This is a genomic window from Mesorhizobium sp. P2_A12 (assembly GCF_056405075.1).
Window position 1 is genome coordinate 1 of record NZ_JBFUCU010000006.1, and the last position, 115,343, is coordinate 115,343.

Here is a 115,343-nt window from a genome sequence, read left to right on the forward strand (position 1 = left end):
GTCGACGAGAGCACCGCCGGCGCCAACGGCACCGATGTCGTCAATGGCTATGTCTCGATCAACCTTGGCGATGGCAACCACTTCAAGGGCAATATCGAGAACGTCGCGCTGCGCAGTGCTGCCTCGATCAACGCCACAGGCAATAGCCTCGCAAACATCATCACCGGCAACAGTGGCAACAACATCATCAACGGAATGGGCGGCGCCGATACGATGAGTGGCAGCACCGGCAACGACACCTACTATGTCGACAATACCGGCGATCACGTGATCGAGGCCAGTGGTCAGGGCACTGACACGGTCAACAGCGCGATTTCCTTCGATCTCTCAGGCCAGGACCTGGAAAACCTGACGCTGACTGGATCGGCGAATATCGACGGCACCGGCAACTCCCTTGCCAACATCATCACTGGCAACAATGGTGTAAATACACTTTTGGGCCTCGGCGGCAACGACATCTTCAGAGGAGGCCTCGGTCATGATGTTATGGATGGCGGAGATGGTCTCGATACGGCCGACTACAGCAACCAGATCGCTGCTGTTGCTGTAAGTCTAACCAAGTCCGTTGACGCTCAAGTCACGATCGGCGGGATCGCGGAAGATACTATTCGCAACATCGAGAATGTCACCGGCGGCAGTGGTGGCGACACATTGACCGGCGATGGTTTCGTGAACGTTCTCATCGGTGGAGGCGGCAACGATACAATAAGCGGCAGGGACGGGAACGACACGCTCATTGGGGGAGACGGGAATGACATCATCAACGGCAACTCAGGCGACGACAGGCTGATTGGTGGACGTGGAAATGACACTATCAATGGCAATTCCGGCCTTGACACGGTCGACTACAGTACCGACGTCAACAGCGGCGCCATACATGGTATCCTCGTCAATCTCTGGGGAGTCGGCTCGCAATTGGGGTTGGCAGCCGATACCGCAACGGATTCGTTTGGGAATACGGATACCGTAGCCACTATCCGCAATGTCACCGGTACGCAGTTTGCGGATCAGATATATGGCGGCGAGCATGACAACACCCTGACTGCCGGCGCGGGCAACGACATCCTCGACGGCCACCTGGGCAACGATACACTGATCGGCGGAACTGGCAGCGACATTTTCCATTTCCATACAGCGCTCGACGCCTTGACCAATGTCGATACCATCACCGACTTCTCGGTCGCCAACGACACCATCCAGGTCGACAATGCGATCTTTGCAGCGCTTGGCGGCAACGGCACTCTGACGGCCGACCAGTTCGTCAAGAACACCACCGGCCTTGCCGGTGATGGCAACGATCACATCATCTACGAGACCGACACCGGCTGGCTCACCTATGACAGCAACGGCAGTGCTGCTGGCGGTGCCATCCACTTCGCCACGATTGCCGCAAACCTGGCACTCACCAACGCCGATTTCGTCGTGGTGTAGGGAAGCAACGAAAACAGCCCGCCACATGGGGCCCGCCACATCAGGACTGTGTGCGGGCTCCCCAGCGGTGGTTGTGCGGTTGCCAGCTCCAGGGGAAGCGCCGCGCCTCACGCTTTCATTGAAGAAATCTGGTGGGCGATGACGGCTTAACCCGTTCCTGTTCCTCGCCTCCGACGATGCCAGCTACATCGCCGGCACGACCATTGTCGTCGACGGCGGTCAGCTGCTGCCCGAGGGCAACGACTTCCGGCTCCTGCCGCGTGATCGTTTGCGCCCTGCGGCGCTCCGAAGCCGTAAAGCTTCCTCGAAAAACTTCGCGGCTGTCCAACAATACTGTTGAACTCGAATTGCGAGGCACTTCGCCGGCATTGAACAAGGTGCCCCTACGTTCTTTGCATGAGATGACTCTAATGCAACCTTCGGATACAGTTGCCCTTGGGGAATACCATACAGCGGGAGGACCAAATGGCAGTCATCAATGGAACCGTCGGCAACGATATCAATCCCGACATTCAAGACCTGATCGGCAACGACACAATCAACGCATTGGCCGGTGACGACTACATTCGCATGGCGATTGGCGGCAATGACCAGGTGAATGGAGGGGACGGCATCGATGTCGTTTTCTACGAGACTTACTCAAACGGCCTGACAATCAACATGCAGACTGGTGTCGTCACCGACGGCCTCGGCAACACCGATACGCTCAACAGTGTCGAAGCGGTGAACGCCAGCCGCTTCGCAGACAACATCACGATGCGAAATGACGGCTTTTGGGTGTTTGCCCGGGCAGGCAACGACATCATCCATCTGGGATCAAACGGCGGCACGGTATTCGCGGGAAGCGGCACCGATACCATCATTGGCGGCGCCGGCGAAGATATGGTTTCCTACAGGGACGGCGGCCTTGACTATGGAGTTGACGTCGACGGCGGCGGCATCATCACACATGGTGCCACGATCAATTTGGCGACCGGCGTTGTAACTGACGGCTGGGGCTTCACGGATACGCTGACCGGCATCGAGGATGCCGAAGGCACCCAGTTCGCCGACACCATCACCGGCACAACCGGCAGCAACTATCTCGCGGGTGACGACGGCGCCGATACTATCAATGGCGGCGTGTCGGCGACCGTGGACGATTTCGATTTCTTGAGCGGCGGCAACGGCAACGACACCTTGACGGCGGTTGCCGCCACCGTGTCGGGGGACCAGGGCAATGACAGGATCATTGCACAGACCTCCGGAAACACGGACATCGACTACGTCGAACTCCTCTATGCCGGCGCGACGACTGCCATTGTGGCCAACCTCACGGCACAGGCTCGCGCTGGCCTTGCGGCCGGATCGAATGCCATCGGTTTTGCCATCGCAGATGGGCAAGGTGGTGTCGATCGCGTATCCGGCATTCATGCCATCGACGACACCGCCTTTGGCGACACGTTCATCGTCGATGCCTCCTATACCAACACATTCGGCGGCTACATGGATTTCTATCTCGGCGCCGGGAACGATGTCGTAAGGTTCCTGGCCGGCACGGAGGGAGGCCGGGTCAACTACAACGGAGCTGGCGGCGCGGTTCTGGTCGACCTGCAAGGCGGCTTTGCCCACGACATGGACGAGAGCAACCTCTTCATCGGCTACGACACGTTGGTAGGCGTGAACAACGCGCGTGGAACCGCGTTCAACGACGGGCTTTATGGCAACGCGGCTGACAATCAGTTGCGTGGCCGTGGCGGCAACGATGTTCTGATGGGCCACGACGGCAACGACACGCTCTGGGGCGATGAGCGTGATGGTTCAAGCGACCTGAGTTACGGCAATGACTCAATTTACGGCGAAGGCGGAAACGACACGTTGAATGGCGGCCGGGGAGCCGATCTTCTGGATGGTGGCACAGGCGCGGACATCATGCGTGGAGGCGGCGAAAACGACACCTACTATGTCGACAATGCCGGCGATCAGGTCATCGAGGTCAATGGCCAGGGCACCGACAATGTCCAGACCTATGTCAGCTTCAACCTCTCCGGTCAGGAGCTGGAGAACCTTGCGCTGCGCAGCGGGGCTTCCATCAATGGCACCGGCAATTCGATCGCCAACATCATCACCGGCAATTCGGGCAACAACGTCATCGATGGCCTCGGCGGCGGCGACACGATGAGCGGCAGCACCGGCAACGACACCTACTATGTCGACAATGCCGGTGATAAGGTGATCGAGCTCAACGGCCAGGGCACCGACAACGTGCAGGCCTATGTCAGCTTCAATCTTTCCGGTCAGGAACTGGAGAACCTGGCGCTGCGAAGCACCGGCAACATCAACGGCACCGGCAATTCGATCGCCAATGTCATCACCGGCAATTCGGGCGCGAATGTCATCAACGGGCTGCTCGGTAACGACACGCTGTCCGGCAGCACCGGCAACGATACCTTTGTCTTCACCACGGCGCTCAATGCCTCGACCAATGTCGACCGCATCACCGACTTCTCGGTCGCCGAGGACACCATCCAGGTCGACAACGCCATTTTCGCGGCGCTTGGCGGAAACGGCACGCTGACGGCCGACCAGTTCATCAAGAACACCACCGGCCTTGCCGGCGACGGCACCGATCACATCATCTACGAGACCGACACCGGCTGGCTCTATTATGACAGCAATGGCAGTGCCGCTGGCGGCTCCACCCATTTCGCCACGCTGGCCGCCAATCTGGCGCTGACCAACGCCGATTTGGTCGTGGTGTGAGGAGGCAACGCCAGACGGGGCCCGCCACGTCAGGACTGTGTGACGGGCTCCCGGCGCCAGCGACGGCTATGCGGTTGCTGGCTCCAGGGGAGTGATGGCGCCACAGGGCCTTTTGATTCAAGAAATCTGGTGGGCGATGACGGGCTCGAACCGCCGACATCTTCGGTGTAAACGGTGGGCTCCCCACTGAAACCCTTGGAAATCCGGGAAAAGAGCACTTCGCAATATGCCGTTTTAGGCATGTTGTTCTGCCTGTGTTCGACTTTTCAGGTTCATTGAACCGAAGAGCACTTCGTAAATGGGGTTAGATATGAGCCGATATTTTAAACAGCGGATGACTGAAATTAGGTCAACGCCCAACCTAATCAAATCGACCAAATCAGCAGTTTTCGATCCGAAGGCTAAGGAGTGGCGGCCAGCCTCGCCGGAGCCGGTTGCTGGCACTCGGCGCGGGTACATCTACTTTGCAATGTGCGGCAAACTCGTGAAGATCGGCTTCGCCACAAATGTTTATGACCGGATCGCCGCGTTCAACAGCGGGAACGTTAAAAAGCTATCCGTTCAAGAGGCGTTCCACTCCTATTTCGAAGCCAAAAAAATGGTCCACGACCGCTTTGCCAAGGACCGGGTTCGGGGCGAATGGTTCAGGCTGACATGGGAGCTTGAGGAACTTTGGCATGACATTTGGGATTTCCAGGGCGGCCGGTCATGGGGCAGCACGGGCAGAGAGCATCTCGACAACATGCCAGATGTATTCTTCGAGCTTGACGATGTAGCTCATCTGCTATCGAACATCCGCTCGTGACCCGTGTCCCGCATTTTGTCGATTTCCGCCCTTCGCAAGCAAGTCACCCAGATCATTCAGACTGCAAGACAGCGGACATGGCGTCCGATTCGGCCGCATCATTGGGTAATCGAGGCTCGGGAATTCGGATCAACAAAGACGGAAGAGATTGCCTGAATGTTGCGACGAGGCGTCTCGACGAAATCGTGCGGGCCCAGCATGCGGAAAGAAGCTGCATGGTAAATCCGCCGTACGAACTTTTGCCTTCAGAAGGACCACAACGGGATTAAGATCGACCGGGCGACTGTAATCATTCGCGAGGTGACGATCGGGTGCCCCGCAGGAAGAACCACTCACCCGAAGAGGAACATACGCATCTCGCCATCAAAGTGGAGCACTGCGAGGCGAGCGTCGAAACTCGTATCGAACCTGGTATATATCAGCCTCAATATGCTTGGGATTTGGATGATGACGCCCCTCTTTATCGGATTACAACCCAACTGACATTCGCCGGCGTGGCGACGTATCCGGAAGGACGGGCGGGCGAAGTCTATGAGTTGACGATCTATGGATCGCATTCGGATTCGCGGCGCATCAAGGCAACCGTCAAGGATGTGCAGGCGCGCGACGAACGTGGCTCGCTAAAGTTTCGTTCATTCCGCGGCAGGCAGATCCCTATCTACAATCCCCCTTCAGGCATGGGACTCATCGAGAAGATACGGGGCGAGCTGCGCTGGACAGCGTGGCTTCGGGTGTCACCGCTTTTTGCAAGCGACGCGCTCGCCTTGGTGAATAGCGGACAATCACTCTTCCTGGCGATAGACGAACGCCGGGCTAAGCGCGTGCGCTGGATCCAGGGATTAAGCTTACAAACGACCGACCCAGCCGAAGAATAGCACAAGCGCACGAACTCAGCATGGGCTAAGCTGGATTAGTGTGAAATGGGTATTTCACACTTAGGGAACCCTCTGGCAGGGCTACGACCCGCGCTCTCTGCCAGTCAATCCCTCGAAAGACTGGATCTATGCCTTGTTGCTTTCTGCTACGACCGGCTTTCCCAGCAGGGTGATCAAACGCCGCTGTCGCGCACATCATTCCTTGCCAAGTGAAGCGCGTCCGCCACCTGCTCTAACTCTGAAATCTTGAAGTGGCGACGGCCCGCTCCTCTGTGACAAACAACGTGAGGCTCACTGCTGGATCTCGGGTCCGCCTTCGCACCGCATAGCCCATGGGCAAGGCAATTTCGGACATCGGCAAGCATCTGGATCTTACTTCGGGTCCGCTGACACGCCTCTGGCTCAACTTCGCGCCAGTGGACCCATATTGATCCCTCAGACAGCTGACGATCTGGCTCGATTGCCGTGATACGCGCGCGGACTTCTTCTTCCAGCTATCCCCAATGCAGGAGCACATATGCGACTGCGGCCATCAAATCGCGCATATTGGGTGTGGGCGTCAGATCGTCAGCCATATTTGTCGCTCGACGTGCGTTGCCCCATCAGCGAGAGACCGCAAATTGGCGCGGCGACCAGGACTTTACGGACTTGGCATCGGTGCTTTGTCACAGCGCGATTTTCCTTCATCGATTTCCACAGCACGACAGTCGCGGCAATCCACGCGGCGGGATGCGGCAACATCGAGAGGAAGTACCAGCCGACAGGTTGCCCTCGTAAGAGGTAGAGAGCAAAATGTCTATTCCCAGATAACAACGGTCTGACGCACCTATTTCCCCCTCGGATCTCATGTTGGTTATTTAAATTCCCGAGTAGCTCACCATTCGGCCGTCCTGGTCGAGATCGATGAAGGCCCGCTTTCCGCGCCGGCCAACAGCCATGAAGATAAGGCGGTCCGGGTGGGCCTCCAGAAAGCGCAATGATTGGCCATTGGCATCATAGTGAGTGATGTCGTCTCCGTCGGTTTCCCGAAAGCCGTTTTCCTTCAGGAATCGCTCGTTGAATTTGGCAACGGCAATCGCTTTCAGCCGCTTCGGTCGCTGAAAAACCCCAGCCACGACACCGATCCCCGCGATGATCGCGGTCACCACGAATCCGCCGAGCAGCGCAAGAGGGAGGGGACTGTCAGCATTGCCATCACTGGCGAAAGCGAGGACCCCGAACATCAAGAGGGTGGCGGCACAAAAGCCCGCCACAATCAAAAGGAGACTTCCAAGAACGGTCAGGAAGATCGTTCCGAAAATCCCTCGATCATGTCCTCGAACGAGACCCCGTCCACCGATGAACGGGCAAAAAACCGCTGCTAAGAGGAGCACGATCAATTCGACGTTTTTCTTTGTTTTTTTGTAGATGTCCCTGCCGAACGCGAATCCGAAACCCGCGACAGCTGTCCCGCCAATCCCCGCCGCTACCAACGCCAGTCTTGAACGCCCGCTCGAACTCATGCCCCCACCCCCTTGCGGTTAACTAAGTTGAATGAGGTTCGGACCAAGGAGAACACGAACCACAGCGCGCCAACGAACCAACCTAATGCGGCAATCAAAATCGATACGACCCAATAGACCAGTTCCCCGAGCTTGATCGCACTTTTGCCCAGCACTCTCACCACTGCAGAGGTTTTCTCGCCCATACGCTTCGACAAGGATCGGAACCGGGAAAGGTCGTCGGCATCGTCGGCATATTCCAGCGCTCGAAATGTCGCCTTTATCCCTCCGGTCGACGCTATTCCGGTTGCAGAACTAGCAAGTAGACCGACCTCCCCGACCACCTCTTTGCGAACCGCGCCGCTAAAGGCAGCTTTTGCAGCTGTCATGTCGACTGGCATCATTTCTGAGATCAGTTTTCGGAATCCCGAGAAGTCGCCCTTTGCGACGCGATGCCAGTCGATTTCGCTGAATGCCGCGCGAACTGCCGCAACCGAAGGAGTCTTAAATGAAGGCAGTGAGGTCCGAGAAAGTCCTCGTTTCAAGCCTTCCAGGTCGACCAGCCGAGCCGATATAACACTGAGGCGTCTGATCAAGGCTTCCGACAGCTTCCCGGCTTTGTTGGCGTTTTTCAGCAGCGAAAACCCCATGTCTATCGCCCCGGTACCCGGAGCATTCGTCGCCAGACCGACCAGAGATAGGCCAAGAGTAAGTTTGTCATAGCCCTCTCCTCCGATCAGATGATTGCCTTGAATGACTGCATCGCGCACATCGCCGACATAGGAGTAATCGGCCGCCAGCGCCCCTCCGATAGAGGCTGGAGTCGTCACCTGCCCGGTAATCGCGCCGTCCAGGAAATCCTTGATGTTCCGCAGCCCGAATTCAAAGTGGCTTTCGCGTGTCCGCTCAACCAGATCCGCCGGCAATTCGCGTCCGTTTTCACGGGCGAGCTCCACAAGGCTTTGCGCTTCAGAAATGTCGCCTTCGTTGAGCGCCTGCTCGATGGATACCTCATAATCGTCAGTCGAAAGACGGCGCAGCCGATACTGTGAGATCGCGAACGGATCCCAAAACCTGAATGCCAGTTCCAGGACGGCAAATTGGTTTGAGGAGAAGAAGGCAACAAGTGTTGCAATCAGCACTACCCCACCGATTGCCCGTCGACCCAGACGAACGATACGGAACATGCCCTTCGCCCCCGCGCCAGAGTTATCTTTTCGAACATCTCAACACCCCCGTCGCGGAGACCGCTAGAACCCCTCAGTGTGAAACTGGAATTTCACACTGAGAGTCCCTCCCCGATTGACACGAGTATGGCCCTGTTCGGAGCGTCGGCTGTCAATGAGGGAGTGCGAATAGCCAACGAGCTGTCATGGCTCTGGGGTCAGCTGCGTCCACTATGCTACGCGGTCGACTGCATCACTTACTAGCTCTTGGGTTCGAAGTACGAGATGTCCATCATCCACCAATCCGGCGACCATCGACGAACCGATGGCCTCATAGTCGCAACCCATCAGGAGCGCATGACGCGGACGGCTAACCGCGACGTACAGCGAATTCCTACCGACCGCGTCAGAGCCGTCGTATGCCGCCAAGTTCGGGATCACAACCACGTCGAATTCAAGCCCCTTTGCTTCCACCGGGGTCGTGAAATGAGTGTGAAACCGCATCGTCAGCTTCGAATGATCTGAGATCATCGGATTTCGGAAGTTCGCGTCGAGATCGCCGTGCATCAACGCGAACCAGCGATCAACATCCTGGTCGTCTGCACAAATGACAGCCACGCTAGCGGTCTCCGGAAGGGCGACGATGCGATCGATCGCCATCCGCGCGAACTCCACAGGATTCTCATACACATCCAAAGGAGCACTGCAGGCGCCGACCATCTGACCACCATCCGCCTCAGTCAGCGAACGGAAACAGGCTGACAGCGCGGCAAGTGGACCGGTCTGGCGCATGTTGCGGTCCAAAAGAACGGATGCGTGACGCATTGCTATTTGAGGGAACGCCCGCTGCACCTCTGCAAGACCGTCGCGATGAAGCCGTTGACTGGCGTCTCCAGAGACTGTGACGAGCCAGTACTTTGGCAAAGCTTTGTAGCCCATCAGGAGGACCTGCAACTCGCTAAAATCTTGGTACTCATCGATAAAGACGCCAACGCGCTCTGCAAATGTGCGCAGGTATGGGATGGCCCTAATGTCACGTTCGAATTGATCGCATGACAGTGCGTTCAGACACAGCGCGCAGATAACATCGTCATCTGTGACCAAGTTCTGACTAAGGCGGACGACTATTGGTTCAACGACGTCCTTCGCCGAGATGCCTACACTCAAGGCAAGTTCCTCGATCCGTGTGCGGTACGCAGGCTCGGTAAATATGCGGACATACAGCTCTTGCGGATTGAGAAGCCTGAACAGCCGCTGTTGAACGCTTTCGATTGCTTCGCGGAGAATTCGCCGCTCACTCAGCTCAAGGCCGCTCGATTCATTTTCCCCAACGCGAATTCGGCGATCGATCTCGATCGCCACTTTGCGCAAAACGAACGTCCGCACGTCGAGGTCGGGCGCTACCTCCAAGCTTCTGACCAAGCTCTGAAGCCGAAACCTCAGTTGGCCCTTGCCCCAGATATCCGTAACCAGTTGCTCCCAGCGCCGGTCCGATATTTTTTCAGCTCCGGGGATCGCGGGCTTTACGAGAGGAGCCGCGGCTATCTCTCTCATACCGTCTGCGACGTACGCTGCCGCCACGATATCTAGTATCTTCAGCCAGCGCACCGACTTCTGCTCCGGGTGGCAGGGTTCCGAAGACTTCTTGAACGGGCGACTGTTGAATACGCGACGATGGGTGCGCTCGGCGTTCAGGAATTCGGCGAAATCCTGGATCTTCATGGCTCCGATGTCCAAGCTCTCAGCCGTCTGCTTGAGATACGAGACCAGACTCGGGCTCAGCACGAAGCCAACCATGCCGCTGGCGTCGAAGTCAGCGAAGTCCCGCTCGTGCAACCCGTACTCAAGCAGATTCTCGAGCGATCTGAAGTTCGCGAAAAACTTCAACCGACCGAGGGCGACGGACGTCTTGCCACTCCCTGCTATGCCATGAACAATCTGAAGACCTCTTACCGTTTGAATACCGGCTTCTTGGTTGGCTGTTGTTTGTGTGAAGAACTGGCTGCCGAGCGAAACCTCCGCATCGTCACCAAAAAAGGCGTCTCGGCGGATATGCCAGAAAGGATCTGCTGGAGGATCGTCGGGCACTTCGTCCGAAGGCAACAGATCCAACTCCAGCGTTGGCTGGGCATGAACGACCTCATCTTCTGAATGGTCACCAACCGACAAAGATTCATCGAATTCGGTTGAAGGACCGCCAGCGGCAGGCTCGCCTCCGACCTCCTCGGAATCTGGCGTTCGGGCAGGACCCGGCAACGAGCGGACAAAGTTCCCAAGATTGAACACCTCCTCGTCCGTAAGGCCCTCGCCAACCCTAAACAGGAGCCTCTTCGCGTCTGGATTTTCGCGAAGAAGATTGCTCATGCCGGTGATGTCGACAATTCCGGTAACGAGGATCGAGCGCTCTCCCTTCGGGACGCGAACCGAGATCTCATCTCCGATAGAACAAGACGCTATCTGGCTTCCGACAGGCGAATTGCGAGCTACAAGGCGGATTGGTCTGTCCGGGAAACCGGCATTGGCTTGTGAAACCCGATAGTAAGTAGCGCCAGCGTAGTCCCCGTTTTCATCGTACTCGTCTGCGAACACGACACGTCCATACCCCCGCTTCGCGACTTCCTCAAACGCCTTTGTCAAGCCATCGCTGATATTCACCAGCTCCACCTGCTCAATATTCCGGATGACTTCGGGCCGCGCGGACCGATAACCTTCACGTATTTTTTGTGACAAGCGTGCGCTGAGTTCACCAAGAATGTCGAACTCATCTTTCGCCCGTTCAATTGTCTGCTGGCGCACCTAAAACCCTCCTACTTCGAATCGCCCTTTGACTAGCCTACCAAATCTTTACTGCAGAGAAGCTGCTAACTCGCTGCCAAGCCGGGAGCCCGGAAATCACACATGGCAAACCACCAATCTATTGCTCCTTGGCTCGCCCGCTCTGACGAACTGCTCGGAAATACAATATGAAAAAGCCGGACGACAAAACCTGTCACCTTTCGATCAAGGTGAATCCGTTCCTAAGGAAGCGATGGGAAATCTGGGCGCTGATAGTTCCTCACAATCTCACGTAAAGCAGCGGGACCTATCACCTCCACCTTGCGCCCCACATATACTGACGCGTTGAAGGTCGCGACCAGTACTGACTGTAGGCAAGAACCTCCCGACCTACCCATTTCGAACTACCTTAACGCTGCTCCGATCAGAGCCCCGAAAAAGGCGAGAAAGGCTACGGCGATATGGACCCACCACTTATTTGCCTTATGCTCGTCAATCGCGCGCTCATGTAAGCTTATCGCTACGTTGATCAAAGCCGTCAGCTCACTCGGCTCAAGTGGTCGACGACTGATGTAAATACGCTCCTCGTCGCCCATGTCCTTGAACTGTTGACGCGTGATCTCGCAACCGTTGCGCGTGTCATAGCTCTTGGGATTTTGGCGCCTCCAAACTAATGATGCTCTTTGGTCTTCAGCCGAAATTCTAAAAAATTCGGGATGCTCTGACATCAGGCTACCCCACTTTTCCGCGTGATCGCGGTTGTTCGCAATGCGCTCCGACCATTCCGGAAAACTGAGCTTGTAATGTCTGTATATACCCAAAGCTGTTATGGCGCCGATGACGTCCGCCAAACGACCTGGATGCCGATACGGATTCTTCTCGAAAAATCGCATTTCAAAGGTAACCTTCCGATTTCAATTTCATGGCTCGTTTCCGGACACTGTCCGCCGTCCAACTCTTGCCATCTACCGTTTTTACTTCTTGCCGGTTCAGCGTCTCTGAGATGCGTTCCCAGAGGCCTCTAACTCTCGGAGTGCACATAAGCAGCATAACCAATCTCTCGTCGGAATCAGGTCCTCGGGTTCTCCAATAGCTTTCCCTGTATCGTCAGGCGGCGAAATGCTCTCTTGGGCTGAATTCCTTTCCGTCCATAACAATACTATCGGCCGGAAGCTCCTCGAATGGTATATTTCTTTCAGAAATGCAATCTGTTAGGTATTTGTTCCTTCTCCATCCGTATTGATGCCTGGTGTCTATGATAACCAATGTCGCTCGTTTAATATAGCATAGCTTTTCTGCTGACTTTAATTCGGCCTGTATAACTATGTTTGAGCCATCAGCCCTTTGATCAAGGTAGACGAACTCACCCACCAAAGAGCCTTTGTGATCTCGAACATAGCGGCGAATTACGTCGCGTTGGTATCGGATAGTTTTGCTCGCTTTCGCCGCATCATCCACTTCTGTCAGAAGCGAGTTAAAGCCGGCCCAAAAAACCGGCCGCGTCCAATAAAAGCCGACATAATTCATGCGCGACCCTCCCGGAAAAGTCCGACAAAAAAGTGGTTCCTTCCAAAATGTCGTATCATCTGCTCAACATCAACGGGAGAACAATATGAACGAACGACTTAGGATTTCCGAAGTCCCAGCCGGACTTGGCACCATTGGAATCACCCTCGCACCTGGTAAGAGGGGCGTCAGCCACTACGGGGGAGTACATCGCCGAGATCTTAACGCCGACTTGGATGTCATAGCTGCCTGGGGAGCTACCGCCGTCGTGACGTTGATCGAAGATCGCGAAATGAGGGAATGGGAGATTGAAAGCCTCCCCGATGAAGTGCGCCTTCGCCACATGGAATGGCACCATTTGCCGATAGTTGATGTTTCTGTTCCCGATGAAAAGTTTGACGCTGAATGGAGTTCACACTCGTACGAGCTGCGCGGGCTGCTTCAGCGTGGCAATCGTATATTGGTTCATTGTCGGGGCGGCATTGGGCGCGCCGGCATGATCGCGGCGCGGCTGTTGGTTGAGTTCGGCTGCGGTCCAGCAGAGGCCTTAGCTACAGTTCGCGGGGCGCGCCACCCCAATGCTGTCGAAACCGAGCTACAGGAACTTTGGGTAGCAGCAGGCCGGACGGCAAACGATGCAACGCCTTCCGGAGAGAGCGCCGCAGTACGGGACCGTGCCATCGGAGCAATGCTCGGATTGGCCGTTGGAGATGCTGTTGGCGCGGCGCTTGAATTTTCGCCGAAGCCCACATTTGCCGTCCTAGATGATATGGTCGGGGGTGGACCTCACAGGCTGAAGCCTGGCGAATGGACCGATGACACGGCTATGGCCTTGGCTCTCGCGGATAGCCTGATCTTTGATCCGACCTTGAACGCACGGGACCTGATGGATCGGTTTGTCGATTGGCGCTGGAATGGCACCTACTCCTGCACCGGACATTGCTTCGATATTGGGATCACTACTAGCGGCGCTCTAAATCGCTATCGCCGCCATGGCAATCCATTGGCGGGCGCGGAACACCCTAGTCAATCGGGAAACGGTGCGTTGATGAGGCTTTCACCGGTTGCGGTTCGGCATTGGCAGAACCACCCAGCATTGGATAGCGTAGCGGCACTGCAGACCCTGACAACCCACGGATCGCCGGACACTCTCCATGCATCGAAAATATTTGTCAGATTAGTGGCCAGCGCAATTCAGGGCCGCTCCCTAACCGACCTGCTGGCTGGACCGATTGCACAGGAGGTCAACGGCGGGTTCCGCGGCCGGCATCGTGACGAGATCGAAGGCTCAGGTTATGTGGCGAAATCCCTTCAGGCGGCAATTTGGGCGGTAAACCGGACGACCAGTTTTCGCTCGGCAGTGTTGCTGGCGGCCAATCTAGGCGACGATGCCGATACAACCGCCGCAGTCGCTGGGCAGTTTGCAGGGGCTATCTACGGCCGTTCGGGTATTCCCGCAGGCTGGCTTGAGAAGCTCGCCTGGCGCGAAAGATTGGAACAGACGGCAGCTAGCCTCTACGAACGAAGCCTCGCGATTTCTTAATCGTTTACCGACGTCCAACGGTCGGCGCCGGATCCGGAAAACTCCGGCGGCCCATCCGCAACGTTATATTTCTGCTAGAAACGTAGACCTTCACTATCAAGGGAGAGCGACATTGGCTTACAACCTGCATTTAATCTGCAAGGATGGAATGAACCACAGGCATCTCGGTAACGGTGAGCATGAAACTGGCGAGTGGGTTTTGGGAGATGACGCTGCCTCTCAGGTGGTTAAGGTATTCCTGCACGACACACAGGCTACACGCGCGTGGCACGGTGGCGAGGTACTGGAGTGGCGCCCAGGTGAGATAGACCCCGCCCGGAAAGTCTTTAAGTACCGGGCGACAGCTGAGCGGCCAGTCTGCAGGGAGCATTGGGGGCGGGAGAAAGCCTTAGTAGAAGTGAACCCTGAAAACTGACACCTTCTGACTGCAGGGTGAGGCTCTGGGGGTGCTGGCTTCTAGCTGTTTCTGCTTCGACGTTCGCGAGCTCAATGAGACGGACTTATGGACGCTGTAGAGGCAATCGTTGATGCGATCCGGCAGATACCTTCTGGGGCCGGTCTATTCAACCACTACGAAAGCCATGAAGCCGCGCACGAGGAGGCGGACGCGCCGAAACTGCGTCGGCAGAACCTTGACCTCTATGTTCGGAGCTTTATTGAGCGACCAAGTACCGATTTGTGGATAGCCGAGGCGCCTTCGCGTTACGGCGCGCGCTGGTCGGGCGTGCCCTTCACTCATCAAGGCAAGCTGAAAGAAATGGCCGAAATGCTGGGTTTGCCTGGCGCATTCGCCATGCCGACACGGAATCCAGAAAGCAGCGCAAGCCGAACCTCAGCAGCGATCTGGGAAATCCTCCAGAAGCCCGTGCCTTTGCTATGGAACGTCGTCATGCTGCACCCCTTCAAAGTGAAGAACGGTCAAATCAGAAACGCTGAAACGACCCGCGAGCACCACGACCTTTGCCGTGATTGCTTGACGCTAGTCCTCGATACGTTCAAGCCGAAGCGCATCATTGCGATCGGCAATGTATCAGCAAAGGCGCTAGGCCGAATGGGCGTATCTGTAGAGCGGGTGGCGCATCCAGGACGGAATCGCCACCACCTCTTCTGGGCCGACATGAAGAAGTTGGGTATTTCGAAGCGTCTAGTCGATGGAGGCAGTATGGAGTAGGCGCTAAGAATCTGTTCGAAACCTCTGGCGCTGGATCCAGCGAGATCGCGATTCTTAAAAAAAACTCATCAGTTCGGTCCTGACTTCACACCAAGAGAATCTCTTAGTGTGGAAATGGGTATTTTACACTAAGGGAATCCTCAAGGCAGAACCCGACGTTGATCTCGACAAGGCGGCCATGGGCAACACCTGCCAGATCGTATTAGGAAAAACCAACCTCTGTTGGCGATTTGTCGCTAGTAGCTGGGACGCCCAAATCGGTCGCGTTATGGTCGCGCGCCCGAAGTTGGCTCAACGCCGATGACATGCATAAGACTGCCATCTCAACGTCCGATTCAGTAGAGAATCGGCCCATTGAAAAGCGCAGACATTCCGCCGCGTCGTCCGCGCTCATCCCGACGGCAAGAGCAACATGCGAGGGACCGATTATCCCTGAGGTGCAGGCTGAGCCGGTTGAAGCGGCGACCTGCGGCTGAAGGCGCATAAGTAGGTCGCTCGCGGACACATTGGGAATTCTAATGTGCAGGCAGCCCGGGTGACGCGGAGTGGGTTCGCAAGAAACCTTCAGTTGCGGAAACAGGTCGCGTAAGCGGTGAGAAAGCGTGTCACGAAGGTCCCCCACCCGCCGACGCTCGACCTCCCCTTTAAGCAACATTAGCCGACACGCCTCGCCTAAACCGACGCAAAGTGGAACCGGTAGCGTTCCTGGCCTCAAACCGTGCTCTTGTCCTCCTCCAAACATCAAAGGCTGTGGTCGCCAGGGGGCATCCAAAGCGACGATTAGAGCGCCAATACCTCCCGGTCCATAGATTTTGTGTCCAGACAGGCTCAGCGCGTCGGCACCCCACTCCGCCATATCGACATGGGTTGCGGCAAGGGCCTGAGTGGCATCGACATGAAAAAAAGCGCCGGCACTACGAGTCAATCGACCCACCAACCCGCTTGGTTGAATTGTCCCGATCTCGTTGTTCACCGCCATTACGGATACGATCGCAACGTCGTCGTCAAGCGTCGCGTCTAGCGCCTGAACATCAATCAGGCCATCATGGGTGGCGGGCACCACTTCGACTACAAACCCCAAACGCTCGGCCGCATGCGCGGCGGCAGACACCGACTTATGTTCGATAGCGGATACCAAGATCCGGCGGCGGCGCGGGGGTGCTGCCATGGCTGCCCCCAATATGGCTATATTGTTCGCCTCGGTGGCGCCGGAGGTGAACGTCACCTCTTCAGCGACGGCGTTGAGGCTGTCCGCAACAAAACCACGCGCTACGTCTACTCTGCTTAAAGCCGCCCACCCGAAGGCGTGCTCTTCCGAACTTGCATTTCCGGGCTCATCATAGGCCGCGTTCATCGCGATTCGTACGCGAGGGTCGAGTGGCGTTGAGGCCTGATAATCGAGGTAAACTGCTGTTTTGGGCATGCACGAATCCAACACACTGGCGAAGAGCGCCAGGAGGTTGACATAACGCCATAAAGCGGTTCAGTTCAACTGGGTTTAACCTCCAGTGAGTTGCCATGTCCCGTAGCCTTCTTGATAGTTCCGACAGTCGGCTGCAGTTTGCAGGTCATGAGACGTTTCCGCTTCGCTATGGTTGGCTAAAGAAAGCCTATGACGCGGTCAGAATATCACTAGATTCTGACAGTCCAAACTGCAGCGTCTTTACTGAAGAATCATCGATTGCCCTATTTGGCGTCGGTCGTAACATGGTCATCTCAATTCGACATTGGGCCATCGCAACTGATGTTCTTTCTGCAGAAGATCGCCCCGGCGAGCGCGCCGCCCGAATAACAACGGGGAAGGTAGGCGATCTACTGTTTGGAGATTCGCTCGACCCGTATCTGGAGCATCCCGGATCGCTTTGGCTTCTTCATTGGATGTTAGCCGGAAAGCCTGGGCGGGCGACTACCTGGCATTGGGCCTTCAATGAGTTTCACGAGTCGACATTTGATCGCGAACTCATGCGTCGCCGATTGAGCCGGCGTTGTGAAGAACTCAGCCATGCCGGCCGGCTCGGCAAAGATCGAAGCATTAGTGACATCACCATCCGACGCGATGTTGAGTGCCTAGTGCGGACCTATTTCGCTCTCACGGGCGGGGTACGGCGCGCTCCCGAAGACAGCATTGAATCCCCACTCGCTGAACTTGGGCTCATTCAGAAGGCGGGCGTAGGCGATCTGTTTCGTTTCCGACGCGGGCCTAAGTCATCTCTTCCGGACCAAGTGTTTCTGTTCGCCTTGGTCGACTTCTGGCGGACATATTATCCGGGGCGACGCTCGTTCTCGGTTGATTTCCTGACATTTGAGCGGGGCTCCCCAGGCCAGGTCTTCCTGTTGGACGAAGATGCTGTGGCTGAGAGGTTAGTGCGGCTCGATGCCTTAACGGATGGCGCTCTAAGGTGGGACGAGTCTTCCGGAATGCGACAACTGTACGCGCATAGGCTGGACGCTGTGGATGTGTGGGAGGACCTTCGGACGATGTTCGACCGAGACCTGAGGTCTGCGGCAGCATGACCGAGATGTTAAGCAAATCCGTTAGGGTGGCCCGTCGGTTCACGCGTTCCATTCGTGTCGACACCGATCTCGGCGATCCCGGCGCACTGGATGGCTACATTTGTTCGCAGTCAGCTGCAGACGCCCTCCTGATCATGGGACGGCATCGAGAGGCGACGTCGCACGGCGCTTTTACCTGGACGGGACCCTATGGGAGTGGGAAGTCCAGCTTAGCGGTCGCCTTTGCCGAGTTGTTAGCCGGCCCGACGAAAAGGGCGTCCAACCTTTTTGCTGCTGCAGATCCTAAGGATGCGGCCGAAATAACTACCCTATTCCGGCCGTCATCTCGTCCTTGGTCGATCGTTCCTGTCGTTGGCCAAAGAGCCGAAGCCGCTACAGTTCTGGAAGCTGCTATCAGGACTTGCTTCGCCGGTGAGCAGCTTTCTAGGCGCAAAGCCAATGAAGGTTTCGCCACTTGGTTAGGGCGCGCAGCAAAGACCGTGAATTCCGAAGGGATCGTGTTGCTCATCGACGAAATGGGCAAGTTCCTCGAACACTCCGCGACTGAAGGCGGCGACGTGCATGTCTTCCAAGAGATCGCCGAAATCGCTGCGCGCTCTCAAGGACGCCTTATGGTGGTCGGGATTCTTCACCAAGCCTTCGACGAATACGCCCATCGCATGTCCCGCGAAGGACGCGATGAATGGCTCAAAGTGCAGGGGCGCTTCCTCGACATCTCGATTAGCCTCGCCGGCGAAGAGCAAATCGAACTGATTTCCCGGGCAATAGAATCTACGGATAAGCCCCTGACTAGCGGGCCGGCCGCCCGAGTCGTCGCCAAAAGTCTTCGAGGGGCTCGAACTGGGCCCCTTGGTCCCTTAGAACACCGGCTTACTGCATGTTGGCCTTTGCACCCCGTCGTTGCTGCCCTTCTGGGCCCTATTTCACGGCGGCGTTTCGGACAGAGCCAACGAAGTATTTTCGGCTTTCTGACGTCTGCTGAGCCATTCGGCTTTCAGGAGTTTCTCGCAACGACCGCAGCCGCGGACGCAGTGTTTTCGCCGGATCAGCTGTGGGATTATTTGCGCTCGAACCTTGAGCCCGCAATCCTGGCGTCGCCCGATGGCCACCGCTGGTCAACAGCAGTTGACGCAGTCGAGCGATGCGAATCGCGAGGTGGGTCAGCAACTCACCTTCGGGCGCTTAAGGCCATTGCGTTGCTTGACCTCTTCAAAGATAGGTCCGGCCTGCAGCCCACTCGCGATATCGTGTTGTCATGCGCGAATGTGGAGGAGAATTCGTTCGACGGTGTAATCGAGGACCTAGTCGCTTGGTCCGTTGTCGTCTTCCGCAAGCACGCGGGCGCTTTCGCTGTCTACGCTGGCAGCGACTTTGACATCGAGCAGGCGGTCGACAACGCAAGGCAGGCCGGGGTCTTAGTCGATTATCGCCAGCTCGCCAGACAAGCCGCGCTGCAGCCCATCTTGGCAAAACGTCATTATGAGGCGACTGGCGCCCTAAGATGGTTCGAAATCGATCTCGCCCCGCTACACGAAGCGGAGGAGAGGGTCCGACTTTATCGCCCGGCCGCAGGGGCCGCCGGGTTGTTCCTACTTCTCGTAGGCGCAAACGGTGAATCTCAGGCCGAAGCCAAGAAGATCACACGAAGCGCTTCTGAGTTGGCAGGGCGTCGGCTGGTCGTTGTCGGGTGGACGCGCGACAGTTTCCGACTTCGTGAGATGGCGAGTGAACTGACCGCGCTAGAATACGTCCGCGCGAACCGATCAGAGCTTGAAGGTGACGCGATCGCGAGACGCGAGATCGATGCGCGAATTTCGCGTCTAGCAGCGGATCTTGAAGATCGCCTAGGCCAGGCAATCGACGTTGTTGACTGGCGCCTTCCAACGGGAGCAAACCTCAGCACCCATTCACATCTTAGGGGGCCGGCTGCTTTAAGTATCCTAGCTTCGCGCCTGGCGGATTGGCGGTATCCTGACACTCCCCATATTCGAAATGAACTCGTCAACCGCACGCGACCCTCGTCAAATGCGGCCGCCGCTACTCGTATGCTTCTAAGAGCCATGGTCGAACGGGTGGGCGAACATCGCTTGGCGATGAACGGCTACCCGCCCGAAGCAGGATTATTCGCGAGTCTTTTGGAAGCCACGGGTCTATATCGGCCGGACGGCGAAGGCGGATACAAATTCGAGAGTCCTGTAGCAGGTGACGCTCATAAACTCGCGCCCCTGTGGATGGCGGGCGAAGCGCTTCTAAAATCGTCCGATAAGGGGTGCTCTCTAGCAGAACTGTTTGCACTTTGGCGAGCTCCGCCGTTCGGCGTCCGAGACGGTCTTCTCGCTATCCTTGCAGTCGCGTTTCTTCTTACAAGAGCGGAGCGGGCGGCGATTTATCTCGACGAGGTATTCCGACCTCAGCTTGACGCATTCCTGATCGATCGGATCCTCCAAGATCCTGGCGTTGTGCGTGTGCGACTTGTCGAGATGTCGCACCTCGATGCGAATCTAATCTCGGAACTTGCCCGCCGGCTTTCGAGCGCGGACAGCTGCGTTGCTCCTTCACCGCTCGACGTAGCAAAATCGCTAGTGAGGAAAGTCCGCAATCTTCCCCCGTGGACAACGCGAACTTCAACCGTATCGAAGACCGCCCTTGCGTTACGCACATTGGCGCATAATTCAAACGACCCTAATCAGTTGCTCTTCGAAGACTTACCCCGATCCGTCGGTGAGGGTTCGAACAACCAAGGGGTCTGGCTGGCTAACGCCGTCGACGCTGCCCGCCGAGAACTAGAAGAGGCCTATCCCAAAATGCTCGAAGAACTCGCGCACACATTAATGGGCGAAGTACGCTTCAAAAGCGCCGCGACCGGCGACTACGGCCCTCTTCATCGGCGTGCAGCCAATGTCCGCGGCTTGTCGGGTAACTTCAGGTTGGATGCGTTGGCCACCAGACTTTCGACCTATGGGGGAAGACTAGACGAGATCGAGGGTATCGCAAGCCTCGCAGCCAACAAGCCCGCTCGCGATTGGGTAGATCGCGATGTAGATGCGGCTAAAATCGAACTAGCGGCCCTTGCTCAACAATTTCTCCGAGCAGAGGGCTTTGGCCATCTGAAGGGGCGAACCGACGGTCACGTGACGATGGTCGTCTATATGAGTGACCCTTCCTATCCGGCGCCTATCAGTTCAGAAGTGCAACTCGATCCATCAGAACGAAAGAGAGCGAACGAGCTGTGTGAAAAACTAGCTGCACTTCTCGTGCAAGAGGGCGCGACTGATAACGTTGCAATTGGCGCCCTTGCAAGGCTCGGTTTGTCGCTAAGTGCAGACAAGACAGATGGTGTGATGAAAAAGGTTCAAGCATGACCGAGCGGCACGTCCTAGGAATTTCTGGTGGGCGCGACAGCGCTGCGCTTGCAGTATACATGAGGCAGCAGCGTCCCGAGCTTGAGATCGACTATTTTTTTACCGACACCGGGAAGGAACTGCCTGAGGTTTACGAATTTCTTGGACGGCTTGAAGGGTTTTTGGGAAAGCCCATCCTTCGTCTAAATCCCGATCGTGACTTTGATTTCTGGCTTCGCGAGTACAAAAATTTCTTACCGTCCCCACAGACGCGTTGGTGTACGCGTCAGCTCAAAATCAAGCCATTTGAAGACTGGGTAAGGCCATTGGTTAGAGCCGGAGACATCGTCAATAGCTACGTTGCGATCCGATCCGATGAGGATTACCGCGAGGGATATGTGTCGGGGCAAGAAAATCTAAAGATTCATCTTCCGTTTCGGACCGACGGGGTCGACAAGGCAGCAGTTGTCGAGATTTTGGATGCCGCCGGCGTAGGCCTGCCAGATTACTATCGATGGCGGTCTCGCAGTGGATGCACGTTCTGTTTTTATCAACAGAAGATCGAATGGGCGCGCCTTTTGAAGGAGCATCCCGAAGCATATGAAGAAGCGCGGCGATATGAAAAGAATGCGCTGGACCATGGCTCACCGTTTTCTTGGAGCCAGGGCGAATCGCTGGATGAGCTTGCCCAACCTGAACGGCTGAAGCAGATTCACGCAGACCATGAAAAGCGCGTGGCTCGATTAAAGCAACGGCGCCCGGTCAATGTCCTTCAGGAAGATACTCCAATGGACCTGGATGAAGTCTATGGGACCGGAAAGGTCTGCATCACCTGTCATAAATAGCCTAGTGCGGATGACACCAACGCTAAATTACATGCTCCAAATCGTAAGCCGTGAGCACGTCTCGAAGCCGCTCGTACGCTTCGGAGCGGTTAATCGCTAGAGTGGAGAACTCAGCGACACGACGCAATTCCGACTCGACAAGCTTGCGAGCGTGACCAGTTTCATCGTGAGTTGAGCTAGGAAGAATAACGATGAAATCGTGGATATTTGCGATTGTCTTTCCGGGTGATCGCCGCAGGATCCGTCCCCGCCGCTGGATGAACTGTCGAGGATCACGGGAGCTAGCCAAGATGAAAGCTGTGCTACAGGCCGGAACGTCGATACCCTCGTCAAGGCATTTAATTGCCACCATTGCGTCGATAAGACCCATTTTGAAGTTGGTTAGAATAGCCTCTCTCTCCCGCCTGGGCTCTCGGGAAGTGAAACGCGAGAGCCTCCAACCGAGAGCGTCCAGGTGTTCGCTGATTACCTCAATTTGGCGACCAGCAAACGCTATCTCCCCATCGCCTTCGTCTTGACTGACATCGTCTTCCTGGTAATCGACTTGGCCGTCGCCACAGTAAAACAACGTGTGAGACGTAGGACGCTTGCCGCCTAAGGTATTAATCAATGCCGGGATCTTGTTGTAAGCCGACGCGACCAGCCGCGCACGCTTCATCAATAGTGCCGTGAGGCCTTGGCTCATCCTCGACTTTGTTCCTTCGCGCGCAACTACACGGGCGACTTCGTCCGACAGTCCGATAAAGGCCGTTGCCTCGTCCTTGGTAAGTTCAACCAGACAAGGATAGTAATTGTAGGGGGTGAGTATTTTGTCTTCAATCGCCTGCTTTAGCGAATATGTGAAAACAGTCTTGCCATAGTATGCCGTGAGACGTGCGTTCCGCTCTCCGTCCAGATAGTGCTCCGGTGTCGCGGAAAGCCCTATGCGATAGGCTGCGTTCGACGGCAAGAAACCGGAAAAACTTTCAGACGCATGATGATGGCATTCGTCACCGATCCAGAGAAGCTTCTTTTCCGGGATCCGTGCAATAGCTTGCTGGAACGCGTCGCTCTTTAAGGACCGATTGACAACGACAATAGCCGCAAAATTGACGGCGCCCATCTCTATGTCATGTACGGTGCGCTGCAGCTTTTCATACCAATCAGCCCGCGAAATATAGCAACGCAAGGGATGAATATTGAATTCCTCAAGGAGGTCACACCATTGATCTGCGAGATTCTGGTAAGGTGCGGCAACGACGACGGTAAGGCCTGGAACGTGTTTCGCCATTTGCACGATTGCGTATACAGCCGTGATGGTCTTCCCGGCGCCAGTAGCCAGATCAAAAATTCCCTGGAACGCGCCTTTGACTCGCCACTCGTTTAGGGCTTCCCGCTGGTGTTGGCGGATTTCAAAGGGAAAGCCATTTATCATGCTTGGAAGACGCGGCCCTGGCTCAACCCCAAGAGTGCCGGTCTCTTCCGGGCGCAAGCGGCGCGCAATGGCAGCCTCGCGACCGGGATCCGGAGGCTCCTTAAGGCCGGCGGCCACAGTAAGCAGCTTTTCCCTTATGGCTGTAGGCACGTCCATCACTGCCGTTCCGCGGCTTCGATTGTCCCAAAGGCGCTCAAAGCTGTCCTGGTGAGGCCTAAAATAAGCTTCGAGCTCTGGTTTCCAGCTTGGGAAGACATCAATTGATTCGTAGTTATGCGTAGGCAGCAATGCGTGGGCGCTTTCGTTTGCGGACCCCGAAAAAATCAGTGCGTCGCCTGCGCTGTCAGAAATGATACCTATCTTGTCGTGGTACATTCCATATGGTCGAAGTGCAACTTTGACTTCAAGCCTGCCATGCGCAACCAACCAGGCCAGGGCTTCAAACCGATGTTGAAAAAGCTCGTCGTTTACCGCCCCAATTTGGTCAAGGAACTGGGCTCCGATCTTGTCGGAAATCTCTCGAAGGTTCAGTCCTTGATTAACCGCCTCGATGTCACGCTCGTCGGAAAACGCACCGAGGATAAGACGGATTTTCCCACCACCCTGAATGAAGGTCGATAGGGCTTGCCCGGCATAACTCAAAGTCGACGCCGAAAAGAAACCGACCGCACGATCATAGGTGATCGCAACAGCCAGAGTCGGGAAATAAAAATCTTCCAGGATATTATCCTGGTCTGATTTGTACACAGCTTTAAACGCAACATCCCTGAGCATGCTAGAAGTCAATCGAGCCTAGGTCCGGCTCCGCTTGTGCGGCCGGCAGATAACCTCTTTCCTTCAGCAATGTCATCAGTGCTCGGTCTGGATATTCGCCGCCTGCACGCAACAGACTGTCTTTAATGATCGCCATCCCGCCGTTGGCGTACTCCTCAAATATCTCCGCGCACTGACCTTCATTTCCCTCACGCAGGACATTCGTATTTTGTTCGCTCGCCAACGCAATCAGATAGATGAGGTTCTCTGCATCCCCGCGTTCAAACTGTTGATAAGAGATGTCCTCTGTACCTTGCGTGCGATCTAAAGGTAGCCGTCGATTCTCTGAGAAGCCAAGCAAAGCGGCAAAGCAAAGCAGCTCTCTAATCGTCGGGAAGAGACGCCGATCAGCGTCTGGAAGCGGCTGGCCCGCGAGGCGTTGAACAATTTCCTCGTAAACTTGACTGCGATTTATGTTTGGGGCTCTAGCGGCCATTATGCCAACTCCACGATTGTCGTGCCGTCGAAAGCCGCATCGAAAACCGCGGTTTCGACGTCCTTTCCGTGAAACTGCCGAGTTTCGATCGGCCGAGCTCCACGGGCATCCCGGTTGTTGCGTACTAGGACGTATTCTCGGCCAATGCGGCCACTGAGCGCCTCGACAACGCCCCCAGAGCCCTGCTTGCTCGATACCATAAGGATCACTTGACCGGCCATCTCGGGCACGTGCCTTACCGTCGTAAGACCATAAGTCTCATCAAGCTGCCCAAAGGGAGAGTCCAACACTAGAGGCGCGACGGTGCCCTTTAGCAGCCGATGGTCCTGTGCATTTTGGCGTGCCCTAGCGAATTGAACGAGTGCCGCAGTGAAGGCTAGCCCCAGAAGTTGATTTTCGCCCCCGGATTTCGCAAGTTGGGTGCCAGAATCGTTCACAAGGCTTATGCTATACTCGTTAGTCATATTAAGGCGCAGATTCTTTCGACCCGTTTGGTCCAACACCTTGCTGATACTTGCACGTAGTACGCCTCGCGCGCTCTTTTCTTCTTCTGCTAATTCCAGTTCCAGGCGTCCTTTAAGCGCTTCGCATAGATTGTAACGGGTAACAAAGATTCGCGCGTCATCATCGTTCTCCGCCTGACGTTTGAGCTCGCGCTCCTTGCTTTGTTTATCCGCTTCCGATGTTTCGATGCGGCGGTTCATGGATCCGATCTGCTGGTTTTTTTCACTAAGCTCGGATTTCAGTTGGTTACGACGCTTCTCTCGCTCGGCAATCTCACCAAAATTGATTCCAGAGAGCTTTTCCGAAATTTCGGCCTCTTGTGCCTCGAGCCTTGAGACATCGGCCCGGGCCTCTGCTTGCCGCTTAGTTGCCGCGTCCAACCGGCCGGGCGCGCGCTCCCGCTCGACTTTTAGCTGACTGATAATTGCCCTAATTGCATTCAGCCGGCTGCGCAACGTATGGTTGGCAGCCTTTTCCAGAAGGCCCGCGACCTTCATGTATTCTTCGGATCCGGGATGCAATTCCGCGCCACAGATGCATCTCTCCATCTCAAGCAGATCTTTGACAAACTCCTCGTTGTAAGGCGAAGGGATTCGCCCCTTCGTCTCCTGCGACTCTAAATGATCAAATGTCTGGCTAGTCAATTTTGTCGAGACAAGGAAGCGCCCATTGTCTCCAAGCCATTTTAGAACCTCGTCCTGAGAGTCAGTGACGCGCTTTCGCGCACCGCGCAATTCGCGTTCGACACCGTCTCGCCGGTTTTGAAGTTCCTTTGCGGCGGCAGAATTTCTCAGTTTCTCATCGATATCGGCGATTTGCTGATTGATAATCCCTACATCCTGCTTTAGCCCCTCCACTACTTCGCGAGCTTTCGCAATTTGCGACGCAAACTCGTCGATCTGTACGCTCAGTGCGTCGATCGATGCGCTTGCTTTCGTCTTCGGCATCTGGCGGCGGTAGTAGGTTGCAGCGGCGTCAAGATCTTTGATCGCAGTATCGATAAGGCTACAGCCGAGGATGTCCTGAACTGCCTTGCGGATGCCAGATCGGTTCTCTTCCCCAAGAAAAACTTCAGCATGTTCGCCGTCGAATAGGAAATGCGTGGCCATCGATTTAGGAATGACGGTGTTGATGAAAGTATCGGGGTTAGGAAGAGTTGAACTGTGACCCCGATCCAAACGAATGATGGAAAAAATACGGTCGCTCGTTACCCCTGGCCCTGCATATCGCCGCGCACGATAGTGAGACCCGTTGTGCTCGAAACGTACCTCCACATAGGTCGTATCGCGTCCCGCCGTCTTCGCATCATGATTGACTAGATCACCTTTCCTTTCAAACTTGGCGGTAGTCATCCCATAAAAACACCACAGCATTGCATTGAGCAGCGTTGTCTTTCCAACACCGTTTTCAGCGTGGATAAGGGTAACGTTTTTTTCCGGATCGGTTGAGAAATCGACGGAATATTCGCCACAAAAGCAGCGAAAATCCTTGAGAATTACCTGCTCAAGAAGCATTCTCATTTATCCTTTATCGGAGTCGCACGGTCTATTATTTCTCGCAACTTGCGTTGACGTTCGGTATCTTTGTTCTTATTCTCAAAATAATACTCCCGCTGGAGCTCAACAATCTCAAGGATTACCTTGTTCTGTTTTTCCGCAGCCATTTCTGTTAGATCACTCATACTTACCTCCCCATGGTACCTTCCACATCACTTCGACACCGTCGCAGCTGCCCGCGCTAAGTTCTGCATTGCATCAGATCGGCTTGCGCCTCGTCAGCATGTCGATTGGCCCATTGAACCGCATAACCATTTAAATATTTCCTAGACCGAACCATCAATTATCCAGTCGACCGGATGAGGTGGGAACGGATGAAGTAATGCACGCCGCGGCGCGGAGGCAGCATTCGACCCGGTTTGTGGTTCGCGGCATCGGGGGGGAAAGACGCCCCTTTCCGCTCTAAGGAAATTCCAGCAGGATCCTTTCAAAGCAGTTCGATCGACAGGTCTGAAGTGCTGGCGCTACGCGCCGGAAACGTCGATGTTCGACCGCGACAAAATTAACCTCAGCGCGCTATCAATCTTCATAACTGAGCTTTTCTGGCAGAGTAACCAACTCGGGTCCACGAGGAGGCTTATCCTTGCGCCAGCCGCCTTTGTAGCCTTGAATTTTCCCAATAGAGATTTGTTTATCTACAGACAATGCTCGCAGATCTTTCACATGCCAAAATGCCGCCCAATGCCCGACATTGTCAGCCGGGTATTTTGCTGTGCTCTGCGGTCGATATTTCATTCCGTCTGGGTGGGCGCCATTCACACTGTGGACCGAGCCCTCATACCATCCAAACCATGAAACTACGAAGCCATCCTTTGCCGGAACATCTTCGTGTGACGGGTACATCAATACCGCCACGGACGCCCCCTTGCGCATACCGTCCACGTTCCCAACCAACTCCCATTTCATCGTACCGTAGGCTACCAAGCCTTCCCGTTTAGCGACGATCAAGCCAGACTCAAGGTGTTCAAGAGGTACCGGTGCTAGAATGGCGAAATCATGTAGCTCACGCATTTGGCATTTCCCTCTCTGCTGAATCACCACAGGACCAATTTTGGCGCGCGCCGCGAATGCCCGCAGTGGCGGGTTTTGATACTGCGCGAGTTCCCCGCTGCGCTCCGAAAGCTCACGCCGCAACGCTTTCGAGCGCGATCGGCGCCGCCAACTCGTGTATCCGAGCACTCGGGCAAACCCGCCGGGCGATTTCGCAAAGGTGCTTATGGTGGGTCAGGTAGATTACCTGACCCACCTTTGCCATGTCGGCGAATAGCCGGAACGCTTCCTCGGCACGAAAGTCGTCGAACGTCTCCATGATATCGTCGGCTATAAATGGAACAGGCGTGTGAGATTGAGCGAACTCGTGGTAACCAGCCACTCTAAGTGCAAGATAGAGTTGGAAGCGCGTCCCCTTGGACATCTCCAGCGCAACCTTCGAACTTCCATCAGCTCCAATACCGATAAGAACTTCGGCATCCTTGTCGGCCTGAGTCGCGAGGCCACGATAAGCCCCTCGGCTGATTACCTGAAAAGCTTTCGAGGCGCGAACCATCATCGAGCTGCGATGCTTGTCGCGATAGAGACGCAGGGCTTGTTCGGCCGCGACGATGCCCGCCCTCAATCGGAAATAGCTAAACGCCTTGTCTTCTATTTCCAGCAGAACCGTGCGTCGTTGCTCTTCGAGATCAGCTACCGCGCTATCACCGTCGACAGCTTCGACCTGGTCGGACGCCTTGCTGTATACGGTATGCAACTCTCGCACTCGCCGATCCTGATCATCAAATCGGGCCTTGAGTTCAATGTGCTCTGCGTCAAGATCTGGTCGATCCATGGCGTCGAGGGTGAGTTCGGCGTCAGCAATTTCTCGAACGGACAGCGCCTCTTTGACTTCGCGTTCGATGGTATCTGCCCGGCGTCGCAGTTCCTTTCGCTGCTCCAACAACTGTAGCTGTTGGCCGACCTCCTGCAAGGAAGAGACATTGAATAGCTGTGTCATTTCAGATTTGCGTCGCTCACAAATGGCGATTTCAGCCGCCAGGTCTCGGTTCTTCAGGATTTGATCCTCAAGAGCCTGGTTCTTAGATTGCCTTTCTGCCTTGTTGGACCTGGCCTCTTCCACGCTGGCGGACATCAGCGCCCACAGATCCAACGCACTCTCTGCTGATTGCTTCACTCCGAGTTCTGTGGCCATGACCGTGAGCTCGCAAGAGAAGGCAGTTTGATCTTCCTCCATCTTTGCGATCCGATCTGCCAGGCTAGCTCGCCGCTGGCCGGCCGGGCCAAGTTCGGCAAGTCTATCCATGACCTCCTTGACGGTGGTGAGGCTGGGGATGGTTCCCCCTACCCCAAGCCAACAGCTCTTGCAGATTTCAGCCCATGATGCGTTCCATCGATCGTCGTCGCCAGATGCCGTTTCAAGGGCTGCCCTTCGGGAACGCTCCTCGCTTTCGCAGCGTTCAAGTTGCTCCCTCAGGTTCTTGTGTTCGACTTCTAGATCAATGGCGGATTGGGCGGCCGCCACAAGGCCTTCAAAAGAGCCAGAACAATCTTGGGGTACGAGTGCCGCCGACAACGCCACAGAGAGACGGCTGCCCGCAGCCGAGGCGTCAGATTCGGCCTGGCGCAAGTCTCCGTCCGCCTTTCTGAGCAACTCTACCGTCGTAACGACTGTTTCGCGACACTGCAGCCATGTCTCGAGCCCGGTTAGCGTGAGGTCGTCAAAGACAGTCAAACCCATCTTGCATACGAAACGCAGAATATCGGCGTTGACGGCTTCCCGCTTCGCCTTCGCAGCGCTTAACAGCTCCGCTGCGCGTTCCAAATCCGCTTCCACGATGGCGAGCGCCCGATATGCATGATTAAGCTTCGCAAGGTCGCTCATGTGCCCAAGCCTTGCGCCGGTGATTAGGTCATCCTTTCGTAGTTCGATCTCAAACGCCACAGCGGTCGATTCATCGAGTGCGTCGCGATGTACGGCCCAAGCCGCTTCACGCGCCGAGCGGGACGACGCTGCGTCGTGATCTCCCGCCAGACCGGTGATGTCCTTCAGTGCGCCTAGTTCGGTCCGTAACCGCCCCTGCTCGCTGGTTAGGCGCTCGCTTTCGCTGCTGTGACGGTCGATGTCGGCCTCCGCCTTAGACAGCGCTGACTTCCACACTTGGAGCTCCGAATGAGCCGGCACTCTCATTTGCGTTAGCTGATCAACGCTTTCAGCCCACGGCCGGAGTTCCAAAATCTGCCGTGCCAGTGTTTCTTCGTAATGGGTGCGGGAGCGCTCCGCGAGACGGCGGCGGGCTGCATGGTCATTCTCACGAAGAACCGATAGCTCCCTCGCCAGAGCCGCAATGGCTGCACTGTTTTTCGAGGCGGCGGTCTCGCTCGATAATTTGCCTTGCAACTCGATGAGGCGTCGTGCCGCCTCTTCGGATTCACGCTTCGCGCTTGCAAGCGTTGCATCAATGCCGGATCGGCGTTCCATAAGATCTCTGATGGCCCCGGAAACTCGGCTTCCAAGCAATAGGCTGCCCAGGTCGTCGTTGTCAGGGCGTTCGAGAAGCCGCAGAATAGTTGCGATCTCCCGGCCAATCTCTTTCAATTGCAAACGACGGTCTGGCAAATCCCTCGCGGCCGTCACATAGCGGGCATGCAACTCGCCGAGCGCGTCCATTCTCTGCCCCAGCGCAAGGGCGGGTTCATCTACAGCTATTACCTCCAGCTGGTTCTCAAGCTCCGCTGTCACCCTCTTCGAAGTCTCGCTTTTCACGGCAAGCTGGATATGCTCTTGATGAAGTAATGGGAGTTCGTTGGCCCACGAGGGCGGCGCTTCGGGAAGATCTTGCAACCCGGCGAGATTAGACCGAACCTCGCGCAATTCAGCCAATCGTGGCAGAGCGGCTAGAAGGTTCTTGATCTCGTCCAGCCGTACTTGAGTACCTGTTCGTTCAGCCATGGCCCGGTCGTAAAGTTCAAGGGAGCGATCCCTCGTATCTACCAGCTGGCCGTATTGGGTAGCGAGCGTGTCAATCTGCTCTTTCCGCTCCTTCAAGTCGGAAAGACGGGATTTCAGTTCACTGATCTCACTGCCGCGGGAACGCAGTTTGAAATGGCCGTCGGCCTGCGAACGCAAATCAACAAGTGTCCGACTTAGTGCGGCCAATCCTGTGCTCGCCGAAAACAGCAGCTGACCCAGATCACCTTTGCTGGCCAGGATGCTCTCGCCGCCTTCCTCAAGGGTATCGTCGTCGAGCGAAAACATCGCGCAATAGACGTCGCGGCTGACTCCACCGAGCTCACCATGTATCAAATGTTCGCCGATCGGCTGATCACCCGGTCCGAGCAGACTGTTCTGTGGCTTTTTGATCCGGACAAGCTCCCGGGCAACACCGCCGATGTCCAAAGCCGCCCCGATGCGCATCGTTGAATATGGGTGGAGAAAATCGTAGCGGCTGCGAGATTCGATGCCAAAGAGCAGGTCGAGGAACGCACACAAGGCGGTCGATTTTCCCGCTTCGTTCGGACCGTAAATGATATGCAAATCTGGTCGGCCAGGCTCCATTGGGCCGAAGTCAATTAGCTTGTCAGTGAATTTGCCATAGCGGGTCAGATCGAGCCGGTTGATGCGCATCACGCTACCTCATCCTGTTTTCGACGATGGAGCCGTGCAAGCACGTCTTCCACGCCCTCTCGCGCGAGCAGGCGCAACGTGGCCCGAAACTCCTCTTGGTCAGCCCCTAAAATACTTCTGCTTTCAGGTGGCAGGTGACCACGAAGCTCCTCGCCAATTTCAATGAGCGCGGTGTCATAAGATTCAGAATCTATGATCTCGCTGCCGACGAGCGCTCGAAGTTCGACAAGGGGATCGCCAGCGACGCTATCCCCGGAAACGAGGTTGGTGCACTGCATCTCGATCTTTTCTATCCAGGTGCGACCAATAACGGATGCCCTGTCTTCGGCCTCGGTCTTGACTAGATCAGCGTCGTGCCGGAGTTGCCAAGCAAGCGGCGTTGGGCCGGTGAGGGAAAGCCGGACGACCAGATGTTCGGAACTCGCAGCTTCCCGCGCAGCCTCCAATTTCCGCGTTGCTGCGGTCGCCATGTCCCGCCAATTCTCGATGCCACTGAGGTCAACTACGACACGCTCGAACTGAGCGATGCCGGTGAACTTCTCCTCCAGATGAACTGTACGATCATCAGCTATCGTAACCAGACTCACGGATTTCGGACCGGATTCGTTGATGTCGCGGCCCTGGGGCATACCGGGCATGACAATGGTGCAGCGTCCTGTACTGACGAAACGCTTGTGAATGTGCCCAAGCGCCCAGTAGTCGAATTCTGCCGCCTCCAAGTCCGACACGTTGCAGGGCGCATAAGAATCGTGTCCAGGCGTCCCCGCAAGACTGGTGTGCAGCAGCGCTATATTCACAGCGCCGTCGACCCGCGCCTTGAACTTTCCGACCAGACTTTCGGGGCACTGTGCCTGCGCAAAGCTCAGTCCGTGAATGACCACGGGGGTCGCCCGATCTCCCAAATCAATTGAGATTGCCTCGGCACGCCCACCGTAGACCTTCACTGTTTCTGGGTATGTCAGTTCTCTGGTGATCTTCGACAACGCATCGTGGTTGCCCCGAATGATGAACACCCGAATTCCGGCTTGGTCTAGTCGACGGATTTGCTCGGCGAGAAACCGAGCAGTTTTCATTGATGTTTGGTCGCCGTCGTAGAGATCACCTGCGAGAAGCAGGGCATCAACTTGCTCGGACAAGCAGAGATCGACGACTTTGACGAACGCACGCCTAGTGGCGTTACCAATTAGTTCGCCTAGTTCTGGGTTGCGCAGCGCCAAGGATCGGAGAGGTGAATCTAGATGGATGTCAGCCGTATGAACGAATCGAAAAGCCATGCCCCTCACCCTTCGCCTTCAGACAGAAGGCTTTTGTTCCCAGATAAACAGCGGCCCGTCCTGCGGCTGCTGCCTGGATAGATATCCACACGCCGATGTCAGAAGCTGTCACCCACAAACCAATCAATCGCGGGCATGCTCTAGGTTGCCCCAGCCCCGCACAGAAGCAGCGCTAATAAGGCTGGGTGCGATAACTCCCGCAGAAGGATTTGACATTCGTAGTGCAAAGCCTTTGTGCAGCCAGCCGGGTAAATCGCCCAGTCGCGGGACCCGGATGTAGTCTTTCTGGAAACGAGTCATGCTCACAACAAAGGAACCGTCAGCGTGCTTATGGGGGAAGAGCCTCACGCCTGAATTCGCTCCCCGAGCTACTATGGCGAAAAGACCATGACCGTCATTTTTCTGCTGCCTGTTCATCCATCGACTCCTGTTGTAACCGAATATCCAATGGGGCGGTGACAGAAGCTGTCATCAGCTCACCGATCGCATGATTCGGAAGTTTAGGAACAACCGGCTACGGAAGCGAAGGAAAGTCCGCGCGTTGGTAACTCTTGACCATTTGGCGAAGCACTTCCGGCGCCACGACCTCGACCTCGTCTCCCCACATATAGAGATGCCAGCACATCTCCATGTAGCCCGAAGCCCAAAAACGCACGATCAGAGACCCATCAGGTTCATCTTCAAGGCTCTGACCCGGATGGAATAGGAAACTTCGCGCATGCGGTGCTGCGTCAGGTTTGAACCTCCAGATAACTTCCCCAAATTCACTGTCGTTCTGGAAAGCCCCGAACGCCTTCCTTGCATGCGCATGGATGTCGAAGCTGGGGTCGCGTTCAAAGACCTCTCCTGTCAGTTCCGCACTTTCGATCTTCTCAGCCACATAATGCCGGAGCGTTCCCGCGGGATCGGTCGCTGGCTTCGCCACTAGGTACCGCCGAATTCCGATCAGGACTCCGTAAGGCTCAACCACTCGCTCGCTTGATGCGGCCGACCCGCGGGATTGGTAGACGATCTTCAGCCGCTGCGATCCTTTTAGCGCCGTAGCTATGGTGGATCCTACTCCCGGCGCCAGCCTTGTCGTAGGTCCCGGGCGCGCTGCGAGACCTTGCGCCTCAAGCAACGCTTCGTAGTCAGTTTCCAAGCGAGCAATCCGATTGTCCGGCACCAGCGCCAATATTTTCTCTCGCAGAGAACGAAGGTGGTCTGCCTCCAGCCCTTGAGCATTCTGTTCCAGGGTCTCGATCGATAGGTCCATCGCCGCCAGTTCATCAGGAGTTAGCGTAAGCAGGTCGCGCAACGCCCCTGTCTGCAATCGCCAACGTTTACGTCCATCTTCATCTACGCTGGGTCGGGTATCAGGAAACTGAAATTCCAGAGTGTGCAGCATCCGCTGCGCGGTCCGCTTGGAGACGCGGAACCGCTCGCCGACATCGTCAAGTGTCACGCCCATTCTACGAGCCGCAACAAACGTTGCGAGCTCAATCAACTGCTGTGCCTTTTCAAATGACATCGATCTTCACCTATCCAGGTGACAGCTATTGTCACGATCAGTGCTTACGGTTCTATTAGGATTGGGCAGGGGAGTAGAAAATGAAACTGGAAGGCTCGGAGATTTTGCTTTCCGCATCGGACTTGATGCGGTTCATGGGTTGTAGCCATGCGACGGCGATGGACCTGCGCTACTTGCGGGGCGAGCCGTTGGTGCCGGCAGAGGACACCGAAGACGCAAAGATACTCCAGCGCTACGGTGATGCACACGAAGCGGATTATCTTTCGAAGCTCCGTGGCGAAGGCCTACGCATTATCGAATTCAGTCGCGACATGGACTTATCAGTTGCGGCGAAGGCGACCCAGGCGGCCCTCTACGAGGGTGCTGACGTCCTGTTCCAAGGCGCCTTCTTCTCTCCCCCGTGGGGTGGTTGGTCTGACTTCCTTATCAAAATCGACAAGCCGTCGCTGCTCGGTCCGTTCTCGTATGAAGTCGTGGACACCAAGCTGAAGCGGAAGCCCGACCCGAAGCACATCCTCCAGCTTGTTCTGTATTCGGACCTTCTGTCAGAAGCCCAAGGCATCGAGCCTGAATTCGCGCATATCCAGTTGGGCAATGGTGATCGCTTCTCCTTCAGGCTCAAGGATTACGCCGCCTATGCCCGCCATGCGCGGGACCAGCTGGAGCGATTTGTCGCCGACCCGCACGAAACATCTCCCGATCCAGTGAAGATGTGTGGCCTGTGCCGCTGGCGTGAGGTTTGCCAATCGTACTGGGAGGAGGCTGACAGCCTTGCTCTTGTAGCCGGTATTTCCAGGAGTCAGCGGAGCAAGCTGATTGATGCGGGTGTTCTCACTATGGCTGCGCTTGGGCAGCGTGAAGAACGGGTGCCGAAGCTGGCGGAAACCACACTAAGCAGGCTGACGACCCAGGCGAGACTGCAGACGGCGCGGCGGGCTGGAGGTCCACCCTCCTTTGAGCTCAAGCAGTTGGACCCGAGTCGGGGTCTAGCTCTGCTTCCAAAGCCGGATCCCGGCGACCTGTTCTATGACATCGAAGGCGACCCCTTCTACGAGGGCGGACTGGAATATCTCCACGGCATCTGGCTCGACAACGAAGGCATGGCGGAGTTCAGAGATTTCTGGGCGCACGATCGAACCGAAGAGAAAGAGGCCCTGCGGCAGTTGATGGCGTTCTTCGAGCACCGTCTAAAGCATTTTCCAAACGCCCACATCTATCACTACGCCGCGTATGAGGTTTCTGCCCTGCGTCAGCTCACGAGCAGTCACGGCGTAGGGGAAGCGCTGCTGGATCAGATGCTTCGGGAGAGCAGGTTCGTTGATCTCTACAGCGTGGTGTCTGGCGGATTGATTGCGTCGGAACCGCGCTACTCGCTCAAGAACCTGGAAGTGTTCTACATGGAAGCACGCACCGGCGAGGTGAAGACCGCCGGCGGCAGCGTGGTTGCCTATGAAGCATGGCGGGAAACCAGCGACCCGAAGATCCTTGAAGAAATCCGAGACTACAACCGGATCGACTGTATCTCCACGCAGATGTTGCGCGACTGGCTGGTCTCGACGGTGCGACCATCAGACATGCCCTGGCGACCTCTCGGGACCGCAGATGCAAGCTCCGGTTTCAATCTCGAATGTGTCGCTGCAGAACAAACCGAAGCTGATGAACTCCACCGAAGGTTGGATGCGGGGCGTGACCGATGCGGTGACAGGCTCGCCGACCTGCTCTTCGATTTGAGCTACTTCCACCCGCGAGAGAAAAAACCTGCCTGGTGGTCGATCTTTGACAAGATGGGCAAGGACCCCGAGGAACTTATTGAGGACCTCGAATGCATCGGGGCGCTCACAGCAGTTTCGGCCACAATCAACGATGGAAACCATTGGCAGCGCACCTATTCGTTCCCTGAACAGGAGACGAAGCTGGACCTAGGAGGCTGTCACGTCGAAGTGGAGGGATATCCGGTATCCGTTTCGCTGGTTGATCTGGATCGGACTGCCAGAACGGCACAGGTAAAATTCTCGAAGACCAAGTTTGACGTTGCTCCTGCGACAACTTCGCTGTTGCCGTCCGGGCCACTGGACACGCGCGTGATCGAGGGGGCTATCCGCCGTGTCGTCGACTCCTTTATTTCCAATGATAGGCGCTATCCGGCGATTTCAGATTTTCTCAACCGGTCGAAGCCCCGTTTCCTGGGTGACGGCAGGCAGACCAGCATAATTGATCCCACCCTTGAGGTGGTACCGGAAGCCGTGGCCGCGATCCGTGACTTGGATCGTACTAGCTTGGCCATTCAAGGCCCGCCGGGTACTGGCAAGACCTATGTCAGCTCATGCGCAATCCTCGATCTTGTGGTCCGCGGGAAGCGTGTTGCTGTGGCCTCCAATAGCCATAAAGCGGTCGACAATCTTCTTTGCGCTGTCCTGGACCGAGCCAAGGAAGCCGGCAGGTCAGTAAGCGTGGCCAAAAAAGGCGGGGAGGGCTTCAGCGCAGAATATCAATCTGCAATTCACCACACGTCCAAGAACGATGACGCTGAGCTATTTTCGGCATCGGTCGTCGGCGGTACCGCTTGGCTGTTTGCCCGCCCCGACTTCGAGCAGAGTTTCGAGTATCTCTTCGTTGACGAAGCGGGCCAGGTTTCAGTTGCGAACGTCGTGGCGATGGGAACCTGCGCGAAGAACGTAGTCCTCGTCGGCGATCCCATGCAATTGCCGCAACCGATACAAGGCGCACATCCGGGTGAAAGTGGTCTGTCGGCGCTCGAATATCTTCTCGCAGGCTACAACACCGTTCCACCTGACAGGGGCATCTTTCTTCCGGTGTCGCGCAGAATGCACCCCGAGGTTTGCCGGTTCATCTCGGACAACGTCTATGAAAGCCGCCTAACGTCAGATGAAGGCGCAGCTCGGCAGCGACTCCTTCTGGCTGACTCGGCACGTGCGTCGGGTGTGCATCTGGTCGAAGTTACTCACGCGGGAAACCGCCAATCCTCGCGCGAAGAAATCATTGCCATTCGCAACGAGATGAGGCGCCTGCTGGGTGAGAAGTTCGCCGATCGGGACGGCAATGAACGATCTCTGACCCTTCGGGACATCCTGATCGTGGCGCCTTACAACGCCCAGGTGAACGCGCTCAAGGCTGCGCTTCCCAATGGAGCGCGAATTGGGACGGTAGACAAGTTTCAGGGCCAGGAAGCGCCGGTGTGCATCGTGTCGATGACAACCTCTTCTGGCGACGACATTCCGCGCGGGGTTGACTTTCTGTTCAGCCTGAATCGGATCAACGTCGCTGTCTCGCGAGCCCAAATTCTTGCGCTGGTCTTCGCCAGTCCCAAGCTGCTGGAAGTGCCATGCACAAGTGTGAGCGACATGCGTTTAGTTAACACGCTCTGTGCAATCGATGCGTTTGGACCGTCGACTGGAGGCCCGCTCAACACATCGCTTGCGCCTGGTGAGGTTGCCGCATGACAGATTCTGTCGCCTGCCCCTCCTATCTTTCAGATATCACTGAATAAGGAGGAGCAGATGTATACCCGTCATGCTGAAACCCGATGCCAACAGAGAGGTATAAGACCTGAAGTAGTGGACGCGATCCTAGCTTACGGCCGGCGCCGTCGTCGGCATGGTGCAGATGTTTACTTTATGGACAGCCAGTCTCACGCTCGTGCTCAGGATGATCTTGGAGGACAATACGCGAAGCTTGCTGATCGGTTGAACACCTATCTTGTAATGAGCGACGACGGCCAGATGGTCACGGTGGCCAAGAGGTTAGGTAGGCTGAAGTTTTAGGCTGAAAAGTGCACAATGCTCAATCAACGGTAGGACCGTCGGAAGGCGCCGCAGGTGGCCATGAAAGGTTGCCGGATGGACGTTAGATCGGCCTTCCGTCATCTCTTGCCGCTATTGAGCCTTCAAACTTTTTCATCACTAAGAAAGTCGACATTGCCGGTCCGAGCCTGGACGCTCGGCGCTGTTGGTGACCTAGTGGGTGATGGCTCCCGCGCGGGTCGGTGAAGCCAGCATGGCGGCAATCCTGTCGGCCGGAGGGCCGTTGCCTCTGGCGTCCACTATTCCAAGTTCCAGAAGTTTCCTGTCGGCAGCCGCCTGCTTTTCAAGACCGGGATGGCGTCGCTGCAGATACCTGGACTTCAGGTAGAGTACCCTGCCCTCGAACGTCTTCCTGCGGGACCGCGACTTAGCAAGGTCCACCTCGACCGACGACCTGACTGCCGGAAGGGCACTATCGTCTACGTTGCACTCGAGCCCGCGCACGACCCCCGGTTCCGCCCCGATCTCGACCAAGTCCAGCAGAGAGAACCCTTGGTGCACGATCTCGGCGCACCCTGCCACGATTCTGACCTTGACCGGAAGCTGCTCGAGGTTTTCGGACATGAAGCGAACGATTCCGTCCTCGTAGGTGGCGAAGCCCGTCCCTGCCGCATCGGTATACGCCTTATCGAGCACGGCCCTGTCCCGCAGGGAAAGCAGCTCCGCCTTCGCCGCGTCGACGACGCTGGCGAGAGAGCCGAAGAAGGTGCGGACGTCGCGCTGGATTGAAGCGGGTAATGAACCGTATCTCAACGCTCCCGGGAACAGTGTCAGGGCAAAGTGCACGACGAGGTCCTCGCGCCGGGCGTCGGCGGCGACCTTCAGCTGCGCTGGATCCGCTATTTCCCGGGCACAGGCCGCCAGCGCACGGCCGATTGTTATGCCCTTTCCTTCCAGCGCCGCAAGAACGGCAGGTGGGACTTCGGCTTCCAGCGGCAGCCTTCCCAGGTCCAGAGCGATCCTCCATATCATCTCGAGTTCCTCCCGCGCCCGTTCGGCGACGGGCATGGACTTCGGCCGGAGAAGGAAGCGCGATGGATCGCGCGCGGGAATGGCGAGGTTGGCGTATATCGTCGCCCGCGACCTCCTCCGAAAGCTCACCTGCTGCTCGAGGTCCTTGTCCCGGAACGCTGCCACGATGCCCGGGGCCAGCGCCATCGGACGTTCTCCCGTGACACGCTCGACCATCTCCGTCAGTTCGTCCTGTGAGAAGTACTTCTGGAAAGTCTGCCTGCGGGAAAGGTAGCCATCCGCGATCGGCGTGTGGCGCTCGACGCTGTACTTCCCGGCCGTCATCACTGACACGGCCATGCCCCTAGCTGCGTAGCCCCAGGCGGCGCGCAAGGTCTCTTCCCTCTCGTGGGGATCCTCGATGACGTTGATGACGAAGCCGAGATTCACGATGTCGGCGGGCCGCCTTTCGCCGTCTGGAAGGAAATTCGGGTCCCAGCCGAAGGCGGGATAGCCGTTGGCTTGCAGGGTTGTCACATCGTCCCCGCGGCCGCAGCCGTAGTCGAAAAGTTCGTGCTCAGGCTGCAGCATTCCGTAGCGGATCATGAGCGATGCGGGCTGGGAGAGTCCATTCCTCGATATGGCGGTCCTCGCCCTGGCGACGTCCACTGCGGATTCGCCCACTGCCACCAGCCGCGGGCCGTCTACACGCAGGCCGGCTTCGGCAAGCATGGCCGTCCATTTAGCCCGGGTGCCGATGCGTTTGGTGTCTTTGAAAAGGCCGAGATCCTCGGCCCTGCGCGTTATCCCCGCGAAGGCGGGAATGCGCGGATCGTCTGGAGCGAGCAGCGTTTCCTTGCGGTGTAGGATCGGCGGGTTGTCGCGCCGCGAGTAATCGGTGATGGAAGGAACTCCATCCGCATCGAACGACACCGACCTGAGCAGGGCCGGGAACGCGGACTTGGAAAAATCTTCGTAGAGAAGAAGAGACTGACGCTCGGGCGAGACCTTGGCGACGTTCCATTCGAACCCGGGAGCGGCGGCCTCCGCCCGGGCGACCGCCTGCCTCATCTCTTCAGGGACAAACGGAAGGGCATCCCTGTGGACGTACAGGAAACCGCCGACCCGCTTGCCTAATTCGCTTCGCCTAGCCATTTGGCGGCCTCCTCCGGCGCTCGCCCTATCCGGCCTTGCCCCAGTGATCCGTGATCGCCGCCGCCAAATCCCAGGCGTCGTCGTCGTCGATGAAGGGCGACTGGCCGATGATCAGGGTGGACTGGCCCATGGGCACCTCGTTGGCGAGCTTCGCCGCGAAATGGCCCATGCCGAGAAGCTGCTCGGCCCCGCCTTCGTCGAGGACGATGCGCGAGTTCACGTTGGACGCTACCTTCAGGCAGATCTTGTTGCCCACGTTCGCCTTGATCTGCGAAGGCATGGCGTCCTTGTCAGGCCGCTGGGTGATGAGAACAAGGTGCACGCCGGCGGCCCGCGCCTTCGAGGCGAGCCTGACGACGTGGCTGGAGACCGCGTCGGGATACGGGCTGCCCTTGTCGGCCATCCAGTCGCCGATCTCGTCGTGGAACAGGAAGATGCGAGGCAGCCTCCCCTCAGGTTCGACTTTCTGGTTGTATTTCTCGATGTTCGGCGACGTTTTAGTGATCTCCGCATAGCGGCGGTCCATTTCAGCTACCAGCTCCTCGAGCGTCGCTATAGCCTCTTCCTGGTTCGTGACGATGCCGCCGTCGAGGTGGGGCATGCTCCTGAGCCATGGGTAGTCGGCGCCGAACTTCGGGTCGACGAAACGCACCCTGACGTTCCGTGGCGAGTTCGTCGCCAGGAGGTCAAGCAGGATGTTCCGCGTCAGCACGCCTTTGCCGCCGCCGGACTCGCCCGCGATCAGCGTGTGCGGCCCGTGCTGCGGCTGGCCCCCGTTCTCCCCGAAGATGTTGAGGTAGAGCAGTTCGCCGTCGTCCTCCCGTTCGCCGAGGAGGAAACTGCCATTGGACACGGGGGCCGTCGCCTGCAGCGTCCGCCGCTTCCAGAGTTCAGCCAGGGAAAGAATGCTGCGGGTGGGCCGCCGCACCATGACGAGCACCTCGCCGCTGCCGGGGCGCACGTCCGTCACCACCAGGCTGTGCGAAGTCTGAAGCACCTCGCGGCGCTTCTCGACGTTGGCGACCGTCATCGTGTCGTTGCCCTTGAACTTGACCATGGCAGCGTTCGGCGTGAGACGGTCGCCCGTGATCTCGGTATCGAGGCCATAGCTCCTGAGCGCCTGCCTCAGCTTGACCTTGACGTCGGCCAGCCATGCGTTGGCGTTCTCGCCCGCCACCGCCGCCGTGACTGACTCGATGTACTTCCGGACAGACAGAGGATAGCGGCCGGCCGCTTCGTCGAAAGCGGGCGCCTCGGCGGCCGGCTCTGCGACCGGGGGCGATAGAGGTTCCTGGACTGCGGCAGACAGGTCCAGCGGCGGCAGTTCCGGTTCGGGAGCGGTAGCCTGTTCGGGCAGGGCGGCCGCGCCTGACGCCGCTTCCGCACTTGAAGGAGGCTTGCCGCAGTAGGCCGGGTCGGGCAGTCGCACCGCCAGCGGCTTTTCCGAGCGCGGGTTCTCGAAATGCCTGAAGATGCGCGCGATCTCCGGGCGGTCGAAGATGTATTGCCTGAGTTCTTCCTCCGCGGGCACGTTAGGCGTCGGCTTGCCCAGGACGCAGTCATGCACGAACACGAGCGACATCCCACGGATACGGATGTTGGCTGCGCCGCCGCGGATCATGCTCGCCCACGAACGGGCGTCCCGGTCGGCCACCGAGCGGGGGAATATGCCATGCTCGAGAAGCAGGTCCGCGATCCGCGAGCGCCAGAGGCCGCGGTTGAGGACGTCGCCATCGAGCACGATGCGATCCTTCAGGTCCACCGTGGTCGCCTTGGTCTGGTCGAGGGACTTTGCCGCCTCTTCGGCTTCGCCGGCCTGACCAACGAACTTGCTTTCGATAACGTGCATGTCGAGGACGGGAAGGCCGTCCTCCTCGCCCACGCAGAGCGCGAGGATGTCGGCCTTCTTCTTGCTCTTCAGCCCTAGCGGTTCCGCGAAGTCGTCGAGCTGCAGCCATGCGACGGGCGCGATGCCCTCGGGAAGCGACGCGACGAGCACCTGCTTGCTGAGAAGCAAGCCGAGAAGCTCGAGCGCGTGGTTCTCCTGGCGCGCCGCCCTCAGGACCACCCGCCCCGAAATGGAGGCGGCCTCGTTGATGCAGGCGTCGGCGAACCGCCGGGCCTCAGAGCCGGACTTGGGCGTGACTTCGGCGAGCTGCTTAGCGAGCCTGTCCTTCAAGGGGATGCTCGTCTTCTTCGTCGACACGATCACGTTGTGGCTGGATCCCGGCCAGGCAATGTTCCTGATGACGTTGATGTTGTTGTTCTTCAGCAGCTGCTCGTTGGCGATGGCGTCAAAAGTGACCACCCATTCCGCCACGCCGTGAGCCCGGTTGATCGCGTCGGCGATCTTGAGATCGTCGAAATTGACCTCGCGCACCGGAACGAAGTGCTCGGAGCTGTCCTCCTTCTCGTCGCGGTGCAGGTCATGGATCACGTCGACGTAGCGCTGTACCTCCAGCGGCCTGACGGCGGGGACGAGAAGGGTCTCGCTCTTGCGTTCGCCCATGCCGTGGGAAAGCCGCCGCGTCTCCTCGTCAGGCAGGTGCTCGGCGAACGAAGGCCACACGCCGCCCTTCGGAGCCGCCATCCGCCGCCAGCTTGTCTTCGCGCCGCGCGCGATCACGTCGTGAAGGAGCACGATGTCGGCTTTGCGAGCCGTGGTTCCGTTCCCCACGGCGTCGACGTCCAGGAACCCGACGCGAAGGCGCGAAAGGAAGGTCTGCGCCGCCTCGCTGGCGAGCACGCCGTCCAGTTCCCTGCTGATCGTGACGTTCTGCTCGGCGTAGATCTGGCGCAGCCTGTGCTGGTTCGTGTGCGTCAGGATGAGGTCGCAGCGCAGGTCCGACTCCGCCTCGATCTTCCTCGCCAGCTGGTCCGCAAGCCGGGACGGCAGGTCGCGGTTATCGGCGTTGTAAAGGACGACTGAGAAGTTGGCGCGCTCGTGCGGGTTGAGGTCGAGGTACTCGCGCGCCTGGTCCAGTAGGGCGGCGGTGGCTTCCTTGGAGTAACCGTCGAACGCGTCCTCGGCCCCCTCGTCCAGCGTCGGGGGTTCGAGCAGCGCGTAGTCGGCGAAGTCCTCGGTCTCGATCAGCAGCTTCTGGTCGGCGACGCCGGGCACCAGCGTCATGGCCGGATGCCACGCCCGGCCGATGGCGTCGGTGACGCTCCGTGCATAAGTGCGCAGGTCCGCCCCGTTGCCACCCGACACGAGCAGCTGCTTGAGCGCCCCGGCTACCTTCCCAGCCTTGGCTTTCGCTTCCGCGAGCCGGAACGGATGCCAGGGGCAGGAGATCGCCACGCTCGGCCTGTCCATCGAATGGGCCATCCCGATCGACAGGACCGGCTTCCAGAGGAGCTTTCTGGAGTCGTCGTTCCTTGCGGATGACCTGAGCAGGGCGAGCACCTCGCCGTACAGGGCAGACTGCTCGTAGAGCGCCTCGTCCATGAGGCCCTGCCCTCCGTCCGACGTGAAGGCGCGGACGGCTTGCGTGTAGCTTTCGCGGAATCGGAAGAACGCATCCCTGATGCGGGTCGCGTCGGCAGGAAGCAGGACTTCTCCCTCGAGCCTGTCGAGCGCCGCCATGAACTTGGCGCCCTCGTCGAGCGCCGCGTCGTTCATGTTGACGAGAGTGCCCTGCGGCGAATCGAACACGTCCTGCACGGTCGCCCGGTTCTGCAGGTCGATGATGCCGTCCACGACCCGGTCGGTCCTTTGCGAGCGCGTGAAGCTGCCTGTCCCGAGCAGCGCCAGATCCCCGGCCTGGTTTGCAATTTCGGACATGTTCGCTGTGTAGGCGTTGGCGAACGAGTTCGCAGGCATGGTCCAGATCAGCTGGGTGGCGTACTGCGCCACCTTGAACACGTCCTTGGACCCAAGGTCGTCGGCCGAGACTAGGCAGATGTCGAACTTGAATTGCCGGGACACGAGGGACGTCTTCTCGCTCGCTTTGCCGACGTCCCATACGTTCGAGTGCGACCACAGGATGCCGAAGTCGCAGGAGATCGTCGGCGCCAGGAGTTCGGGCAGGCCCCTGAACCTGTCCCGTAGAAAACGGCAGATGTCGGCGTTCTTGTGTTTCCAGTAGCTCGCCTTGTCGGCTCCCTCGAGCCGGAGGACGAGGACGGGCTTATCGGGCATCGCGTCGACAGCGCCGACGAGGTCGGCAGCAGCGAGCAGGATGCCCGAGAGCAGGTTCGGATGCTCTTCCGTCTTGCGGAAGATGAAGGCCTCCCATCGCTTCAGGAGCTTCTTGTCCTCTTTCAGCGTCTCCCTGTACTTGAAGAAGAATTCGCGTTCCGCGTCGTCGGCCTCGCCGGTCTCGATGATGTCGTTTTCGAGGAGGTGTTTGTCCTCTTCCTCAAGGACGGCCGGGAAGTTGGTCTTGAAGAACAGGGACGAGGCCTGTGACAGCTTGATCCGCGTGGCCGACTTGCTGATTTTCAGAACGGGCTCGAAAACTTCCCAGCGCAGCCGGGCCGCGGCTTCCTGCGACGGCCTCCAGCTTCCCGCTTGGATGCTGTCGTCGTCGACGAGGGCGATCAGGACGTCCATCTCTTCCCGCCGCATGCGGGCGTTCGCGAACAGCTCGCCGATCCTCTCCCTCAGGACGGCCCGGTCCAGCGGAGCGCCGCGGTCGTTCCTGAGATAGAGCGCGTCCTCTGCTTTGCGGTGGAGTTCGGAAAGCTCCTCGCTCCACTTCTCCACGCTCTTGATGCGGCCTTTCGGGGCGAAGCCCTTGAACCGCCCGGCTCCCGCCGGAATCCGGAAGGCGGGCAGCGCGTTGTCGAGAGCCTTTTCGATGCGCGCGTTCTTCTGGTGCTCGGCGTTTAGCTTCAGCATGAACTTCGAAAGCATTGGCAGCCCGTCGACGACGAGGCCCGCGGCGAAGGCGCCGCGCACGAAGTTGCAGACGTTCTCCCGGTGGCGCGCTGGCAGGTCCTTGAGTTCCGGGCACATGGAAATCCAGAGTCCTGGAGCCTGGGACAGGGCTTCCTCCGAAATCTGCTTGATCTCCTTAACGGTCGCTCCCACCACGTCGAGATGGTCGGTGGTGACCGAGAACAGGATCGCGCCTTGGCCCGCAGGGCGCTCCATGTTCCGGAAATGCGTCGCGCTGTAGTTCGAAAGCATGGACTGAGGCAGGGTGCCGTCCTGCAGCGCCGGGTTGACGTACACCTCCGCGCCTGGGATGCGGGCCGCGACCTGCCTGGCCACCGCGCACGTCAGGTCTGGCGGAAGGTCGACGATGGAGAACAGGGACTTCCTGCCGGGGCTGTCGAGCATCTCGCTTTCGATCCGGGCGACCGAAACGTCCGCGACAAGCGCCACGGCCTGTTCGTTTTCGGTTGTGGATGCGGACACGGACAGGTTCATCGGCGGACCTCGTAGAACGGGTTATGGACGAAAGCGCAATCGTCGGAAAGACGGTGCACGAGGCCGAGGACGCGCAGGCGCTCTTCCAGCAGCCTCTGGTTGGCCTTGAAGTGCCCGTAATTGGCCGCCTTGAACGCCTCTCGGCCGACCTCCGAACCCGCGACGAGCCCGTAACGGTCCCAGAGCGTCCGGAGGAAAGTCTCAAACTCGACGGGTTCCCTGACGTTGGCCAGGACGAGCGCCTCGAGCAGGCCGTCGCTCGCGGCGTACCAGCGGCCCGCTCCGCGGACGGCGACGGCGAGGCCAATCTGCTCGGCGTAGAAGCCGATAACGCGCCCGAGGTGCTGGTCGTGGTCTTCGAGCGCTTCCCTGGCGATGTGCTCCGGGTACTGCTCGGGTTCCGGGCGCTGGTCGCTGTCGCCCCAGGTGAAGCCGAAGCGCTTTTCGACGATCTCGTTGGCGGCGCGCACCTTATGGGGCATCTCGAGCGCAGCCTTCCACTCGGCGGAAGCGGCGAACTCCTCCGTGAGCCGCTCGATCGCGGTCCGGGTCATGTCCCTGTGCCGCCTGAAGCAGTCCTGGGAAATGCGCTTCACCCCGACGGTCGACGTGCTGACCATGTCCAGAGGGATCGGCGGCGGCTCGGACCCGAGCGTTTCGGCCGCTCTTTCGATCATGTAACGGATGATGCCGAACCCGGTCAGCCGCATGAGCGGCTCGGGCAGGTTGTCGTCAGGCAGCTCCGAAAGCGACAGGACGTTGAACCAGTCCTGGGCGATCCTTTCATAGGCGCGGTGAGACGGCAGGGGAAGGTAGCCCAGGTCGAAGTCGAGGGGCGCGTCCTGCTCCTGCGGCTGCAAGACCTTGGCCAAGCCGTTCCATCGGCTGTTCTCGGTGAGCAGCCGGCTTTCGATCAACGGTTCGAGGCTGTCTCTCAGCGAACTGCGGTTGAGCATCATGTAGAGCAGTTCGCCGCCGCGGGAGAAGAAGCGGCGGTCCTTGTCCGCCTTCTCGGTCTTCTTCTCCCCGAAGTCAGCGGCCAGCATCGCGGGCCCGCGGGGGGCGAGGTGCCGGGAAGTGGCGCGCCGCTTGCGTCCGCTCTCGATCTCGGCGCTACGCAGTAGTACAACGGCGTTCCTGAAGGAGGAAAAGCGGGTGAACCTCTCCTTCAGGTAGAACTTGGCCTCGCCGTTCGTGCCGATGCGCTCGAACCACTTGCTCCACCGGGTGTTGTCGGAGCCGAACTCGTCGCTGTCGGCTATTTCGTCGATGTGCCTGTCCTTGAACAGGATGGTCCGCAGCTCGCGGCGCGGCGCGAGGCTGTAGCTGAACCGCTCGTGCTTGCCGCCTTCGCCAAGGCCGGGAAGGATGCGGTCGAAGTTCTTGTCGGCGTTCCTGAAGGACATGATCCCCAGCGCTTCGAGCAGCAGGAACCACGGGGTCTGGTCGTTGTAGAGCCGATGTCCCCAAACTTGCTGCTCGAGCCATACGTCCGTCCCCTTGGCGAACTGTTCCGTCGGCGGCTCGAGCGCGCCTTCGAGGTAATTCTTGTCCATAGGGTTCACTCCGCCGCCACGATGTCGAGCGAATCCGCCCGCAGCCGCCCGTCGTCGCCGAGGCGGACGACGCGCATGTTCTTCAGGTCTTCCCTCCTCACGAGCCGCGCCTGCTGGAGGCGGGCCATGACGCGCAGCCTGAACTGCCGGAGTTCCTCGAAGCACTGGCGGGAGAAGCTCCCCGGCAGGCTGCCCCGCTCGACCCGCATCAGGTACTCGAAAAGGAGCGGCGACAGCTTGTGGTCAGCCACTTCCGTGAACGGGTCGCTGAACCGTTCACGGATGCCGATCGACATCTTGGGCCTTCCTGTCCTGCCGTCCGGCACGAGATCGAACTGCACCGGGCCGCCGACGTCCTGGCCAACCGGAATCTCGAAGTCGAGGATGCGCCCTACCCTGCTCTGCGTGTTCGCCGCGGGACCCGTCAGCCACAGCACGTTGGAGTCGTCGCACATCGTGCCCGAGTAGCTGCGGTTGAGGCCTATCACGAGCCTGCTCTTGATGTGCTCGGAAGGCCCTCCCCTGCAGCGGGATTTCCAGAAGTCGATGTACTGCCCGCCGTGCCTGAACACCGTCAGCCTCCACGGGTCGACTTCCGCTTCCTTTGTTGACGGGGGCAGCACGAAGAACAACCGCCTGCGCTGCGCCTCGAGTGCCCTCTGGAAGACGGTGAAGTCGTCGTACGTGCCCCGCCTGTAGTTCACCCGCGCAGGCTCGAACAACGGTTCTCCGTGCACCGGGTCTGACGCGACGTACATCGCATGGACGTCCGGCGGCTCTTTTTCGATGAGCAGGGTGTCAATTTCGTTGTTGGTCTCCAGACCGATCCCCGCGTTCTCGAACACCGTGAAGGCGAGATAATCCCGGTTCTCGTTTGCCTTGAGATTGAGCCCGAGGACGTTGTCGTACGGATTGGACCGGACGGCCTCGCCTTCGGCGGCCAGCAGGTGCGCCGCCCCGCACGTCATGAGCGTGGTCTTGCGGTCAGAGACCCCGAGGAGCACGTTGACGATGAGCACGAGTATGTGGCGCATCGGCAGGTGGGTGTCGTTCGCGGCCGCGATCCTGATGAGGTCGCCGAGCCTCGACCGCATGGAGGCGGCTCCGCGGTCGGCGAGCAGCGCCCGGTTCCGGCGTATCGGGCAGCTGCTGGTTTTGTAAAGGCCGCACCCTTCGCAGGCCGCCCATTCAGGATGTTCGACGATCTGGGTGACCAAGTCGTCGAACAGGACGTCGTGCTGCTGGCCGCTCAGATTGTGGAGGCTGAGGTTCAGGCCTCCGTGTTCCGTCTTGCCCGTGTCGAGCATGACCCTGATGCCCGTTTCGATCCCCGCAATCTGCTCGCCCTTCGATCCGTGCTGGCGCCAGAACCTCAGCAGCTGCCCGTCGTTGGCCGCCACGAGATAGCACGTGGATGTATCCTCCCCGAGGATCGACTTCGCCAGTCCTTCGAAAATCGCGTCCTGCCTCGGGTCATCGTGAAACTGGCTGAGGTCCTTGACGGTTACCAAGGTCCCGCCGGAAGGAAGGGCCAGCTCGATCATGCCGTCCGCGGCGTTCCAGCTCGCCAGGCTGCCGCCGAGCGAGGTGAATACTTTCCTGCATTGCCAGGTCTTGCCGTCCCCGGCGGTACCGGTCAGGATGACATTGCGAGGAGATGCTCCCGTGAAGTTCCGCATAAGCCCGTCGAGCAAGGCGCTGCTCACCTCGATGGCGCTGACGCCGTTGTCGGCTGCGGATTTCAGCACGTGTTCGTCGTAAATGGAATCGGACGCCGCCAGCGGGCCGTAGGTCCGCAGGTAGTCTACCAGTGGATTTCTGTGAATCTGGTTCATGTCCCCCCTCGGGATCAAGGATGGCAGATAATGCAGCCATCTGATTTAGGCTTCATCTTCTTGCGCGCATCTTCTCTACGTCGTCGAGGCTGCGGCCGTCCACCCATGAGAATCTGCGGCCGTTCTGGCCCTTCCAAGATTCTTTAGCTAGATGATATTTTGTGATCCCGCCAATGTGAGGAAGGGACTTGCAAGACTCAACTACCTCATCCTGTACGTTTGCCCACGCCGCTAGGAAACTCTCGAAGTATTTCGTTCGGTTCGACATTACCTGGTTGATGGACCTTTTCTTTCCCGGGTGACCAAACATATCTCCCACCTCCCGTTTTGATCAAAGACGGTTTCATCCGTGACCAGATGTCTGTGGCAACCGTCCACCTCATCCCACTGTTGAGGATGACGTATGAGACCCTCAACGCGAAATCGGTTGCCTCGGCCGGAGGAGATTTTCGTCTCCACCTTTTTCATTGCGTCCGGATCGAGTTCGGTGACCATCTATCGGTAGTAAAAATATTCCTCCAAGGTCACCGGGAAAAATCCGTTCTGCCAGCATTGGATTGGTCCAACGGGGACACGGTCTCAGCGTCAAAGTGACATATCACGCTAAGGGCCGCTACCGTTTCAGCGTAAGGATACGCTACACCGGTCGTTCCACGTAGACTCCATGTGTTCCCGACCACGGTATCAGTGTGAAATTGGGTTTTCACACTGAACCTGCGGATTTTGACCTGACGCAATTGATGACAGTTGTACGCTATGCCCAATAGCTCCCGTGGTTGGCAACGCAGCGGATGACCGGGTTGGCGCCGATACCGTACTGTCCGCTAAAGCAGAGTTCTATCCAAAAGCTGCCGTCTAGGAGGGGCGAGAATGCGCTTGAAAAGCTCACACTTGCGCTAATGGCCCATGTAGACAAGCACGTACGCAGAGGCATGGCTTGCGCCCGCAACACCCAATGAGTTTATTATGGAACTAACATTATATAACGACATAGGAAACTTAGCCTCTCATAATATCCATTATGTTAAATCGAGGCGAGTTACTATAACGAAGCTTCGGCCTAGAATGGTCGGCCTTCCAACCACCTGCTATTGAAAGAACGGTTTTAGGTCGGACTGCGGGGTCAGCTTGTCTGTAAGCGCCCCGATGACGGCGCCCGCCATATTGCGGGCTGATTTTGCTAGCGCCTCGCGAAGGCCTTCGCCATCGGCAAATGATCCATTGAACATCAGGATGGGCGGTGTTGCGTCCCCGATCGACCAGGTCGCACGCAAGCGACCGTCAAGCAGCTCTATTTTGTGCCGAAATAATACCGTAGGATCGGATTGCCCTTGTTTTGAAACAACACAATAAAATTCATGCGTAGCGCCACCATTTTTGAATGTCGGGCTCTGCCCCCCCTGCTGGAGCCCGGCGCTGGTCCAAATTCTGTTTAGTTCCCCGTAGAGCTCTTGGCTGGCCTTTTCCATGGGCTCAGCTGCCTCGGCGCGCTCCCTGGCAACGGCTGAGTTGATCACTTCATTGTATCGGCTGATCTCCGCATCAAGATCGTCTTCGGGCACGCTTTTTTCTCCGTCCAGCTGATCCAATTGATGTGCGAGTTCCTTGGCATCTTGGAAGCGAGCTTCGATCCTTTGCTGAAACGCGATCCGAAATATTCGGCTTAGTCTGTGCCATCGTGGGTCCTTTAAGACTGCAGCTCGCATGGGTGAGGCTGCCCGCTCGTGAGGATGGTAGCCATCTTCGTCGATAATGGTGCGGGGTGCTTTGCCGGACAGCATGAAGTATAGCAGGCCTGCGGCCATCGTAACGTCGGAGCGAAGGTCATAGTGCCTCCCTCCAGGAGCGAACTCCGGAAGCCTCAAGAAGCGATTGCCGTACTCTTTGCCTTCCGGTGTCCGATAACCTACGTCCGGAAGGTCGCGATACCAGGCGATCCCATAATCAACCAAGACGGGATCTTCCCACTTATTGTGGCGCATGATCACGTTGTCAGATTTGAGGTCCCTGTGAAGAAGGGGCAGCCGGTGGCCGGCTTCCAATATCGCAAGAATCTTGCGAGTGGCTGCAACCGCTTGATCCAACGTAGGCGGCCGCTTCTGGACCAATTGCTGCATCGTCGAGCCGTCGATGAATTCCATGACCAGATAGAGTTCGGCATCGGGGTTTTGCCATTCGGTCTCATTCGCCTCATAGACTGCGGGAATCCCATCAGAGGTCATAGCGCGAAGGCCGCTTATTTCCGTCAGAAATCGATAGCGTCGCTCGGTGGGCTTGGCGTCGTGTAAGCGTTTGAGGGCACCAACACGGCCATCCACTCGGTGTCGGACCATGGCGACAGTTCCCTGCCCTCCCCCGAGCCTTTTTTGGCCCTTTTCGAGAATCCAGTCTTCCAAGCTCACGGCCTCTCCTGACAACCCATGTCGCTGCACTCGGTCACCTTTTCTCCCTCCTGGCGCGATCGAGAAACACGCCTTTCTTTGGATTAGGCGGGATCACCGCTCTCTCCCCGCCTGGGCTTCGGCGAGCACGTCGAAGCCGGATCGTTGCCAGTGGGCGACGGTCTCGCGATAGATGGCATAGGGACCTTCAGTTGAGAATTCCATGCTCGGCACATATTCGTCCTCGGCACGGGTGACCTCCCAGCCGTAGGTGATCATCGCGGACACGGCGGCCGCGTTCGCGGGCGGCATCGTATCCCTCAGCGCTCGTCTCCATGAGGAACGCCTCCATAGCTACGTAGAGGGGCTGTATTCACTCCGAGGGCGTCCCCGTCATCTGGAATCCCCCCGCTGTCACACCAACCACACCCGCTACCCTCCCCCTGGTTCACGCTGCGCCCTTAAGCCGTTCAGGATCATTCTTCAACTAGGAGCAATGCGATGCCTAACGTTCGCGGATCCAGAAAGTAGCCACAGCACGTCCTCACCATGATGCAGCACATCGGCTCTTACCTGGCCAACAAAGGCTGCCCCCAAGGAACAGAGGGTGGAACCAAAGGGGTGAATCGACCTTCCCTAGCATGGCTTTTACCATCCCACCTCAGAGCAGCCGACGATTCTCGCCCGCCCCCCTGAAGCCTACCCCCTTCATATCGCGACCTACCTCCTAGCACTCACGTGCGTTCCTCCCGATCTTGCGGAGGCGGAGCGGGGCGGTGTAATCGTCTCCTGACTTTTTTAAGGATTCGTGATGGCCATTCTTTTTATCAATTCCGATGTGCTACTCACCGCCACTGAGGTCCAAAAGCGCACGAATGACCTCCAACACTGGCAAGCCGAGATTACCTCATTGCAGAAACAGGTGGCCGAAACGCAGGAATGGCTCAACCTTGTCGCCAAGGTGATTGGTCCTCAACGAGCCAATCAACTAATTGGTGATGGCCTGCTACCGACGCAGGTGAGCACATCAAATGAGGCGATCCTACCTTCTGAGAAGAATCCGCGGCGTTCCCCCATAGGAGACGAGGTTAGGAGGTTCTTGAAGACCCAGAAGAAGGGGTCCAGCGCAACAGCAACAGCGTCTACAACGTGTTGTCTTGCTTGGTGAAGCGTCATGAGCTTCGGAAGATCGGGAGCAGCTATTATTCGCCTGTCGCTCCTCCGAATGAAAACAGCGGCTCCGAAGAGGAGACCGCTGCTTCATCGGAATCGAGTGAAGCACGTCTTAGCTCGCCAGAGCTGAATCCGGACGCCCCAGCCGAAGCCGCGCCTAACACTCAAACTCCGAGCATCTTCGCACGGGATCCAACCGAAGCCGCGCCTAACACTCAAACTCCCGCATTAATTTCGCAGGCCCAGACCCAGCCGCAGCCCCACCGGAAGTTCAAATCCAGCCGCTGGATCTCGCCGCGGAGACTGAGCACTGAGGAGCCAAGCACATGCTGGGAGTGGCTCACATCGCTGATGGTAATTGACCCAGAAAGTTCGCCGGGGATCGCCTTTGGTCACTGCCTAGCGGACCTTTATTCCTCCTCCAACTGTGAGTGTCGCGAGCGAAGTTTGGCGAGTGAGAGCCCGAGTGAGTGAGCGAGATGCCAAGGCGTGGCTTATTGGCTGGCATCGTATGATCACGCCAATGCTTGCGCGGGGCGAACTGGTACGGCTGACAGACTTGATTTTTCGAGTTCCAGGAACCTACTACCTGACCTGTAGTAGTGCACGCAACCTTTCGCCTGCCGCGCCGCAGCTACGCGAGTGGATACATGAACAAGCCGCGACCGAACGAGGTCCCCGATGAATGAGAAGAGGTAAAGTTGAGAACTTTCGATATGTTGCTCACCGTCAACGAGGTTCAAAAGCGCGTGAAGGACCTTCGACAGTGGCAGGCCCAAATCACCGTATTGCAGAAGCGGGCTGCCGAAACGCACGCGTGGCTCAATGATGTCGCCAAGGTGATCGGCCCTGAACGAGCCAGCGAGCTAATAGGTGATGATCTGCTGACGTCGCGGGTGAGCACATCAGATGACGGGCTCCTACCGTCTGAGCATCTGCGGCGTTCGCCAATAGAAGACGAGGTTAAGCGGTTCTTGCAGACGCAAACGAAAGGGGCGACTAGTCGCCAGATTATCGGCCATCTCCAGCGCAGTAGCGGTAGCGTTTACAACGCTTTGTCTCGCTTGGTGAAGCGTGACGAGGTTCGGAAGATCGAGAGGGGCCCCTATTTGCTTGTCGCTAGTCCGCAAGAAAACAGCGGCTCCGAAGAGGACACCGCTGTTCCATCGGAATCGAGTTCATCGCGTGTTAGCCCGCAAGTCGGCCGTGACGCAGATTCCAGAAAGACGGAGGTCGGCAGGGACCGGGATGCCTCTGGCAGCGCACCGCTGACCTCGACCGACTATGTCGGACCTGACCTAGCCGGTGTCCCGCCAGAAGTTTCTCCAGCCCAGTCGTCTCCTACCAAGTCGTCTCCAACCTTTCCGTTTGCGGGCCTGGACACGGTCTCACCAAAAGTTCCTCCAACCTGGTCGTTACCAACCAAGTCACCTTTTGTGGGCCTGGACGTGGTCTCACCGGAAGTTCAGGTTCGACCGTTGGATCTCACCGGCGAAGACTGAGCACTCAGGGGCCAAGCCGGATTCAGGGAACGGCCCACATTTCACTGAGGATCTATGGACTTCGACCCAGAAAGTTCACCAGGGTATCGCCCCTCGGCGGCAAGCTAGAGCGGCCTCTTCCGTCGCGGCAAAACGCTTCGGCCTACCGTCTGCATCTTTTATTCACCTCCCTCCAATTCGGAGAGGCTTTGGAAAGTGGGTGATGTGTGAGTGAGTGATGTGCGAGTGAGTTACGCTTGAGCGAGTGATGAGTGAAGGAAATGTGTAAGTTGGCGAGGTGTTAGTTGGCGAGTAAGTGAGTGAGCTAGAAACGAATGACCGAAGGTATAATCAGATCCAGAAGGGTTCTTTCGCCTGATCAGGTTGGGAGCCCATTCATTATCAAGGGCATTATCAGGATAATCACCGGCCCATTATTCCTGATAATCCGAGCCAGGATGCTCGCCGCATCATCCTCCGCCCCGCCGCACCACACTCCGGATGCTTCCTGCTCAGTCGGCTCGTATGGACTCCTAAGTCTCGGTAAGAGGAGTTCGTGCCCTTGGTTCCAGAGGGGAAGCCTTCTGGACACGGTCGACGTGAAAGCACCAGGCGCCGTACACAAGCTCGCCTTGCCGTGTAGACTGCAGCGAACTCGTCACTCTCCCCGTGACGATGATGATGGACAGGGACGGCAAGCCAGACCGAGCTGGAGATCGAATGCCACGACTCTTCTTACCGGCTCACACGAGCTCAACTGGTATGAGATCGACGTCGCCGTGGGCTTCTGGCTTCGCCCTACCTTCCATTAATGATAGACACGTCTCTTCTGGAGCCCTTGGAAACCAAGGCGATTTGACAAGCTAGGATTATTTTCCTACCATAGTTGGCATATTCCGACCCGCCTTCCCTGGCCTACCCCTGTCTAGTTTCTTATCCCCCTTCCCTCTGGAAGAAAGAAGATAAGAAAAAGACGGATGGAAGAAGCTATAGGTAAATCCTAAAGGATTCACCCAGCTCTTGGGCTAAAGCCCACTTGAGCATATTAAATATAATAATTAACTTAATGATTTGATAATAATTGATGGGATTTTCTACTGCGCATATATTTGGTAATCATTATCTCTTTTATCTGGTTCATTATTAAAGATTATATTATATATTAATATTATCTATATAATGCGAACCAGGATTCGCCTCCCGCATTACCCTTCGGTCGTTCGCTGCGCTCACTCCCTCGGGATGCTTCGGCTCACCTGGTTCGCATAGGAGCCCCCTGGTTCTTCTTTCTGGTTCCATTATCAGGCATTATTCCGCAGCATTATCTAGATAATCATTATTTAGATTATGGCCTCGGGTTTTGGCGAAAATACTATATAATTTTTGCAGTAGGGATTTTGTGATGCAGACGTTCAGCTGCTGTATTCACACCGGGGGCCATCCACTGGTTCAAACTACCCCCCCGGTGCTCTGGCCACACGATCACACCCTTCCCCGTCTTCTTCCTGGTTCCAGGTGTTTTCTTCTCCTTGGTTCTGGCGCTTCGCGCCTTCGGGCGACTTTGATCAAGATGACCCTCAACCATGGAGGCACGACATGGCTACGGTCTTGATGTTCGCCATTCGCGTCGCGCTATCCTCACGACAAGGTGATGAACCACCACTGCAAGCCAACAGGGGTGGCAAGCATTGCCGCCACTTCCTGGGACACAGACCGTAGAACGGTAAAGGGTAGATAGCTCCCTCCTCGCACTCAATTTTTGCGCAGATAGCCCAGTGTCGAGTGCCTCCGCCGAGCGTCGTAAGCGCTCGATTCAATCGGACACATCGGGCCCGGCGCTATCTAACCTATGGATATTGGACGCCCAGCCGGTCGACCTTCTTGGTTCAACGGGCAGCACATGCCGGCCTCGGCCTGCATCGCCCAAGCGCTGCGCGGAGACGTACTGCATCCTTCGGCGGTCAATGCAAGTGAAGTCGGCGGTAGTGTCTCAGTTTGAAATTTGGAACCGTTCAGGCCGTCAATGGTTCCTTTAGGCTCACCGCGCATCCTATCGGCTGTCAGGAGTGTGTGGGGCATTTCATTGTGCGCCGCACAAAAGCCCCATATTGTGCGTATTGCACATTAGGCATAGTGTGCCGATTCGAAGCTCGGGGGAGCTTCTTCGGCTTCGACGTCGCCCAATTCATCTTGGAAGAGATGGGTGATCTGTCGGCCATGAAGTTGCAAAAGCTCGTGTACTATTCTCAAGCTTGGCACACCGTTTGGGCCGACCACACTCTCTTCAGAGAGAAGATCGAGGCTTGGAAGGATGGTCCTGTCTGCCCGGCGTTGTGGCGTGAACACGCCAACGAATTCAAGATCACAAAAATCGCCCGTGGCGATGCCGAGGAATTGGATAAGCGTGAGCGGCGCACGGTCAAGAACGTATTGAAGTTCTACGGCGGCAAGTCTGCCCAATGGCTCAGCGATCTCACGCACTCTGAAGACCCTTGGATAGACGCCAGACGAGGAGCAAGGCCAGGCGAGAGGAGTAACGTTGAAATCACCGCCTCTGCTATGCAGCGCTACTATGCCTCTTTGAACTAATGGGTAAGCCGAAAATCAAGAAGAAGCCCGGAGGCGAATCCGTTCGGATCGGAGCGGACCCTGATTCCTACCTAAAGATGAAGCCCGTGTGGCGGTTCAGTGATTTTGATTGGGATGGCCCCTTTGGCCACGATTCTTGCGTATCGCACGTCGCAAATATCCGGAGCCATATTGAAGACCATTTGGCCAACTTCGAATCGATGACGTGGGAAGAGATCTTAAGAGCTGCCGGCGGCAGGAAATCCGGGAATAACAACCATCACATAGCCAGGGATAAGTTCAAGAAGGACGTTCAAGAGAGGCTAGAGGCGAGGAATATTCACGCGGATACGCTGTTCTCTCTCCGGCTCGATCAAGGGACTCGCATTTACGGCGTCCGCGAACTGAATTGCCTCCGCATCGTGTTTTTCGACCCTCATCACAAAGACCACGGTAAGTGCGCCTACGAGTTTAACTAGGCTGCTTCTTATACGGACCGCGCTTGCCCGGCTTCGGCGCGGCGCTCTGGCGTCATGTTCTCGGCGCGCTTCTTACCGCCCTTCGCACCAAGTGCCTTGGCGCCAGGGTCTTTGCGGTCGTCGATCACGTCGTCGGCTTCCTCGCCTGTGGCAATGCGCATGACGCGAACCGCGTTGCCGATCACGTCGGCGGGTCGCTTTTGGCCTTTAGGTCCGGTGGGCATCTATACGTTCCAATGTATTGTGATGGTTACGCCGCCTCTCAGGTCGATGTCATTGAGAAGATGCTGGTCGCGTTTCGATTTGAGCCCACCGCTACCGATGCTGGCCATGTAGCCTAGATTGCTTGCCACAGTGCCGTCACGTTGCCCCCATTCCGTCTCGCTTTGGTGGCCGTCTCCATAGGTCCAAGTCTGCGTGCCGACTGGCACGCGGTCATAGCTCTGGTATTTAGCCAACTGCTTCGCCCGCTTTATGAATTCGGCCTTCGAAGCGAATGAAAGCGTGTCCATCCACAAACTCCATGCTCTCCGCTAAGCATATAGGAGGTCGGCCCGATATGGGAAATGCATATTGCATTCCCGTCGAATTTCAAACTGCCCTACTCTTCTGGTTCGGCACGACGCTTCCGAGGCTCGATCGAGGAGAATTATCCGACACCGCGGCAGTCGTGATGCCAAGCGTGAAGCCACCAAAGGAGCCGTCCCTGCTCAAGAGCTCCGGTCAGCGATCAATCTAACCAACTTGGACTAGGGCGTATCGGCTTCTCGGTTCTGTCTATGGTCCTCTTGGTTCCAGCGCTTCGCGCCTTTCAACCTTTCCAATTCTTGGATCATCAGCAAACCATTGGAGGCATCATCATGCCCCGTCGCAGGCGCCTTCCATAAATACATAACTATCGTTGAAACCTGCTGCCCGAATTTCCAGGCAACCGCCGCAGGAAAGCCTGATCCACGACGAACTCTCCAGCCATCCGATCCTCAGTCCATTTCGACCAAACCTAAGCCGAACCAGATTTTCGTTCCCGCTAAAGCGCTCCTAAAACCTACCGGATCCGCTTCCGGGAAATCCGAGTTGCCATCACATCCTGGGTTCAGTGAGACAGCTCAAAATAGATAGAAAATCCAACTTCGATATGGCGAGGGTCTATATTTCCGGCAATGGCACCCAAGATTGCTAACTTCTTCGTCATCTCCCTTCGGAAGCCGGACGACGTTGCTAAAGCCGAACTCCTCAGGGCCACGTCCCCGCCGTTCAATTTCGGGAGGCTCCCCAACGCGATTGAGAACGACGGCAGCCTGCCTCAAAGGCAGTGATCTGATCGGCAGCTGATCTATATCGCTTTCCTCGGTTCGCGGATCGGTCAAACGATAGCGCAACCAACCAACCACCATCACCCATGAAGCAATAGGAGTATTCTCACCATGAGAATCCTTGCACGACGTCAGTTCTCAGACCCGAGTTCCATTACCGGCCTGCCATGGATCCTTTTCTGCAACCTCAACCTGCCGATCGGTACGCCCGTCGACAGGATGGAGCGTCCGTCAAGTCGGTGGCCAGAACGTCGACAGCGTGAATTCCGAGACGGTACGCAAAGACCTGCTCAACCTTGCAAAGCCTCTATCCGAAACTTCGGCCGGGCGATGAAATGGATATACCTGGTTCTGTATCCAGCTGCGCCGCGTCAACGAGGACGTCACCGTCCCGCAGGGTATCAACGAATACAGCATAGATCTCGTCATGCTGCTCACCGGTACGTTCGTCAGTCTCTCGTCCGCATCCGAAGGACTGACCGCACAGCATCCTGCACACCACCATCCTCGGAAGGCTGAGTGGATCCAGAGAAGGGGGCAGGGAAGAATCCTTGCTCCCTTTTTAAGTGCTCACACGATAGAGAAATCCTAAAACTATCTTCGAGATCGTTGATCGCGAAAGTTGGAAAAGTTGAGCTCGTTCCAACCTTGGTTCCAACTTTCTAAATGCTATTCTGACTTTTTCTCAAACATCGGGGATAGAGAACCTAAAATCCAACGATCGCCCGCGTCACGCTCTCGTCCTGGTTTTCGGTCTGGCTTTCGTAGATCCTAATTGTGGCGTGCGGGCATCGCATGCAATGAAACCGAGGCTACCGTCGCCAGTGGAACAAGATCACCGGCGTCGTTATGATGACTTCAGATGCCTCATCATCACTCCAGATGCTCCTGCTGTAAGCCGATGTTCAGTCGCTGCCACGCGGGGCATAGGATCACGCAAGACGCGCGATGACGCCCAGAGCGTCATGACTCGCCCTACCTTGCTGCCGGGTGTCTGGAGATGAACGTCCGCTTCCTAACGCCGCCTAAACGCGATCAGATGAGCGGCTAAGCTGCGAATTTCCGGCAGGACCGACGCCTAAACTCCACTTTCTCGCGTTCCAGACTTCTGGATTATGACAGCAAACAGCGCACCAGCCTATGGCTGCCGGCAAAACAGGGAAGCACATCAGTAAAAATAGGCTCTAGTATTCCTCAGGGGAAAGGAATTCTATTGGTGAAGCAGCACAATTGCTTTCGTTGTGCTAACTGGAAATTGGACGAGGAGGGTGCTGTGTGCCGCCTGAAAAAATGGGTTTTTCTGGTGATTGCGCTGCTGGCTACAGGGCCTTCACTGGGTGCCGATCTGACACAATTGATCATACCTTTCGGCCACTCCGGTCCGTACGTGACGCAGTCGTCAGCGCCGACCACCGTTGGCTTTTGACAGGAGGCGATGACGGCGTAGTGATATTGTGGAATCTTGAAACCGGCCGGCCGGTTGCACGCTATCCAGAACATGATAACGCCATCAATGCAGTCGCCATCAGCCGGAACGGAGCAACGATTTTCTCGTCCCAGGAAATACGGCGTGGCGAATTGCTGCAAAGTGCGACCGGCGCGATCCTGTCCAATTTTGTAACGGAGCCCGACTGGATCGAAAACGCCGCTCTTAGCTCTGACGGGGCTACACTCGCTCTCTCTATATCGCACAACAACGGAACCTTTGACGTCGCTACTGTCGACGTCGAGACCGGGAAGGTGCTGAGACGCTCCCCGCTTTACGATCGACGGCCACTGAATCTGAAATTCTTCGGCAACGATCAAAAGCTCTTCGGTTACGTCGAAGGAACGGCAGTGATAAATTGGGAGACGGGCAAGCTAACGGAAATCGGCAGGAGTCCAATGGCGGCTTTTGGGCTTGCCGTCTTCGATGATGCAAACAACGTTCAATTGAAATTGACCGGCCCGATTCGGGGCCGGCTCGCGCTGTCGATCCTCGACGATAAGCTTTCGCCTGCTCAGCCTATGATAACCTTGCCAAGAGTCGATGGACTAGATGGGGATGCGCTCGCGATGTCTCCCAACAAATCGTGGCTGGCACATGGGGATTCAGGCTGCAACATCGACCTCGTGTACTTGCCCGATCCTTCAAAGCGCACCAGCTTCCATGCTGCCTTCGATCGATTTGGCGGCACGGACACGCTGGTCCTTTCTTTTCTGGATGACGATCACCTCTTTGTCGGTTGCCGGGACGGAAGTTTCGCAGTGTGGGCCGTAGGCGCCCCAGCAGAAGGGGGCGTGCCGTCGCCTGTCATTTCAAGCCAGGTGAATCCGAAAATTGAATTCGAGCGTCGCGCCAAAATATCGTTTCTGCGAGAAACAACTGCCCTTGCGCTTGCGAACACCATTTCTGGCCCTAAGCGTATGGATGTAGATCCACCTCCGCCCAATATCAGATTGCTCGATGCGATATCCGGGCGCGACGTAAATATTGCGGGCCGAGTCCTAGCGGTAAATCCTAGGGATGGAAACGTGCTGACGGTCCAGCGTCTCGATGACGATGTAGATCCTCCGCTCCTCGAACTGAACCTCTGGTCGGCAAGTGGACCGACCAAAGTTTCCAGCATCAAACGGAGTCTCTATCCGGCGTCCGAAATCGCCTATCTCGCAAACGGACAACATCTCCTCTACGCAACCATATACGGATCGCTATATCAGTTGCGTGCTGATTCATTCGAAACCGAGACTCAATATGTGCCTGAGTCGCAATCGCGCACCACCTGTCTCGTGTCGCATCCAACTTCCGATCTTTTCATCCAATGCACCGAGTACGGCCTGCGTGTATTTCGATCCGGCACTTCGCTACCGATAGCGGAATTCAATGGCAACGACCTGGTCATGGACGCAGTGTTCGATACGGATGATCGGTCTGTATTGTTTGCCGGCCGGAACGGTGTGTGGCGTTTTGCCTTCCGAAGCGGCGGGAAGCCCGAACTTGTTATACCCATCAGCCAGTGGGAATCCGATCCCGAAACTCAGATAGTGCGCACTTTGGCGATCTCTCCCGTGGATGGCAGCCTAGTGCTTGGCGCGGACGGCGGAAAGCTGATCGCCGTGCCCCGGACTGGAACAGCATTCGGTACGCCGCGGCGAATCTGGGGGCCGTACGAGGATGTGCGCCGCGTCGTGTTCAGTCCGGACAAGAAGTTGTTGCTGGTTGCCAACCTTGGCATTGACATATTCGACGCAGCGACCTTCGAGCCAAAATTGAGCGTCTTCGAGACATCGAATGGCAGTTGGATCGCGATTGATCCAGCTGGCCGCTTCGACTCCAACAATTTCGATACTCTGAGTGACTTTCGTTGGCGCGTGGCGGGTCAAGATCTGACGAGCTCGATATCGTTCGAAGCATTGATGGAGCCGTACTTCACTCCCGGCCTGATCGGTACTGTGCTGCAAGGAAAGCAACTCTCAAACGTGACCGACACTGGATTGCTCGCGGAACTCCCAGAAGTCTCGATCAGCACAGTTCGGCTGATTGGTCAGGCGCGAGGCGAGGTCATCGTCAAGGTCAAACCGGCGTCCTCAAATGGCAGCCAACAAACAGCCGTGTTCAACTTGAAGCTCTTTCGTGACGGGCAGCTTGTGGCCGGAACGTCGGGAGAAATCCAAAAATCGCACGAGGCGAAAATTGGTTCAGACGGGACGGTCGAGGTGACCTATGGCGTGATGCTGCCACGGGATCCGGCTGTTTCTGACACCGTTTTTTCCGCCTACGCCTTCAACAGCGCAGGACTGCGCTCCGCGCCATCAAAGCCGTTTCATTTTGCCCTGCAGCGGCAGGCCGGGCAGCCGTTCAGCAAGACAATGTACGTCATTGCCGTCGGTATCAATTCGAACGACAATAGCACTCTGGTCCTTAGCCACGCGGTTGCCAGCGCAGAAGCATTCCTTGACGGTTTTCCTCGCGCGATTGATCTTGCCGGTCTGCATTACGAGCTCGTCAAGGTCCCAGTCGAGGCCCGCTCTCCAGGACGGCTCGTACCAGGAGAGCCCAAACCAGCGGTCCTACCGGCGGACAAGAAAACCATCCTCGGCGTTCTTGATATTCTTGCGGGAAAGAATGCGAACACGAACGGCTGGCCGCGCGAGATCGTCGAACGTCTCAAGCCTGTTGGTGCCGACGACTCGGTGGTTCTTTATGTTGCCGCCCACGGCGTCACCCATGAGAACGTTTTCGAGATCATGCCCCAGGACACCAAACCTGATTTCGACATCGGGGGCGGCAAGCTTTGCAGTTGCGGTATAACTGACGCCGAACTCGCCACGTCATTTGCAGCGATCGACGCCAGGCATCTCGTCCTTGTCGTCGATACCTGTTCGTCGGCATCTGCTGTTGTTGCGGAAGGGAGAAAGCCCGGTCCGTTCAACGGTGCGCGGCTTGGGCAGTTGATTTATGACAAGCAGATGATCGTGCTGTCATCGTCCGAACCAACCAAACAGGCAAGCGCGCTCGGCAAGACCTATCTGTCGCAACTGATCTTCGACGATGCGCTGGCGGCCAAGGGGCTGTGGACCTACCCCTCGCATGCTACCCTTAAGGACCTGCTGGATTATGTCGAGTTAATTGCTCCTACAGCAGGCACCGCGGGGGTCGATGAGGTCGAACGCGTGCGATTTCATAGGCTTAGCAAGTCCATAGATGACCGTGCGCGCGAGATAACTCTGAGACAACCTGACGAATGAACCATTTCGACAGACAATTCATCTGGCGGTGGACGGTACGATGACAAGTAGATGTAGAGGCGGACATTTCAATTCTCTTGCATGGATCTTATGCAGTTTGGTTTGGCTAGGCGGTATGCCGATCAGTGGCGCCAAAGCACAGGAAACCGGCGTGCTCCACACAGTTGAAACTGACGCTTATCCAGAGGGGCTGTCTTTCGAATTGCTGGCTGTGAGCAAAGACAACGCAGAAGTCAGGCAGGTCTCGGCAATCGACGCAAAGGTAAATCTGGCTAGCGTGGCTTTGGTCAAACAAGAACCCGCAGAGCTCCTGTCCCAAATCCGCGAAATCATGGACCGCCGCAACTTCAGACTCGACGGCGATCTCGTCGAATTTCTTTTTCGGGTCAACAACAGCCCAGATCTTATTGGTCTGACGCAAAGGCCAATTGTCCTTGTCCCAAATGCGGAAATAAGCTCCTCGGAGATAAGGGGTCGGATCGAAAGCGGCGATAAGTTGGTTATCGTTCTGGACCGCAAACTCAAGGACAATCTACGAAACGAGGTGGCGACTTTCGAAAAGGCATCACAGGAACTGGGGGCGCTGACTAACTCCAACCCTCAGCTCGCGCAAAGAATCGGGGCGATGAGACCTCTTTCCGAGGCTTGGGCAAACGCGCTCGATGCAAGGGAGCGCCCTTTTTCTATACAGTCACTGGAGGACCTCAAAGAACAATTCAAAACGCTGAACGAGATGATGTTGCGCTTTTCACGAGGCGAGAAATTGCAGGATACCGCTCTTGCCACAGCGGAGGACATTCTCGCCGACGGGCAGTATCAGTCGAGGTTCCTCAGCGAGACACTCGGCAGCACGACGCGGCCGGCCGGAGGCACCCGGATGGAGATGGATCTAGAAGTCCGGTTATGGGGCGACCTCAAGATGACCAAGCCTCAATCAGGAATCACGATTTTCTATTCCAAGCCCTATCTTACCAATCCAAATCAGTTCCGCCGTGCTGGCTTGTCTTCACCCGTCAGGTTTTCGGCGATGTACGGCATGTATTGTATCTGGGCAGAGGAGCCGGTTGGAACTGTGGTCACCGAGATCGCCATGCTGGAACCTCCCAGCCATTTCGGCGAACAGGCACCGCCGCTCAACCTGATATATCTCGGCAAGAGAGCCCAAAACTCCCCCAATCGATGCCAGCAGTGATCCGGATGCGCCCCATGGATTCTCACATGATTCTAAGAGCGGGCCAACTGGTAGGGTCGCTGCTTGCGTTGTTCGGTTCGGTGCTGCTTGCTGTTGCTCCGCCTCTGCCTGACTCAGCCTGTAACGGGCTCGGCAGCGAGACTACAAATTCGCAAATCGCGTCCTTCATTGTATTAGCGCTGACACTTGTCATTCTCGCGGCAACCCGGCAACGCCGGACGCTCGCCAGACAGAGAACATGGTTGTTGTTGGCGCTTGCCACATTCGTGGCGTCGATCGTGCTGGCGCCTATATACCTTGCTTCCCGTCAAGGCCTTACAGCAGCCATCTATGACGCAAGTCCCGAGTTGTCGGGAAACAGGGTCGTAGTCGGACTGTGGACAAATCCCGGGAGTCTTAAGAAAGCCAACGATCGAGGATTCACCAACGCCACTGACATGATAAAATTCTATGGCTGTGACGAAGCCATTCCTCTGCTTTGGCCGTGGGCCGCTGTCATCTCGTCCTATCTTCTGCTTATGACACTTTATATCTCCTGCCTGTTGGTGATCATCACGTGTCTGTTGTCCGTCAGCGAAGGTGTGTTTGGCGAGTTTAGGCGACACTGATTTTCTGTTCACCATGCCGCCCGAGATCTAACGGGCTTTGTGGAGAAAGTCAGTCCTGCGATCACCGCAGCGGGCAAGAGATAATAGAGCTTTTTATTTTCTTGGTGCTCGCGCCTAAGTCCTTCCCGACTCGTCCGAGTTGTTGCCGAGACGGGTCGGCAAGCCGGCTTGGCAGCCGCCCGTTGTTGGCCATCGGCCCGGCCCGGTAGAAGTCCGGATTGGTATAAGAGCAGTCATCGGTGGCAACGGTTCTAGAGTTCGTGCGCTGGATAAATGGCGGAACGCTTGCCTCCTGAGGTTTTCCGCCGCGTGTCGGCCATAGAGGCATTCCTTTGCCTCCGCCGAGAAGCAGATATCCGAGAACACAATGCTCGTGGTCAGGTCAAAAGCCGACACGGGTGGAGGTCGACTTTGACTGGCGCGCTTTGATTATCTGAATCGAACTGAACCTAGATAAATCGATAGGAAGTGACCTAGGACGCCGATACTATCATCCGTCCTCGCTATCGCGTCGACATGTGAAATTGCGTTTGGTTCGGGTAATGAGGGCTAAGGTGGAGGACCAAGTCAGACAAAAGGACCAGAAGCTTGCCGCTGATCGCTTGCTACCATGTGATATTGTCATGGCTGGCGGCGTAACAAGCGGCGTGATCTATCCAGGCGCGGTGGCGATGATCGCGCGCCGATACTCGTTTCATTCGATTGGGGGTACTTCTGTTGGCGCAATCGCCGCGGCAGTCACAGCTGCGGCAGAATATGGACGCCGCACGGGGCGCAATCCGAAATCTTTCGAAGATATCGCCACGATGCCCAAAAGCCTCGGCGATGTCGCACCTGACGGGCACTCGCGCCTTTTTCATTTGTTTACCCCCGAGAAGTCAACAAAGCCTTTGCTTGCCCTCGTCGCGCCGCTCATGAGCGCTAAGAACTTCAGCGGAAAGTTCATAGGCATACTCTTCGCATCCCTTTCCGCTTGGCCGCTCGCGGTTGTGATGGCTGTCACGTCGCTGATAGGCGGCGTGCTAGTTGTGGATCAGTTCCTTAGCGGCCGTTTCATTCTTGCTGTGATCAGCCTGTTCGCTGCCTTGTGTCTCGTGTTGGTGACGTGGCTTGTGATGCTCATCACCGTGTTGATCCGCCGATGGCTGCCGCTGTGGCGGGCCAACGGTTATGGGATCTGCACAGGGAAATCGACACCTTCTTTCCTAGCCAATCGGGCCGTCGCATCGTTCGAAGGCCTTTCGCCATGGATGCATCGAGTAGTGCAGGCAGCCGCAGGGCGATCTATCCATGAGCCGCCGTTGACGTTCGGCGAATTATGGAGCGCGCCAGAAACGGACGGCGCAAAGTCAGGCGATACCGGCCCGACGGCACCCCGCTCCATCGATCTTGCAATGATCGCCAGTGACATCAGTCGCAATCGCACCGTCCAACTTCCATTTCTGGAATCACTGTCACCAATTTACGCGGACATTGCGACCCTGCGCCGATACTTCCCGGCTGAAATCGTTACGTGGATGGTGGATAAGGCAGGCGAATACGAGGATCGCTGCGAGCGTCGGGACGGATGGATAAGACTTCCCCAGCCACAGAACTTGCCGCTCGTCTTCGCTGCAAGATTGTCGTTGAGTTTTCCCGTGCTGCTTTCTGCCGTTCCGCTTCTCACGCCCGACATTGCCAGTGGCAGGACAGCCGACGGGAAGATTCCGATGCGCTCGGTCTGGTTCTCGGACGGCGGGTTGACGTCGAATTTCCCGATCCACTTTTTCGATTCCCCGATTCCGTCCCGGCCGACATTTTGCCTGAATCTCATTGATTACGGCACGGGAGCGCCGACTGTCGCGTCCGATGAACCGCGGGAAGCCGAAGTCAGCGGCCATGCGGAAGAAAAAGCGATCGAGCGCCCGCACGACGAGCGGCGCACCGCGAAGAACCGGCCCGATATAACCCCACCTGACGATCCGAAACCTCGCGAGAGGGTCTGGGAGTTCATTTCGATGGCGAGGGGAAACCAGTTTTCGCCGGCGCTATTTACCGCATTCGATGCCGCGTCAGGTCTCGGCCTTGTAGAATTTTTCACCGCGCTTCTGAACACGGCAAGGTTTTGGAGCGACAACGAAATGCTTCTAGCACCGGGGGTTCGCGACCGCGTCGTTAACATAGCATTGCGCGATGATGAAGGTGGCCTGAACCTTGATATGGACGCTAAGGTTTTGAACGATCTGGATTTCAGAGGCCGCGCCGCGGGTCTTCTGATCGCCGCGCGCTTCGATCCAGAAGCGACACATGATCCCGAAACTGGCAACAAAAATATCCAGGTTTTCGCCAACCACCGATGGGTTCGGTACCGCAATGTTATGGCTGCATTTGAAGACATTTCCAGACGCTTCGCTACATCGAGGCGAAAATCCGACGAGGCAGCCGTCGATCGCAGCGAATCACTGCTGGACCAAATGATCGCGGGGAAGGCTCGCGAGAAACTGGGCTATCCGGTTCTCGATGAGGCTCGCGCTTTCTATCGCAAATATACCGACGAACTCGAACAGCTCGCACAAGCAATGGCGGAAACCACGAGAGCCGACCGCATCAATACATTCGACCGGGTGCGACCGTATGGCGAAGGAGTTTCAAGAACACCGCTTGGTGCCGCGCCGCGACCAAAGATGCGAATCAGGCTGCGACCGCTGGCCGACAATGACCCACGCGCTGAGCACGCGGACCTTCCCGCGCCTTTACCAAATGGGGCCGATGGATAATCAGATGACGCCAAGCGCGTGAAGCGTTCACACGAAGGACTTGATGGAACAGGACACGCACGAAAACGACCTCGCGTTCGCCTAGACTCATAAACTCAGCGTAGCAAACAAAGTCGTCGCGCTTTGGCCTAACACTGGTAGGATGATTGTTGGTCATTGCAACTTGGTCGTGTTGCCAAATCTAGAAGTGAAAAAAGGAGGAACGCGTGTTCATTGACCTGACCGATCACAACGGCAATCAAGCATCCATCGACCCGAAAAAAGTTATCAAGATCCGTTCGGCTCTGTTAGCAGAGGAGCCAAAGGGAACTGTTTTTGTGGATTACGCCACAAATGGGGTGTTTGCCCGCGGTAGATTCGACGGAATATGCGCGCTTTTCGCGCCTCACATTCGGCTTGCTATGCTCCATTTGCCAACGGGCTCCTCAGTGGCGTTGAACGCTGACGGTATTTCGGCGGTGCAGGTTAGTCCGGTTGTAAATGGTAAGCCGTCGTACCCTGGAAAATCCGTGGCCGTAGTCGACCAGGCGCACTGGAACAATAGGGTAGAGGCTCGAAATATGATTGCACTGAAAGAAACGGTAGCTGAAGCGACAGAGATTATCGCGGCCGCTTAACAGATTGTCACGGTTTACCTTGCTTCAGCTCTGCATTCACCAGGTCTGAGTGGCCATTTACGAAGGATTTCTGTTGAGATTCCGCAAGCGCCGGACGGGGCAATAGGCATTTCTCGCTTGCAGTAGTAGACCGCTCCCGAAATGTGGGAGCTGATCCGCCAACAATCGCCTGCGGGCTCGGCGTATTGACACTGTCAATCCTATGTGGGTCCGCCCGCCCCTAGCGCGATGACGTTGACGCCCCTACGGAAGTTGCGAGTATTTCAGGATCGCTATGAAAAGCACGAAGTGTGGGCGTACCATTAGACTAGTTGGGCTGGATATAGACGTGGATAGTGAGATCGACCCGGGGGCCGGAGCTACTGTCACCCCCGCCGCCAGAGCCATCGCCGGCCCCTCCCATATTCTCGGCACTTGAGTCCCCGGAACTGCCCTGAGCTCCTCCCCCTGTGTCTGGCTCAGAATCACCAGATCCCCCTTTCCCTCCGGGAACGCCGCTGTCTCTGCCGCCGACTGTTGGCTCATCGCGCCTTAAACCGCCGTCTCCGCCGCCCATTCCGGCACCACGAGAGGGTAGGTTCGGTGACGTTCCCGGTGCTTTTGCAGGCCCTGGGCCCAGACCATTTGTGCGAGCGGGAGGCGACTCTTTGCTTCTGACGTTGCCGCCAAAAAAATCAATCGGCGCTTGACGATCACTTATTTGACGATTGTGTCGGTTAACCAGCTCTTGTCGAAACGATAGAGAATACGCCCTAATATTATTAATTGTCGAAATGGTAGCTTCGGTCAGAGGGAAGTCTACTTTACCGCTTCCATCAGATTTTCCCATTTTATCTTCTATGAATTTTGCTGCGGCGTCATAAGCCGCAGCCATCTCTTCAACTTCCACGCCGGTTAAATCTTTAAGCTTTGGCGCAAGTGGATAGTCGATTCCAGGTGCGTTCGCAACGGAAGGAATCAAAGAAGCAAGCAATACTGACCATATACTCGTTGGTACGCCAGCTTTAGATATAAGCGCGCGCAGAAACGCGGCTAGGGACATTTCTGTCGAAAACAATAGCGCCGCTTTTGTCGGATAGTCCATTGTAGAGAAATCGTATTTATGAAGAACCTCAAATGTGCCTTTTGGACAATCCCCCTTAAGCGCATCGCTTTGGCGCCGAAGCTCCTGCAGGAGAAAATCGAGTGACGATGCATTTGCAGGGTCCTGCTTTCCAGCAGCGGGCACCTTTTCTTTTGGGGGCAAGCCGGTGGACGCAAAGCTAACAACGATATTGTCTTTGATCTTCAGAAACTCTGGAAGGGCCATTCCAACCTGCAGCTCAACCATCCCAGCTTCACCTGCCGCGCCCGAAAACTTTCCGGCGACCTTGACGCCTGGCCGCCCGTGTAAATAGGTACCTGGAATAGGCGTCACAAAATTAATGCTCGCACCGTCTCCACCCGCGCCGGCGTCGACTTGGAGGCGCCCGCCAGGCCCGCCCTTTACCTCCAGTGGAATGACGAATCTAACATCCAACTGACCGTCCGAACCGGATACACCCCGAGGCATCCCACCATTGCCGCCCATAGATGGGGCCGGCCAATCGGACACTTCGGTCTTTACTGGCGTTAAACCTGTCGCAACGTATATCCCACCCAACCCTCCCTCTGCAGTCAATTGCTGGTCAAAAGAGGGATAGACGACAGTAGCGGTGCCCGGCGCTCCGTTGAACTCGCCCCACAAGTCTGGCCCAGCCTGCCCCCCCTTGCCGACAGTCCAAGCTACGGTGCGGTCGCCCGAGATCTCCGCCTCAGAAAATACTATTGCCCCTGAACCTCCTCCAGCGCCGACCCGGCCGGTTGAGCCAACCAACATGCCACTTGAGCCACCGCCGCCACCACCAACGGCAATGATCCGAAGTACGTGCCCCTCGAACTCGGGGCCGAAGACGAATGACCCATCAGTTTGAAAGATTCGGTTGAACGTGGGTTTAGCTGGGGAATGCTGCGTTCTTTGCACGGCGTTACCCCCCCGAAAAAACGGTTGTGTTTTTGCACCAGGTGTTTTGCGCTTTGACGTCTTGTTGGTCGATCTCTCTGGTAGGACATGGCCGGACTCCAGCGGCGACACAAGGCTCACACAACGGCGACCGTTTTACGAAACTGCGGCGGTGAGCAGCTTGTCATAGCACCAGTTATTTTGAAAGAGGGCAGGCACACTTCGCCGGCCCCTTCAGTCGGCGTATACACCTGTCCGAAGCTGAACACCCAGTTGCAATTTCTGTACTGTCGTTCCGACAAAGATCAAGGCACTGCAAACCGTTGAAATTCCTTAGGGCGGAGACTGATTGCCTAACCCAATCATTGGCCGGGCAGGCGCACTGCGTTGTGCTCATGTGAGCAAAACGATTGAGGCAAGAGGCAACCTCCGAGCAGGCCAGATCCTACTCGGGCCAAACCAAGATCGAAACACGGCCTGGTATCTCGGCGTCGACATTGAAGATGCGCTGACCCTTTCAGAGGGCATCAAAATATGGAACAAAGAGAGTGCTCGGGACGTGCTGAAAGGCCGTCAATGGCGTTACAAGTCACATGAGACGACCCATTTTTGCATGACTTGCATATGTGTACAGCGATACTGCGGCTGTTGGGGGCGAGTTAGCAGGGCGGAGTTTCGGTTTAGACAACATTGTGTCCGGGCTTGACCCGAAGCGTCCAGCGGGACTTCGGTGACCTCACCGACCTATCACCGCCTAGGGCCGCAGCCTCCCAGAGTTAACAGACTACCTCTGAAGGGAAAAACGGATCCCGCCATAGGGATGCCCCTCGATTACTGGTCGACCGCTGTCGCCCCAAATGGAGAGTACGACGAAAATCTCTTGACGATGGGCCTGCGGGAAATACGAGGCAGCGAACTGAATTTCGCCATGATACTCGACCTGCCGAATCTCGATGCCAATCCCCGTCGTCCTGTCAGCGCCAATGAATTCGTAGTCCCAGGTGGTCCGCAGCTTTCCGATATCACCGCATTTTGGGTGTGTTCCGGATCCGCCATAGAGTTCGTCGCAAAACCAGTTGTCGGGGGGCATGGTAACGATTTCGTCGTGATCCTTTGATCGGTCCATTGACGGCTTGCCAAAGAGCTTTTTCAAGGTCTCGAGGGCCGTCAATATTTTGTCGCAAGAGATTTCTTGTTCGCCCATATCGAAGCTCAAGGCGTCTTCGCTCCTCGCCCATTTCTCGTAAGCCGGATCAAGTCCTGGGGGTCGGGTTGCGAAGTCATACTTCTCCTCGCTGCACTGCGCCTGAACGGACATCCATTTCAATTTGTCGTCGGAGCCAAACGAGTAGTCGGCATCGCCCTGGACGCCAAAGAGAGCGCCCGGTGAAGACAGGGTTGTGCCGCCGTTGGATCGCAACTCGAGGGGGTTTCGAGAGCCTAATGCCTTGCGGGCCTTTGCCAGGTCATCGCCGATCCACAAGGTCGGTGGATCAAAAATAGCTTGCTTTGCTGTTCCGTTATCTAAACAGACGTAACCATAAATTGTGTTCTTGTATCCGTTGATTACGACGTTGCAGACGCCTGTCGGCGTACTGCCGCCTGCATGCGAAACCGAGATACCGGCCAGTTCGACCAAGCCAAGCATGGCAAGGGGCGGCAGCAAATAAGTCAAAGCTCTAGCGAGCGAGTTGGTTAATAAATTGGCCATGGGGATGTCCCTATATCAGGGGGCGGCCGCTATCGCCCCAAGTTTTTAACAATGAATGATACCGCCGTAGAATCCCGATCACCTGGCTTGCAGTGAATATGCCCTGCCCTTCGACAGTGGGTCAAATGGAGCGCTGCGCTCCCTCGTCAGCGTCGAACCCAACGCCTGTATTTGCCAATCAACAAGCATCAGCCTTCGACGAAAGAAATATCCTACCAATTCACTGATCAGGGCGATAGATGGCCCACGCAAATGCGAAACCTTGACCTCTCACCCGAATGATGGACTTGTGCTTCTACTGCAGGAGGGCAGTTCAGGACCTATTGACCAAAGCTTCGAAAATCGTCCTGTGCGCAACTGCTAGGTTCCACAGGTTGTTCCGAAGCTGACGGCGAGTCGTCGTCAGGCCGGTCATGCGCGACTGCCGGCGGAGACTGTCAATGGGTTCCAGGCCTCACCTCAACCTAGCCGGAATTCTAGCATCCGCTCGGCGCAAAGCGCCGGTACTACGCTGGAACACAAAGGGCGGATTCTGGCCCAATCGTCCCGGAATCGGTTGTGCCGCTTTCGGCCCAACCCGGGGGCTCATTTTCTTGCCCAGACAGTCGGCAGTGAGCGCATTGCCGCCCAACAGCCTTGGGGCTGACGGCGAAAAGGCAGCGTCCAGGTGAGCGGCTGCAAAAAGCCACCCCTAGCCATCCGACCGACGATGAGGGGACGCGACATCGAGGACAGGGTGTCTCGCTTAGCGCAAAGCATGGAGGTCGATGGTGGCCAAAAGTCGGTCGAATTTTTACCCACCTTTTTATGCAGGTGTAATGGCGCCAGGCTTCAGCGCGGGTGCCTTCTGGACGGCGCTCAATGCCAAAAATGGTAGCTTGGCTTTTGCTGTACCTGTCTATGTCGGATGGGCAGTTGGGCTTTACGTCGATCAACTGCTTAGCGCAGAGAGAAAAAAGACGGCCGCTTTGGAATTTCAGATACATCTCCGCGAATTCCACCAAGAAGTTGAAAGGCAGCGCAATGCCGACAGGACCTAAAGCTTAAAAACGCCCGCCGACGTAATCGGCAATGCCGTCCGCGTCATGCGTATTGCAACCGGCGAGGAAGCAGACGACGTGATTGACGACGGGAAAGACCCCCCCAGCCAGATGACAAGTACAGACGTTGGAGCCGAACGATCCTCAGCGTCAACCACAGAGACACAATATATAGATAATATATTCTGTTATTTTCTGACCATTATCTCTTAATAATATGAAAAATAGCTCGCGTCATATCCCACAATATATTGTGGGGTTTCGCCAGAACAAGCGCTTGCTCGCCAAATATTTCAAGTATACCGTTTTCACCACCAAGGAGTTCCAACTGAGCTAGCAGGATCAGATTCAGATCCGAGGCAAGGGGCGACTTGGCTCTGGGAGTTTCAAACAGCTCTACTCGCGCTTGGAGGAGATCGGACTCGTGCTGGTCAAGATAAGAGGGATCCACAGAGTTAGGTGTCAGTTGGCTGACGGATCCAGGGAGACCTACTACTACGCTTGGCGTGGTGGTCCCCGCATGAAGGAGAAGCCTCACACCGAGGCTTTCTCCCGGGAGTACGCCCTGCTCAAGGAAAAGGCCGCAGAAGCGAGCAAGGTGATCCTCACTCTGGATCACCTGATCGAGCACTTCACTGGCCTGAAAGGCGCCCACCCCTGGAGCGCGTGGCGAATGTCTTCGGGCTTGCTCCGTGAGATGGCTGCCATTCAGTCAACAGTGGTTTCAATAAACATAACGGCTCCTAAAAGCCTATCCTCTTTGAGTCGGTGGGGTGGGCTATTGAGGCGTTGCGTCGGATTTTGTCGGCGCACCCACAATATAATGTGGGGCTGCAGGAACGTTAGACCCTTGATTTCGAAACCATTCCAAAATAATTTTGGCTTGCCTAAGTCGACAAACGTATATCCCTTTCTAATAGAACTATTGTCGGTCAGGCTGCTAATCGGCTGACTATCGGTTGTTGTGCGCAACCTTATAATATGGGGCGTGGCGAAATGTCTAAAAACGTCGGCATCGTGGGGACGGCACCATGAACCAATGCAAGGTCTACACGCCCGCGATGCTAGCAGACAGGTGGGCATGCTCCGAGCGCCATGTGCGCAACATGATTGCATCCGGCGAGCTTCCGGCATTTAGATTGGCCGGGAAGCTTCTGCGCATCAGAGGGGAGGACGTGGAGAACTTCGAATGTCAAACGAACCCGAATGGACAATCACCAAGCTCAGAGGAGAGCTTTGCATCTCCTGGTACGAAGGCGACATACGCCGACGTTATCGACTTGGAACCGACGATCGGAAGGAGGCGGCCCGCCGCGCCCCGGCTCGATATGCGGAACTGACACGTCCGAAAGGCTCCGCTGTCAAGGATCTCTGGACGGCCTACTGCATAGACAAGGCAGGCCGATCAGTCGTCACGACGATGAGCTACACCTGGAAGGCCCTGGCTCCGTTCTTTGCCGACAAGGAAGGCGAAGCGGTGACGCTCGCCGACTGCCGCGCCTATACCGCGGCACGGCGCAAGGACAACAAGAAGGATGGCTCGATCCATACGGAGCTGGGCCACCTTCGCTCGGTCCTGGTCTGGGCGCGTAAGCAGCGGCTAATCCCGTTTGCGCCCGACATCGAGCGTCCCGCCAAGCCCGATCCAAAGGAGGGATATCTCACCCGGCCGGAGGTCACCCAGCTCCTGGCCGCCGCAAACTCGGCGCACATCAAGCTGGCCATCCAGCTGATGATCGCCACCGGAGCCAGAGTGGGCGCTGCCCTGCAGCTGACCTGGGATCGTGTCGACTTCGACCGGCGCATGATCCAGCTGCGCAATCCATTCGACAAGGCGCACCGCAAGGGACGCGCCACCGTGCCGATCAATGATGGCTTGCTCGCGGCCCTGCAAGAGGCTCAGGAAGGCGCTTTGACTCCCTACGTTCTGGAGTGGGCCGGCGACAAGATCCTGTCGATCAAGAAGGGCATCAAGACGGCCGGAACCAAGATCGGAAGGCCCGATGCTTCGCCCCACATGCTGAGGCATTCGGCTGCCGTCTGGCTCGTCGAAGATGGCCACCCAATGGAGGCTGTTGCCCAGTTTCTGGGTCACTCAAACACCGCAATGACATATCGGGTTTATGCCCGCTACAGCCCGGAATACCTGCGGAAATTGACCGCTTCGCTAGAGCTCCAGGTTCAGTGAACCGACAGACCACTTCGTAAAACAGGGTAGATCTATGAAAAAGTATAAGAAAATCAAAAGGTTGGTGGTGGGCGATGACGGGCTCGAACCGCCGACATCTTCGGTGTAAACGAAGCGCTCTACCAACTGAGCTAATCGCCCGCTCCGGGCGGGACCTTTAAGCTGTCGAGGTCGGCTTCGCAAGGTCAAATGAGCTGGGGACGCCCTGGTTGGAGACCGGTTTTGCCAACAAAACGCCGGCTGTCAAAAAACCTTCTCCTGTTTGCTGTTATGCTGTCTTGCCACGCTTGACACCCGGTGGCGAACCCCTTATCCAGCGCCCCAACGACGAACACGGCTGACACGTGCTCGTCAATGCGCGGGTGTAGCTCAGTTGGTTAGAGTGCCGGCCTGTCACGCCGGAGGTCGCGGGTTCGAGCCCCGTCACTCGCGCCATTTATTTCAAGGGGTTAGCTACCGCCCCTTGAAAAGTTTCAACTCTCATTTTCCGGAGAGTTTGAACTTTTTGCATTCATTCCGCTCCTGGCCGAACAGCTTTCTGCCCTTGCGGCGGATGGCATCGGCGGAACGAACGCTGGCCAGATAGGCCTTCTGCAGCGCCCTGTTCTCGTCGATTCGAATTGCCCATCTTGGCGGAAATCGCTCCGGCCGAAGCGCCGCCTGCGTTGGCCTCGACGGCGCCGGAACACCGAGTGAAGTCCGCACCCACCTTCACATGGGTTTGAAGCTGCCTTCAGCCCATCCCACCGGGAAGCCCGCACCAATTCCCCCGGCGGCGGGCTTTATTCACACGACGACGAAATCGGCGTTGGTCACCGCTAGGTTGGCGGCCAGCGTAGCGAAATGGGTTGAGCCGCCAGCGGCACCGCCGTTGCTGTCGTAGTAAAGCCAGCCCGTGTCCGTTTCGTAGATGATGTGCTCCTTCGCAGTGGTGGCGGCGCCCGACGCGTTGGCGACAAACTGGTCGGCGCTGAGTGTTCCATTGGCGCCAAGCGCTGCGAAGATGGCGTTGTCGACCTGTATGGTGTCGTCAACCACCGAGAAGTCAGTGATGGTATCGACATTGGTCGAGGCGTTGAGCGCCGTGGTGAAGACGAAGCTATCATGCCCCGTGCTGCCGGATAACGTGTCGTTGCCGCCGAGGCCATTGATGACGTTGGCACCCGAATTGCCGGTGATGATGTTGGCGATCGAATTGCCGGTGGCATTGATCGAGGCCGCACTCCGGAGTGCCACGTTCTCGATGTTGCCCGTGAAGTGGTTGCCGTCACTGAGATTGATCGAGATATAGCCATTGACGATATCGGTGCCGTTGGCGCCGGCGGTGCTTTCACTGACGATATCGCCGACGTTGTCGACGAAGTAGGTGTCGTTGCCGATGCCGCCCTGCATGGTGTCGGCGCCTTCCTTGCCGTCCAGCGTGTCATTGCCGCCAAGGCCGATGAGCGTGTTGACGCCCGAATTGCCGTTCAGCGCATTGGCCAGGCTGTTGCCGGTGGCGTTGATCGAGGCTGCACTGCGCAATGCGACATTCTCGATATTGCCCGTGAAGTGGTTGCCATCGCTAAGGCTGATCGAGATATAGCTGTTGACGATATCGTTGCCGTCGGCGCCGGCGGTGCTTTCACTGACGACATCGCCAGCATTGTCGACGAAGTATGTGTCGTTGCCGATGCCGCCCTGCATGGCGTCGGCGCCGGCCTTGCCGTCCAGCGTATCGTTGCCGCCAAGCCCGATCAGCGTGTTGACGCCAGCGTTGCCGTTGAGAATGTTGTCAATCTGGTTGCCAGTGCCGTTGATATTCGCCGATCCAGTCAGCGTCAGATTTTCCAGCTCCTGGCCGGAGAGATTGAAGGAGATGGAGCTGTTGACCGTATCGGTACCCTGGCCATTGAGCTCGATGACATGATCGCCGGCATTGTCGACAAAATAGGTGTCGTTGCCTTGAGCTCCGCTCATCGTGTCGGCGCCAAGAAGGCCATCGATGATGTTGTTGCCGCTGTTGCCAGTGATGATGTTCGCGGTGGAATTGCCGGTGCCATTGATGGACGCGGCACTGCGCAGCGCCAGGTTCTCCAACTCCTGGCCGGAGAGATTGAAACTCACATAGGCCTGAACATTGTCGACGCCCTGGCCGTTGGCCTCGATCACCTGATCGCCGACGTTGTCAATGAAGTAAGTGTCGTCGCCGGCCCCTCCGTAAAGGTGATCGCTGCCTGTACCCCCGACCAGCGTGTCAGCCAGCGGCGTGCCATAGAGCGTGTCGGATCCCGCGCCACCGTCGATATAATGCTCGTTGCCAGACAAATGAACGACATCGTCCAAGCCGGACGTGCGAGCATCCCCTACGACGGTGAGGAAAATGGGAGACGACCCCTGCTCACCGGTTTGGATTTCGCTGATTTTGTGGGTGCCGGCAGTCGTTCCGTCGGTAATCCAGAGTTCATCGTTGACAACGCGGTTGTTCGTGTTGACATCGCCACCCACAAAATCGGTGGCATGAAAGATCAGCCTGTTTCCAAGCTGCGTGTAGCCTGAAATGTTGTCATATTGCGAACCATTTAGGGCAACATCGCTTACCGTATCGATATCCTTCACAAGTTGCGTAACACCGGTCTGGGTATCATAAGTATAGAGCGCCGACATTCCTTGGTTGCTGTCCTGAAAGCCCTCAAAGAAGATCTTGTTGCCAAGTGTGCCGATGTCAGACGGTATAGCGTGGATAGCATGCCCCATATAGGTCATACTGACCGCCTGCGTTCCAGCACTGGTCCCGTCCGTGCGCCAGAAATCATAACCGGTGAGGCCGAGAAACGCGCCGGGCTTGACCTGCAGGAAATAGAATTTGCCGTTGACCACCGCGGAGCGATCCTCGATTGCAACGACACCGTCATTTCCTAGTGGAGCCGTGTCCACCAGAAGATGTGTCCCTGGACCGGTTCCGTCGGTGACCCAAAGCTCACTTCCATGCGTGCCGTCGTTTGCGACGAAGAACGCCTTGTTACCCAGGGCCACGAAAGCGTGGGAAAGGTTGGGACCGGCGGTGACCATCGATCCGATCGCTCCCGGACGGACGTCCAGGAGGAGATGCGTTCCTTGCGAGGTGCCGTCGGAAATCCATGGCTCTTCGCCATTTGCTCCCGTCTGGTTGGTGAAGATCACCTTACTGCCGAGTTGGAAGAAGGATGATGCTACCCCATGGGAATTATTGGGGCCGGTGCTCGAAAAGCTGAACGCAAGCGTGCTGTCATTCGCATTCAGTCTATAGACAAAAGTCTCGTTGAGGGCCACGTCGTCGTATTGAACGTATGTACTTTGATTAAACGTAAAAAATTCAAAAAGGTTTGCCGTCGTTCCAGGTAAATTAAGCAATGACTTGGTGCCGGCGACTGTCCCATCACTTGCGTATATGTAATTTGGATTTCCGCCTGGGTCCTGCCCGTTGTAGACATGGCTATACAGTCGCGTACCATCGGAGAATTTTTCCTGCCCCCCCAACTGAAAGGATGCAGAAAGTTGCGCAGTCTCGGAATAGAAATCTGTAATCGGAATGTTATTGGTATCTGTGACGAAGGCGCCCCCGTCGATTGCGAACAACTGCTGTATACCGCTTGCTTGGCTATCGAACGGGTTTAAGTAGAGGTGTACTAGTTTCGTACCCGAGGTAGTGCCATCGGATTCATAGAGGCCCCAACCGCTGTCACCCTGCGCGGCAAAGAAGACATTGCCCATACTGCCCCCCATCCCAAATGGTCATTTTTCGCGGCGACATGACGATTTTTGAGTCGTGGACCCCCACCAAGCTTCGGCGAATTTCTGAGCGGTAAAGTATAGCTCCAATCTTGCGATCCTTTATTATGTGATCCTTTATTAGCAAGTATGCACGTAACAAATCCGTGATGGGCATTAACTCTAGATCGAGAGGTTTCTGCGAAGCGCTTTCCGCCCTACGCGTCGTGCCTCGTCCACTCGGCGGACCATCTCGACTTGCCGGCCATTGCCTTCAGGACATCGGCCCACCCGATCCAGATTCCGATCAACTGACACGCTTGCAACGGCAAGTCTGGCCGCTCCACGCGCCCAGAACTTCGCACTGCGCCCGAAAAAAGTCGTCGTCGCGATGCGAAGCTGGTGGTCCGGTCAGGACATCCAGCGAAAATTGTGGGAGTTAGTCCGATCCGACTCGATCAAAATAACGGGGGCTTTGTTCATGAGCGATCATTCCGGGATCCGCCCAACTATTCTCGAATCCACACTGGCCGCGGCTCAGCGGGATCAACGGACCCTCGACGAGCAGCGGCACAGCATTGCGCCCCTGGTAGACGGCATGACGTTTTTCGACAGCATCCGGCACAATGATGACCGCGGCAGCGTCACGGAGGTCTACGACCCGCGCTGGGGCTGGCACGCCGACCCGCTGGTCTTCTCCTACATCTTCACAATTCGCCCCGGAGTGGTGAAGGGCTGGGGCCTGCACAAGCTGCATGAAGACCGCTATTTTGTGATCAGCGGCGAGTTGGAACTGGTCCTTTATGACCCTCGCCCCGAATCCAGCACATATGGCAAGATTTCGAAGGTTTACCTCTCCGGCAGCCGTCCACGCCTGGTCAATATTCCGAAGTTTGTCTGGCATGCCGACCGAAACATCGGAACGTCCGAAGTGCTGGTCATCAATTTCCCAACGATACAGTACGACCACTCAAATCCCGACAAGTACCGACTGCCCATCGACACCGATCTCATTCCCTATGATTTCGGCAGCGCGAAGGGATGGTGAGCAAGCCCCGCTTTTCCATCCTGATGCCGACGCATTCGCGCGTCGACGTCATCGGTCTGGCCATCCAGTCGGTGCTGGATCAGACCGTCGAGGACTTTGAACTCCTGGTCGTCGGCGACGGCTGCGCGCCCGGCACGGCCGAGGTGGTCGAAGCTTTTCAGGACGCCCGTATCCGCTTCTTCGATTTGCCCAAGGCGCCGAGCTATGGCTACGCGAACCGCAATATCGCGCTGCGCGAGGCCCGCGGCGACCTGATTGGCTTTGCGGCCGACGACGACCTGCTGTTTCCGGATCATCTTGAGATCCTCGCGGATGGCCTCAAAGGTGGGGCTGCTATTGCGTACAGTCAGGCGCTGTGGGTTTCCACCGATGGCATTGCAGCACCCTTCCTGACCAATCTGGAGCTGGCCGACGAGTTCAGGGTGTTCACCGAGGTCGGCAACACGATACCCGCCAGCTGCTTCCTGTATCGGGCTGATTGCCTGCCGTCGCGCGATGTCTGGCCGGAAAACGTCGCATCGGCCGGGGATTGGCAATTGTGGCGGCGAATCATGCGCGAGAACCCGCGCAATCCCCTCACCTATTGCCGCGCCCCGACCGTCCTGCATTTCAGCGCCAAATGGAAGAATTCGCGCTACTCTCAGGCGACGCAACTGGCCACGTTTCTCGATATCGCGGATGGAGCAGGCTGGTGGCCTTCAGCCTTGCGCGTCTGGATACCGAACGGCAGCAACGAACAATATGAGTATGCGCGCCTGATGCGCGTCGACCCCGCGGCCTGGAGCGAAAAGACGCGCCGTGCGGTCGGCGATCTGGTGGCGCGGCTTGCCTGGGAGGACGTCCAAACGACCCGCCCGATGCTGGCAAGCGCCGAGGCCGAGAAGGCGACGCTGCGGTCTGAAATCTCGCGGCTGCACAATGAGCTGCAGTTGGCTCAGCAAGGCAATGCCGCGCTACAGAGGGCCGCTTCGGATGCGCTCGACAAGGAAGCTGCGTTGCAGCCGGAAATCTCGAGGCTGCGCACCGAGCTCGATCTGGCTCACCAACGCAACGCCGAGCTACGGAGCGCCGCTTCGGATACAAGAAACGAGAAGGACGAGATCGAACAGGCGCTGCAAGCATGCCGAATGCAAATCGCGGCTTTGTATCAGTCCACAAGCTGGCGCATCACCAGTCCCTTGCGCAGGATCTTCACAAGCTTGCGTTCGAAAAAATCACGGGGCTCAAAGTCTTGAACTCAGCTTGGTTGGCGGCATCGGCGATCCGGCCGCCAAGGTGATCATTACCCCTTGGCTGGCAGAGCATCGATGAAGGCGGCGCCCGCCCCCGAGGCAGCGGCGGGCGCGTTATCGCCAACCGTCATGCGATGTTCAAGGGGACGGCACCCGGACTGAGCGGCACACCAATATCGGAGACTAGCTTGACGAGGTCCGCCTGCCGCGTCGTGTTGGTCTTGGCATAGATGCGGCCAAGGTGGGTCTTGATCGTGTTCTCACCGACCCCGAGCGACAGAGCACTCTTCTGCGTGGTCAGTCCGCCACCGACGGCCAGCAAAACCCGCACTTCCGCCGGCGTGAGATCGAACAGTGTCGTCAGCACCGCCTCTGAGGGCGGCGCGGCCGAGGTTGTTGTCGAGATGAAGACGGCGGCGCATGCGGGGCGGAAAGCCGCGCGCGCGGTCCCCTCGGTCAAAGGCAACACATAGGCAACCGCTGGGGGCTGGCTGGCCGCGGATAAGGGCAAGCCGATGCCGCGCGCGCCAAGCGAGGCATCGGCATGAGCGGCTCCCGATATCGCTTCCAGCAGGGCGCGGCCCGTTATCGGATTTTGTGCCTGGAGGATGCCGTTTCTGGAAAAGATGGGCTGCTGCGTCGAGAGCATCGCCTCGGCACGGCCGTTCGCATAAAGGATCGCGCCATCCGCGCTGGTAAGAACGACGGCGGTTGCAAGATTGTCGAGCGTCGCGCGATAGAGACTGGCGGTCACGCGCGCCTGATCGAGCAGGTCGCCGATCAGCGAAGCGCGGCGCAAATGAGGAGAAAGCAGCGCCATAAAGCGCTGCTCCTCCGCAGTGACGGCACCCCTGCTCGCGCGTGTCGTGAAGCTCACGAGGCCGATCCGATCCAAGGTGTGCACGAATTTGGTGATGCAGCCCTCGCGCAAGCCCTGCGGGCCGGCCCAGTTCAGGTAGAAAGGTGACTGCTGAAGTTCGGCTTCAGTCATGCTCGACAATGTCGATAACGGTGTGTCGATGTCGCCGACGACCACGGCCTTCAGACCTGGAATGTCCTCGAAGCCGTAGTCCTGCTGCAGAACCCGCATTTGCTCCGCATCCCAGGGCGATTGGGCCGCGAAACGGCCATACTGATCGCCGGGATCAGCCAGCGCGATGGTTGAATAGGCGGCGTCCACGGCCTCCGTGAGCCGGACCATGACGACGGTCCAGAATTCCGAATTGAGTGCGCTATCGTAGATGTCGCCGATGATCGACGAAAGCAACTCGTTGCTCAGCCTGTACATTCGCCCCTGCCCAACAGAGCCTTCCCTTTTTGTCAGTCAGGGATACCGCACGCCCTGCCTATACCAGCATGGCCCTGAAAAGCTCAACGCAAGCCGAAGGATTTCTGAGACCTCATTCTTTCGGGTGACGACATTGCGACACGCCAGGCCTAGTGGGCGGCACAAGGCAGGTTCCAAAGCGTCAATTCAAGGCGCCCTGGCCCTGAGTAGCGTCGGATTCCAAGACTGCGTCCAGGCGCAAGGACTCAGGAAAACGTCTGCTTCAATTGAGAATCAGCTTTGACGGGGGTCAGCATGTCGGTTTGGAATGGTCTTGCAGGTGGCGCGTGGTTCACCGCTTCAAATTGGACCGGCGGCGTGCCTGATGCAATCGGTGCTACAGCGGATTTCGGCAATCTAGGTGCCAGCCTCACGCATCACATCGACCTGGCGGTTCAAGGTCCGTTCACTGTCGGCACCTTGAATCTGGCGAGTTCCGCCATCGAGAATTACAGTCTCGAACACGGCTCGCTCATCATGAACAAGGCGGGCGGTGCGATCATCAGCGTAACGTCGACCTCCAATCTACAGGCAAGCGTGCTGGCGTCGTCGCTGACGCTGCAGCTCAATGCGGCAACCTTGATCGCGACGACCGGAGGCAACACGACCCTCGACGTCCAGGGGCAGATTACCGGATCAGGGCTCCTAACCAAATCCGGCGTCGGCACCCTGAAGCTGTCTGATGCGACCAACAACTGGTCGGGCGGAACGCAGATCAATCAAGGCACAGTTTCGTTTGGCGCCGCTGCTTTCGGAACGGGAGACATCACGTTCGCCGGCGATAGCGTGTTCCGGTCTACAGGCGGCGCGACGCTTGCCAACGATCTGATCGAACTCGCCGGCGTTTCAACATCAATCAGGGCACAGACGGGCACGTCACTTTCGTTGACCGGTACCTTCGCGGCGCTCGGCGGCGCCGGGACCACCGTGCATTTTGGCAGCGCGACGGATAAGGGAACGATTTACTTTGGCTCAAGCAGCATCACCGCCAATGATGCGGGCTCGCTTGCCATTGACGGCGGCACGCTGAGAGCGGGCAAGGCGTTCGCGTCCTTCACCAACGGGCTGGCTAACACCAATATCGCGGCCGGAGCGGTTCTCGACGCCAGTGGCTTCGATCTGGAACTGAACCATCTAACCGGGGCGGGCTTGATCACCAACAACGGCCTTTCCGATGTTGTCGTGAACGTCTACGAGGCCGGCAGCTCCATCTTCTCGGGCGTTTTCGCGAATAGCTTGAGCCATACAGGGTTAAACAAGATCGGCACCGGGACCCTGACATTGTCAGGCGCCAATACTTACTCCGGCACGACCACTGTCGCGATCGGAACATTGCGGGCGGGAGCCGACCATGCCTTCAGCGCCACCAGTGTCGTCGACGTAAAAGCTGGCGCGACGCTCAATATCGGCACTTTCGACCAAACCATCGCCGGACTGACCGGCAGCGGTGAAGTCCGGGCCGATACGGTTACAGCGGCCACTTTGACGACCAGTATAACCCTTGGCGGCGTCAAGGAGTTTGCGGGCGTGATCTCGAACGGCTCGGCGGTATTTGGCGAGCTCAACCTGACAAAAAGCGGCGCGGGAACCCAGGTTCTGTCAGGCCTGAACACCTATACGGGCCAGACCACAATAACGGCGGGAACATTGGCGCTGTCCGGGTCGGGATCGATTGCCGATTCATCCGGACTGGCGATTTCCGCAGGGGCCACTTTCGATCTCGGCGGGCTGTCGGGAAACGGCGCCTCGGTACAGGCATTGGCGAATGGCGGCACCGTCAACCTCGGCGGAAAGATGTTGCATCTGGTCGATCAGTCAGCCGGGCTGGGAGGCACATATATAGGGTCGAGCTTAACCGATGGTCTTCACATAGACCTCGATGCGACAGTTTTGAATTTCAGCCTTTCTACCGCAACTTTCACCAACTGGGCAGATTCCACTGACCAAATCGCCATCGTTGGCAATGGCCTTGCCAATACGATTACCGGGTCGTCCCACGCCGATACCATTGGTGGCGACCTCGGCAACGACGTTTTGATCGGCGGAGGCGGCGAGGACAATCTGAATGGTGGCGACGGTTCGGATACGGCCTCTTATGCAAGCGCTGCCGCAGGCGTCATTGCGAACCTCTCAAATCACAAGGTCAATACCGGCGACGCCAACGGCGACAGCTATACCCTCATCGAAAACCTGACCGGATCGAGCCATGCGGACCAGCTCTATGGCAACGATGTTGCCAATATTCTGGATGGCGGCATCGGTGCCGATACCATGACGGGCGCACAGGGCAGCGACAGCTACTACGTCGACAATGCGGGCGATATCGTCAGTGAGAGCACTGTCGGCGCCAACGGCACCGACACCGTCAATGGCTATATCTCGATCAACCTCGGCGATGGCAATCACTTCACGGGCAACATCGAGAACGTCGCACTGCGCAGTGCAGCCTCGATCGACGCCACCGGCAACAGCCTGGCCAACATCATCACCGGCAATTCCGGCGACAACATCATCGACGGCAAAGGCGGCGCCGACACGATGAGCGGAGCGCAGGGCGACGACACCTACTTCGTCGACAATGCCGGCGATATCGTCAGTGAAAGCACCGCCGGCGCCAACGGCACCGATACCGTCAACGGCCACATCTCGATCAACCTCAGTGATGGCAACCACTTCACGGGCAATATCGAGAACGTCGCGCTGCTCGGCGCGACTTCGATCAACGCCACCGGCAACAGCCTGGCCAACGCGATGAACGGCAATTCGGGCGTCAACACGCTCACCGGCCTGGGCGGCAACGACACACTGGATGGCAAGGCGGGTGCCGACACCATGCAGGGCGGCATCGGCAACGACACCTACTATGTCGACAATGCCGGAGACCATGTCGTCGAGCTCAACGGCGAGGGCACCGACAATGTTCAGGCCTTCGTCTCGTTCAACCTGTCGGGACAGGAGCTCGAGAACCTGGCACTGCGCAGCGCGGCCTCGATCAACGGCACCGGCAACTCGACCGCCAACATCATCACCGGCAATTCCGGCAACAACGTCATCAACGGCCTCCTCGGCAATGACACGCTCTCCGGCAGCACCGGCAACGACAGTTTCGTCTTCACCACGGCGCTCAACGCGTCGACCAATGTCGACCACATCACCGACTTCTCTGTGGTCGAAGACACCATCCACGTCGACAATGCGATCTTTGCAGCGCTTGGCGGCAACGGCACGCTGACCGCCGACCAGTTCGTCAAGAACACAACTGGCCTTGCCGCCGACGGCAACGACCACATCATCTACGAGACCGACACCGGCTGGCTCTACTATGACAGCAACGGCAGTGCCGCTGGCGGCTCAACCCATTTCGCCACGCTGGCCGCAAACCTCGCGCTGACCAACGCCGATTTCGTGGTGATTTAGCCAGATAGATTTTGACGCTCGCACAGCCACCTGATCTCGGCTGTGAATGATCGTCACCGGACAAGGATCGAACCCAGACGGTCGCCTACACAAGGCTGTCAGGTCGCCTGCGCCAGCAGCGCCTCGACCTCCTGCAGCGTCGGCATCGACGGCGCGGTGCCGGGTCGCGTCACGGAAATGCCGGCAACCGCGCAGGCGAAACGCACCGCCTGCAGCGGCTCGACACCTCGCGACAGCGCGGCGGCGAGGCCACCGTTGAAGGCGTCGCCCGCCCCCGTGGTCTCGACAACCGGCCCCGCACTGACGGCGGGAACATGCTCGGAGCGGTTCTTGGAGTGCAAAAGCGCGCCCTTGTCACCAAGCGTGACGATGACCGTGCCGACGCCCTTTTCGATCAAGCTTGCGGCGGCGGCGCGCGCCTCATCGAGCGAGGAGACCTTCATCCCGGTCAATTCCTCCGTCTCCGTCTCGTTGGGCGTGAGATAGTCGCACAGCGTGTAGATGCGGTCGGGAAGTTTTGCCGCCGGGGCCGGGTTGAGGATGGTCGTCACCCCTGCCCCGCGCGCGATCTCCAGCGCCCGCAGCGCGGCATCGATCGGTTGTTCCAGCTGGGTGACGAAGACGCCGGCGCTGCTGATCAGCCCGGCATTGGCTTCGATATCGGCCGGCGAAATCAGCATCGCCGCGCCGGGGCTGACGATGATGGCGTTGTTGCCGGTCGTCTCCTCGACGAAGATGTAGGCAGCGCCGGTGTAGCTTTCCGGCGTGTCGATCACGGCATCCTTGACGCCTGCGCCGGCCCAGGTCTGCCTCGCCATGTCGGCGAAGGGATCGACGCCGAGGCGGGTGAGGAAGGTGACGTCGGCGCCGAGCTTGCCGGCGGCGACCGCCTGGTTCGAGCCCTTGCCGCCCGGCCCCAGCTTGAACGAGTTGCCGAGGATCGTCTCGCCCATGCGCGGCTGGCGGTCGGCGCGGTAGGCGGTGTCGGCGACGAACACGCCAAGGATGACGACAGGCTTGCCCGAGACCATGCCGCTACTCCGCATCCGGCGGCACAACGCCCTTGCGGAAGGCGAAGCAGCCATAGAAGCGGCGCTCACCGGTCTGGATGACGCAATAGGCCTGCTTGGCGCGCTCGTAGAAAGCGTAGCGCTCGACCGCGATCATCGGCCATGATTTGCCTTCGGCCTTGTCGATTTCCTTCTGCACTTCCTTCTGCACGCGCGGGATCTCGTCGGGCTTGCCGACGATCTCCATGCGCGCCGCGGCATCGTCGACGAACGTGTCCAGCGGGTAGAGCGACAGCACGGCCTTGGCCACGTCGGCGGCCGGCGCATCGATGCGCAGCAGTCGGCCGAGCGCGGTCTGGCGCGCCACCGAATCGGCCGGAAAATTGGTATCGGCGATGATCAAATCATCGCCATGGCCCATCGCCCGCAATGCCTGCAGCACATCGGCATTGAGCAACGGATCGATCCCTTTGAGCATAATATTCCTCGTAATGTCGTTGAAGGTCAGAGACGCTTGCCGGTCTCGGCGTCGAAAAGATGGATCTGGTCGAGCCGCGGCTTCAGGGTGAGCATGTCGCCGGGCTTGAAGTCGTGGCGTTCGCGAAACAGCGCCACCATCTCACCGTCGCCGAAGCGCAGGAACACCAGCGTTTCCGAGCCGGTCGGCTCGACCACCGAAATCCTCGCCGGCACGCCGTCGGGGTGGATCTCGAGGTGTTCCGGCCGCACGCCGTAGACGACGGCCTGCCCGTCCTGCGCGGCATTGTCCGATGCAACCGGGAACAGCGAGCCTGATATCTCGACGCCGGCCTTGCCGCCCTTGCGCATGGTGCCCTTGAGTAGGTTCATCGAAGGCGAGCCGATGAAGCCGGCGACGAAAAGATTGGCCGGCCGGTCGAACAGTTCCAGCGGCGCGCCGACCTGCTCGATGCGGCCGTCGCGCATGACGACGATCTTGTCGGCCATCGTCATGGCCTCGATCTGGTCGTGGGTGACGTAGATGGTGGTGGTCTTCAGCCGCTGGTGCAATTCCTTGATCTCGGTGCGCATCTGCACGCGCAGCTTGGCGTCGAGGTTGGACAGCGGCTCGTCGAACAGGAACACCTGCGGGTTGCGCACGATGGCGCGGCCCATCGCCACGCGCTGGCGCTGGCCGCCGGAAAGCTGCCGGGGATAGCGCTTCAGGTAGGGATTGAGGTCGAGGATGTCGGCGGCGCGCTTGACCCGCTCGGCGACCACCGCCGGATCGGTTTTCCGCAGCTTGAGGGCAAAGGCCATGTTCTGCTCGACGGTCTTGTGCGGGTAGAGCGCGTAGTTCTGGAACACCATGGCGATGTCGCGCTTGGCCGGCGGCAAATGATTGACGATGCGGTCGCCGATGGCGATCGTGCCCCCGGAGACGGTCTCCAGCCCGGCCACCATCCTGAGCAGCGTGGACTTGCCGCAACCCGAAGGACCGACCAGCACCACGAACTGTCCGTCGGCGATATCGACGCTGACTTCGTGCAGAACCTTGACGGTTCCAAACGCCTTGGCCACCTTGCTGATTGCGACTTGCGCCATATCTCCCCCATCGGCTCCACTGCCGTAGGCGCAGAAGCTAACCAACGCAATCGGTCAGGGCAAGTCAGTCTCTTATAGATAAAAATCTGCCCTCGTTGACACGGCGTTTGGTTGTGAGAATAGTGACGAGTGCTGGTCCAAAGTCGGAACCAGATCCGCAATCGGAGCTTCAATCGACGCAGGGTGGGGTCCTGCCAATTCGTTTCCGAGCCGGGCGTATCGCTGGCGCTCCAGCGTCCGACAGAGTGGCCACATCCATTCACACTGATTTTCTGGGAGGAATAGTCGATGAGAACAGGTCTTTACGAACAACTGGTGCGTGCCGGTGCCACAAGACGCGACATCTTGAAGGGTGCGGCCAGCATAGCCGCGCTCTCGGCAGCATCCAGCGCCGGTCTCGGCGCGTTGACGCGTCCGGCATCCGCCGCGAGCGAACTGCGCAAGCAGATCCTGCAGATCCCCGGCGTTGGCAAGGGCCAGCCGACTGATGCCGATTTCCAAAAAGTCGGTGAACTCTGCCTCGAAGCCACGAAGGCCAACGTCAAGGAAGGCGAATTCGCCGGCGTCGAACTCTCCTTCATGGGCCTCAACAACCAGAACCTGCACAATGTGCTGTTCCGCGGCTTCCTGAAGCCGTGGGAGGCCTATACCGGGGCCAAGATCAACTGGATCGACCTTGCACAGGCGGACTACAATCCTCGCCTGCAGCAGGCTATCGCCACGAACACAATCGACTTTGATATCGTCGAGATGGGCGCGCCCTTCGAAGGCGACGTCTGCGGCAAGGGCCTGACCTCCGAAATGCCGGACTGGGTCAGGAAGCAGATCGATATGGACGACATTGTTGCCTATCTGAAGCCGCCGGTCGGCACCTGGAACGGCAAGCAGTATCGCGTGACCGTCGACGGCGACACGCACAACTTCAACTACCGCACCGACGTGTTCTCCGACTCTGATCTGGCAGCAGCCTGGAAAGCCGATAGCGGGGACAAAGCTGGCCTGACGGAATGGGGCGTGCCGAAGACCTGGCAGCAGGTGCAGGCCGTGACCAAGTTCCTCAAGGGCAAGCAGATGAAGGGCCAGGACGTCTACGGCTACCTCGACGCGCCCAAGCCATGGGGTGGATTTGGCTTCTACTTCCTCGGCAGCCGTGCCAGTGCTTATGCCAAGCACCCTGATGACAAGGCGTGGCTGTTCGACGCCGAAACGATGAAGCCGCGCGTCAACAACCCGGCTTGGGTGCGGGCGATCCAGGACGTCATCGACGCGCTGCCTTCCGAACCGCAGGATCAAATCAATGCCGACCCGAACCAGACCTGTTTCTCCCAATTCCTGGGCGGCACTGGTTCGATGCTGGCTTGGTGGGGAGACGCTGGCTCGAATGCGAAGACTAACGACTCCTCGGTCGTCGGCGACGTCACTGGCTTCTCGATCCTGCCGGGCTCGGACGATGTCTACAACTCCAAGACCGGCAAATGGGACAAGCTCGCCAGCGGCCCGAACTATGCGCCGAATTGCGCCTATCTCGGCTGGGGCGTCTATGTCATGGCCCGCGTCGACAGCGACGAGAAGAAGAAGAAGGCAGCCTGGTCGGCGGCAGCCCATCTCGGCGGCAAGGACCTTTCGCTCTGGTGCGCGGCGTATCCGTCGGGCTTCCAGCCCTACCGCAATTCCCATTTCGACATTCCGGAATGGGTGGCGGCCGGCTATGACGAGGCGTTCATCACCTCGTATCTCAAGTCGGAAGCCGACAGCTACAACCATCCGAACGCGGCGATCGAGCCGCGCATCCCCGGCATCTTCCAGTACTACAGCGCCGCCGAGGATATTTTGGCCAACACCTTCGCCGGCAAGATGAAGGCACAGGAAGGCGCCGACGCGATCGCGGCTGCCTGGGAGAAGCTGACCGACCAGATTGGCCGCGACAACCAGGTCAAGCTCTACAAGGCCTCACTCGGCATGTAGGCTATGTGAAACCGTGGTCCGGCGGCAACGCCGGACCACAGCAGACCGGCTCCGGCTCCTTGAGGAGCCTTCAAACGGGCGAGATTTGTGGCTGACCAGACTTCGACCGCAAACCAGTGGCCGGCAGATGCCGGCCCTTCCGATCTGATTTCTCCTAGCCGAAAACGTCTCGGCTGGGGGCTGATGGCCGTTGCGACGCTCGGCCTGCTGGCGGTGATCGCGCTGGAGATCCTGTACAAGACCGATGCCGACACTGTCGGCTTCGAAACCTGGCGCCCTGTCGTCTACGCCTATGTGCTGTGGGGCGTGGCGCTCGGCATCGGCCAGGTGCTGACGCGCGGCGAGGATGGCCAGCGTGCGCTGTTCCTGCTGCCGGCGCTGCTATTCACCATCGCCATGGTGATCTTCCCGACACTGTTCGGCTTCTACATAGCGCTCACCGACTGGAACCTCAGCTCCTTCAGCGGCCGCAAGTTCAACGGGCTCGACAATTTCTGGCAGATGCTCGGCGACCCCTACTACCGCAACGCGCTGTTGAACATGGCGCTCTACGTGCTGGCGGTGGCGGTCGAATATGTCATTGCCTTTGGCCTGGCGCTGCTGCTCAACGCGCAGATCCGTGCGCGAAAATTCTTCCGTGTTGTCTTCCTCTTGCCCTTGATGCTGTCGCCGGTGGCGGTGTCTTGGATGATCGGCAAATCGCTGATGGAGTACCGGTTCGGACCGGCCGCGACCCTGGCGCGCCATCTCGGCTGGGAAAATCCCGCCTTCTTCTCGGATCCGATCACGGCGCGCATCTCGATCATGGTTCTGGACGCCTGGACCTTCATTCCGTTCATGATGATCATGCTGCTTGCCGGGCTGCAGGCAATGTCGCGCGAAGTGCTCGAAGCCGCGCGGGTCGACGGCGCCAATCCCTGGCAGACCTTCTGGCAGGTTACCTTCCCACTGATGCTGCCGGTGTCGGTGACAGCGGTGATCCTGCGCATCATCTTCAAGCTGAAGCTCGCCGATATCATCATCACGGTGACGTCGGGCGGCCCGGGTGGCGCCACCGATTCCGTGTCGAGCTTCATCTACCGCGAATATCGCGACCGCTCGAATGTCGGCTACGGAACCATGCTGGCGATGGCGTATCTGGTCATCATTGTCGTGTTCGTCACGTGGCTGTTGAAATTTGCCAACCGCTTCGTGCGCAATGTCAATTGAAGCAAGATGGGGTGAATTGAAGCCAGATGAGCGTCCAGACCACTGAATACGTCGCCTCGGAGATCCGCTCGCCGGCGAGCTTCGTCGCCAGCCGCGTCTTCATCTATGGCGCCCTCGCCTTCTGGGCGTTCATCTGCCTGTTTCCGATCTACTGGACGATAACCACCTCGTTCAAGACAGCGGTCGACGTCACCCAGGGCCACCTTATCCCGTTCGTCGACTTCCAGCCGGACTGGAAGGGCTGGCGCTCGCTCGGTCTGTCACCGGATTCGATCTTCCAGACCTCGACGGTGCGCGAGGAATTCCTCAAGCGGTTCATGAATTCGGTGATCACCTCGGTCGGCGCATCGAGCCTCGCCATCATCATCGGTAGCCTCGCTGCCTACGGGCTTACCCGCTACCGCTACCATTTCGCCTGGTTCAAGAACGAGGATATCTCGTTCTTCTTCCTGTCGCAGCTGATCCTGCCGCCGGTGGTGCTGGCTTTGCCCTTCCTGGTGCTCTACCGCGAAGTTGGCCTGCTCGACACGCGCGTCGGGCTGATCCTGCTCTACACGCTGATGGTGCTGCCGATCGTCATCTGGATCATGCGCGACCAGTTCAATTCCATACCCGTCGAGCTCGAGGAAGCGGCGCTCGTCGACGGGCTGTCGATCTGGGGCGCTTTCTTCCGCATCGTCATGCCGATCGCCCTGCCCGGCATGGTCGCCGCCTTCATCCTGGCGATGGTGCTGTGCTGGAACGAGTATTTCTTCGCGGCCCTTTTGACATCGACCGACGCCAAGACAATTCCGGTCATGGTGGCAAGCCAGACCGGCTCGCAAGGCATCAACTGGTGGTCGATGGCAGCGCTTGCCACTGCGGCGATTGCGCCATTGGCCGTCATCGGCATCGCGCTCGAACGCTATCTGATCATGGGCATGACCGCGGGAGCGGTGAAATAGGCGATCCGTTTTCCCTTCTCCCACGACAAGGGGGAAGGGGGCCATCTAGGCTAAAAGCGTGGCGCGCAAATGATCCATGATCATGGCGACGCCCTTTTGCCCGAGCTCGGCCGAAGCGTCCTTGGCGGTCGCGGTGTACCAGCTCTTGTTGTCTTCGAAGTGACTGGCATCGACAGCCTCCGGGCATAGCGCCAGCATCAGCGAGGTCTCGCCGATGCCGGCATGGTCGAACGGGTACTTGCCGTTCATTGCCGCCGACATCAGCGGATGCACCTGCACCCAGTTGAAGAAATTGCCGCCCTCGGCGTGCTCGGCATAATAGTTAGCCATCGCCTCCGAGCCCCACCAGCCCTCGCCGCGTTCCTTTTCGAGGAAGCGGAAGATCGCCTGGCGACCGGCGGTCTTGAAGGCGAGATCGGTCGGCATGCCGGCGGCGAAATTCTCGGTCTGGTGGTGGATGATGGCGTGGATGTTACGAAAGCCGACGCGCAGCAGGCTGTAGAACAGCTCATCGCCGAACGGCGCCAGCGCGTTGCCGCCGACCTGCACCGAGCCGCTGCCTTCCGGCGCCGCCACGGCGTAGCTTGCCGCGCCGTAGTAGAAGGGCGGCAGGATGACGATGTCGCGCTCCTTCTCGAACAGCTCCAGCGTCTTGATGACGGCCAGTGTATCCATGCCGACGGCCATGTGCTCGCCATGGTATTCGAGCACGCCGAGCGGCAACGCGACCGGCCAGTTCTCGGCGATCGCCTTGCGGATCTGGTGCGGCAGCATCAGTTCGTAGCGCATGATCTATTCCATGTTGGTGTGGCGGGCACGCATCGCTTCCGGTGACGCGCCGATCAATTCCCTAAGCTTCAGCACCATCACCTCGAACAGCAGGAACAGCGCCCCTTCGAACACCGAGCCCATCGGCAGCACCGACGTTTTTTGGGTCCCCTGATCGTTGGCCATGGTCTGCGCGGGAATGAGCAGCGTGAAATCGGCTTGTCTTGCCGCACTGCTTTCGGCCTGGGCAGTCAGCAGCAGGTTCGTTGCGCCGGCACCGTGCGCGACCTGCATCAAGGTGAGCACGGTCGAGGTTTCTCCCGGCCCTGAACTGGCCAGGAAGACATCGCCGGGCCCCAACGGTGGCGTGTTCATGTCGCCGACCACCGAGACCGGCAGGCCGAGATGATAGAGCCGCATGGCAAAGCCCTTGACCTGCAAGGCCTCGCGGCCGCAGCCATAGACGACGATTTGTCTGGCTCCTGCCAGCATCTTGCAGGCGGCGTCGATGCGGCTGCTGTCGACGCGTGCCAGCACGCTGCCGAGTTCGCCAAGCGCGGTCTTGAACGGATTTTCGCTGTTGTCGATCACGGCGAACCTGGCATCGAAATCATCCCGGAGATTGTCGCTCTCGCTTCGACGAACAGCTTGATTTCGCTCATGCTAGCAACCGCGAAAATGCGTGTCCAACGGTCCGCGACGCTTTTGCCGAGCCACAGGCATGATAGTGTCATGTCAGACAAATCACGTGAGGCAGACAGCAGAATATGAAGACACGGCACTTCGACCGCATCGGCAATGGCGGCATCCCCTTTACCGAGCTCGGCTTCGGCACCGCGCCGCTCGGCAATCTCTACCGTGCCGTCTCGGACGAGGACGCCAACGCCACGCTGGAGGCCGCCTGGGCGACTGGCTGCCGCTATTACGACACCGCGCCGCTCTACGGGCTGGGCCTGTCGGAAACGCGGCTCAATCCGTTCCTGCGCTCGAAGAAGCGCGATGACTATGTGCTGTCGAGCAAGGTCGGCCGCATCATGCGCGCCTGCCCGCCGGAACAGCGCACCGGCATCGGCAAGTTCTTCGACACGCCGTCGCGCCGCGAGGTTTACGACTACAGCTATGACGGCGTCATGCGTTCGTTCGAAGCCTCACTCGAGCGCCTCGGCGTCGACCGTATCGACATCCTCTTCGTGCACGATGTCGACATCTTCACCCATGGCAGCAAGGAAGCGTCCGACCGCCGCATCGAGGAGTTCATGCGCTCTGGCTATTACGGGCTGCTGTCCCTCCGCGACCAGGGCGTGATCAAGGCGTTCGGCGGCGGCATCAATGAGTGGCAGGTTGCCCAGACGCTGGCCGAGCGCGGCGATTTCGACCTGTTCCTGCTTGCCGGGCGCTATACACTGCTCGAACAGGAAGCGCTGGCGTCCTTCCTGCCGCTCTGCCAGGCGCGCGGCATCGGCATCGTTCTGGGCGGACCCTATAACTCCGGCATTCTGGCGACCGGGCCAAAGCCCGGCGCGTATTACAACTACTCCGAGGCGCCACAGGACATCATGGAGCGCGTTGCCCGCATCGACGCGGTCTGCGAGCGCCACGGCGTGCGGCTGATCGAGGCTGCCCTGCAATTCCCGCTGCTGCACCCTTCGGTGGTTTCGGTGATCCCCGGTGGCCAGCGGCCGAGCGAAGTCGAGAGCAACCGTTCGTTGCTCGATGCGAAACTGCCGGCGGCGCTCTGGGCCGATCTCAAGCAGGAAGGCCTGATGCGCGCCGAGGCGCCGACCGCATAGTTTGGTTTGGGCGCGCGCGACGCACATCCTCGGGCACCAAAAAGAAAGCCGGGCAAGCCCGGCTTTTCTGGTCGCACGTACCTGTGTAGGCCACGAAAATGAAAAGCCGGGGCAAGCCCGGCTTTTCTGGTCTCTGAAAAGAAAAAGTCGCTTAGTTGACCGCGTCCTTGAGGCCCTTGCCGGCCGAGAACTTCGGCACGGTACGCGCCGGGATCTGGACTTCGGCGCCTGTCTGCGGGTTGCGGCCCGTCGAAGCCGCACGCTTTGACACTGTGAAATTGCCAAAGCCGACAAGCCGGACATCGCCGCCCTTCTTCAGTTCGCCGGTGATCACGGAAAACACCGCGTCGACCGCCGACTGTGCGTCACCCTTCGAAATGCTCGCGGCGTCGGCGACAGCGGACACCAGTTCGTTCTTGTTCATAAAAATTCCCTTCCATGAGAACACCGGAACTTACGACTCATCCGGCAGGAAACGGACTTTAGAAAGAAGCGCTCCCGCAACCAAGTCGAAATGCCCAAGAAAAAGCGGAAAAAGCCCGGAATTCCGGGGTTTTTCACATGAAAAAGCCGGGCGCGAAGCCCGGCTCTCTGTTTGTGCACTGCAACCTTAGCGAAAACTTACGCATGACCCCGAAAACCGTAGCCGGTTTTCGGAAGGGACCATGCGCAAGTCCCGAGTGTCAGAGCGTCCTTTGCGCGTCCAGTTGGACGCGCGCCGCCGCTCTAATGTGCAAGCGTCTTGCCGGCATCGTCCGCGGTGTCGGTCGTCGCCGGCGGATTGACAGGTTCGACCCACTCGATCGGCTCCGGCATACGCACCAGCGCGTGGCGCAATACCTCACCGACCCGCGAGACCGGGATGATCTCCATACCGTTCTTCACGTTGTCCGGAATCTCCGCCAGGTCCTTGGCGTTGTCTTCCGGGATCAGCACCTTCTTGATGCCGCCGCGCAATGCGGCAAGCAGCTTCTCCTTGAGGCCGCCGATCGGCAGCACCCTGCCGCGCAGCGTGATCTCGCCGGTCATCGCCACATCGGCCTTGATCGGAATGCCGGTCAAGACGGAGATGATCGCGGTCGCCATCGCCACGCCGGCCGACGGTCCATCCTTGGGCGTCGCACCTTCCGGCACGTGCACGTGGATGTCGCGCTTGTCGAACAGCGGCGGCTCGATGCCGAAATCGATGGCGCGCGAGCGGACATAGGAGGCCGCCGCTGAAATCGATTCCTTCATCACGTCGCGCAGGTTGCCGGTCACCGTCATGCGGCCCTTGCCGGGCATCATGACGCCTTCGACCGTCAGCAGCTCGCCGCCGACTTCCGTCCAGGCAAGCCCGGTAACGACACCGACCTGATCGTCAGCCTCGACCTGGCCGAAGCGGAAGCGCGGAACACCGAGATAGTCGGCGAGGTTCGCCGCCGTGATGTTGACCGTCTTCTTCTTCGTCTTCAGGATCTCGGTCACCGCCTTGCGCCCGAGCTTCATCAGCTCGCGCTCCAGACTTCTGACGCCCGCTTCACGGGTGTAGGTCTGGATGATGGCGCGGATCGCGTCCTCGCCGACGGAGAACTCCTTCGGCTGCAGGGCATGGTCGCGCACCACCTTCGGCATCAGGTGCCGCTTGGCAATCTCGATCTTCTCGTCCTCGGTGTAGCCGGCGATACGGATGATCTCCATGCGGTCCATCAAAGGCGCAGGGATGTTCAGCGTGTTCGCCGTCGTCACGAACATCACGCTCGACAGGTCGTATTCGACCTCGAGGTAATGGTCCATGAACGTCGAGTTCTGTTCCGGATCGAGCACCTCGAGCAGCGCCGACGACGGATCGCCACGGAAGTCCTGGCCCATCTTGTCGATCTCGTCGAGCAGGAAGAGCGGGTTGGACTTCTTCGCCTTCTTCATCGACTGGATGACCTTGCCGGGCATCGAGCCGATATAGGTGCGCCGATGGCCACGGATCTCGGCTTCGTCACGCACGCCGCCGAGCGCCATGCGGATGAATTCGCGACCGGTCGCCTTGGCGATCGACTTGCCGAGCGAGGTCTTGCCGACGCCGGGAGGGCCGACGAGGCACAGGATCGGCCCCTTCAGCTTCTTCTGGCGGCTTTGCACGGCAAGGTACTCGACGATACGGTCCTTGACCTTGTCGAGGCCGAAATGATCGGTGTCGAGCACGTTCTGCGCGAAAGCCAGGTCCTGCTTGACCTTGGAGTTCTTGCCCCACGGGATCGACAGGATCCAGTCGAGATAGTTGCGCACGACGGTCGATTCCGCCGACATGGGCGACATCGTCCTGAGCTTCTTCAACTCGGCTTCCGCCTTTTCGCGGGCCTCCTTGGAAAGCTTGGTCTTCTTGATGCGCGCCTCGATCTCGGCAGCCTCGTCGCGGCCGTCCTCGCCTTCGCCGAGCTCCTTCTGGATCGCCTTCATCTGCTCGTTCAGGTAGTATTCGCGCTGCGTCTTCTCCATCTGGCGCTTGACGCGCGAACGGATGCGCTTCTCCACCTGCAGGACGGAGATTTCGGCTTCCATGAAGCCCATCGCCTTTTCCAGCCGCTCCTTGACCGAGAGCGTGGCCAGCATTTCCTGCTTCTCAGGAATCTTGATGGCGAGATGCGAAGCGACCGTGTCGGCGAGCTTGGAATAGTCGTCGATCTGGCTGGCGGCACCCACCACTTCTGGCGAGATCTTCTTGTTCAGCTTGACGTAGTTCTCGAAGTCGGTGACCACCGAGCGAGCCAGCGCCTCGACCTCGACCTCTTCCTCTTCCGGCTCGACCAGCGCCGTGGCGCGGGCCTCGTGGAAGTCGGGGCGGTCGGTGAACGAGACGATTTTCGCGCGCGAGGCGCCTTCGACCAGAACCTTGACGGTGCCGTCGGGCAGCTTCAGCAATTGCAGCACATTGGCGAGCGTGCCGATGTCGAAGATGGCATCGGGCTCGGGATCGTCGTCGGCGGCATTCATCTGGGTGGCGAGCAGGATCTGCTTCTCCTGACCCATCACCTCTTCCAGCGCCTTGATCGACTTTTCACGCCCGACGAAGAGCGGAACGATCATGTGCGGGAACACCACGATGTCGCGCAGTGGGAGGACTGCGAAGACGCCGTCGCTGGGAGCCTTGGATATTTTGGCCATTGTCCAACCTTTCATGTCGCGGCCGCCAATCAGCCAACCGCGAATCTCATATTAACGACCGGGGATCGTTCCGCCTACCACCGTTTATGACGGGAGTTTTACAGCACAGAAATCGGGCACCTCGGCCTTCTCCCGTTAGTTGGATGCACGATCCACAAAGATCAAGGGGCCCGTACAAATCCGCTCCTCCAACTTGCCCGCAAGTGACAGATTTGCGACGGCCAGTCCGGGCACAGCCGCAAAACCCTGCGTGACAGCAAAACGGCGCCTTGCGGCGCCGTTTCACAATTCCGCTTTGGGCTCATGTCAGGCGCTGACATTGCCCTTCTTTTCCTTCTGCTCGGAATAGATATAGAGCGGCCGGGCACTGCCGGTAACCACCTCTTCCGAAATTACCACTTCGCGCACGCCTTCGAGCGCGGGAAGTTCGAACATCGTGTCGAGCAGGATCGCTTCCATGATCGAGCGCAGGCCGCGCGCCCCGGTCTTGCGCTCGATGGCGCGCTTGGCGATCGCCGACAGGGCGTTCTCGTGGAAGGTCAGGTCGACATTCTCCATCTCGAACAGCCGCTGATACTGCTTGACCAGCGCGTTCTTCGGCTCGGTCAGGATCTGGATCAGCGCCGGCTCGTCGAGGTCCTCCAAGGTCGCAAGGACCGGCAGACGGCCGACAAATTCGGGGATAAGACCGAATTTCAAGAGATCCTCGGGCTCGACCAGGCGGAAGACATCGCCTGTGCGGCGATCCTCGGGCGAAGCGACGATGGCGCCGAAGCCGATCGAGGTCTTTCTGCCGCGATCCGAGATGATCTTGTCCAGCCCGGCGAAGGCGCCGCCGCAGATGAACAGGATGTTGGCGGTGTCGACCTGCAGGAATTCCTGTTGCGGGTGCTTCCTGCCGCCCTGCGGCGGCACGGAGGCGACGGTGCCTTCCATGATCTTCAGCAGCGCCTGCTGCACGCCCTCGCCCGACACGTCGCGGGTGATGGAGGGATTGTCGGACTTGCGCGAAATCTTGTCGATCTCGTCGATGTAGACGATGCCGCGCTGCGCCCGCTCGACATTGTAGTCGGCCGACTGCAGCAGCTTGAGGATGATGTTTTCGACATCCTCGCCGACATAACCGGCTTCGGTCAGCGTCGTGGCATCAGCCATGGTGAAGGGCACGTCGATGATGCGGGCCAGCGTCTGGGCCAGCAGCGTCTTGCCGCAACCGGTCGGGCCGATCAAAAGGATGTTCGACTTGGCCAGCTCGACATCGTTGTTCTTGCCGGCATGCGCGAGTCGCTTGTAGTGGTTGTGGACGGCCACCGACAGCACGCGCTTGGCGTAGGGCTGGCCGATGACGTAATCGTCGAGAACCTTGAGGATCTCCTGCGGTGTCGGCACGCCCTCGCGCGACTTCACCATCGAGGTCTTGTTCTCCTCGCGGATGATGTCCATGCAGAGCTCGACGCACTCGTCGCAGATGAAGACCGTCGGACCGGCGATCAGCTTGCGCACTTCGTGCTGGCTTTTGCCGCAAAACGAGCAGTAGAGCGTATTCTTGGAATCGCCGCTGTTGTTGCCGACCTTGCTCATTTTCATGTCCTTTCATGGCCGCCCGCCGATGGTCTGGCTGAAAGGGCGCATACTCTCATCTATCGCGGGAATCCGCCGCCGCCAGTGTCCGGCTCTTGCAACGCATTCCGTACGAAACACAAATCAGAAAACGTGGCAATGATTCGCGACAGCCCCGCATAAAGCTAAGCCGCCGAAACTCAACATAGCCTTAACGTAGGCAATCCTGGCCCCCGAGGGAACAGCCAATTGTGGCCGAAATGCCGCAAGATGCGCCAAAAGCGCGTGATGCCGTCATCCAACTGCCAACTAGCCCTTATGCCACAGCGCCTTCGACCGGCTCGCGCGACGAAATGACCTTGTCGATGAGGCCGAAATCCCTGGCTTCGTCGGCGGTCATGAAATGGTCGCGGTCGAGCGTCTTTTCGATCTCTTCGTAGCTCTTGCCGGTGTGCTTGACGTAGACCTCGTTGAGGCGACGCTTCAGCTTGATGATGTCCTGGGCGTGGCGCTCGATGTCGGACGCCTGGCCCTGGAAGCCGCCGGACGGCTGGTGAACCATGATGCGGGCGTTCGGCGTGGCGAAGCGCATGTCCTTGTGGCCGGCGGTCAAAAGCAGCGAACCCATCGAGGCGGCCTGGCCGATGCAGAGCGTCGAGACGGCCGGCTTGATGAACTGCATGGTGTCGTAGATCGCCATGCCCGAGGTGACGACCCCGCCAGGCGAATTGATGTAGAGGTTGATTTCCTTCTTCGGATTCTCGGCTTCCAGGAACAAAAGCTGCGCGCAGACCAGCGTCGCCATGCCGTCCTCGACCGGACCGGTGATGAAAATGATGCGCTCCTTGAGGAGGCGCGAGAAAATGTCGTAGGCCCGCTCGCCGCGATTGGTCTGTTCGACCACCATCGGAACGAGGTTCATGTAGGTTTCGACGGGGTTCTTCATTAGTTATCTCTTATCTCGCGGTGGGATTCCGGCGCCGGGAAGGCTGGCAGATCGGGCAGAATCGGTTCTGGATCGTCATTCCGTAAATAGGATGCCGGCTCATCCTTGTGCAAGGCCGACCCGTCCTAGCCATCTGGGTAAGTCGAATCAAGGTTATTCACGGGATCATCGACCGGTGTCGTCATCGTTCGGCGGTATCATCACCATTCGTAGCAATTTCTTAACCGCATTGCTTAACGAAATACGGCAAATCCCCTTTTTCCCGACGCCGCTTCCCCTACAATCCAACGTTGAACCGTCATTGTGCCGTTCAACAGGGGGAGTGTCATGTTCAGGAAAACCGCATGCTTCGCCATTGCCGGGCTGACCGTGCTCGGCACGATTTCGCAAACGTCGGCCGGCGGCCGCGCCGTCGAATGCTATGAACCGGTCCGCACACCTGATGTCTACGACACCGTCTACGAAGACGTGCTGGTCAGCCCGGCCGGCCAGCAGGTCGACTATGTCCCGGCTATCTATGGCACCCGGGAACGCGTGGTGATGACGGTTCCGGCACAAGTGACCTACGAGATCGTGCCCGCGGTCACCCGCGCCGTCTACCATACGGTCCAGGTCGATGATGGCGGCTATTCCTGGGAATGGCGCGTCATCCATGGCCGCAAGGTGCTGTGCAAGATCTGGCACAAGGCGCGCTTCGGGCGTGTCGCCGAGACCGTGGTGATCGAGCCCGAACGGACACGGCGTGTCGTCACCCCGGCGCAATACGACAGCATCGCCGAGGAGGTGCTGGTGCAGCCGGAGCAAAGGCGCATCATCAATGTTCCTGCCTCCTACCGGACCGTCGCGCGGCGCGTGCTGGTGCGCGAAGGGTCATCCGGCTGGCGGCGCGTGCATATTCCCAGGCACTGCCAGGATTAGCTGCGTTCACGCCGATCACGGCACCAAATAGCCCCCAATGATGAGAGGTTGTTGGACTGCAGCCGGGAGGGTAGCCTGCGCCGCAGCGGGGTTTCGGCGGGGACTGAGAACATGCGCGACCTTGAAATTTCCAATCAAGAACTATCAGATCTTGCGGAAGAAGCCCTGGGGCTCGCCAAAAGCTATTGGGCGTCCCTTGAGCGACGTCGGACGTACCCCTTGACCAGCGGCAAACACACGACCGAACTCTTCTCGCGACCTTGGCCCGAGAACGGTCGTGGTCGGGAAGTCTTGCAGGACTTCAAGTCGATCTCAGAGCATGTGCGACCTTCGACAGGCAGATTCTTCGGTTACGTCGTCGGCTCGGGCGAGCCGGTCGGCGCGCTGGGAGAGTTGCTCGCTGCGGCGCTCAATCAGAATGTGACCTCGTGGCGGTCGGCGCCGGCGGCAACATCGATCGAACGCGCGGTTGTCGGATGGTTGGCTGACGCTGTCGGCTGCATCGGATTTGCCGGCAGCCTGTGCGGCGGAGGCTCGACGGCCAACCTCATGGCATTGGCGATGGCGCGGGAAGCGAAGTCGCCCGCCAACGAAACAGGTGCACGGCCTTGCGTGGTCTATGCTTCCGAACAAGTGCACATGTCCATTCCCAAGGCCGTCGCACTGCTGGGCATCGGCAGAAAAAACCTTCGCTTGATCGCTGTCGACGACAAATTCAGAATGCGACCGGACGCCCTCCAGGCAGCTATTGTTGCCGACCGCGAGGCCGGAAACGTGCCGATCGCCATCGTGGCTACAGTCGGCACCATCGTCTCCGGCGCGATCGATCCCCTCCCCGAAATTGCAGAGATCGCTCGGAGGGAAGCGCTCTGGATGCATGTCGACGGTGCCTATGGGGGACTGGCGGCTCTGGCGGTGCCGGAAAAGTTCCAGGGGTTGTCTTCTGCGGATTCGCTGTCGCTCGATGCGCACAAATGGCTCTATCAGCCACTCGATTGCGGCTGTCTGCTCTATCGCCGCCCAGACATCGCGCGAACGACTTTTTCGCACAGCGACGACTACGTCAGGATACTGAGCAATGACCCGACGGAAGCATTTGCGTTCTTCGAGGAGTCGATCGAGCTCTCTCGACGCTTCCGCGCGCTGAAGCTCTGGATGTCGCTGCAGTACCACGGACGCCGCGCCTATCGCGAAGCCATCACACGCGATCTCCACCATGCCCAGATGCTCGCACAGACAATCGCGTCGCAGCCGGATCTGGAACAGCTTGCGCCGGTATCGTTAAGCGCAGTCTGTTTCCGCCACCGCTCGAAGGACAACGAAGCGATCCTGCGCCGCGTGATCGCGCGCGGCCGGGTGTATCTGTCGAACGCAACGGTCAACGGTCACTTCGCGCTGCGGGCGTGTTTCGTCAATCATAGAACGACCCCAGATGATGTGCGGGCGATTGTGTCCGAAGTCATGGCCGCCGCCGACGAGCTCAATCGCTGAGCCGCCACAAGTCTTCGACCTGGCGCGGTTCAGGCCACCTCCGCCCGCAGCCAGCGCTTCAGTCCGGCGATGTCGCCATCACCAATGGCGGCGGCAACGCGCCGGCCGACCGCAGCACCGAATTTGTAGCCATGGCCGGAGCAGGCTGAGACGATCAGGCATCTGCCCTTCTCGTACGCCATGAATTTCTCGTCGGCGGTGAAGGTGTAGGCGCAGGTGACGACCTCGGTCACCTCATACTCATCGATGCGGGCGATCGGCGGCGAAAACAGGTTGCGGATCGCCTCACCCTCGCCCGGCACCGGCTCACGGTTCCAGTCGGCGTCGCTGGTCGGCACCCTGTGCACTCCGGAACCGAATTTCATGCCGGCGCCGCCGGAAGGCGGGATCACGTGGCCGTCGACCGTACCGCCGACATCGAGGACGACCGGTGCTGCCTGCCAGGCGGCCTTGAGGTCGGCCGGCGGTTCGACATAGGCAAGTGCCGTTCGATAGGTCTTCAGTTCGCCGTCCAGTTCCGGGAAAAGTTTCAACACCCAGGCACCGGCAGTGACGACGATGCGGTCGGCCTGCATCGTTTCGCCGCTTTCGAGCACGATGTGGCCGGTTTCCTCGTCGATTTCGACGACCTTGCTGTTCTCATAGACATTGGCGCCATTGGTCCGCAGCCATTTGGCCAGGCCGGAGGCGATCTTGCGGCAGTGCAGCGCGCCGCCTTCGGTCGAAAAATAAGCATAGCGGAACGAGCCAGCCTCAAGAAACGGCCAGCGTTGCGCGGCTGCCTCCGGCGCCAGCAATTCGAAAGGGAAATTCCCCTCCTCCAGGCCCTCGCGATATTCTTCGGCCTCGTCGCCCGGCGCGCGCGAAATGCAGACAAAACCTCTGGGATCGAGGTGGCTTTCGCCGAGATCGGTCCACATCTCGTCCCAGGCCTGATAGGCTTCGGTGATCAGCCGGCCATAGCCGGTACCGGCCCGATAGGCGCGGCGGATGATGCGGTGATGGTCGCCTGATGCCGCCCGCGGGTTTGGGATCGGTCCCTGCTCGACGATCGAAACGCTGTGGCCGGCCTTGACCAGCGACCACGCGGTGGAAAGACCGGCAATGCCCGCGCCGACAACGATCACATCCATCAGGTCAGTCTTTCCGCAGCCATATGGCTGGCTCAACGCATTGGGCTATCGGGCGCAACATACGGTCTGGAACCGGGCTGGCAAGCCGCGCTATTGGTCTGGCATGACCAAATTGACGCCACCTTATCTGGCCTTTGATCCAGCCATCCGCCACCTGCGGCTCGATCCGCACGAGCCTGCCTTTTTTCAAGATCCTTACGAGGCCTACGCCTTTCTGCACGGCACCTCGAATGCATTCTTCTGGGAAGAGTTCGGCTTCTGGTGCTTTGGCGGCTTCGACGACGTCAACCGGCTGCTGCGCGACCGCCGCTTCGGCCGACAGAATCCGGCCGGCATTCCAGACAGGCGCGGTGTCGGCCAGGACCGCAGTCATCTCAGGGCATTCGACGGCATCGAGGCCAATTCGATGCTGGAGTTGGAGCCACCGGTGCACACGCGGCTGAGAACGCTGGTCAACCGCGCCTTCGTCTCGCGCCAGGTCGAACGGCTGCGGCCACGCGTCGAAGCGCTCGCCAACGAGTTGATCGACCGTTTCCAACCCGACGGAACCGTCGACCTCTTGCCCGCCTTCGCGGCGCCGCTGCCGATCACCATCATTGCCGAAATGCTCGGCGTGCCGGTCGAGATGGGGCCGCAACTGCTCGACTGGTCGCACCAGATGGTCGCCATGTACATGCATAGCCGCACGCGCGAAACCGAGGAGACGGCCAACCGCGCTGCAGGCGATTTTGCCGATTTCCTGCGCGGCCATATCACCGAGCGGCGCAAGAACCCCTGTGACGACCTGCTGTCGCTGCTGATCTCGGCGCAGAAGGACGGCCAGAAACTGTCGGAGGACGAGATGGTGTCCTCGGCGATCCTGCTGCTCAATGCCGGCCATGAAGCGACCGTGCATCAGACCGGCAACGCCGTGCGCTCGATCCTTTCGCAAGGTGGCGATCCCCGTCGCTTCTTCGGCTCACCCGAAGCGACCGCGGCGACAGTGGAGGAGTGCCTGCGCTTCGACGCGCCACTGCACATGTTCACGCGCTACGCCTATCAGGAGATCGAAGTCGCGCCAGGCGTCGTCGTACAGCCGGGCCAGACGATCGGGTTGCTGCTTGGCATGGCCAATCACGATCCACGCGCCTTCGCCGAACCGCTCGCCTTCAGGCCGGATCGGGCGGACCAGAAGAACGTGTCCTTCGGCGCCGGCATCCATTTCTGCATCGGTGCGCCGCTTGCCCGGCTCGAATTGCAGGTGTCATTGAAAACCTTGTTCGACCGGCAGCCAAAGCTGCATCTTGCCGAACCGCCGCGCTTCCGCGACACTTACCACTTCCATGGGCTGGAAACGCTCGCCGTCGGCTTCTGACGATCGCGGGCCTGGGGCTGCGACATGAGGGTGTTTTCGAGACCGGCGACAGCGTTCGCAGTGGCAATGCTGTCATGCCTCGGTGTGGTGCACGCCCAGCAACAGCCGGAGAACATCCCGTGGGAAAACAGCGTGGCGATCGCCCAGAAGATGGCGGCCGGCCTGCTGGAGCGGCAGACCGGATCGAACGACTTCCCGCCGCCGTCCTTTGCGGTCGAGGTCGATCTCAACCTCGACGGTTTTCCCGAGATCTTCGCCTATCGCTATGCGCCGGACTGCGACGGCATCCATTGCGGCAACTTCCTGTTCGTCCTCGAGGGCGACAGCTACCAGGAAGTCCTCGGCGACATTCCCGGTGCAAGGCTGGTGCCGCAGGACAAGATCGGGCTCAGCGCCTTCAAACGAAACGGTTTTCTCGACATCCAGTCCGACCAGATGATGATCGGCTGGGACGGAAAACGCTATGTCGACGCCTCCACGTTTCCTGCCTCGTCGCTCGATGGCGCCGCCTTCATGGCGGCCTGCCAGAAAAGCAGATCCAACGAACAACCGGCGGAGGGCGAAGCGGAACGCGTGATGGCTGAATGCCAATGCCGGTTCAGCCGGTTTCAGGTAACCGGCTTCACGCAGCCTGATCTCGACATGTACACGGCATCGCTGGGCGACAATTTCGAATATCCGACAGGCGCGAAGGAGATTGCCTGGCAGGCGCTTCTGAAAAATGCCGAGGACGTCGGCACCGGCTGCGATGTCGCCAGCGGCAAGAGCCAATGGCCGCCGGCCTATTTCAATCATGGCGACCAGCCGCAGCGGAAGCTGAATTTCGATGGCTTTCTCGATGCCTGTCCGGCACAGGACTTCATCCTCACCAACCACAAGATTGGCTCACCGGACCGAGCGCTCAGCCTTTGCGGCTGCCTTGCGCGCGAAATGCCGACCCAGGGCATCAGCCAGGAGGGCCTCGATCTCGTGGCGCAGTATTATCGCAACGAGATTTCCGACGCCGATATCGAGGCAGAAGACGCCGACGCCCTAACCTTCCACGACAAGGCATCGGAGGCCTGCCTCAGCCAGTTCCCGGCGAAATAGGATGGCGACCGTTTGACCAAGCATATGACCGAGTTGAAATTCGCCTTCCTGGAAGAGCCGCCATTCTGCTTCACCGGTGCATCGGGCGAGGTCTCAGGCTGTGACGTCGAGCTTGCGCGCAGGCTCGGCGAGAAGCTCGGATTGGCGGGCTTCAGGCCGATCGAGACCGAATTCGCTGAATTGCTGCCAGGGCTGGTCGAGGGCCGCTGGACCATGACGACCGGCTTGTTTGTCTCCGACGAGCGCCAAGAGATTGTCGACTTCACACGGCCGATCTGGGCGTTGGAGGATGGGTTGCTGGTCGCCAAAGACAATCCGCGCGGCTTTCGCGGCTACCAGTCCATTGCCAGGGACCGGACGGCGTTGCTTGGCGTCATTGCCGACCAGGTGCAGCATCTCACGGCGTTGCACAACGGGATTGCGCCGGAGCAGATCAGGATGTTTGCAACCCAGGCCGACGCAGCGGATGCAGTCGCCAACGGCGTGGTGCACGCCTATGCCAGTGTTGCGATGGCGCATCGAGGCTATCTGACCCAGCGGCCCGAAATGCCGCTTGGCCTTGTGGAGGTCCCGGCCAGCGAAAAACAGCCATCGGCCGGTGCCTTCGCGATCGCCAAGGGCCACGGCGCCCTGCTCAGGGACATCGATGCTTGCCTCGATGAATTGCTGGGCGGTGACTGGCACCGGCAGATGATGGCGCAATACGGATTTTCGGACAGCGATATCGATCGCGTCGTCTGACCCCGGCCTGGATGCCTGTTTTTATGCATGTCGTTCTCCCAAAACCGGGGCCACTTTTGGGCGACATGCATTAGAGCTTGATCACATACTCCTTGCGGGTCGTTTCAAGCACTTCCCAGCTGCCTTTGAAGCCGGGCCTGAGAACAAAGCTGTCGCCGGCCTTGACGGTGCGCGCCGCACCGCCTTCTTCGGCGATCACCGAAACGCCGTACAGGATGTGGCAGAATTCCCATTCGTCATAGACGATGCGCCATTTGCCCGGGGTCGATTCCCAGATGCCGGCATAGAGGCCACCGTCACGCTCCTCGACGTTCCAGGTGCGGAATTTCGGATCGCCCGAGATCAGCCGATCCGACGCCGGCGCGCCAGATTCGGGTTCGACGTTTTTGATGTCGACGGAAAGAAACGCGGTCATGATCGATCAGACCTTGGCAAGCGCCTGTTCGAGGTCGGCAACGATGTCGTTGACGTCCTCGATGCCGATGGAAAGCCGCACAGTGTCCGGACCGGCTCCGGCCTTGACCTTCTGCTCGTCGGAAAGCTGGCGGTGCGTGGTCGAGGCCGGGTGGATGACCAGCGACTTGGTGTCGCCGACATTGGCCAGGTGCGAAAACAGTTCCAGCGCCTCGACGAATTTGACGCCGGCGTCATAGCCGCCCTTGAGGCCGAAGGTGAACACGGCGCCGGCGCCTTGCGGCGAGTACTTCTTCTGCAGCGCGTGGTTCTTGTCTGAGGGCAGGCCGGGATAATTCACCGAGGCGACCTTGGGATGATTGGACAGCCAGGCGGCGACGGTCACGGCGTTGTCGCAGTGGCGCTGCATGCGCAGCGGCAAGGTTTCCAGACCGGTCAAGATCAGGAAGGCGTTGAACGGCGAAATCGCCGGACCGAGGTCGCGCAGGCCAAGCACGCGTGCGGCAATGGCGAAAGCGAAATTGCCGAACGTTTCGTGCAGGATAAGGCCGCCATATTCGGGGCGCGGTTCCGACAGCATCGGATATTTGCCCGACTTGGACCAGTCGAACGTACCGCCATCAACGATGGCGCCGCCGATCGAATTGCCGTGACCGCCGATGAACTTGGTCAGCGAATGGACGACGATGTCGGCGCCGTGCTCGATCGGGCGGATCAGGTAGGGCGAGGCCAGCGTGTTGTCGACGATCAGCGGCAGGCCGTGCTTGCGCGCGATGTCGCCGATCTTCTCGATATCGACGAAGGTGCCGCCCGGATTGGCGAGGCTTTCGATGAAGATCGCCTTGGTCCTGTCGTCGATCTGGCTCTCGAACGTCGAGATGTCATTGGTATCGGCCCAGCGCACCTCCCAGCCATAATTCTTGAACGCATGACCGAACTGGTTGATCGAACCACCATAAAGCTTGTTGGCGGCGACGAAATTGTCGCCCGGCTGCATCAGATTGTGGAACACGATCACTTGGGCGGCATGGCCGGAGGCGACCGCAAGCGCCGCCGTGCCGCCCTCGAGGGCCGCGATGCGCTCTTCCAGCACCGCCTGGGTGGGGTTCATGATGCGGGTGTAGATGTTGCCAAAGGCCTTGAGCCCGAACAGCGAGGCGGCGTGGTCGGCATCATCGAAGACAAAGGAGGTCGTCTGGTAGATCGGCGTGGCGCGGGCGCCCGTGGCCGGGTCAGGCTTGGCGCCGGCATGGACGGCGAGCGTGTTGAAACCGGGCGTGCGGGTCATCGAAACCTCCCTTTTTTGAAACTCTTGAAATGGCCGGGCATTCTTGGCGAAGCCCAAGCGTGAATGCAAAGAAGAAAATGCCCTTCGGCAGGTGATTTACACGTGAGGCGGGAGAAAATGCATAGCGCTTCGGAATTATTTTTCTTCTACTTCTGGCGCACACCAAAACTCTGGAACCCAGGGCGCATCAGCGGCTTCTTCGACGACAGCACGCCGGAATTGACGCCAGTCCAGCCGATCTCGCCGGACAGCTTGCCATATTCGATCTTGGGGCAGCGGTTCATCACCACCTTGATGCCGGCGGCCTCGGCGCGCGCGGCTGTCTCGTCATGGCGTACGCCAAGCTGCATCCAGAGGACTTTCGGCAAGGGATCGAGCCGAAACACCTCATCGACAATGCCCGGCACTGCCGTCGCCGCGCGAAAGATGTCGACCATGTCGATCGGTTCGGGAATATCGGCCAGCCTGGCATAGGTCATCCGGCCGAGGATTTGCTTGCCGGCCTGGCCCGGGTTGATCGGAAACACCGAAAAGCCCTTGGCCAGCAGATATTTCAGCACGAAATAGCTTGGCCTCACGTCATTGGCGGACGCGCCAACCATGGCGATGGTCTTCACCGAATTGAGGATGCCGGCAATGTAGGTGTTGTCGTAACTATCGTGGTTCATGCGGCTTCCTGCGGTAGTGATAGCGGTAAAGTTCACGGCTGAATCCAAGCGAGGCATAGAGCGCCCGGCCTGGCGGATTGTCGGCCACCACTTGCAGGCATGCCGCGTCAGCCCCTGCCCGTCGTGCCCAGCCGATCAGGCCGCCGACCGTCTTGCGCCCCAGGCCTTGCTGCCTGAAGCGGCGGTCGGTTTCAACCGATTCCACCACAAGCAGCCCGTTTCGGATGACGCCATAGGCCAGGGCGGCAATTTCGCTGTCGCATTCACAGGACACGAACGCCCGGTCGCCGGCGATCAGCCCCGTCATCTCGCGAAAGACGCGGCGATCGATGTCGTCGTAGGCGCCCATGCGAAACCGCGCTGCGAGCCAGTCTTCGGCGGGCACCGGCGATACAGTGACGCGCCCGTCGCGGATCTCCGCCAGGTCGTCGATACCGGCATGAAGATGGATGGTTCCGCCTTCGAGCTGATAACCGCGATGGTCGAGTGCGGCTTCGAGCTCATCGGCGATATCAGGCACCCGAAACAGCGGCGTCTGGTCGTGGCGGACATAGAAAGACTCGGCGGCGTCGATGACCTTGTCGGGTGCACCGCGCTTGCCACGCAAGGGATTGACCGAATTTGCGCGCCGGGTCCGGCCACCCGAGCGCCTGAGAAGCCAGCCGTCGACGACGGTTTCGGCCGCTGCCGGCCAGGCTTCGCGGCACGCCTGTTCGCTGCGCCAGTTGAGATCGTCGTCATTTGCGATCACGCATCATCCTCCCGCAGCGCTTCCTCCATAAAGGCCTGCGAAATCGTGGCCGCGAAACAGCGGCAGGTTCCAGGGATATTTTTCCCCACCCGCGCCGGGTCAAACAGGATGCGCTTGAGATAGGGTGCCTTGAGCCGCGTCAGCTGCTTGCGGTAAGCCATTAATCGGGCAGCGAAATCGTGCCGTCTTCCGCGATCGGGAAGGCTGGATTGTGCGCCACTTCCCAGACATGCCCATCGGCATCGGCGAAATATCCGTACCAGCCGCCCCAGAAGGCGCGGCCGGCCGGCTTGACGATACGGCCGCCGGCTTTTTCGGCCATGGCGAGCACCTCGTCGACTTCGGCATCGGAGCGGGTGTTGTAGGCGAGGTAGACGGCGGACGGCGCCCCAGTGAAGGCAACGCCCGAATCCTCCTCGGCGCTGGCGCGCGGGAACAGGCCGAGAATGGCGCCGCCCATCTGGAAAAAGGCGACACCGTCGGTGATGCCGGCATGACGGGTCAGGCCCATCGCCTCGTAGAAGCGCACGGCGCGGTCGAGATCGTCCGTCGCGATGGTGATGATGGAGATCCGCGGTTCCACGATTACTCGTCCGTCCATTGCGGCTTGCGCTTGCCGATGAAGGCGCCAATGCCCTCCTCCGCGTCACGCGCCAGCATGTTGTCGACCATGATCCGGCCGGTATAGGCATAGGCGTCGGCCAGTCCCATCTCGGCCTGCGCGTAATAGGCTTCCTTGCCGGTCTTGACCACCAAAGATGATTTGGAAGCAATGGTTTGCGCGTATTTGGTGACAATCTGATTCAGATATTCGCGCGGCACGACGCGGTTGACCAGCCCGAATTCCTTGGCGGTTGCCGCATCGATCGTCTCGCCGGTCAACAGCATCTCCATCGCGTGCTTGCGCGAAACGTTGCGCGACAGCGCCACCATCGGCGTCGAGCAGAACAGGCCGATGTTGACGCCCGGGGTGCAGAAGGTCGCCTCATGCGACGCAATCGCCAGGTCGCAGCTGGCGACCAGTTGCAGCCCGGCGGCCGTTGCCAGGCCGTCGACCTCGGCGATGACCGGCAAGGGATGACGCACGATCGCCTGCATCAGCGTGGCACAGGCCGCAAACGTCTCCGCGAAGAAGGCCTTGCCATGATCGGCATCGGCACGGCGCGCCGTCATTTCCTTGAGATCATGGCCGGCGCAGAACACCTTGCCGGCTGCCGAGAGAACGATGACGCGAACCGCCTTGTCGGTTCTGGCACGATCGAGTTCCGCCGTCAGCGCCGCCATCACCGCCAGCGACAGAGCGTTGGCGGGCGGATTGGCAAGCGTGAGGCGCAGCACGCCCTTGTCCAGTTGTGCGACAACCGGACCTTCAACGGCGGCAGGCTTGATGGCAAGGATTTCAGCCATGGTCGTTTCTCCGCGATTCAGGATCGTGGTTGGATGCTTCAAATCTAGTACGCCATCACGCTTCGTCCAACACCATCAAACAGATTGCTGGCACAAGCGACAAGGCTGCCCTGCATTTGTTCCGTTGGGCTAGGATTGTCATCAGTGAAGGCTGAAACGGTGTTGCCAGAATGCCCGGCCGCGTTCAAACAGGCGCATACGAGGGAGACCGCCATGCCCGCCCAGAGCAATCTCAAGCCGGTGCTGACCGCGGCGGAAGTCAATGTGCTGATGGGAAGCGTCTATCCCCAGCTCAACGACCAGTTCAAACATTACGAGGCGATCGACGTGTTTCCAGGCGGTTGCCTCGTGCGGCTCAATGCCGACGAACGGCACCTGCGCCCTGGCGGCACGGTGTCGGGTCCGTCGCTGTTCACGCTGGCCGATATCGGCGGCTATGTCTGCGTGCTCTCTCATGCCGGGCCGGACGCGCTTTCCGTTACCGTCAACCTCGACATCAACTTCGTCCGCAAGGCCGAGGCCGGGCCGATCGATGGCCATTGCCGCATCCTGAAGTTGGGAAAGAGCCTGATGGTGTTCGACATCGACATCGTCGCCGGCCCGGACGGACACACGGTGGCGCATGCCACCGGCACCTATTCGATCCCGCCGAAGCGGAATGGCGATGTGGTAAAATAGTACCTTTTGTCCAAGATATTGTTTTCGCTAGACTTTTCCTACTGCCGGCCCTTTCGACGGCCTTGACGCGACAACCGCCCTCGCCTATAAGCCCTCACGAAGCAGCGGCCCGCAAAGGCCGCCGTTTTGTTATTGGCGGCGGGCAAGCGTCTCACCGCCAATCCAAGCAACAAGAAACGCCTTCTCTTATGAAGGTCCGAACCGAAAGCAGAAAACACATGACAACCTTTTCGCAGAAGCCTGCGGATGTGGTGAAGAAGTGGATCCTGATCGACGCCGAGGGTCTCGTCGTCGGCCGTCTCGCCACCGTTATCGCCAATCATCTTCGCGGCAAGCACAAGCCGACCTTCACCCCGCATGTCGACGACGGCGACAACGTCATCGTCATCAATGCCGACAAGGTGGTGTTCACCGGCAAGAAGTTCACCGACAAGGTCTATTACTGGCACACCGGCCACCCCGGCGGCATCAAGGAGCGCACCGCGCGCCAGCTGCTTGAGGGTCGTTTCCCCGAGCGTGTCGTCGAGAAGGCCGTTGAGCGCATGGTCCCGCGTGGCCCGCTCGGCCGTCGGCAGATGAAGAACCTGCGCGTCTATGCAGGTGCAGAGCATCCGCATGTCGCCCAGCAGCCCGAAGTTCTCGACGTGGCCAAGCTGAATTCCAAGAACAAGAAGGTCGCATAAGATGGCTGAGCTTTCCTCGCTCGCAGAACTGGGCGCCGCCACCGGCAACACCAACACGCAGGCCGCGGCACCCGTCCATGTCCAGAAGCTCGACAAGTCGGGCCGCGCCTACGCCACCGGCAAGCGCAAGAACGCCATTGCGCGTGTCTGGGTAAAGCCGGGTTCCGGCAAGATCATCGTCAACGACAAGGAATTCGCGACCTATTTCGCGCGTCCGGTCCTGCAGATGATCCTCAACCAGCCGATCATCGCCTCCAACCGCTCGGGCCAGTACGACATCGTCGCCACCGTCATCGGCGGCGGCCTCTCGGGCCAGGCCGGCGCGGTGCGCCACGGCATCTCCAAGGCGCTGACCTACTACGAGCCGGCGCTGCGCGCCGTGCTCAAGAAGGGCGGCTTCCTGACCCGCGACAGCCGCGTCGTCGAGCGCAAGAAGTACGGCAAGGCGAAAGCCCGCCGCAGCTTCCAGTTCTCGAAGCGCTAAGCGCTCCGCAGTTTTGCCAATCGAAAAAGGCCGCCTTCGGGCGGCCTTTTTGTTGGCTTGTTGGCGGCTCGTTGTTTGCGGCTCGGCAGTCACCCCACCCGCGCCTCCCGCGCAACATAGTGCGGGGTGGGAGAGCCGGCACTGCTCACTCGTATGATCTCAGGCGTGAACCGTCGATTGCTTGATATAATCGATGAACGCCCGCAACGGGGCCGGCACGAGGCGGCGGCCGGGATAATAGAGAAACGGCCCGGTGAAGCTCTGCCACCACGGTTCCAGAATGGGTTCAAGCGCGCCGCTCTCGAAGTGCGGGCGAAGCCAGCCCTCGAACAGGCCGATGATGCCGGTGCCGGCGATGGCCGCATCGACGGCCAGATCGGTCGCGCCGCCGATCCGCACGATCAGCGGGCCTGTCGGATCGATCCGCACCACCTCGCCGTCGCGCTCGAATTCCCACGGCAGCATCGCGCCGCTGGCAAAGCGGCCGCGCACACAGGCATGGCCGAGCAGGTCGCCCGGATGTTGCGGCCGCCCATGGCGTTCAAGATAGGCAGGGCTGGCGGCGGTGGCGAAACGCTGCAGGCGCGGTCCGATCGGCACCGCGATCATGTCCTGTTCCAGCCGCTCGTCGTAACGGATGCCGGCGTCGCAGCCCGCCGCCAGCACGTCGACAAAGTTCTCGTCGGCGATCACCTCCAGCCGGATGCCGGGAAAGGCGGCGAGGAAACCTGGAACGATGTCGGGCAATATCAACCGCGCGGCGCTGACCGGCACATTGAGACGCAGCGAGCCCGCCGGCCTGTCGCGAAAGCCGTTGACCACGTCGAGGGCGGCCTCCACCTCCGACAGCGCCGGACCGAGCCGCTCCAGCAAGCTAAGGCCGGCCTCGGTCGGGACAACGCTGCGCGTCGTGCGATTGAACAGCCTGACACCGAGCTGCACTTCCAGGCGACGCACCGCTTCGCTCAAGCCCGAGGCGCTGCCGCCGCTGGCGCGCGCACCATCGCGAAAGCCCCCGGCGCGCGCCACCGCCACGAAGGCGTTCAGATCACTGAGATCCATCATTGTTCGCAATTCCGCACAGCCTGTGTGGATTGTACCTGATTATCACAAGATTGAGCAGCGCCTATCTTCGCCTCCTCAAAGGAGATCAATCATGTCCAATATCCAACAGGCCGGTACCTTCACCCTTGGCAGCAACACCCTGAAGCGGCTCGGCTACGGTGCCATGCAGCTCGCCGGGCCTGGTGTGTTCGGGCCGCCCAAGGACCATCACGCGGCAGTGACCGTGCTGCGGGAGGCCGTTGCACAAGGCGTCGACCACATCGACACCAGCGACTTCTACGGCCCGCACGTCACCAACCGGC

The 115,343-nt window shown here is 58.5% G+C and carries 83 protein-coding genes, 2 tRNA genes and 3 pseudogenes (1 of these 88 running past the window's edge); 41 read left to right on the forward strand and 47 right to left on the reverse strand.

Going from position 1 to position 115,343, the window contains the following annotated elements; genetic code table 11:
- From AC1DZU_RS15690 to AC1DZU_RS15710, 5 genes and pseudogenes are all read left to right on the forward strand, one after another.
- The coding region (locus AC1DZU_RS15690) for a calcium-binding protein (RefSeq protein WP_477286094.1) at window positions 1-1,431 on the forward strand (1,431 nt) is incomplete at its 5' end.
- Between the two features lie 148 nt (window positions 1,432-1,579).
- Window positions 1,580-1,690 (forward strand): annotated as a pseudogene (locus AC1DZU_RS15695) (3-oxoacyl-[acyl-carrier-protein] reductase); the annotation flags it as partial.
- Between the two features lie 206 nt (window positions 1,691-1,896).
- Window positions 1,897-4,173 carry a beta strand repeat-containing protein gene (locus tag AC1DZU_RS15700; protein WP_477286096.1) on the forward strand — a complete coding sequence of 759 codons (2,277 nt, stop codon included), beginning with the start codon at window positions 1,897-1,899 and terminating at the stop codon, window positions 4,171-4,173.
- Between the two features lie 310 nt (window positions 4,174-4,483).
- Window positions 4,484-4,978, forward strand: coding sequence for a GIY-YIG nuclease family protein (locus tag AC1DZU_RS15705; RefSeq protein WP_477286098.1), 495 nt, complete (start codon window positions 4,484-4,486; stop codon window positions 4,976-4,978).
- Window positions 4,979-5,289: 311 nt separating this feature from the next.
- Window positions 5,290-5,853, forward strand: coding sequence for a hypothetical protein (locus tag AC1DZU_RS15710; protein WP_477286100.1), 564 nt, complete (start codon window positions 5,290-5,292; stop codon window positions 5,851-5,853).
- An 857-nt stretch (window positions 5,854-6,710) separates the two neighbouring features.
- Here AC1DZU_RS15710 and AC1DZU_RS15715 read toward each other — a convergent pair.
- From AC1DZU_RS15715 to AC1DZU_RS15735, 5 genes are all read right to left on the reverse strand, one after another.
- On the reverse strand, window positions 6,711-7,355 hold the full coding sequence (locus AC1DZU_RS15715) for a hypothetical protein (protein ID WP_477286102.1): 645 nt from the start codon (window positions 7,353-7,355) through the stop codon (window positions 6,711-6,713).
- A complete protein-coding gene (locus AC1DZU_RS15720; protein WP_477286104.1) occupies window positions 7,352-8,521 on the reverse strand; it encodes a hypothetical protein in 1,170 nt (389 codons plus the stop codon). Before AC1DZU_RS15720 ends, AC1DZU_RS15715 begins: the two co-directional genes overlap by 4 nt.
- 210 nt (window positions 8,522-8,731) lie before the next feature.
- Window positions 8,732-11,296, reverse strand: coding sequence for an ATP-binding domain-containing protein (locus tag AC1DZU_RS15725; protein ID WP_477286106.1), 2,565 nt, complete (start codon window positions 11,294-11,296; stop codon window positions 8,732-8,734).
- Between the two features lie 383 nt (window positions 11,297-11,679).
- Complete coding sequence (locus AC1DZU_RS15730) at window positions 11,680-12,168, reverse strand: hypothetical protein (RefSeq protein WP_477286108.1); 489 nt, start codon at window positions 12,166-12,168, stop codon at window positions 11,680-11,682.
- A 214-nt stretch (window positions 12,169-12,382) separates the two neighbouring features.
- Entirely contained in the window at window positions 12,383-12,802 is a 420-nt protein-coding gene (locus AC1DZU_RS15735; RefSeq protein WP_477286110.1) for a hypothetical protein, read from the reverse strand.
- A gap of 85 nt (window positions 12,803-12,887) precedes the next feature.
- Here AC1DZU_RS15735 and AC1DZU_RS15740 point away from each other — a divergent pair, with 85 nt between their 5' ends.
- Both AC1DZU_RS15740 and AC1DZU_RS15745 read left to right on the forward strand, forming a co-directional pair.
- A complete protein-coding gene (locus AC1DZU_RS15740) occupies window positions 12,888-14,324 on the forward strand; it encodes an ADP-ribosylglycohydrolase family protein (protein ID WP_477286112.1) in 1,437 nt (478 codons plus the stop codon).
- A 502-nt stretch (window positions 14,325-14,826) separates the two neighbouring features.
- The gene (locus AC1DZU_RS15745) at window positions 14,827-15,495 is read left to right on the forward strand and encodes a uracil-DNA glycosylase family protein (RefSeq protein WP_477286113.1); all 669 of its coding nucleotides are present in this window, start codon (window positions 14,827-14,829) and stop codon (window positions 15,493-15,495) included.
- A 202-nt stretch (window positions 15,496-15,697) separates the two neighbouring features.
- Here the strand turns inward: AC1DZU_RS15745 and AC1DZU_RS15750 are convergent, their stop codons facing one another.
- Window positions 15,698-16,918, reverse strand: a complete 1,221-nt coding sequence (locus AC1DZU_RS15750; protein ID WP_477286115.1) for a cysteine desulfurase family protein — start codon at window positions 16,916-16,918, stop codon at window positions 15,698-15,700.
- Between the two features lie 95 nt (window positions 16,919-17,013).
- On the opposite strand from AC1DZU_RS15750, the gene AC1DZU_RS15755 reads away from it, so the two are divergent.
- Genes AC1DZU_RS15755 through AC1DZU_RS15765 form a run of 3 tightly spaced genes read left to right on the forward strand, consistent with a single transcriptional unit; the run spans window position 17,014 to window position 22,195 of the window.
- Entirely contained in the window at window positions 17,014-18,009 is a 996-nt protein-coding gene (locus tag AC1DZU_RS15755) for a DUF4007 family protein (RefSeq protein WP_477286117.1), read from the forward strand.
- Entirely contained in the window at window positions 18,006-21,371 is a 3,366-nt protein-coding gene (locus tag AC1DZU_RS15760) for an ATP-binding protein (protein ID WP_477286119.1), read from the forward strand. The genes AC1DZU_RS15755 and AC1DZU_RS15760 overlap by 4 nt, the downstream gene beginning before the upstream one ends.
- Window positions 21,368-22,195 carry a phosphoadenosine phosphosulfate reductase domain-containing protein gene (locus tag AC1DZU_RS15765; RefSeq protein ID WP_477286121.1) on the forward strand — a complete coding sequence of 276 codons (828 nt, stop codon included), beginning with the start codon at window positions 21,368-21,370 and terminating at the stop codon, window positions 22,193-22,195. The genes AC1DZU_RS15760 and AC1DZU_RS15765 overlap by 4 nt, the downstream gene beginning before the upstream one ends.
- Window positions 22,196-22,217: 22 nt before the next feature.
- Here the strand turns inward: AC1DZU_RS15765 and AC1DZU_RS15770 are convergent, their stop codons facing one another.
- From AC1DZU_RS15770 to AC1DZU_RS15805, 8 genes are all read right to left on the reverse strand, one after another.
- Window positions 22,218-24,383 carry a DEAD/DEAH box helicase family protein gene (locus AC1DZU_RS15770; RefSeq protein WP_477286123.1) on the reverse strand — a complete coding sequence of 722 codons (2,166 nt, stop codon included), beginning with the start codon at window positions 24,381-24,383 and terminating at the stop codon, window positions 22,218-22,220.
- Window position 24,384: 1 nt separating this feature from the next.
- A complete protein-coding gene (locus AC1DZU_RS15775; RefSeq protein ID WP_477286125.1) occupies window positions 24,385-24,858 on the reverse strand; it encodes a DNA phosphorothioation-associated protein 4 in 474 nt (157 codons plus the stop codon).
- Entirely contained in the window at window positions 24,858-26,876 is a 2,019-nt protein-coding gene (locus AC1DZU_RS15780; RefSeq protein ID WP_477286127.1) for an AAA family ATPase, read from the reverse strand. The genes AC1DZU_RS15775 and AC1DZU_RS15780 overlap by 1 nt, the downstream gene beginning before the upstream one ends.
- 2 nt (window positions 26,877-26,878) lie before the next feature.
- The gene (locus AC1DZU_RS15785) at window positions 26,879-27,043 is read right to left on the reverse strand and encodes a hypothetical protein (protein WP_477286129.1); all 165 of its coding nucleotides are present in this window, start codon (window positions 27,041-27,043) and stop codon (window positions 26,879-26,881) included.
- A gap of 394 nt (window positions 27,044-27,437) precedes the next feature.
- On the reverse strand, window positions 27,438-27,929 hold the full coding sequence (locus AC1DZU_RS15790) for a hypothetical protein (RefSeq protein ID WP_477286131.1): 492 nt from the start codon (window positions 27,927-27,929) through the stop codon (window positions 27,438-27,440).
- Window positions 27,930-28,041: 112 nt separating this feature from the next.
- Window positions 28,042-31,536, reverse strand: coding sequence for an ATP-binding protein (locus AC1DZU_RS15795; protein ID WP_477286474.1), 3,495 nt, complete (start codon window positions 31,534-31,536; stop codon window positions 28,042-28,044).
- Entirely contained in the window at window positions 31,536-32,810 is a 1,275-nt protein-coding gene (locus tag AC1DZU_RS15800; protein ID WP_477286133.1) for a metallophosphoesterase family protein, read from the reverse strand. The genes AC1DZU_RS15795 and AC1DZU_RS15800 overlap by 1 nt, the downstream gene beginning before the upstream one ends.
- A gap of 514 nt (window positions 32,811-33,324) precedes the next feature.
- Entirely contained in the window at window positions 33,325-34,320 is a 996-nt protein-coding gene (locus AC1DZU_RS15805; RefSeq protein ID WP_477286135.1) for a helix-turn-helix transcriptional regulator, read from the reverse strand.
- Window positions 34,321-34,400: 80 nt separating this feature from the next.
- On the opposite strand from AC1DZU_RS15805, the gene AC1DZU_RS15810 reads away from it, so the two are divergent.
- Window positions 34,401-37,781 carry a TM0106 family RecB-like putative nuclease gene (locus AC1DZU_RS15810; RefSeq protein WP_477286137.1) on the forward strand — a complete coding sequence of 1,127 codons (3,381 nt, stop codon included), beginning with the start codon at window positions 34,401-34,403 and terminating at the stop codon, window positions 37,779-37,781.
- 513 nt (window positions 37,782-38,294) lie between these two features.
- Here AC1DZU_RS15810 and AC1DZU_RS15815 read toward each other — a convergent pair.
- The 6 genes from AC1DZU_RS15815 to AC1DZU_RS15840 all read right to left on the reverse strand — a co-directional run bounded on the left by AC1DZU_RS15815 (window position 38,295) and on the right by AC1DZU_RS15840 (window position 51,708).
- Window positions 38,295-40,247: a DNA phosphorothioation-associated putative methyltransferase gene (locus tag AC1DZU_RS15815; protein ID WP_477286139.1), complete on the reverse strand. Its 1,953-nt coding sequence runs from the start codon at window positions 40,245-40,247 to the stop codon at window positions 38,295-38,297.
- A 25-nt stretch (window positions 40,248-40,272) separates the two neighbouring features.
- Entirely contained in the window at window positions 40,273-45,624 is a 5,352-nt protein-coding gene (locus AC1DZU_RS15820; RefSeq protein ID WP_477286141.1) for an FtsK/SpoIIIE domain-containing protein, read from the reverse strand.
- The gene (locus tag AC1DZU_RS15825; RefSeq protein ID WP_477286143.1) at window positions 45,621-47,180 is read right to left on the reverse strand and encodes a hypothetical protein; all 1,560 of its coding nucleotides are present in this window, start codon (window positions 47,178-47,180) and stop codon (window positions 45,621-45,623) included. Before AC1DZU_RS15825 ends, AC1DZU_RS15820 begins: the two co-directional genes overlap by 4 nt.
- Window positions 47,181-47,185: 5 nt before the next feature.
- A complete protein-coding gene (locus AC1DZU_RS15830; protein WP_477286145.1) occupies window positions 47,186-49,015 on the reverse strand; it encodes a hypothetical protein in 1,830 nt (609 codons plus the stop codon).
- A 1,088-nt stretch (window positions 49,016-50,103) separates the two neighbouring features.
- Window positions 50,104-51,417, reverse strand: a complete 1,314-nt coding sequence (locus AC1DZU_RS15835) for a serine/threonine protein kinase (protein WP_477286147.1) — start codon at window positions 51,415-51,417, stop codon at window positions 50,104-50,106.
- A gap of 93 nt (window positions 51,418-51,510) precedes the next feature.
- On the reverse strand, window positions 51,511-51,708 hold the full coding sequence (locus tag AC1DZU_RS15840) for a hypothetical protein (protein ID WP_477286149.1): 198 nt from the start codon (window positions 51,706-51,708) through the stop codon (window positions 51,511-51,513).
- Window positions 51,709-52,207: 499 nt separating this feature from the next.
- Here AC1DZU_RS15840 and AC1DZU_RS15845 point away from each other — a divergent pair, with 499 nt between their 5' ends.
- The 4 genes from AC1DZU_RS15845 to AC1DZU_RS15860 all read left to right on the forward strand — a co-directional run bounded on the left by AC1DZU_RS15845 (window position 52,208) and on the right by AC1DZU_RS15860 (window position 57,097).
- A complete protein-coding gene (locus tag AC1DZU_RS15845; RefSeq protein ID WP_477286151.1) occupies window positions 52,208-52,564 on the forward strand; it encodes a hypothetical protein in 357 nt (118 codons plus the stop codon).
- A 721-nt stretch (window positions 52,565-53,285) separates the two neighbouring features.
- Entirely contained in the window at window positions 53,286-54,071 is a 786-nt protein-coding gene (locus AC1DZU_RS15850; RefSeq protein ID WP_477286153.1) for a hypothetical protein, read from the forward strand.
- 2,178 nt (window positions 54,072-56,249) lie between these two features.
- On the forward strand, window positions 56,250-56,639 hold the full coding sequence (locus tag AC1DZU_RS15855; protein ID WP_477286155.1) for a Panacea domain-containing protein: 390 nt from the start codon (window positions 56,250-56,252) through the stop codon (window positions 56,637-56,639).
- Entirely contained in the window at window positions 56,639-57,097 is a 459-nt protein-coding gene (locus tag AC1DZU_RS15860) for a hypothetical protein (protein ID WP_477286157.1), read from the forward strand. The genes AC1DZU_RS15855 and AC1DZU_RS15860 overlap by 1 nt, the downstream gene beginning before the upstream one ends.
- 8 nt (window positions 57,098-57,105) lie before the next feature.
- Here AC1DZU_RS15860 and AC1DZU_RS15865 read toward each other — a convergent pair whose 3' ends face one another.
- The gene (locus tag AC1DZU_RS15865; RefSeq protein WP_477286159.1) at window positions 57,106-57,321 is read right to left on the reverse strand and encodes an RNA-binding protein; all 216 of its coding nucleotides are present in this window, start codon (window positions 57,319-57,321) and stop codon (window positions 57,106-57,108) included.
- A complete protein-coding gene (locus tag AC1DZU_RS15870) occupies window positions 57,322-57,609 on the reverse strand; it encodes a hypothetical protein (RefSeq protein WP_477286161.1) in 288 nt (95 codons plus the stop codon).
- Between the two features lie 2,017 nt (window positions 57,610-59,626).
- Here AC1DZU_RS15870 and AC1DZU_RS15875 point away from each other — a divergent pair.
- The 6 genes from AC1DZU_RS15875 to AC1DZU_RS15900 all read left to right on the forward strand — a co-directional run bounded on the left by AC1DZU_RS15875 (window position 59,627) and on the right by AC1DZU_RS15900 (window position 68,311).
- On the forward strand, window positions 59,627-59,836 hold the full coding sequence (locus AC1DZU_RS15875) for a hypothetical protein (protein WP_477286504.1): 210 nt from the start codon (window positions 59,627-59,629) through the stop codon (window positions 59,834-59,836).
- Window positions 59,764-63,138 carry a WD40 repeat domain-containing protein gene (locus tag AC1DZU_RS15880; RefSeq protein WP_477286476.1) on the forward strand — a complete coding sequence of 1,125 codons (3,375 nt, stop codon included), beginning with the start codon at window positions 59,764-59,766 and terminating at the stop codon, window positions 63,136-63,138. Before AC1DZU_RS15875 ends, AC1DZU_RS15880 begins: the two co-directional genes overlap by 73 nt.
- Window positions 63,139-63,253: 115 nt before the next feature.
- On the forward strand, window positions 63,254-64,330 hold the full coding sequence (locus AC1DZU_RS15885) for a hypothetical protein (protein WP_477286163.1): 1,077 nt from the start codon (window positions 63,254-63,256) through the stop codon (window positions 64,328-64,330).
- Between the two features lie 14 nt (window positions 64,331-64,344).
- Entirely contained in the window at window positions 64,345-64,938 is a 594-nt protein-coding gene (locus AC1DZU_RS15890) for a hypothetical protein (RefSeq protein WP_477286165.1), read from the forward strand.
- A 623-nt stretch (window positions 64,939-65,561) separates the two neighbouring features.
- The gene (locus tag AC1DZU_RS15895) at window positions 65,562-67,694 is read left to right on the forward strand and encodes a hypothetical protein (protein ID WP_477286478.1); all 2,133 of its coding nucleotides are present in this window, start codon (window positions 65,562-65,564) and stop codon (window positions 67,692-67,694) included.
- Window positions 67,695-67,900: 206 nt separating this feature from the next.
- Window positions 67,901-68,311: a hypothetical protein gene (locus AC1DZU_RS15900; protein WP_477286167.1), complete on the forward strand. Its 411-nt coding sequence runs from the start codon at window positions 67,901-67,903 to the stop codon at window positions 68,309-68,311.
- Window positions 68,312-68,618: 307 nt separating this feature from the next.
- Here AC1DZU_RS15900 and AC1DZU_RS15905 read toward each other — a convergent pair whose 3' ends face one another.
- The 3 genes and pseudogenes from AC1DZU_RS15905 to AC1DZU_RS15915 form a co-directional block, all read right to left on the reverse strand.
- Window positions 68,619-69,641 carry a hypothetical protein gene (locus AC1DZU_RS15905; RefSeq protein ID WP_477286506.1) on the reverse strand — a complete coding sequence of 341 codons (1,023 nt, stop codon included), beginning with the start codon at window positions 69,639-69,641 and terminating at the stop codon, window positions 68,619-68,621.
- A gap of 69 nt (window positions 69,642-69,710) precedes the next feature.
- Window positions 69,711-70,433 (reverse strand): annotated as a pseudogene (locus AC1DZU_RS15910) (glycine-rich domain-containing protein); the annotation flags it as partial.
- Window positions 70,434-71,076: 643 nt separating this feature from the next.
- Complete coding sequence (locus tag AC1DZU_RS15915) at window positions 71,077-72,003, reverse strand: hypothetical protein (RefSeq protein ID WP_477286169.1); 927 nt, start codon at window positions 72,001-72,003, stop codon at window positions 71,077-71,079.
- A gap of 767 nt (window positions 72,004-72,770) precedes the next feature.
- Here AC1DZU_RS15915 and AC1DZU_RS15920 point away from each other — a divergent pair.
- A complete protein-coding gene (locus tag AC1DZU_RS15920; protein WP_477286171.1) occupies window positions 72,771-73,043 on the forward strand; it encodes a hypothetical protein in 273 nt (90 codons plus the stop codon).
- Window positions 73,044-73,245: 202 nt separating this feature from the next.
- Here AC1DZU_RS15920 and AC1DZU_RS15925 read toward each other — a convergent pair whose 3' ends face one another.
- Window positions 73,246-73,674, reverse strand: coding sequence for a hypothetical protein (locus AC1DZU_RS15925; protein ID WP_477286174.1), 429 nt, complete (start codon window positions 73,672-73,674; stop codon window positions 73,246-73,248).
- Between the two features lie 430 nt (window positions 73,675-74,104).
- Between AC1DZU_RS15925 and AC1DZU_RS15930 the strand changes: the two genes are divergently transcribed.
- Entirely contained in the window at window positions 74,105-74,383 is a 279-nt protein-coding gene (locus tag AC1DZU_RS15930; RefSeq protein ID WP_477286480.1) for a helix-turn-helix domain-containing protein, read from the forward strand.
- On the forward strand, window positions 74,284-75,231 hold the full coding sequence (locus AC1DZU_RS15935) for a tyrosine-type recombinase/integrase (RefSeq protein WP_477286482.1): 948 nt from the start codon (window positions 74,284-74,286) through the stop codon (window positions 75,229-75,231). The genes AC1DZU_RS15930 and AC1DZU_RS15935 overlap by 100 nt, the downstream gene beginning before the upstream one ends.
- Window positions 75,232-75,296: 65 nt before the next feature.
- Here AC1DZU_RS15935 and AC1DZU_RS15940 read toward each other — a convergent pair.
- Window positions 75,297-75,372 (reverse strand) — tRNA-Val (locus tag AC1DZU_RS15940).
- A gap of 217 nt (window positions 75,373-75,589) precedes the next feature.
- On the opposite strand from AC1DZU_RS15940, the gene AC1DZU_RS15945 reads away from it, so the two are divergent.
- Window positions 75,590-75,666, forward strand: a tRNA-Asp gene (locus AC1DZU_RS15945).
- 351 nt (window positions 75,667-76,017) lie between these two features.
- Here AC1DZU_RS15945 and AC1DZU_RS15950 read toward each other — a convergent pair.
- Window positions 76,018-78,963, reverse strand: a complete 2,946-nt coding sequence (locus AC1DZU_RS15950; protein WP_477286176.1) for a hypothetical protein — start codon at window positions 78,961-78,963, stop codon at window positions 76,018-76,020.
- A 478-nt stretch (window positions 78,964-79,441) separates the two neighbouring features.
- On the opposite strand from AC1DZU_RS15950, the gene AC1DZU_RS15955 reads away from it, so the two are divergent.
- Together AC1DZU_RS15955 and AC1DZU_RS15960 are read left to right on the forward strand one after the other, a co-directional pair.
- Window positions 79,442-80,008 carry a polysaccharide biosynthesis C-terminal domain-containing protein gene (locus AC1DZU_RS15955; protein WP_477286178.1) on the forward strand — a complete coding sequence of 189 codons (567 nt, stop codon included), beginning with the start codon at window positions 79,442-79,444 and terminating at the stop codon, window positions 80,006-80,008.
- The gene (locus tag AC1DZU_RS15960; protein WP_477286180.1) at window positions 80,002-81,243 is read left to right on the forward strand and encodes a glycosyltransferase family 2 protein; all 1,242 of its coding nucleotides are present in this window, start codon (window positions 80,002-80,004) and stop codon (window positions 81,241-81,243) included. The genes AC1DZU_RS15955 and AC1DZU_RS15960 overlap by 7 nt, the downstream gene beginning before the upstream one ends.
- A gap of 124 nt (window positions 81,244-81,367) precedes the next feature.
- On the opposite strand, the gene AC1DZU_RS15965 is transcribed toward AC1DZU_RS15960, so the two are convergent.
- On the reverse strand, window positions 81,368-82,507 hold the full coding sequence (locus AC1DZU_RS15965; protein WP_477286182.1) for a helix-turn-helix transcriptional regulator: 1,140 nt from the start codon (window positions 82,505-82,507) through the stop codon (window positions 81,368-81,370).
- 378 nt (window positions 82,508-82,885) lie between these two features.
- Here AC1DZU_RS15965 and AC1DZU_RS15970 point away from each other — a divergent pair, with 378 nt between their 5' ends.
- On the forward strand, window positions 82,886-85,984 hold the full coding sequence (locus AC1DZU_RS15970) for a beta strand repeat-containing protein (RefSeq protein WP_477286184.1): 3,099 nt from the start codon (window positions 82,886-82,888) through the stop codon (window positions 85,982-85,984).
- Window positions 85,985-86,082: 98 nt separating this feature from the next.
- Here AC1DZU_RS15970 and rbsK read toward each other — a convergent pair whose 3' ends face one another.
- Genes rbsK through AC1DZU_RS15985 form a run of 3 tightly spaced genes read right to left on the reverse strand, consistent with a single transcriptional unit; the run spans window position 86,083 to window position 88,557 of the window.
- A complete protein-coding gene (gene rbsK / locus AC1DZU_RS15975) occupies window positions 86,083-87,015 on the reverse strand; it encodes a ribokinase (protein ID WP_477286186.1) in 933 nt (310 codons plus the stop codon).
- Window positions 87,016-87,019: 4 nt separating this feature from the next.
- A complete protein-coding gene (locus AC1DZU_RS15980) occupies window positions 87,020-87,472 on the reverse strand; it encodes an RbsD/FucU family protein (protein WP_477286189.1) in 453 nt (150 codons plus the stop codon).
- Window positions 87,473-87,498: 26 nt separating this feature from the next.
- Window positions 87,499-88,557 carry an ABC transporter ATP-binding protein gene (locus tag AC1DZU_RS15985; RefSeq protein ID WP_477286191.1) on the reverse strand — a complete coding sequence of 353 codons (1,059 nt, stop codon included), beginning with the start codon at window positions 88,555-88,557 and terminating at the stop codon, window positions 87,499-87,501.
- Between the two features lie 288 nt (window positions 88,558-88,845).
- Here AC1DZU_RS15985 and AC1DZU_RS15990 point away from each other — a divergent pair, with 288 nt between their 5' ends.
- The 3 genes from AC1DZU_RS15990 to AC1DZU_RS16000 all read left to right on the forward strand — a co-directional run bounded on the left by AC1DZU_RS15990 (window position 88,846) and on the right by AC1DZU_RS16000 (window position 92,675).
- Complete coding sequence (locus AC1DZU_RS15990) at window positions 88,846-90,522, forward strand: ABC transporter substrate-binding protein (RefSeq protein ID WP_477286193.1); 1,677 nt, start codon at window positions 88,846-88,848, stop codon at window positions 90,520-90,522.
- 87 nt (window positions 90,523-90,609) lie between these two features.
- A complete protein-coding gene (locus tag AC1DZU_RS15995) occupies window positions 90,610-91,731 on the forward strand; it encodes a carbohydrate ABC transporter permease (RefSeq protein ID WP_477286195.1) in 1,122 nt (373 codons plus the stop codon).
- Between the two features lie 26 nt (window positions 91,732-91,757).
- Window positions 91,758-92,675, forward strand: a complete 918-nt coding sequence (locus AC1DZU_RS16000; RefSeq protein ID WP_477286197.1) for a carbohydrate ABC transporter permease — start codon at window positions 91,758-91,760, stop codon at window positions 92,673-92,675.
- 45 nt (window positions 92,676-92,720) lie between these two features.
- On the opposite strand, the gene AC1DZU_RS16005 is transcribed toward AC1DZU_RS16000, so the two are convergent.
- Complete coding sequence (locus tag AC1DZU_RS16005; RefSeq protein ID WP_477286199.1) at window positions 92,721-93,464, reverse strand: creatininase family protein; 744 nt, start codon at window positions 93,462-93,464, stop codon at window positions 92,721-92,723.
- A 3-nt stretch (window positions 93,465-93,467) separates the two neighbouring features.
- Window positions 93,468-94,034 carry an SIS domain-containing protein gene (locus AC1DZU_RS16010; RefSeq protein WP_477286201.1) on the reverse strand — a complete coding sequence of 189 codons (567 nt, stop codon included), beginning with the start codon at window positions 94,032-94,034 and terminating at the stop codon, window positions 93,468-93,470.
- Window positions 94,035-94,210: 176 nt separating this feature from the next.
- On the opposite strand from AC1DZU_RS16010, the gene AC1DZU_RS16015 reads away from it, so the two are divergent.
- Window positions 94,211-95,233, forward strand: coding sequence for an aldo/keto reductase (locus AC1DZU_RS16015; RefSeq protein ID WP_477286203.1), 1,023 nt, complete (start codon window positions 94,211-94,213; stop codon window positions 95,231-95,233).
- Window positions 95,234-95,384: 151 nt separating this feature from the next.
- Here the strand turns inward: AC1DZU_RS16015 and AC1DZU_RS16020 are convergent, their stop codons facing one another.
- The 4 genes from AC1DZU_RS16020 to clpP form a co-directional block, all read right to left on the reverse strand.
- Entirely contained in the window at window positions 95,385-95,657 is a 273-nt protein-coding gene (locus AC1DZU_RS16020; protein WP_023798342.1) for an HU family DNA-binding protein, read from the reverse strand.
- Window positions 95,658-95,959: 302 nt separating this feature from the next.
- The gene (gene lon / locus AC1DZU_RS16025; protein ID WP_184870800.1) at window positions 95,960-98,371 is read right to left on the reverse strand and encodes an endopeptidase La; all 2,412 of its coding nucleotides are present in this window, start codon (window positions 98,369-98,371) and stop codon (window positions 95,960-95,962) included.
- Between the two features lie 306 nt (window positions 98,372-98,677).
- Window positions 98,678-99,952: an ATP-dependent Clp protease ATP-binding subunit ClpX gene (gene clpX / locus AC1DZU_RS16030; protein ID WP_023759839.1), complete on the reverse strand. Its 1,275-nt coding sequence runs from the start codon at window positions 99,950-99,952 to the stop codon at window positions 98,678-98,680.
- Window positions 99,953-100,247: 295 nt separating this feature from the next.
- Window positions 100,248-100,877, reverse strand: a complete 630-nt coding sequence (gene clpP / locus AC1DZU_RS16035; protein WP_095081259.1) for an ATP-dependent Clp endopeptidase proteolytic subunit ClpP — start codon at window positions 100,875-100,877, stop codon at window positions 100,248-100,250.
- 327 nt (window positions 100,878-101,204) lie between these two features.
- On the opposite strand from clpP, the gene AC1DZU_RS16040 reads away from it, so the two are divergent.
- Window positions 101,205-101,795, forward strand: coding sequence for a hypothetical protein (locus tag AC1DZU_RS16040; RefSeq protein ID WP_477286207.1), 591 nt, complete (start codon window positions 101,205-101,207; stop codon window positions 101,793-101,795).
- A 111-nt stretch (window positions 101,796-101,906) separates the two neighbouring features.
- Entirely contained in the window at window positions 101,907-103,286 is a 1,380-nt protein-coding gene (locus AC1DZU_RS16045; RefSeq protein ID WP_477286209.1) for a pyridoxal phosphate-dependent decarboxylase family protein, read from the forward strand.
- A gap of 29 nt (window positions 103,287-103,315) precedes the next feature.
- Here AC1DZU_RS16045 and AC1DZU_RS16050 read toward each other — a convergent pair whose 3' ends face one another.
- Window positions 103,316-104,419, reverse strand: a complete 1,104-nt coding sequence (locus AC1DZU_RS16050) for an NAD(P)/FAD-dependent oxidoreductase (RefSeq protein ID WP_477286211.1) — start codon at window positions 104,417-104,419, stop codon at window positions 103,316-103,318.
- A gap of 103 nt (window positions 104,420-104,522) precedes the next feature.
- Between AC1DZU_RS16050 and AC1DZU_RS16055 the strand changes: the two genes are divergently transcribed.
- The 3 genes from AC1DZU_RS16055 to AC1DZU_RS16065 are packed head-to-tail and all read left to right on the forward strand — an operon-like array spanning window position 104,523 to window position 107,603.
- The gene (locus tag AC1DZU_RS16055; protein WP_477286484.1) at window positions 104,523-105,773 is read left to right on the forward strand and encodes a cytochrome P450; all 1,251 of its coding nucleotides are present in this window, start codon (window positions 104,523-104,525) and stop codon (window positions 105,771-105,773) included.
- A gap of 24 nt (window positions 105,774-105,797) precedes the next feature.
- On the forward strand, window positions 105,798-106,862 hold the full coding sequence (locus tag AC1DZU_RS16060) for a hypothetical protein (RefSeq protein ID WP_477286213.1): 1,065 nt from the start codon (window positions 105,798-105,800) through the stop codon (window positions 106,860-106,862).
- Between the two features lie 12 nt (window positions 106,863-106,874).
- Entirely contained in the window at window positions 106,875-107,603 is a 729-nt protein-coding gene (locus tag AC1DZU_RS16065) for a transporter substrate-binding domain-containing protein (protein WP_477286215.1), read from the forward strand.
- A 70-nt stretch (window positions 107,604-107,673) separates the two neighbouring features.
- Here the strand turns inward: AC1DZU_RS16065 and AC1DZU_RS16070 are convergent, their stop codons facing one another.
- The 7 genes and pseudogenes from AC1DZU_RS16070 to AC1DZU_RS16100 form a co-directional block, all read right to left on the reverse strand.
- Window positions 107,674-108,018: a cupin domain-containing protein gene (locus AC1DZU_RS16070; RefSeq protein WP_477286217.1), complete on the reverse strand. Its 345-nt coding sequence runs from the start codon at window positions 108,016-108,018 to the stop codon at window positions 107,674-107,676.
- A gap of 6 nt (window positions 108,019-108,024) precedes the next feature.
- A complete protein-coding gene (locus AC1DZU_RS16075; protein ID WP_095081250.1) occupies window positions 108,025-109,305 on the reverse strand; it encodes an O-acetylhomoserine aminocarboxypropyltransferase in 1,281 nt (426 codons plus the stop codon).
- Window positions 109,306-109,451: 146 nt separating this feature from the next.
- Window positions 109,452-109,973 carry a CoA-binding protein gene (locus tag AC1DZU_RS16080; RefSeq protein WP_477286219.1) on the reverse strand — a complete coding sequence of 174 codons (522 nt, stop codon included), beginning with the start codon at window positions 109,971-109,973 and terminating at the stop codon, window positions 109,452-109,454.
- Window positions 109,960-110,724: a GNAT family N-acetyltransferase gene (locus AC1DZU_RS16085; RefSeq protein ID WP_477286221.1), complete on the reverse strand. Its 765-nt coding sequence runs from the start codon at window positions 110,722-110,724 to the stop codon at window positions 109,960-109,962. Before AC1DZU_RS16085 ends, AC1DZU_RS16080 begins: the two co-directional genes overlap by 14 nt.
- A 39-nt stretch (window positions 110,725-110,763) precedes the next feature.
- Window positions 110,764-110,885, reverse strand: a pseudogene (locus AC1DZU_RS16090) (AAA family ATPase); the annotation flags it as partial.
- On the reverse strand, window positions 110,885-111,307 hold the full coding sequence (locus AC1DZU_RS16095; RefSeq protein WP_477286223.1) for a VOC family protein: 423 nt from the start codon (window positions 111,305-111,307) through the stop codon (window positions 110,885-110,887). The pseudogene AC1DZU_RS16090 and the gene AC1DZU_RS16095, both read right to left, overlap by 1 nt.
- Before the next feature lie 2 nt (window positions 111,308-111,309).
- Window positions 111,310-112,131: an enoyl-CoA hydratase gene (locus tag AC1DZU_RS16100; protein WP_477286225.1), complete on the reverse strand. Its 822-nt coding sequence runs from the start codon at window positions 112,129-112,131 to the stop codon at window positions 111,310-111,312.
- Window positions 112,132-112,344: 213 nt separating this feature from the next.
- Here AC1DZU_RS16100 and AC1DZU_RS16105 point away from each other — a divergent pair, with 213 nt between their 5' ends.
- The 3 genes from AC1DZU_RS16105 (at window position 112,345) to rpsI (ending at window position 113,976) form a co-directional block, all read left to right on the forward strand.
- Window positions 112,345-112,809 (forward strand): PaaI family thioesterase, encoded by a 465-nt coding sequence (locus AC1DZU_RS16105; protein ID WP_477286227.1) that lies wholly within the window; start codon window positions 112,345-112,347, stop codon window positions 112,807-112,809.
- A 218-nt stretch (window positions 112,810-113,027) separates the two neighbouring features.
- The gene (gene rplM, locus AC1DZU_RS16110; RefSeq protein ID WP_010915638.1) at window positions 113,028-113,492 is read left to right on the forward strand and encodes a 50S ribosomal protein L13; all 465 of its coding nucleotides are present in this window, start codon (window positions 113,028-113,030) and stop codon (window positions 113,490-113,492) included.
- A gap of 1 nt (window position 113,493) precedes the next feature.
- A complete protein-coding gene (gene rpsI, locus AC1DZU_RS16115) occupies window positions 113,494-113,976 on the forward strand; it encodes a 30S ribosomal protein S9 (protein WP_457152847.1) in 483 nt (160 codons plus the stop codon).
- A gap of 159 nt (window positions 113,977-114,135) precedes the next feature.
- On the opposite strand, the gene AC1DZU_RS16120 is transcribed toward rpsI, so the two are convergent.
- Window positions 114,136-115,041, reverse strand: coding sequence for a LysR family transcriptional regulator (locus AC1DZU_RS16120; protein WP_477286230.1), 906 nt, complete (start codon window positions 115,039-115,041; stop codon window positions 114,136-114,138).
- Window positions 115,042-115,132: 91 nt separating this feature from the next.
- Here AC1DZU_RS16120 and AC1DZU_RS16125 point away from each other — a divergent pair, with 91 nt between their 5' ends.
- On the forward strand, window positions 115,133-115,343 hold the start of the coding sequence (locus AC1DZU_RS16125; RefSeq protein ID WP_477286232.1) for an aldo/keto reductase family oxidoreductase. Its footprint extends 662 nt past the window's final position; 211 of the gene's 873 nt are visible here — the first part of the coding sequence; it begins with the start codon at window positions 115,133-115,135; its stop codon lies beyond the right edge, outside the window.

Coding starts and splice junctions, on each gene's coding strand:
- AC1DZU_RS15730 (WP_477286108.1), bottom strand. CDS start 12,168: ATGCGATTTTTCGAGAAGAATCCGTATCGGCATCCAGGTCGTTTGGCG.
- AC1DZU_RS15840 (WP_477286149.1), bottom strand. CDS start 51,708: ATGCCGCCCGCGAACGCGGCCGCCGTGTCCGCGATGATCACCTACGGC.
- AC1DZU_RS15745 (WP_477286113.1), top strand. CDS start 14,827: ATGGACGCTGTAGAGGCAATCGTTGATGCGATCCGGCAGATACCTTCT.
- AC1DZU_RS15845 (WP_477286151.1), top strand. CDS start 52,208: ATGGCCATTCTTTTTATCAATTCCGATGTGCTACTCACCGCCACTGAG.
- AC1DZU_RS15755 (WP_477286117.1), top strand. CDS start 17,014: ATGTCCCGTAGCCTTCTTGATAGTTCCGACAGTCGGCTGCAGTTTGCA.
- AC1DZU_RS16020 (WP_023798342.1), bottom strand. CDS start 95,657: ATGAACAAGAACGAACTGGTGTCCGCTGTCGCCGACGCCGCGAGCATT.
- AC1DZU_RS15855 (WP_477286155.1), top strand. CDS start 56,250: ATGGGTGATCTGTCGGCCATGAAGTTGCAAAAGCTCGTGTACTATTCT.
- AC1DZU_RS16070 (WP_477286217.1), bottom strand. CDS start 108,018: ATGACCGCGTTTCTTTCCGTCGACATCAAAAACGTCGAACCCGAATCT.
- AC1DZU_RS16045 (WP_477286209.1), top strand. CDS start 101,907: ATGCGCGACCTTGAAATTTCCAATCAAGAACTATCAGATCTTGCGGAA.
- rplM (WP_010915638.1), top strand. CDS start 113,028: ATGACAACCTTTTCGCAGAAGCCTGCGGATGTGGTGAAGAAGTGGATC.
- AC1DZU_RS15825 (WP_477286143.1), bottom strand. CDS start 47,180: ATGGACAAGAATTACCTCGAAGGCGCGCTCGAGCCGCCGACGGAACAG.
- AC1DZU_RS15760 (WP_477286119.1), top strand. CDS start 18,006: ATGACCGAGATGTTAAGCAAATCCGTTAGGGTGGCCCGTCGGTTCACG.
- AC1DZU_RS15960 (WP_477286180.1), top strand. CDS start 80,002: ATGGTGAGCAAGCCCCGCTTTTCCATCCTGATGCCGACGCATTCGCGC.
- AC1DZU_RS15830 (WP_477286145.1), bottom strand. CDS start 49,015: ATGAACCAGATTCACAGAAATCCACTGGTAGACTACCTGCGGACCTAC.
- AC1DZU_RS15915 (WP_477286169.1), bottom strand. CDS start 72,003: ATGGCCAATTTATTAACCAACTCGCTCGCTAGAGCTTTGACTTATTTG.
- AC1DZU_RS15790 (WP_477286131.1), bottom strand. CDS start 27,929: ATGCGTGAGCTACATGATTTCGCCATTCTAGCACCGGTACCTCTTGAA.
- AC1DZU_RS16075 (WP_095081250.1), bottom strand. CDS start 109,305: ATGACCCGCACGCCCGGTTTCAACACGCTCGCCGTCCATGCCGGCGCC.
- AC1DZU_RS15955 (WP_477286178.1), top strand. CDS start 79,442: ATGAGCGATCATTCCGGGATCCGCCCAACTATTCTCGAATCCACACTG.
- AC1DZU_RS15805 (WP_477286135.1), bottom strand. CDS start 34,320: ATGTCATTTGAAAAGGCACAGCAGTTGATTGAGCTCGCAACGTTTGTT.
- AC1DZU_RS16005 (WP_477286199.1), bottom strand. CDS start 93,464: ATGCGCTACGAACTGATGCTGCCGCACCAGATCCGCAAGGCGATCGCC.
- AC1DZU_RS16055 (WP_477286484.1), top strand. CDS start 104,523: ATGACCAAATTGACGCCACCTTATCTGGCCTTTGATCCAGCCATCCGC.
- AC1DZU_RS15865 (WP_477286159.1), bottom strand. CDS start 57,321: ATGCCCACCGGACCTAAAGGCCAAAAGCGACCCGCCGACGTGATCGGC.
- AC1DZU_RS16105 (WP_477286227.1), top strand. CDS start 112,345: ATGCCCGCCCAGAGCAATCTCAAGCCGGTGCTGACCGCGGCGGAAGTC.
- AC1DZU_RS15775 (WP_477286125.1), bottom strand. CDS start 24,858: ATGGCCGCTAGAGCCCCAAACATAAATCGCAGTCAAGTTTACGAGGAA.
- AC1DZU_RS15765 (WP_477286121.1), top strand. CDS start 21,368: ATGACCGAGCGGCACGTCCTAGGAATTTCTGGTGGGCGCGACAGCGCT.
- AC1DZU_RS15795 (WP_477286474.1), bottom strand. CDS start 31,536: ATGCGCATCAACCGGCTCGATCTGACCCGCTATGGCAAATTCACTGAC.
- AC1DZU_RS15920 (WP_477286171.1), top strand. CDS start 72,771: ATGGTGGCCAAAAGTCGGTCGAATTTTTACCCACCTTTTTATGCAGGT.
- AC1DZU_RS15700 (WP_477286096.1), top strand. CDS start 1,897: ATGGCAGTCATCAATGGAACCGTCGGCAACGATATCAATCCCGACATT.
- AC1DZU_RS16080 (WP_477286219.1), bottom strand. CDS start 109,973: ATGAACCACGATAGTTACGACAACACCTACATTGCCGGCATCCTCAAT.
- AC1DZU_RS15800 (WP_477286133.1), bottom strand. CDS start 32,810: ATGGCTTTTCGATTCGTTCATACGGCTGACATCCATCTAGATTCACCT.
- rbsK (WP_477286186.1), bottom strand. CDS start 87,015: ATGGTCTCGGGCAAGCCTGTCGTCATCCTTGGCGTGTTCGTCGCCGAC.
- AC1DZU_RS15905 (WP_477286506.1), bottom strand. CDS start 69,641: ATGGTTGAGCTGCAGGTTGGAATGGCCCTTCCAGAGTTTCTGAAGATC.
- AC1DZU_RS15990 (WP_477286193.1), top strand. CDS start 88,846: ATGAGAACAGGTCTTTACGAACAACTGGTGCGTGCCGGTGCCACAAGA.
- AC1DZU_RS15985 (WP_477286191.1), bottom strand. CDS start 88,557: ATGGCGCAAGTCGCAATCAGCAAGGTGGCCAAGGCGTTTGGAACCGTC.
- AC1DZU_RS15895 (WP_477286478.1), top strand. CDS start 65,562: ATGGCTGGCGGCGTAACAAGCGGCGTGATCTATCCAGGCGCGGTGGCG.
- AC1DZU_RS15715 (WP_477286102.1), bottom strand. CDS start 7,355: ATGAGTTCGAGCGGGCGTTCAAGACTGGCGTTGGTAGCGGCGGGGATT.
- rpsI (WP_457152847.1), top strand. CDS start 113,494: ATGGCTGAGCTTTCCTCGCTCGCAGAACTGGGCGCCGCCACCGGCAAC.
- AC1DZU_RS15815 (WP_477286139.1), bottom strand. CDS start 40,247: ATGGCTAGGCGAAGCGAATTAGGCAAGCGGGTCGGCGGTTTCCTGTAC.
- AC1DZU_RS16050 (WP_477286211.1), bottom strand. CDS start 104,419: ATGGATGTGATCGTTGTCGGCGCGGGCATTGCCGGTCTTTCCACCGCG.
- AC1DZU_RS15740 (WP_477286112.1), top strand. CDS start 12,888: ATGAACGAACGACTTAGGATTTCCGAAGTCCCAGCCGGACTTGGCACC.
- clpP (WP_095081259.1), bottom strand. CDS start 100,877: ATGAAGAACCCCGTCGAAACCTACATGAACCTCGTTCCGATGGTGGTC.
- clpX (WP_023759839.1), bottom strand. CDS start 99,952: ATGAGCAAGGTCGGCAACAACAGCGGCGATTCCAAGAATACGCTCTAC.
- AC1DZU_RS15950 (WP_477286176.1), bottom strand. CDS start 78,963: ATGGGCAATGTCTTCTTTGCCGCGCAGGGTGACAGCGGTTGGGGCCTC.
- AC1DZU_RS15705 (WP_477286098.1), top strand. CDS start 4,484: ATGAGCCGATATTTTAAACAGCGGATGACTGAAATTAGGTCAACGCCC.
- AC1DZU_RS16100 (WP_477286225.1), bottom strand. CDS start 112,131: ATGGCTGAAATCCTTGCCATCAAGCCTGCCGCCGTTGAAGGTCCGGTT.
- AC1DZU_RS15735 (WP_477286110.1), bottom strand. CDS start 12,802: ATGAATTATGTCGGCTTTTATTGGACGCGGCCGGTTTTTTGGGCCGGC.
- AC1DZU_RS16015 (WP_477286203.1), top strand. CDS start 94,211: ATGAAGACACGGCACTTCGACCGCATCGGCAATGGCGGCATCCCCTTT.
- AC1DZU_RS15980 (WP_477286189.1), bottom strand. CDS start 87,472: ATGCTCAAAGGGATCGATCCGTTGCTCAATGCCGATGTGCTGCAGGCA.
- AC1DZU_RS15770 (WP_477286123.1), bottom strand. CDS start 24,383: ATGCTCAGGGATGTTGCGTTTAAAGCTGTGTACAAATCAGACCAGGAT.
- lon (WP_184870800.1), bottom strand. CDS start 98,371: ATGGCCAAAATATCCAAGGCTCCCAGCGACGGCGTCTTCGCAGTCCTC.
- AC1DZU_RS15870 (WP_477286161.1), bottom strand. CDS start 57,609: ATGGACACGCTTTCATTCGCTTCGAAGGCCGAATTCATAAAGCGGGCG.
- AC1DZU_RS15930 (WP_477286480.1), top strand. CDS start 74,105: ATGCTAGCAGACAGGTGGGCATGCTCCGAGCGCCATGTGCGCAACATG.
- AC1DZU_RS15780 (WP_477286127.1), bottom strand. CDS start 26,876: ATGCTTCTTGAGCAGGTAATTCTCAAGGATTTTCGCTGCTTTTGTGGC.
- AC1DZU_RS15785 (WP_477286129.1), bottom strand. CDS start 27,043: ATGAGTGATCTAACAGAAATGGCTGCGGAAAAACAGAACAAGGTAATC.
- AC1DZU_RS16060 (WP_477286213.1), top strand. CDS start 105,798: ATGAGGGTGTTTTCGAGACCGGCGACAGCGTTCGCAGTGGCAATGCTG.
- AC1DZU_RS16040 (WP_477286207.1), top strand. CDS start 101,205: ATGTTCAGGAAAACCGCATGCTTCGCCATTGCCGGGCTGACCGTGCTC.
- AC1DZU_RS15850 (WP_477286153.1), top strand. CDS start 53,286: ATGTTGCTCACCGTCAACGAGGTTCAAAAGCGCGTGAAGGACCTTCGA.
- AC1DZU_RS15890 (WP_477286165.1), top strand. CDS start 64,345: ATGGATTCTCACATGATTCTAAGAGCGGGCCAACTGGTAGGGTCGCTG.
- AC1DZU_RS15820 (WP_477286141.1), bottom strand. CDS start 45,624: ATGAACCTGTCCGTGTCCGCATCCACAACCGAAAACGAACAGGCCGTG.
- AC1DZU_RS15720 (WP_477286104.1), bottom strand. CDS start 8,521: ATGTTCCGTATCGTTCGTCTGGGTCGACGGGCAATCGGTGGGGTAGTG.
- AC1DZU_RS16000 (WP_477286197.1), top strand. CDS start 91,758: ATGAGCGTCCAGACCACTGAATACGTCGCCTCGGAGATCCGCTCGCCG.
- AC1DZU_RS16120 (WP_477286230.1), bottom strand. CDS start 115,041: ATGATGGATCTCAGTGATCTGAACGCCTTCGTGGCGGTGGCGCGCGCC.
- AC1DZU_RS15860 (WP_477286157.1), top strand. CDS start 56,639: ATGGGTAAGCCGAAAATCAAGAAGAAGCCCGGAGGCGAATCCGTTCGG.
- AC1DZU_RS15810 (WP_477286137.1), top strand. CDS start 34,401: ATGAAACTGGAAGGCTCGGAGATTTTGCTTTCCGCATCGGACTTGATG.
- AC1DZU_RS15885 (WP_477286163.1), top strand. CDS start 63,254: ATGCCGATCAGTGGCGCCAAAGCACAGGAAACCGGCGTGCTCCACACA.
- AC1DZU_RS15750 (WP_477286115.1), bottom strand. CDS start 16,918: ATGCCCAAAACAGCAGTTTACCTCGATTATCAGGCCTCAACGCCACTC.